Origin of the sequence: Nitratireductor sp. GZWM139, assembly GCF_030068685.1 — a bacterium.
Taxonomy (GTDB): domain Bacteria; phylum Pseudomonadota; class Alphaproteobacteria; order Rhizobiales; family Rhizobiaceae; genus Nitratireductor; species Nitratireductor aquimarinus.
This window is the reverse complement of record NZ_JAMQML010000001.1, coordinates 281894-394118: the sequence shown is the minus strand read 5'-3', so window position 1 is coordinate 394118 and position 112225 is coordinate 281894. Positions and strand designations below refer to the sequence as shown.

Below are 112225 nucleotides of genomic sequence, written 5' to 3'. Positions count from 1 at the left end.
AGATGCGCTTCGAGCCCGGCGGGGTCATCCGTGTATTTTGCGAGAAATGCCCGGTCCGCCAGCCCTTCACGGAAGAGAACATGCATCGTCGCGCAGGCCAGCGCGGCGTCCGTTCCCGGCTTAAGGACGAGGCCGATATCCGCCTGTTTCATGGTGGCGTTGTCGTAGACGTCGATCACCACGATCTTCGCGCCGCGCTCCTTGCGCGCGCGGATCGCGTGCGTCATCACATTGACCTGTGTGGCAACCGCGTTGGTGCCCCAGATCACCACGCAGTCGGATTTGGCCATCTCGCGCGGATCGGGACCACGCAGATCGCCCGCTCCCATAACGAAACCCGTCCATGCCGCATTGGTGCAGACCGTGCCGAAAAAGCCCGAATAGCGCTTGGCGTGGCGCAGCCTGGCGATGGAATCGCGCTGCACGAGCCCCATCGTGCCGGCATAGTAGTAAGGCCAGATGGCCTCGCTGCCATGCTTTTCCTCGGCCTTAAGGAAGGCTTCCGCCACCAGATCGAGCGCGGCGTCCCAGCTCGCTTCTTTCCAGTTGCCCTCACCCTTCGCGCCCGAACGAACCCGCGGCTTCAAAAGCCGGTCCGGGTGATGGATACGCTCCGAATAGCGCGCCACCTTGGCGCAGATCACGCCGGCGGTGTAGCTATTGTCCTTCGCGCCATAAACGCGACCGATGCGACCGTCCTTCACCTCAACGTCGAGCGCACAGGTCGAGGGGCAGTCATGCGGGCAGGCCGAATGTCCGATATGGATGTTTGCGTGTGTGTTCATGGCGGGGACACTAGCGATTTTCTCTGCACACGCGTAGAGCCAGTTTTCAGAAAATCAGGTGCAAACGCCACCGAAGCGGGAAACATGAACTATCGTCACGTCTATCACGCCGGAAACTTTGCGGATGTGGTCAAACACGCAGTGCTGGCGCGCATCGTCGAATATCTGAAGCGCAAGGACAAAGCCTTTCGCGTCATCGACACCCATGCCGGCATCGGCCTCTATGATCTTTCTTCCGAAGAGGCGCAGAAGACGGGTGAATGGCAGGGCGGCATCGGACGGCTGATGGAGGCTTCGCTCGACGCTGAAACCGCCAGCCTTTTGAATCCCTTGCTCGATGCCGTTCACGCAGTGAATCAGGAAGGCGGCATCCAGCGCTATCCGGGCTCGCCCCGCGTCACACGCCACCTCCTGCGCAAACAGGACCGCCTGACCGCCGTCGAGCTGCACCCGCAGGACGCCGCCCGTCTGAAAGAGGAATTCGCCGGCGATTTCCAGACACGCGTGATCGAGCTAGACGGCTGGCTGGCGCTCGGCGCGCATCTGCCGCCGAAGGAAAAGCGTGGACTGGTCCTCATCGACCCGCCCTTCGAGCAGGAAGGCGAGTTCACACGCATCGCGGCCAGGCTTCAGAAAGCACATGCGCGTTGGCCGGGCGGCATCTATGCCATCTGGTACCCGATCAAGGACCACAGGGCGGTCGACGCCTTCCGCAAGACGCTTGCCGACAGCGGCATCGCCGATGTGATCGACATCCGGCTGGAGCTGCGCGCGCCCTCATCCGAACCGCGCCTCGACGGCACGGGAATGATCATCGTCAACCCGCCCTTCGTGCTGCAGAAGGAAATGGAAACCATCCTGCCGCCGCTTGCCCGTATACTCGGCGACAATGGCAAGGGACGCTGGAGCATCGAAAGGCTGGCGGCAGAATGACCCGCCCGTGCTTGACCCCGAAGACGGGCTGGCGCAAAACTCTACGCATTACACGGTAACACTCATCCGGGAGACAGTCTCATGGCGCGCTTCAAGGCTCTGACAGCCAGCCTCGCCGCAATTTTCGCCACCGCATTCATTCCAATGCAGGCGCAAGCGGCCGATCCGGTTGGCGCCTATGGCGCGACCGGTGATGTCTGCGCGGATGCAGGCGTCCAGTCGACGATCCAGAAGCGTTTTCGCTATCAGGTCACCCACGTACCGAATCTGCCGAATGTCGACATCGTCGATTTCCACGGCGCCTATCAGACCCGCTACAACCCGTCTTCGGCAGACAGCCCCATCGAGCGGCGCTATTGCCGTGCGACGGCACGCCTCTCCGACGGACGCGACCGCGCCATCTGGTATCTGGTCGAATACGGTCAGGGCTTTGCCGGCCTCGGCAACAATGTGGAGTTTTGCGTTTCCGGCTTCGACCGCTGGAACGTCTATGACGGCGGCTGCCGCGTTCTGCGATAGGCAATTCAGTTCCGGGGCAATCCATGCGCATTGGCAAACGGCTGCGGGCCGCAGCTTTCGCCTGTCTGATTCTGTCAGGGGCTGCGCCGGCGCTTGCCGGCGAGCGCGGCGCGCCGACTGGGGTGTTCGACTTCTACGTATTGTCTCTGAGCTGGTCGCCCAGCTACTGCGCCGCTGAAGGCGCAGACGCGAACCGGCAGCAATGCGGGCGCGAACGTCCCTATGCCTTCGTTGTCCACGGTCTGTGGCCGCAATATGAGGATGGCTATCCGGAGTATTGCCGCTCCAAACGCCCGCAGCGCGTGCCCAACGCGCTGGTAGACCGCTATCGCGACATCATGCCATCCGCCGGCCTGATGGGGCACCAGTGGCGCAAGCACGGCATGTGCACGGGCGTTGCGCAGGAAGACTATTTCGCCCTCACCCGCAAGGCGCGTGAGCGCGTAGAGACGCCGCCCGCACTCAGAAACCTGGAAAAACCGGTGATGGTCTCGCCTGAGGCCGTGGAGGAGGCTTTCCTTGCCGCCAATCCGGGACTGGAGAAGGATGCGATCGCGGTCACCTGCGACAGGCGCTATCTGCGCGAGGTGCGCATCTGCATGACGAAGGACATGGAATTCCGCGCCTGCGAAGCGGTGGACCGCAAGGACTGCCGCAGCAAACGCGTTCTCCTGCCCCCGGCCCGCGGCAGATAAAGAAGCGGCGGATAAAGAAAAAGCCGGGCGCATGGCCCGGCTTTTCCCGATTGCTCTTCAGTTCGATTAGAACTGCATACCAAGGCCGAACATGACCTTGTTGGAGCTGTCGCTGACGTCCTGTGCACCGCTGCCGGTGTTGAACGTCTCGCTGCCGAACTTCGTGTAGCGATACTCGACGCGACCGAAGACGCGCTCGGTCAGCTTGGCGTCGACACCTGCGCCGGCCGTCCAGCCGAGCATGGTGTTGGTGTCGGAACCGGCTGCATCGGAAACCTTCAGGCGCTCTGCAGCACCACCTGCCGTACCGTAGATCAGGATGTTGTCGGTCGCGGCAACACCAAGACGTGCGCGCAGCGTACCGTCGACGCCACCCTTGGATTCGACACCGGCATTGGTGCCCTTCATGCCGTTGTAACCGACATCACCTTCGACACCGTAGACAAAGCTACCGGACTGGAAGTTCCAACCGGCAAAGCCGTTGCCGACGAAGCCATCGGTGCCGATGTCGTTGCCGACGACCGGCTGGTTGGCGGAGGTTTCGCCAGAGAAGCCGTAGCCGAGTGCGATACCGGCGTAGCCGCCTTCCCAATTGTTGATCGGGGTGGAGATCACCGGCGCTGCGGGCGGTGCCGGCGGCTGCTCGATGACCGCATCGGCTGCATTGGCAACGCCTGCGACTGCGACAAAACCAACGGCTGCGGCCGTCGACAGAATGACGTTCTTATGGGCTTTCATGGTCCATACTCCTTAAGCCACTAGCATTTTCAAAGCTGTGGTCGTCCCTCTTGAGCATCATGCCCGTAAAACGCACCACGCTGGCGAGGCCAGGAACCTTGGGAGGAAGCTATCCCGACGTCGCATGCCCTTATCTGGGCGTGAAATGAGGCTGAACGTGCCCCAAAAATAGGTCTTTCGGGGGCGCCAATGAGGCGGAAAATTGACGTTGCAATTTGGCAACAGAATTATTTCCGGGCCTTGGGGGCCGACAGGTGAGCACCTATATACCGCGAGAAATCGCGGATCACATGGGGACATTCATGCTTTTCAGTCTGCTTATACTGGCAGTCGGCGTCACGCTTCTATTCTTCGCAGGCGACATCTTTGTGAAGGGTGCAGTCGGCCTTGCCGAGAATCTCGGAATTTCCCCTCTCATCATCGGCTTGACCGTGGTGGCGTTCGGAACCTCCGCACCTGAACTTTTCACATCCGTGCAGGCTGCGCTTTCCGGCGCGCCTGGCCTTGCCGTCGGCAACGTGGTTGGCTCCAACATCGCCAATGTGCTTCTGGTGCTGGGCGTGCCAGCGCTCATCTACCCCGTCATCTCCAATGAGAAGGGGCTGCGCCGCAATCTGGTCGCCATGCTGGGTACGACGGCAGTTTTCATGTGGATGCTTGCGGGGGGCGTCATCACCCGGCTTGAAGGCGCTGCACTCTTCGCAGGTCTTTGCGCCTTCATCGCCTGGCAGATTTACGATGCGAGAAGCAGCGGGGCTCCGGAAAACCATGACTTCCATGACGATATCGGGGAAGCACCGCATGACCGCAAACGGGTCATCATCTATCTTGTTGCCGGCGTCGTCGGCCTCCCCATCGCCGCGCAGCTGACTGTTGCCGGCGCCGTGCGGATTGCTGAGAGCTTCGGCGTCAGCGACGCCGCCATCGGCCTGACCATTGTCGCCATTGGCACTTCGCTGCCCGAGCTCGCAACCAGCGTGGCCGCAGCAATCAAGCGTCAGTCGACGATGGCGCTGGGCAACATTGTCGGCTCGAACATCTTCAACATCGCATGCATCATGGGACTGACGGCGCTGATCACACCGGTCGCCGTCGATCCGCGCATCATTTCCGTCGACATGTGGGTAATGCTGGGCGCGAGCCTTGCGCTGGCGCTTCTGGGTTTCCTGCGCCTGCCCGCCGGAAAGGCGGTTGGCGGCGCAATGCTGGCGGCGTTCGCCGGATACATCGCCACCGTGTTCTAGATCGCGGTCTTCCGGATCGCGGCTTTCGGGATCGCGCATGTCCAGCGACGAAAAGAAAATGATGAAGCCGGCCTCGCGCCGGCTTCATCTCTATTTAAGGACCAGATCAATACATCTGGCCTGACTTTGATCGGGTGATCAGAAGCGCACGCCGAGGCCGATGCGAAACTCGTTCATGCCGCCAGAGAGCTTTGCGGGGCCGCCTGCCGTCTCGAAGGTGTTGCTCCCGATGCTGCCGATATTCGTGTAGCGATACTCGCCACGGGCAAACACCTTGTCCGTCAGCGCCACGTCAGCGCCGACACCTGCCGTCCAGCCGGTAAGCATCCTGGAATCCGACACACTGCCGTCCTTTACGCTGTAGCGCCCGGCAGCCAGACCGGCGGCCGTGTAGATCAGCAGGCGGTCATTGACCGCGTAACCAAGGCGTCCGCGAACCGCACCATTGACACCGCCCTTGATGTCAGCGCCCAGGCTGGAAGCCTTAAGGCCGTTATAGCCGAGCTCGCCCTCGACACCGTAAACAACTTTGCCTGTCTGGGCATTGTAGCCAGCGAACACGCCACCGATATAGTCAGTGCTCGTCTTTGCGTCCCCGTCCTCATCGCCACGTGTGCGAACCACGCCGGACGTGGCGCCCAGATAGGTGCCTTCCCAACCGGGAAGCTGAATGACGGGATCCGGTGCTGCATTCGAACCCGAAAGGTCAGCAGCAAGCGCCGGACCAATGCCCATGGCGACTGCCAACACGGCAACCATGGTGCTCAAGCGAAGGATAAAACTCGATTTCATGAAATTTTCCCGTTTATAAAACAAAACATACGTAAACAATCTTCTTAACCCGAAGACAGCCCTCCATCATTTCCAATCTTGTCCGAATTTTGGCACTCTTCGGAAATTTCAGTTACATGTACGAATACGTAAACAACAGAAAATCAGCCTTATAATTCTTAGTCATCAAAACCAAAATCCCTGGCCTTTGCCCTCTCTGTCAGGAGAATACGCATGTCGCGGCTACGGGGTTGGAGACGCGCCTCATTCGGCCTAAATGACATCATGGAAATTCAGCTTTCAGACGCACAGGATTCGCGGCTGACTGACATGGACGGGAGCGACATGGCACAGACCAATGGAACGGCACTGATTACCGGCGGCGCAAAACGCATCGGCGCGGCCATCGCGCGCGATCTGGGCCGTCACGGCTTTTCCGTCGCCATCCATTGCAGCCATTCGCGCGACGCTGCCGACCGGCTCGCTGCCGAAATCATCGAGGCAGGCGGACGGGCCGCCGTTCTGCAGGCCGACCTGCGCGACGGCAAGGCGACACGGGCGCTGATCGGCCAGACAGAAGAGGCGCTGGGCCTGCCGTCCATCGTGATCAACAATGCCTCGATCTTCGAGGATGATGCAGTCTCCGACTTTACCGACGAAGGCTGGGACGCCCATTTCGACCTTCACGTCAAAGCCCCTGCGCTGATCGCACAGGCGCTGACACAGGCTTCGCCCGACGATGCGCAGGCCCTGATCGTCAACATGATCGACCAGCGCGTATGGCGACTGAACCCGCGCTTCTTCAGCTACACGCTTTCCAAATCCGCGCTCTGGACCGCGACACGCACCATGGCGCAGGCGCTTGGCCCGAACATCCGCGTCAACGCCATCGGCCCCGGCCCCACCCTGCCCAACCAGCGCCAGCAGCAGGAAGATTTCGACCGTCAGACCGACGGCCTCATTCTGGGGCGCGCGCCGGATCTGGACGATTTCGGCCGCACGGTGCGCTATCTCTGGGAGACGCGCTCGATCACCGGCCAGATGATCGCGCTCGACGGCGGCCAGCACCTGGCCTGGGAAACGCCTGACGTGGCGGGAGTGCCCGAGTGAACGCCAAAACCGTCCTCAAGGAGACTGCCCTCAAGGAACCGGCAAACCTCGCCCTCGACTGGGACAGCGGCGAGACCACCGATGGCGTGGTCGGCATCGAGGTCATCCAGTCTGCGGTCAAGCGGCTACCGAACGCACCCGGCGTCTACCGGATGATGAACGCCGAGGGCGATGTTCTCTATGTGGGCAAAGCCCGCAGCCTGAAGAAGCGCGTCACAAACTACGCGCAGGGGCGCGGCCACACCAACCGCATTGGCCGGATGGTGCGCGAAACGGCGTCGATGGAGTTCGTGGTCACGCGAACGGAAACCGAAGCGCTGCTTCTGGAAGCCAATCTGATCAAGCGTCTGCGCCCGCGTTTCAACGTGCTGCTGCGCGACGACAAATCGTTTCCCTATATCCTTCTGACCGGCGACCATTCCGCGCCCGGCATCTTCAAGCATCGCGGCGCGCGCTCCAAGAAGGGCGATTATTTCGGCCCCTTCGCCTCCGCCGGCGCCGTCAGCCGCACCATCAACTCGCTGCAACGCGCGTTTTTGCTGCGCACCTGCACGGATTCCGTGTTCGAAAGCCGTACCCGCCCCTGCCTGCTCTATCAGATCAAGCGTTGCTCCGGCCCCTGCACCGGCGAAATCAGCGAAGCCGATTATGGCGAACTTGTTTCGGAAGCGAAGGCTTTCCTCTCCGGTCGCTCCAGCAGGGTGAAGGCGGAGATCGCCAAATCCATGCAGGAAGCCTCCGAGGCGCTCGATTTCGAGCGTGCCGCGATCTATCGCGACCGGCTTTCCGCCCTTAGCCACGTGCAGAGCCATCAGGGCATCAACCCGCAGGGTGTTGAGGAAGCCGATGTGTTCGCCATCCATCAGGAAGGCGGGCAGAACTGCATTCAGGTCTTCTTCTTCCGCACCGGGCAGAACTGGGGCAACCGCGCCTATTTCCCCAAGGCGGACCCGGCGCTTGAGGCCAATGAGGTGCTCGGCGCGTTCCTCGCCCAGTTCTATGACGACAAGCCCTGCCCGCGCATGGTGCTCCTGTCGCATGAAGTCGAAGAGCAGGAGCTTCTCACCGAGGCGCTTTCCACCCGCGCCGGCCGCAAGGTTCAGGTGCTGTGCCCGCAGCGCGGCGAGAAGAAGGATTTGACCGACCACGCGCTTCAAAACGCCCGCGAGGCGCTTGGACGGCGACTGGCGGAAACCTCTTCGCAGGCGCGCCTGATGGAGGGGTTTGCCGAAACCTTCGGACTGGAAGAAGCCCCGCGCCGCATCGAGGTCTACGACAACTCGCACATCATGGGCACCAACGCGGTGGGCGGCATGATCGTCGCCGGAGCGGAAGGCTTCGCCAAGAACCAGTATCGCAAGTTCAACATCCGTTCGACCGACATCACCCCCGGCGATGACTACGGCATGATGCGCGAGGTGATGCAGAGGCGCTTCTCCCGCCTCATCAAGGAGAACGGTCTCCCGATTGCCGGGGACGCAAAGAAGACCGATGATGACGAGGCCGACGCTCCCGAGATGGCGGACATGCCCGCCTGGCCCGATGTCATTCTGATCGATGGTGGTCAGGGACAGCTGGCGGCCGCCGCGCAGATCCTCGAGGAACTCGGCATCACGGAAATGGTGACAGCCATCGGCGTCGCCAAGGGCGTCGACCGCGATGCCGGACGCGAGCGCTTCTTCATGGCCGGCAAAAGCTCGTTCACCCTGCCGGTGCGTGATCCCGTGCTTTATTTCATCCAGCGGCTGCGCGACGAGGCGCACCGTTTCGCCATCGGCTCGCACCGGGCGCGCCGCAAGAAGGAGATGGTGAAGAACCCGCTTGATGAGATCAGCGGCATCGGCCCCGGCCGCAAGCGCGCATTGCTGCATCACTTCGGCACGGCCAAGGCTGTCAGCCGCGCCGGCATTGATGACCTGATCGCCGTGGACGGCATCTCCGAGGCAATTGCCCGCCAGATCTACAATCATTTCCACGAAAACGGCTGAAGCGGCGTTCTTTCGTCGCGGTTACCCCGGTTGGCGCTTGCCGTTCGCTCCCGGTTCTGATTTGACAGGTAACGATTGGTATTTGCCAGTCGAGCCCGACGGGCGTGTGTTCGTCGTGTCCTCGCGCTTGGGACGCGGTGATTTTAAAATCAATGGGTTGGAATGTGTCCGCACATTCCGGGGCAGACCTGAGCAGGATTGCGCTTCATGGCCAGACGCAGAACGCCGGCATTCAACATCCCGAACCTCCTGACCTATGGCCGCATTCTTGCGGTGCCGGCAATCGTGCTGTGCTTTTTCCTGGAGGGACGGCTGCAATCGAGCGACTTCGCCCGCTGGTCGGCGCTGGCGCTCTTCATCCTCGCCAGCATTACCGATTACTTCGATGGCTACCTGGCGCGCATCTGGAAGCAGACCTCGAATATCGGCAAGATGCTTGATCCCATCGCCGACAAGCTCCTCGTCTCCACCTGCCTTCTCCTCCTGGCAGCCGATACCGACCGCACCATCGCCGGATGGTCACTGTGGGCGGCGATCATCATCCTGTGCCGCGAAATTCTCGTTTCTGGCCTGCGCGAATATCTCGCAGCACTCAAGGTCAGCGTTCCCGTGACGCAGCTCGCCAAATGGAAGACGACGATCCAGATGGTCGCCATCGCCTTCCTGCTGGCCGGCCCCGCCGGTGACAAGATCCTGCCCTATACCACCGAGATGGGCATCGTGCTTCTTTGGATCTCGGCCGTCGTGACGCTTTACACCGGTTATGACTACTTCCGCGCCGGGCTGAAGCATATTGTGGAGGAATAACCGTGAAACTCGTCTATTTCGCCTGGGTTCGTGAGCGCATCGGCCTGCCGGAAGAGACCGTTGACCTGCCCGCCGACGTCAAGACAGTGACGGACCTGCTCGCCTGGCTGAAAACCCGTGGCGAAAACTACGAAACCGCCCTTGAGCGGTCCGACGTGATCCGCGTCGCAATCAATCAGGAGCATGCCGAACACACGGCCGCCCTGCCCCGGAACGGTGAAGTGGCGCTCTTTCCGCCCATGACCGGGGGCTGACCATGACTGCGCCTTGCGAGCCTCTGGTGCGTGTTCAGGCAGAGGATTTCGACCCTGCCGCCGAAAGCCGCCGCCTGACCGAAGGCCGCCGCGATGTGGGCGCAGTGGTGAGCTTCACCGGGCTTTGCCGCGATGAGAACGGGCGGCTTGATGCGCTCGAACTCGAACACTATCCGGGCATGGCCGAGGCCGAGATCGCGCGCATCGCTGCCGAGGCGGTCGAGCGCTGGCCCCTGACCGGCCTGACGGTTATCCACCGGTTTGGCCGCATTGCCCCTGGGGAAAACATCGTGCTCGTGGTCGCTGCCTCCTCGCACCGCCGGGCTGCCTTCGAATCTGCCGATTTCCTCATGGATTTCCTGAAATCCCGCGCTCCTTTCTGGAAAAAAGAGCATGTTTCCGAGAAAAACAGCGGAGACTGGGTCGAGGCCAGGGCGGGCGATCTGGAAGACATGAAACGCTGGCAGCGCTGAGCAAGCCTCTTCCCTTTACCCTTCACTAACGATAGCCGGCTTTTCTCCCGTTCCTAGACATTTGGGCAAGCCGTTACAGGTTATAGCTTTCCCCTGAGTTATCTTGGTGGGAGAGCAATGTCTGAGAATATCCAGACGATGCTGGCGACGCAGGTGGATTTCGCCTGGTGGATCGCAGCTGGCGGCCTTCTTGGCTGTCTTGCGCTGGCCTATTGCCTGTTTCGCATGCGCTCACTCTATCGCGCGGTTCGTGACGAGCAGGTGAACCATCAGGAGCTGATCGACAATCTTTCCGAGGGCATCTACCGCTCGCTGCCCAACGGCCGCCAGCTGAGCGCCAACCCGGCGCTCGTACGCCTCAATGGCTATGACAGCGAAGCCGAGCTCCTGGCCGGCGTCACGGATATTGGCAGCGAATGGTATGTGGACCCGGCCCGCCGCGAGGCGTTTCGCGCGGAGCTGGAGAAGAACGGCAAGGTCGAGAACTTCATCTCGGAGATCTATCGCCACAAGACGCGCGAGCGCATCTGGATCAGTGAATCGGCGCGTCTCGTGCGCGACCGCCGCACCGGCAAACCGCTCTATTATGAAGGATCGGTCCGCGAGATCACCGAAACCGTGAAGCGCCTGCGACTGCAGGACATGTTCGAGAAGCTGACATCGCAGCTTCCCGGCGGCCTGTTCCAGATGCTGCGGCGTAATGGCGGCCGGTTTTCCGTACTCTACACCTCGCGCGGTTTCCGTGATCTGCTTGGTTATGAGTATAACGCGGTGCCCGGCGACCCCAACTCGATCCTCCACATGGTGCATGTTGAAGACCGCGCACGGTATCTGGAGACGCTGCGCCAATCGGGCATGAACCTCTCCGCCTGGGAGTGCGAGTTCCGCCTGCATGCAGTCGATGGTTCGGAGAAATGGCTGCGCGTCGCCGCGATGCCCGAAAGCACCGAGGACGGCATCGTCTGGCACGGCTACCTCTCCGACACGTCTGCGCGCAGAAAAAACGAGCTCGAAATCGAGCGGCTTGCCTTCTTTGATCCGCTAACGGGACTGCCCAACCGCCGCTGCCTTTTCGATGCGGTCGGCGAACAGATGGAGGCATGCAGCAGGAACGGCAATCGCGGCGCGATCCTCTTCATCGACCTCGACAATTTCAAGACGCTCAATGACACGATGGGGCACGATGTCGGCGACATCTTCCTCAAGCAGGTCGCCACGCGGCTACAGGCAGCCGTCGCCCCGGGCGACACGGTCGGGCGTATCGGCGGCGACGAGTTCGTCATCGTCCTCTCTCTGAGCGACACCACCGCCGCCAGCGCCACGCGCAACGCGATTGTGGCGGCCAACCGTGTGCTTGCCGCCCTGCGCCAGGAGTTTACGCTTGGGCAGATGACCCATCGCACCTCCGCAAGCGTTGGCGTGCTCGTTTTCGATGGCAGCGAGCGCGGTCCCGAAGTTTTGATGAAGAATGCCGACATGGCCATGTATCAGGCCAAGAGTTCGGGCCGGAACAATGTCGCGCTGTTCGACCCGCGCGTTCTGCAAAAGGAGCGCAAGCGCTTCCGCCTCCTGAGCGACATGCGCGGCGCGCTGGTGGAGAACAATCTGGAGCTCCACTACCAGCCGCAGGTGAACATGGCGGGGCATGTGGTGGGGGCCGAGGCGCTGTTGCGCTGGAACCACGCCGATCACGGCGCCCTGTCGCCAAGCGATTTCGTGGGACTGGCCGAACAGCACGGTCTCTCGGAGCTTCTGGGCCGCGGTGTCATCGAAACCAGTGTTCGAACCCTGGCTGAATGGAAGAAGAACCCGCGGCTGGAAGGGCTGCGCATGGCGGTGAACATCAGCCTCAAATCGCTGCGCGATCCGGATTTCGTCGCCTTCCTGCATGACCGGCTGGAAGAGCATGGGCTCAATCCGCAGCTTCTCACACTGGAGATGACGGAGCGTGTGCTGACCAGCGACCAGATGCAGATCCAGCGCCGCATGAACGAGCTGAAGGCGCTTGGCGTGCGGCTGTCGCTGGACGATTTCGGAACCGGCTATTCCTCCATCGCCTATCTGAAGAAACTGCCTTTCGACGAATTGAAGGTGGATGGCAGCTTCATCGCCGATATCGAAGCGAGCGAAAACAACCGCGCACTGGTGCAGAGCATGCTCGACATGGCCTCCACGCTCGGCCTTTCGGCCGTGGCGGAGCATGTTCAGACGGCCCGGCAGGAAGCGCTTCTGAAAGCATCCGGCTGCGCCTTCTTCCAGGGCTGGCTCTACGGGCGCGCCATGACGGGCGAGGACTTTGCCAGGTTCGTTCTCGACCGCAACCCCACCTCCATTCTGCGCTTTCCCGGCTCCACCCGGCAGGGCGCATAAAAAAACCGGGGCCTGAGCCCCGGTTTTCAAACTGGTGGTTCGTGATGAACCCTTAGAATGAGAGCATTTCAGCTTTTCGTTGAATCGCGAAAACGCTCTCATTCATTGTTCTTGCGCAATTCCGGACGGGAAACCGGTTCCCACTTTTCCTGGAATTGCTTTAGCCGACGATCTCGAGATCGGAGAACCAGTAACGGATCTCTTCAGCAGCCGTTTCCGGAGCATCGGAACCGTGGACGGAGTTTTCGCCGATCGAAGTGGCGAATTCCTTGCGGATGGTGCCCTCGTCAGCGTCTGCCGGGTTGGTGGCGCCCATCACTTCGCGGTTCTTCAGGATTGCGTTCTCGCCTTCGAGAACCTGAACGACGGTCGGGCCGGAAGACATGAACTCGCACAGTTCGTCAAAGAACGGACGCTCTTTGTGAACGGCGTAGAAGCCTTCTGCCTGACGGCGGCTCATCCACACGCGCTTGGAAGCGACGACGCGCAGGCCGGCGTCCTCGAGCTTCTTGGTGATTGCGCCGGTCAGGTTGCGCTTCGTTGCGTCCGGCTTGATCATAGAGAAAGTGCGTTCGATCGCCATGGTCTGTCCTTCGATTGTCTGGATTTAGGGCCTTGGCCCATGTTTGAAGATGGCGCGGTCTATAACCGGCCAGAGCCCACATGGGAAGGGCCAACGCCGCCTTGCATGATTTCAGCCCGCTGAACGGCGGTTTTCACACCCGATCCGTCATCTCTCCTTCATCGAAACGCACCGAGGCCGCTCATGCAGCCGGCACGCGACGGCCCAGACCGTCATGCAGTTCCAGACACCGCTCGAACCAGTGTGCGACGGGATCGTCCTCCACGATGAAAGGGAACGGCGATATGACGCGCGCCCACTGGAAGACACCGGCCACGATATAGTCGGCGAAAAGCGGTCCCTCCCCGCCCAGGAATGGTTGCCGCTTGACCACGGCGCGCAGCGGCACGAGCGCATCGCGAAATGCTTCAAGTCGCTCCTCGCGCCCCCGGGCGACATCCTCGAGCGCACCACCGAAGCGCGCCTCGCGGGTCTGGCGGAAATAGGCCTGGTCATCTTCTTCCAGAGCCGCGTGTATCTCCGGCAGGAGAGACGCGCCGACGAACGGGACAAGCGTTGCATTGGCCCATTTCTCGATGAAACGGGACAGCACCACGCCACCCTCTCCGCCAAACAGGCTTGGCCGGTCCGGATAGGCTTCTTCCAGATGGAGCGCGATGGCGAAGGAATCGCCGACCAGCGTTTCGCCATCCCGGATCAGCGGAACCGTTTTCGTGGCCCCGCCCTCGATTGCGCCGATCTGCGTGAAGGGCACCGGTACGGTCGTGAAATCGAGTCCCTTATGCGCCAGAGCAAACGCCACTTTCCAGCAATGCGGGCTGAAAGGACGCGCTGCATCCACGCCCACCAGTTCATAAAGTGTAATGGTCACAACTCGTCCTCTCGATTGCGATTGGCGCTGTCAGGTGCGAGAGGATTTCATAATCCGTTCGCCATGCAATACGCTGGGGCGAGATTCTCTTGTTCCAGCCTCCCGGACAAAGCAATGAAACAGCAATTCCAAATGTTGGCCGCCTACAATCTCTGGGCCAACGCCCGGATCTACGATGCAGCCGAGACGCTGGACGCCGACGCGCTTGATCGCGATATCGGCCTCTACTTCAAATCGCTGCTCAGAACCCTCAATCACATTCTGGTGGGCGACCTGATCTGGATGAAGCGCTTCACCGGCGAAGGCGCATCCCCCGGTGCGCTCGACACCATCCTGCACAGCGCGCTGCCCGCCCTGCGGATTGCCCGTGACGACGAAGACAAACGCATTGTGGAATGGATCGATAGTCTGGACGAGGCTGCGTTTTCAGGACGTTTTACCTATGTGACCGTTACGGATGTTCGCACGGTTTCACAGCGTCTTGCGCCCGCACTTGTGCATTTCTTCAATCACCAGACGCATCATCGCGGTCAAGCGCATGCCGCATTGTCGATACTGGGCGTGGAAGCACCGTCACTGGATCTCATATATTTCCACCGCACAAAAGACGGAGCAAGGTTCGCCTGACAAGCGGCCATTCATTACAGACTTAAAACGATAAATTTGACTATATATTTCACTAACTTCGACTCTACAATTAAACCCTCGTTACAATAGCGCCCTTCACTTTTTCATACTGCCCCTACCATCCTTGAATGGACGAAAACAGCCATCAAGGAGGAGAACCATGAGCAAAGTGCAGAATGGAATTCTCGCAGGCGTGGCCAGCGGGGTCATTGCATTGGCCATGATCACCCCAAGTCAGGCACAGGCACTTGATGTCAGCGTCGGGGGCATTTCCGCCTCGGTTGACACCGACAACGGACTTGGCGCCAGTGTAGGCGTGGATCAGGGCGTTGCAAGCGCCGGCGTCGGCGCGTCAGTGGGTGGTGGCAGTGTCGCAGGCGTTGACGCCGATGCCTCCGTCGGCGGCGCGGCAAGCGTTTCCAGCAGCACGAGCGTGGGCGGAAGCGGCGGCGTGGTCGATTCCGGCACGACGGCTTCCCTCGGCGGCAGCGGCGGCGTGAATGCCGGTGTCGACGCCAATATCGGCGGCGGCGGCGGGATTGGTGTTGGCGTCGGTGTCGGTGTTGGCACGGGCGGCACAGGAACGCCCGGCACCGGGACACCCGGCGCGGGACGACCGGGCAGCACCAATACCGGCATTTTCAGCAGCGGCAACAATATCGGACAGCGCGCGCTGAGCGGCATGAGCAATCAGCAGATCGCCGTCTATCGCAAACGCTGCGTCAGCATTCTGCGTGATCCGAACGCCTGGGATTATGCGCTGGTGCAGATGTGCAAGGCGCTTCGCCAGGCGGCGGCCCGCTAGGATCAGACCCCGTCAACATGGCTGTAACAGGGGCTCCGGGTGTGGCCCAATTTCCGTGGGCCACACCTGTCTGCTTTTGGCAACACTAATGCGGTTCTGTTGCGTCAAGTCAGCCGCTTTGACAGTGACGTCTTGCCAGCCAGACGGCGAACCGTCAAAACGCCGTCATGTTGACGATTTCAAACCTTTCGCTGCGCATTGCCGGCCGCCTTCTGATCGACCAGGCATCGCTCTCCCTCCCCGCTGGCACCAAGGCGGGCATTGTCGGCCGCAATGGCACCGGCAAGACGACCCTTTTCCGCGCCATCACCGGAGACCTTGCCTCCGAGTCCGGCACGATCAGCCTGCCCAGGGGCATGCGCATCGGCCAGGTGGCGCAGGAAGCGCCGGGGACGGAAGAGCCGCTGATCGACATCGTTCTGCGCGCAGACACCGAACGCGAAGCGCTTCTGGCCGAGGCACAGACGGCAACCGACGCGCATCGCATCGCCGAGATCCAGACCCGGCTGACCGATATCGACGCCCACTCGGCGGAAGCGCGGGCAGCCGCGATCCTTTCCGGCCTGGGTTTCGACGCCGAAGCGCAGAAGCGTCCGGCCTCGTCGTTTTCCGGCGGCTGGCGCATGCGCGTGGCGCTGGCCGCGGTTCTCTTCACCCAGCCCGATCTTCTGCTGCTCGACGAACCGACCAACTATCTGGATCTGGAAGGCACGCTGTGGCTCGAGAACTATCTCTCGCGCTATCCGCATACCGTGCTCCTCATCAGCCACGATCGCGACCTGCTCAACCGGGCGGTCTCGTCCATCGTGCATCTGGAACACAAGAAGCTCACCTTCTGGCGCGGCGGCTACGACCAGTTCGCCAAGCAGTATGCCGAGAAGGCGGAGCTGCAGGAGAAGATGCGCGTCAAGCAGGACGCCCAGCGCAAGCACATGCAGGCCTTTGTCGACCGCTTCCGCTACAAGGCGTCGAAGGCGCGCCAGGCGCAGTCGCGCCTGAAGGCGCTGGAGCGCATGTCGCCCATGGCCGCCGTGCTGAACGAGACGGTGTTGCCCTTCCGTTTTCCCAATCCGGAGAAGGCCGTCGCCTCCCCGATCATCGCCCTTGATGGCGGAACGGTCGGCTACACGCCCGGCAAACCCGTTCTGCGCGGGCTCACGCTGCGCATCGACAATGATGACCGGATCGCGCTTCTCGGCTCCAACGGCAACGGCAAATCGACCTTCGCCAAACTGATCGCCGACCGGCTCACGCTCGAAAAGGGCACCAAGACCGTCGCGCCGGGGCTAAAGGTTTCGATCTTCGCGCAGCACCAGCTCGACGATCTGCGTCCCGATGAAGACGCCTATCAGCATCTGCGCCGGCTGATGCCGGATGCACCGGAGGCGAAGGTGCGGGCGCGGGTCGCGCAGTTCGGCCTGACGACGGAAAAGATGTCGACGCCGGCGCGCGATCTGTCGGGTGGCGAGAAGGCGCGGCTGCTGATGGGGCTTGCCACATTCGAGGCCCCGCACCTGCTCATCCTCGACGAACCGACCAACCATCTGGACATCGACAGCCGTGAAGCGCTGGTCGAGGCGCTCAACATGTTCGAGGGCGCGGTGATCCTCATCAGCCATGACCGGCACCTGATCGAGGCCACGGCCGACCGGCTGTGGATCGTCGGCGGCGGCACCGTATCGCCTTTCGACGGCGACATGGACGATTACCGCAGTCAGATGACCGGAGGCGCGAGCCGCAACCGGGAAAAGCGGGAAAGCGACAAGGCCTCCAAGGCCGACAAGCGCAAGGAGGCTGCGCGCAAGCGCGCCGCTCTCGAGCCCTTGTCCAAGGAGATCAAGGCGACCGAGGGACTGATCGACCGAACGCGCAAGCGGATCGAAGCCATTGAGGCGCGGCTTGCCGATACAAGCCTCTACGACAAGGAGCCGGAAAAGGTCTCTTCGCTCGCCAAGGAGCGTTCGGACCTTGCCGACATGCTTTCAAAGCATGAAGATCGCTGGCTGACGCTTTCCACCGAGTATGAGGAGGAAATGGCCTCGTGACGCGCGCGCTTACCATCGGCTTCGATGCGGATGACACGCTCTGGCAGAATGAGCGCTTCTTCCGCATGACCGAAGCGCGCTTCGCCGAACTGCTTGGCGACTTTGCCGATCCCGATCACCTGACGGAGCGGCTTCTCGATGCCGAGAAGCGCAATCTCGGAAAGTATGGTTTCGGCATCAAGGGCTTTACCCTGTCGATGATCGAAACCGCGATCGAGGTGACCGGGGGCCGTGTGCCGGCGGCGACCATTCAAAACATTCTCGACGCGGGGCGCGAGATGCTCGACCACCCGGTCGAGACCCTGCCCCATGCCCGCGAAGCGCTGGAGCGGCTTGTCGGTCGGCACCGGCTGGTGCTGATCACCAAGGGCGACCTCTTCGATCAGGAGCGCAAGCTGGCGGCTTCGGGTCTCGGCGACTGGTTCGACGCGGTCGAGATCGTCAGCGACAAATCACGCACGACCTATGAGCGGGTTTTCGCGGCCCATGGCGATGGCCCCGAACACGCGATGATGATCGGCAATTCGCTGAAGTCCGATGTGATTCCCGCCATTGAGGCCGGTTCGTGGGGTGTTTTCGTGCCGCATGACCTCACCTGGTCGCACGAGCATGCGGAAGCGCCGGAAGACGCGCCGCGCTTTCGCGAGATCGCGCATCTGGGCGAACTGGAAGAATTGCTCGCGGAGATCGGTTAGAGCGCCGTGCGTCCATTCGGGCGCACAAAGGGCACTCTAACCTCTTGAATCCACGCATCGTGCTTTCCGAAAATCGACCCCGATTTTCGGCCGATGCCTTAGCCCTGCTGAACATTCTGAAACGAAAAAAGGGCTGCGCAAGGCAGCCCTTTTCGTATTGGTTCGGCAAATGGACGGGAGGCCTCAGGCCTTCTTCTGCCAGCGCCGATCCGGCCCCTGCTGCCAGTAGGTGACGGCGTGGCCTGCCGATTTCAGCATCTTCCAGTGCTGGCGCGCGGCATTGAGCTGGTCGGCATCATGGCCATCGAACATGAGAACCGCACGTTCATACCCATCCACCGCGCCCGGATCCGCACCATCCACGAAAAATCGGATCTGCGCACCGTTTGGGTTGGCCGACACGTCGGTCAGAAGCACGGGCTGGTGTTCGGGATGCTCGTCCCGATCCGTGCCATGGGCGAGAAAGGCCTCCTCGCGCCATGTCCAAAGCCAGTTGTCGAGCGCCTCGCAGCGCTCCCGGCTTCCGGTCTGGATGGCCACCCTCCATCCCCTCTCGAGGCTTTTCTCCACCAGAGGAGGCAGCGCCTCCTCCAGCGTCGATTCGGTGAGGTGATAGAAGAGAACGTCCATCGACCTATTCGTAGCTGTCGGCCACGAGGCGGTCGAGCAGACGTACGCCGTAGCCCGAGCCCCAGGAGCGGTTGATCTCGCTGAGCGGCGCGCCCATGGCGGTTCCGGCGATATCCAGATGCGCCCATGCGCCGTCCTTGACGAAACGCTGGAGGAACTGGGCGGCCGTGATCGAGCCGGCCATGCGGCCGGACGAGTTCTTCATGTCGGCATTCTTCGAATCGATCAGCTTGTCGTATTCCTCGCCGAGCGGCATGCGCCACACCTTCTCGCCCGTCGTCTCGCCGGCGGCGGAGAGACGTTCGGCCAGCGTGTCGTCATTGCTGAAGAGACCCGCGCGGTGATGACCGAGCGCCACCATGATCGCGCCCGTCAGCGTGGCGAGATCGATCATGAACTGCGGCTTGTAGCGGTCATTGCAGTACCAGAGCACATCCGCGAGCACGAGACGGCCTTCCGCGTCCGTGTTGATGACCTCGATGGTCTGACCGGACATGGAAGTGACGATGTCGCCGGGGCGCTGGGCATTGCCGTCGGGCATGTTTTCCACGAGGCCGATCATGCCGATGGCGTTGACCTTCGCCTTGCGGGCGGCCAGCGCATGCATGACGCCGACAACGGCAGCCGCACCGCCCATGTCGCCCTTCATCTCTTCCATGCCGCCTGCCGGCTTGATGGAAATGCCGCCTGTGTCGAAGACGACGCCTTTGCCGATGAAGGCGACCGGCTTGTCCTTGGACTTGCCGCCGTTCCACTCGATGACCGCCAGACGCGGCGGACGCACCGAACCCTGCGCAACACCGAGCAGCGAGCCCATGCCGAGCTTTTTCATCTCTTTTTCGGTGAGGATTTCGACCTTTGCGCCGAGCTTCTCGAGTTCCTTGGCCTTCGCTGCGAACTCGACCGGTCCCAGCACATTGGCGGGCTCATTGACGAGATCGCGGGCGACAAGAACGCCGTTCGCCACGGCCTCTGCCCGCACGAACGCCTTCTTGGCGGCGGACGGGTCAGCGCACTGAATGGTGATCTTGAGCTTCTTCGACGGCTTGTCATTGCCGTTGTCACGGCTCTTCGTCTTGTATTTGTCAAAACTGTAGGTGCGCAGCAGCATGCCGAGCGCGATATTGGCGGCATCCTCGGCGCTGACCTCGGCACCATCGAGATCGGCGACAACGCTGACAGCATCGGCAGATTTCGCGGCGGCAAGGGCGGCGCCCCCGATCTTCACCCAGCTTTCCTCGCCGAGTTCGTCCGTCTTGCCTGCGCCGATCGCGGTCAACCGGTCAAGCTGCGAGCCGGCCGGCGCCAGAACCTCAACGCTCTTTGCCAGTTTCCCGGAAAAGCCGGACACCTCGAAGGCGCGCGCCAGAACGCCTTCCGGATCGCAGGCCTTCGCATTGTCTCCCAGTCCGCCACCCTGCGAAGCCAGGACAATGGCGGTGCCCTTTTCGGGCATTGCGAACTTGGCGAAAGAGACGCTCGGTCTGTCGGTCATGATAATTCCCAGATTTGCGTGATTTCTCGTTTTGAGAGATGCCGGCGATCTTGGAGGTTTTATGAAGATTGGCAAGGGCTGTGCCGAGGCGCATTCTGTTTTTTCGCGCGCGCAATCATTGATTGCGGTGCGGCTATTGGGCAGTAAGCAATCTGTTAACTGCGTTTGTTTCGCTTTTTCTAACCAATCCCGCCCACTGTCGCCCCTGGGACAAGAAATGGTGGGCCGCCCTTCAAAGCCGGCAGTTGAGCATTGTGCACGTGGAAGCGGGCCGTTAGGTTCGCGCGCGCCGGTTGAGGGCTGTTCCAACGAAACGGATTGCCGATTTCCATGCGGGTAATCGAACTTTACATCATGCGCCGTACCTTCGCGCTGTTCGCAGCCGCGTTGCTGTGGGTGCTCGCGCTGGTGTGGACCACCCAGGTCCTGAACCGCATCGACCTTGTGACCGATAGCGGCCAGTCGGCCGGCACGTTCTTCATGGTCGCCGCCCTTGTCCTGCCTGCCGTCATTCCCATCGTGATCCCCTTCGCGCTCGGCATTGCCGTGGCGCAGACGCTCGCCACCATGAATTCCGATTCGGAACTGGTGGTCATCAATGCGTCGGGCGCGCCGCGCGCCACCATCATCCGGCCGATCCTGATCATCGCCATCGGCGCCAGCGTTGCATCCTTCCTGATCAACAACACGGTTGAGCCCGCGTCCCGCCAGGCCTTTCGCACGCTGCTTGCCAATGCCCGCGCCGACCTGATCACCACGGTTCTTCAGGAAGGCAGCTTCCAGAAAGTGGATGACGGTCTCTTCGTTCAGGTATCGGAACGCCTTCCCAACGGTCTTCTGGGCGGAATTTTCGTCGCCGATTCGCGCGAAGAGAACACCAAGCTCATTTATCATGCGCGCACAGGTGCTGCCGTTGAACGCGATGGTGGCTCCATTCTGGTCATGCAGGACGGCATGGTGCAGCGGCAGTCGGCGAATGGCGACGTCTCGACGATCCGCTTTGATTCCTACGCCTTCGACCTCTCGCAGTTTTCCAGCAGCGGCGGCGGTGAACCCACCCTGCACCCCAAGGACCGTTCCCTCGCCTTCCTCCTAAATCCCGACCCGGACGACCAGTTCTACAAGAAGTCGCCACAGATCTTCCGGGCGGAACTTCACATGCGCTTCTCCGAATGGCTCTACCCGCTGGTCTTCGCCATGATCGGACTGGCCGTGGCCGGCGATGCGCGCTCCTTCCGCGAAGCCAGGCTGCACCCGATGGTGACCACGATGGTGATCGCGCTGCTTGTGCGGTGGGTCGGGTTCTATTCCGGCACCGAGGCCGAAAGCTCGCGCGTTTTCTCCTTCGTGCTTTACGCCGCGCCACTTTTGATGATTGGCGTATGCGCGTTCTTCATCTTCACAAATCGTGTGATGGAACTGCCCACACACTGGGTTGAGAAGCTCAACGCACGCACACAGAAACTGACCGAGGCAATGACCCGCCTTCGCATCAAGCTGGCCAGCAAGCGCTCGCCCGAAGGAGGTCGCGGATGATCGGCCTGACACTTGGCGGCTATTTCTTCCGCCGCTACGCCTCGATTGCAGCCTGGAACTTTTTCGGCATCGGTCTTCTGATCTTCATCGTGACCTTTGCCGAGGTGTCGAGCCGCTCGGCGGGATTGCCGGGCTACACGCCGCAATGGGCTTTTTCGCTGGCCGCGCTGCAGACACCGATCATCCTTTTGCAGGCGATCCCCTTCATCGGTCTGATTGCGGCCATGGCCACGCTCATCAGTCTCAACCGCAAGTATGAGCTTGTGGTGGCGCGTGCGGCTGGCGTTTCAGCCTGGCAGTTCCTCACGCCCATCGCATTCGGCTCCTTCGTTTTCGGCGTGATCGCCGTTGCTGCGCTGAACCCGCTGGCAGCCAACGGCTTTGCCCAGGCGCAGCTTGTCGAGGCCGAGGTGCGCGGGGCAAAGAGCACAACCAATTCCGAAGCCGAACAGTGGCTCAAACAGCGTACGGGCAATGAGGAAACCATCATCGGTTCCACCTCTGTCCTCAGCGGCGGGCAGACCCTGATTCGCCCGACTTTCTTCCGAATCGATGCCGATGGACGCATCTATGAGCGACTCGACGCCGAACGCGCATTTCTGCGCGATGGTTTCTGGGAATTGCAGGACGTGTCACGTCGCCGCGGTACCGCTGCGGCAGAACGTATCGCAACGCTGCAGATCGAAACGAATCTCCAGCCAGAATTCGTTGGCGAGCAGCTTGCGCGCCCTGAAGCGACATCCATCTATGCACTGCCTGGAAAGATCGAAGTCGCGCGCTCCTTCGGGCTCAAGGCAAACGCCTTTGCCACGCATTTTCATTCACTTGTAGTATTACCCCTCCTGCTCGTCGCCATGACGCTGATTGCCGCTACGGTATCCATGAGATTTACGCGAATGGGACAGTCAGCAACGGTGATTCTGGGTGGAATCCTCGCCGGCTTTCTGCTTTATGTGGTTTCGGTCCTGGTCAAGGCGTTCGGTAGCGCCGGAGTTGTACCTCCGGTTGTAGCTGCCTGGACGCCTGTGGTCGTGGCGATGTTCTATGGGGTGACTTTCCTATTGTACAAGGAGGACGGTTAGTGGGGGTTTCGGCAAACAGAGCCGGCATGTCCGCACGGTTAGCGCATTTGATGGGCGCGACCGCGTTGGCGACCTTGTGCACCTATGCATTGCTTCCGCAGGGCACTGCCCTGGCGCAGACCGGCGGGCTGGACGTATCGGACCTTCCGCAAGACGCACAGATGCTGCTGACGGCGGACAATCTCATTTACGACAACGATCAGAGCACGATCACTGCCGCCGGCGGTGTGCAGATCGAATATGCCGGAAACAATCTCGTTGCAGACCGGGTCGTCTATGACCGGGCAACGTCGCGCGTTGTCGCGCGCGGCCGTGTGCAGATCATCGAGAAAGACGGCAACAAGATCTACGCAGACGAGATCGACGTCACGGACGACTTCCGCGACGGCTTCGTCAATGCGCTGCGCGTCGAGACTGTCGACAAGACCTATTTCGCTGCCGAGAGCGCCGAACGCTCAGGCGGTCGGCTGACCACCTTCAACAATGGTGTCTACACCGCGTGCGAACCCTGCCGTGACAAACCCGGCAAACCGCCGATCTGGCAGATCAAGGCGCAGAAGATCATCTGGAACGGCGAATCCAAGACAGTTCGTTTTGAGCGTTCGCGATTCGAATTCTTCGGCATGCCGATTGCCTACCTCCCCTATCTCGAGGTGGCGGACCCGACGGTGAAGCGCAAAACGGGCTTCCTGATTCCGAGCGCTTCATACAATGACGAGCTCGGCTTCGGCGTCAGCGTTCCCTATTACCTCGCGCTCTCGCCTACGTATGACCTTACGGTAACAGGCACCTACTATACGAATCAGGGCTTCCTTGGCGAAGCCGAGTGGCGTCAGCGTTTCGACAACGGCCAGTACAGCGTCAAGATTGCCGGCATCAAGCAGCAGGACCCCCAGGCCTGGAGCCCGAACACGGTCAATGGCAGCGAAGACGGCCGCGGCATGATCGGCTCCAAGGGCCAGTTCCGCGTCAATCCGCGCTGGACCTTCGGCTGGGACGTGCTTGCGCAGACCGACAAGAACTTCTCGCGCACCTATGGCATCGACGGGTTCTCGGACACGGTTCAGACATCCCAGCTTTATCTGACCGGCCTTGATGACCGGAACTTCTTCGACCTGCGCGCCTACCATTTCGACGTTCAGGAAGACGTGTTGGACTCCTCCCCCAGTGCGCGTGACGATCAGCAGCCCTGGGTTCTGCCAACCTTCGATTATTCCTATACACCGGACATGTCGGTGGCTGGCGGCGAGCTAAATCTCGATATCAATGTTCAAAACATCTATCGGGATCAGCTGAGCCTCAACAAGGTCAACGGCATCAATCCGAACGACACGTCACGCATCGACGGTATGGATGGGCTTGCCAGCCGCATGACGGCCGAAGCCGAGTGGAAGCGCTCTTTCGTCACGTCGGGCGGTCTCGTCGTGACCCCGCTTCTGCAGGCCCGTGGCGACGCGATCTATACCGATTACGATGCCACCACGGTCAATGGCATCACCAGCTTCGAGCTGAATGGCACCCCGGTCGGTAGCGATATGCGCTCCTCCTACTATCGCTACATGGCGACGGCAGGTCTGGAAGCGCGCTGGCCGATCCTTTTCTCGACCACGAGCGCCAGCCACGTGCTGGAACCCGTGGCGCAGATCTTCGTCCGGCCCGACGCTCCCTATCAGGACAAGCTCGGCATTCCGAACGAAGATGCGCAGTCGCTCGTGTTCGACGCGACGACGCTGTTCGAGCGTGACAAGTTCTCCGGCTATGACCGCATTGAGGGTGGTACGCGCGCCAATGTCGGCATCCGCTACTCCGGCAGTTTCGCCAATGGCTGGACTGCTCAGGGCCTCTTCGGTCAGTCCTACCAGATTGCCGGCGCGAACCCCTATGCGGCTCCTGATCTGGTCAATGTCGGCGCCTATTCCGGCCTTGAGACGGACGTCTCCGACTTTGTCGGCATGATCGGTTTCGCCAGCCCGGGCGGCTTTGCATTCTCCGCCGGTGCACGGTTCGACGAGGAGACCTTCGACGTACGCCGTACCGACCTGAAGACCGCCGCCACCGTTGGCGCTGTCACCGGTTCGTTGCAGTACGCCTATATCGAGGCCCAGCCACTATACGGGTTTGAAACCGACCGACAGGAAGTGACGGGCGTCGCGAGGATCAAGTTCGACGAGAACTGGAGCGGTTTTGCTTCGGGCACTTACGACATCGAGAGCGAGACGGTCGTCAAGAACGACTACGGGTTCTCGTATGGCGATGAGTGCTTCATCTATTCGATGACCTATTCGCGCAGCGAAAACCGCGTGACCAAGGAAACCGACCATTCGTTCGGCTTCCGCGTGTCGCTGCGCACCATCGGCGACTTCGGCACCAGCAGCGGCGACTTCGGTTCGAGCTTCTGAGGCTGTGAGCCTTTGAACAGGCAGGCCGGGAGCTTCGCTTCCGGCCTCATTTGGACATGACCTCCCCTAAAGTCATGATTTTGCCCCAGGCTGGCGGATAAAACGGTCCAAGGGACTGTAGCTCCAGTGCATTTGCTGTTATCCCAGACGCAATTGCGGGGTGCAAAAGTGAGAAATGTGACGATGTTTAGCAATTGCAGGCGTATTGTGCGCGCGAGCGTGTTGACGTTGGCCGTGGCGACGGCAATGCCCATTCTCGGCGGTACCAGTGCCATGGCGACCGAAATTCGCTATGTGGTCAACAATCTTCCGGTGACCAGCTACGATATCGACCGGCGCGTCGCATTTCTGCGACTGCAGCGCGAGGGTGGCAATCTGCGCCAGAAAGCCACCGATCAGATGATCGAGCAGACGCTCAAGCTGCAGGAAATGCAGCGGCGCAACATCAACATCCCCAAAGAGATGGTGGATCAGGCCTATCAGCGCTTCGCCAGCGGAAACCGGATGACCACCAGCCAGTTGAACCAGGTGATGGCGCAGTCGGGCGTGACGGCAGCGCACTTCAAGGATTTCATCCGTTCGCAGATCGGCTGGAGCCGCGTCATGCAGGCGCGCAACAACTCTTCCGGCGGCATGAGCGAGCAGGATGTTGTCGCCAAGATGCTTCAGCAGGGTGGCAACAAACCGAGCGCGACCGAATACATGCTTCAGCAGGTCATCTTCGTCGTTCCGTCTGCCGAGCGCTCGAAGTTACTTGGCAAGCGCCAGCGCGAAGCACAGGCGCTGCGTGGCCGCTTCCGGGGCTGCGATTCGACCCGTGAGTTCGCCAAGGGGCTGATTGACGTGACCGTGCGTGACCTTGGCCGTATTCTTGAACCGGAGCTGCCGGGCGACTGGAAAGACCAGATCAAGAAGACGTCCCCCGGCAACGCGACCGGCGTGCGCACGACAGAGCGCGGTGTCGAGTTCATCGGCGTTTGCAGCACGCGCGAAGTTTCCGACGACCGTGTCGCTCAGATGATGTTCCAGAGTGAAGGCTCGGGCGGCGAGGACATGGAGAAGGCCTCGCAGGAATATCTCGCCGAGCTGCGCAAGAACGCGCGCATCACCAAGCGCTGATTGTTCTTCATGAGCCCGGCCTTGCCGGGCTCATCTTTCTTCGACCCTAGATCCAACGAGGTGGCTCTTGCGCCCGCTCGCGCTCAGCATTGGCGATCCGTCAGGAATCGGCCCGGAGGTCATTCTTCAGGCCTGGCTTCGGCGCGACCAGGATAAGCTGTCGCCCTTCTATGTTCTCGGCGACCCTGCCCTTCTGGCCGCACGCGCGCGCCATCTGGGGCTCGACGTACCGCTGTGCGAGGCTGAGCCCGAGGCGGCAGAGAGCGCTTTTGACAATCGGCTGCCGGTCGCACCGCTCGAAAACCGTCTGACCGACAGCGCAGGCCAGCCCGAGACGGTGAATGCGGCGGGTGTCATCGAGGCCATATCACGCGCCGTGACGGACACGGTGGAAAGCCGTGCGGCGGCTGTGGTCACCGCGCCCATCGCCAAGAAGCCGCTCTATGATGCAGGCTTTCGTTTTCCGGGCCACACGGAGTTTCTGGGCCATCTGGCAGAGGAGCTGACCGGAAGGCCGGCCACGCCTGTCATGATGCTTGCGGGCCCCGATCTGCGGACCGTTCCGGTGACCGTTCATCAGGCGCTGGCAGAGGTTCCTGAAACCCTGACGCAGGCGCTGGTGGAAGAGATCGCGCGGATCACAGATCGGGAGCTGCGTCAGCGCTTCGGCATCGCGGAACCGCGCCTTGCCATTGCCGGGCTCAACCCGCATGCCGGCGAAGGCGGGGCCATGGGCACGGAAGACCGTGACGTCATCGCGCCGGCGATCCACGCGCTTCAGGAAGACGGGATCAACGCATTCGGCCCCCTGCCCGCCGACACGATGTTTCACGCCCGCGCCCGCGCTGGCTATGACGCCGCACTTTGCATGTATCACGATCAGGCGCTGATCCCCGTAAAGACCATTGCCTTTGACGAGACGGTGAACGTCACGCTCGGCCTTCCCTTCATCCGCACATCGCCGGATCATGGCACGGCATTCGACATTGCCGGACGCGGCATTGCGCGGCCCGACAGCCTGATTGCGGCGATCAGGCTTGCGCGCCAGCTCTCAGACAATACGGACACCATAAAATGACGGCCGATGGCCTGCCACCACTCAGAGAGGTCATCGCCAGGCATGGCCTCGCCGCCAAGAAATCGCTCGGCCAGAACTTTCTTCTGGATCTGAACCTGACGGCCAAGGTCGCCCGGGCTGCGGGCGATCTTGAAGGCGCGACGGTGATTGAGGTCGGCCCCGGACCGGGCGGTCTGACGCGCGCCCTGCTGATGGCCGGCGCAGAACGCGTGATCGCCATCGAACGTGACGAGCGCTGTCTCGATGCGCTGGCGGAGATCGCCGCGAACTATCCGGGCCGGCTCGACGTGGTGAATGGCGACGCCATGGAAACGGACTTCGCAGCCCTCGCCCCGGAGGCGCACGGCAAGGTGCGGATTGTCGCCAACCTGCCCTACAATATCGGAACGGAGCTTCTCGTACGCTGGCTGACGCCCGACACATGGCCGCCCTTCTACGCCTCGATGACGCTGATGTTCCAGCGCGAGGTGGCGCAGCGCATCGTCGCCGAACCCGGCGACAAGGCCTATGGTCGGCTTGGCGTTCTGGCCGGCTGGCGCACCGTCTCCAAGATCGCCTTTGACCTGCCTCCGCAGGCCTTTACGCCCCCGCCGAAAGTGACGTCGTCCGTGGTGCATATCGTGCCGCGCGCCGAGCCGCTGGCGGTCGAGCCCAAAAGGCTGGCGAAGATCACGGAAGCAGCCTTTGGCCAGCGCCGCAAGATGCTGCGCCAGAGCGTCAAATCGCTGGGTGGTGAAGCGCTTCTGGCGCGCGCAGGGATCGATGCGACGCGACGTGCGGAAACGCTCTCAGTGGCCGAATTCGTGGCGCTGGCGAACGCTTCCCAGACCGGTTCATCCTGACGGATTTTGCAGATGGTCGGGTAAGGCAGCCCGACCATGAAATGCAAATGAAGCTCAGTTGCCGTCCTCGCTGAGCAGGCCCGAAACGAAATCAAACAGGCCGGGGCGGCGGTCGCGCCGCAGGCGCTCTGCCTCAACGATGGAGCGCACCGACGAAAAGGCGTGATCGAGCTCTTCATTGATCACGACATAATCGTAATCCAGCCATTTCTCGATTTCCGTCCGCGCATTCTTCAGACGCGTCTGGATGATCTCGGGCGTATCCTCGGCGCGCCGCGTCAGACGGCCAAGCAGCTCCTTCATGCTGGGCGGCAGAATGAAGATGGAGACCACATCCCCGCGCATTTTCTCGCGCAGCTGCTCCGCGCCCTGCCAGTCGATGTCGAACAGCATGTCGCGCCCCTCGGTCAGCGCCTTTTCGACAGGCGCGCGGGGGGTACCGTAGAAATTGCCGTGAACCTCGGCCCATTCCAGCAATTCGTCATTGTCACGCATGATCTCGAATTCGCGCTGCGTCTTGAAGTGGTAGTGCACCCCTTCAATTTCGCTGGCGCGGCGGGGGCGCGTGGTAACGCTTACCGAAAGTTCAAACCCCTTCACCTCGGCCAGAAGCGTGCGTGCAATGGTCGACTTGCCTGCACCCGAAGGTGAAGACAGGACGAGCATAAGGCCGCGGCGCGCGACTTCGGTCGAAACGGCAGGAGACGTCTGCGAGGACATGGTCTACTCCAGATTTTGGACCTGCTCGCGGAACTGATCGACGACGGCCTTTAATTCAAGGCCGATGGCCGTGACGGTTGTCGCGTTGGACTTTGAGCAAAGCGTGTTGGATTCGCGGTTGAACTCCTGACCGAGGAAGTCAAGCTTTCGACCTATGGGGCCGCCGGAGGCGATCAGAGCCCGGGCCGATGCGATATGTGCGCGCAAACGGTCGATCTCTTCACGGATATCCGCCTTGCCTGCAAGGATGGCGGCCTCGGCGTGGAGGCGGGCTTCATCGAAGCCGGTGGTCGCATCCATGAGGCGGGCGACCTGCTCGCTCAGACGCTGGCGTATGGCCTCGGGCGAGCGGGAGGAATCATTTTCGACCTGATCGGTCAGCGTCTCGATGCGCGCCACCTGGTCAAGCAGGATGCGTTCGAGCGCCGCCCCCTCATCCCGCCGCGCATTCTCAAGGCTGACAAGCGCCTCATCGAAGGTCGACAGAATGGCTTCGTCGAGCGAGGCGCGAACCTCTTCATCCGCCACGGGATCGGCATAGTCGAGCACACCGCGCAGGCCCAGCAGCCCGTCTGCCGTTGCAGGAGCAGCGCCGAACTGCTCGTGCAGGCGACCGGCCAGTTCTGCGACCTCTTTCAGGAACTCTTCATCGACAACCGGGCGGCGCAGAGCGCCATTCTGCGTAAAATTCAGCGAAGCCTGCACATTGCCGCGCGAAAAGCGCTTCTGCAGACGCTGGCGCGCGCCCTGCTCGATCCGTTCAAAACCGGGAGGGAGGCGAAAGCGGGTTTCAAGGCTGCGCCCGTTTACCGATTTCAGCTCCCAGGCGATGCCACCGGCATCATGGTCGCGCGAAGCACGGGCAAAGCCCGTCATGCTTTGAAGCCTGCTCATGCGTCCCCCTCTTCGCGCGACGGTCCGGCTCAGTTGGAGCCGGCCTCGTCTTCCGTCTGGCGCTCGCGCTCCAGCTTGCGCCAGCGTGCGACGTTCTCATTGTGCTCTTTGAGCGTCTTGGCAAAGGCGTGGCCGCCCGTACCGTCCGCGACGAAGTAAAGTTCGTCGGTCTGCGACGGGTTTGCCACGGCCTCAAGCGCCGCACGGCCCGGATTGGCGATCGGTGTGGGCGGAAGCCCGTCGATCTGATAGGTGTTGTAAGGCGTCTTCTTGTCGATGTCGGACCGGTAGATCGGGCGATCGGCCGGTTTGCCCTGGCCGCCAAACAGACCATAGATGATGGTCGGGTCCGACTGCAGGCGCATGCCCTTGTTCAGACGGTTGATGAAGACGGCTGCAACGCGCGGGCGCTCGTCGGCAATGCCGGTTTCCTTCTCCACGATGGAGGCCAGCGTTACGAACTCGTTCTTGTCCTTGACCGGAAGTCCCTCGTCGCGGCGCTCCCAGATGCTGTCGACCAGCTCGCGCTGATCCTCAAGGAGCTTCTCGACGACCGCCGTGCGGTCCATGCCGCGCGTAAAGCGCAGCGTGTCGGCTGCAAGACTGCCTTCCGGCGGCATCTCATCCGGCAGCTTGCCGGAGAGTTCCGGGGTATCCTGAATACGCTGGAACACCTCAACGACGGTCCGCCCTTCCGGGATGGTGAGCGAGTAAAGAACGCTCTTGCCGCTCTTCAGAAGCTCCATGACGTCATGCATCGAAGCGCGGGCGTCGATGGCGTACTCACCGGCCTTGAGCTCGGAATCGGCGCCATAGGCGCGCACACCGATGGAGAAGATGCGCGCATCGCTGATCACGCCCTCGCGCTCGAGCAGGCTGGCGATCTGGTTCACACCGGTGTTCGGTTTGATGAGAACGGTCTCGGCCGTGCTTGACGGGCCGGGCTGATGGAATTCGCGCTTGCCGAAATAGAAGGCGAAGCCGGCCAGAACCACCAGAAAGACGATGGAAGAGAAGACGAAGTTGAAGAACACCACGAACTGGCTGCGCGCGCGCCTGGAGCGCTTCGGTGGCGGGGTTCCCGCCTCCGGTCGTAATGTCTGGCTGGCCGGTTTGAAAGTACGGCCGCGCTCTTCGTCTGGCTGGCGGCCATAGCCGCTAGAATTATCGTCGGAAGTCCCTGTCATGCTTCTTGGACCGCTCCCTTTCAGAACGGCGCCAATTGCCGCCGGTCCTGTCCTATTCTGTGTTCGCGTTATGAACGTTTACGCAAGTTTCGAAAATTGCGTCACCGGAGCTTGCCGCGCGCCATTTCGATTCGTGTCAGAACAGAATGAATTGCGAAAATGGCAAAACTGCAAGCCCGCTATCGGAAACGTTCAGGCCTCATAACGCTTGAATACGAGAGACGCGTTGGTGCCGCCAAAGCCAAAGGAGTTGGAGAGCGCTACGTCAACCTGACGTTCGCGCGGCTTGTTGGGCACCAGATCGATGGCCGTTTCAACCTGTGGATTGTCCAGATTGATGGTCGGCGGCACGATGTTGTCGCGAATGGCCAGAACCGAGAAGATCGCTTCTGCTGCACCCGCGGCACCAAGCAGATGGCCGATGGCCGACTTGGTGGACGACATCGAAACATTGCCTGCGGCATCGCCCATGAGGCGCTCCACGGCTCCAAGCTCGATGGTGTCCGCCATGGTCGAAGTGCCATGTGCGTTGATGTAGTCTAGATCGGCAGGTGTCATGCCGGCGCGCTTCAACGCTGCCTTCATGCAGCGATAGGCACCGTCGCCATCTTCCGCCGGCGCCGTTATGTGATAGGCGTCGCCCGTCAGGCCATAGCCAACCACTTCGGCGTAAATCTTGGCGCCACGCGCCTTTGCATGCTCCAGCTCTTCCAGCACGAGCACGCCTGCGCCCTCGCCCATGACGAAACCGTCGCGGTCGCGGTCATAGGGCCTGGAAGCGATTTCCGGCGTATCGTTGAAGCTGGTGGAGAGAGCCTTGCATGCGGAGAAGCCGGCGATCGACAGACGGGTGATCGGTGCTTCAGCACCACCCGCAAGCATGACGTCGGCGTCACCAAGCATGATGAGGCGCGCGGCATCGCCAATGGCGTGCGCGCCGGTGGAGCAAGCGGTCACGACCGCATGGTTCGGCCCCTTCAATCCGTGTCGAATGGACACCTGGCCGGACACCATGTTGATGATGTTGCCGGGGATGAAGAAGGGGCTGATGCGGCGCGGACCGCGCTGCTCCAGCGTCAAGGCGTTTTCAGCAATGCCTTCGATGCCGCCGATACCCGAACCGATCAGAACGCCGGTGGCGTATCTGTCGTCTTCGGTTTCCGGCTTCCAGCCGGAATCTTCCAGCGCCTGGTCTGCCGCAGCAATGCCGTAGGTGATGAACTCACCGATCTTGCGCTGCTCGCGGGGTTCCAGAAAGGCGTCGGGGTTGAACGCCCCTTCGCCTTCACGCGGGATCGTATTGGCGATCTTGCACGGCAGATCATCGACCTCAAAACTGTCGATGCGGCTGGCCGCACTCTTGCCCGAAAGCAGGCTCTTCCACCCATGCTCAACACCGAGGCCGAACGGTGAAAGAAGCCCCATACCGGTGACGACAACACGTCTCATATGCTGAATATCCGCCTTGACTACGTTTTTGTAGCGATAACGCCGGAGGCGTTAGGCGGTCGCCTTGTCGATGTACTTCACTGCGTCGCCGACGGTGAGGATCGTCTCGGCAGCGTCGTCCGGGATTTCAACGCCGAACTCTTCTTCAAAGGCCATGACCAGCTCGACGGTGTCGAGGCTGTCTGCGCCAAGATCATCAATGAAGCTTGCGCCTTCGTTCACCTTGTCGCCTTCGACGCCCAGATGCTCGACAACGATTTTCTTAACGCGTTCTGCAGTATCGCTCATGAGAGAACCCTCGACTTTCTGAATTTCCGATCTTCGTTAGCCGCACGATTGCCGCTAATCAAGCTAAATGACGACTAACCCGCTGACATGGCCAGCGCGAAGCCTTCGTTATTCCGTCCTCGATACACGGGTTACGCGCGGCTCGTGGAACGGCTTTCGGCGGGCGCATATCACGATTTAACTGCGCGAGCCAAGCGTTAATCACCCGACATCCACTTTGGACGAGCCCCCGGACGCGATCCATCCCGTGCCCGCCATGCCTTGTGCGAGAACCGCCATCGGACAGGCGCTGAACCGCTTTCCTCACCTTGCTTTGCGGCTGCTTCGACGGTTTCCGGCTGTGCGCCCAGAAACGAGGCGAGCCGGGCCGCCTGATGATTTTCAGCAGTGGTGTCGCCGAAAATTTCCACCAGGCCGAGCTCTGAGAAGCCGAAATCGAGCAATGCGCCTGCGATCTCGGCAGCGCTGCCATAACGTCCCCAGAGGTCGGGAGAGAGTTCGATTCCGAGTTCGCCACTGTCCTGTGGACAATTCGCCGCGCGCAGCCCCGCACAGCCGACAAGGCGGCCGGTTTTACGACAGATCACTGCAAACTGGTGGTTTTTGCGCGGATTCTCCGCTGCCCACTGGCGAAAGAGCGCAACAAGCTCTGCCGGATCGCCTGCGGCCTGTCCGGCCTTGCGGCGTGCGGAAACGAAACGCGGATCCGCCTGATAGGCCGCAAGCGCGGCCACATCGGCGGGCTCGAAATCCCGCAGAACAAAGCGTTTTGTCTCGAGCCCGCTCATCGTGTCGACCGGTGTGAATCGATCAGATCATTGCCATGCCGCCATTCACGTGCACGGTCTGGCCGGTCACGTAGGAAGCCTCGTTGGATGCGAGATAGGCGACAGCCGATGCGACTTCCGCACCATTGCCCATGCGCTTCATCGGAATGGCGCCCATGATGGCGTCACGCTGCTTGTCGTTGAGCTTGTCGGTCATGGCCGATTCGATGAAGCCCGGAGCAACGCAGTTGACCGTGATCGAGCGGCTGGCGATTTCCTGCGCCAGCGACTTGGAAAAGCCGATCAGGCCCGCCTTGGAGGCGCAGTAATTCGCCTGGCCGGGATTGCCGGTGACGCCCACCACGGAGGTGATGTTGATGATGCGGCCGAATCGGCGGCGCATCATCGGGTGCGTCAGCTCGCGGGTCAGACGGAAAACCGAGCCGAGATTGATCTCGAGGACCGAATCCCAGTCTTCGTCGCTCATGCGCACGAACAGGCCATCGCGGGTGATGCCCGCATTGTTGACCAGAATGTCGACACCTTCGAGTTCAGATTCCGCCTTCTCGGCCAACTGCTTGACTTCACTGCGATCCGACAGGTTCGCCGGCAGAAGCTTTACGCGGTCGCCCAGATCGGCGGCGAGCGCCTCGAGCTTCTCGACGCGCGTGCCATGCAGGCCGACAATGGCGCCCTGCGCATGCAGAATGCGCGCAATCGCCTCGCCAATGCCGCCGGTGGCGCCCGTCACCAGTGCCTTGCGGCCGCTCAGATCAAACATGACGTTGTCCTTTTCAGTCACCTGATTCATTGTTTGGGCACGATTGCCCATCGTGGCGCTGCAGCTCAGACGAGCGCAGCCATTGCCGTTTCGATATCGGCCGGCGTGTTGACCGGAACCGCCTTGAGATCGCGGTTGATGCGGCGCGCCAGCCCCGACAGGACCTTGCCCGAACCGATCTCGTAAAGCGTGTCGACGCCATTCTCGCCGAACCAGCCAACCGTTTCGCGCCAGCGCACGCGGCCCGTCACCTGCTCGACCAGCCGCTCGGCAATCTCTTCGGGATCGCTCAGCGACGAAACCGTGACATTGGCCACGACAGGCACGACCGGCGCGTTTTTCTTCACATCGGCCAGTGCTTCGCGCATGGCGTCTGCGGCCGGCTTCATGAGCGCGGAGTGGAACGGTGCGGACACCGGCAGCATGATCGCGCGCTTCGCGCCCTTCTCCGTGGCAAACGCCGCTGCCTGCTCAACAGCCGCCTTTGCGCCGGAAATCACCAGCTGTCCGCCGCCATTGTCATTCGCGATCTGGCATACGCCGCTCCCGGCGGCCGCCTTGCAGATCTCTTCGACGTCTGCCGCCTCAAGGCCGATGATCGCCGCCATTGCACCCTCGCCAACCGGAACGGCTGCCTGCATGGCGTTGCCGCGAATGCGCAGGAGGCGCGCCGTATCGGCCAGCGAGAACATGCCGGCAGCGCAGAGCGCGGAATATTCGCCGAGCGAATGACCGGCCACGCAGGACACCTTGTCCTTCAGCGACAGACCACCCTTTTCCATGACACGCATTGCGGCAATGGAAACCGCCATCAGCGCCGGCTGTGCATTGGCCGTGAGCGTCAGCTCATCCTCGGGGCCTTCCCACATGATGCTGGAAAGCTTCTGCTCCAGCGCGTCGTCGACCTCGTGGAACACATCCCGTGCTTCCGGAAACGCATCCGCCAGATCGCGTCCCATGCCGACAGCCTGGCTGCCCTGTCCCGGAAAGGTGAAAGCGATGCCCATCGCCAAATCTCCAAAATAACATCGTTATCGGGCGCATCTGGTGACGCAACACAACTGGCGCGTCAAGCTTTTTGGGCATTTCGGGTCTTGCTCCTGCCCTGACATGAAAACTCCACAATTGAGGAGAGTAGTTGCCGGGCTCCGCCCCAATTCCGGTGGCGTGCAGGGGTATTTTCAGACATGTCTTTTGGAACTGAACAGCCGCAGGTGAAGACGCCGGCGCGCAAGGTCACACTTCTCCAGATGCTTGGCTTTGTTTCGGTGTCGCTTTTTGTGTCCACCGAAGTGGCCGTGGCATCAGCTGCGGGCGTGTGGGGACTTTCCGGTCTTCTGCACCTCAACTCGGTCGGAGAAATCGTGCTTGCAGTGATCGTCGGCCTGCCGGCGCTTTATGCAATGGTGCGCTGCGGACAGCTCGCCTTCGAGGCGGAGACGGACCCGGAAAACAACTAGGTCTGTCCCGAGGAGCGTTCGCCCCTCACCTTTCCATCCGGACGATGTCAGGGTTTGTCAGCGGGCATGGCGGTCCGCTGGCATGATGACGGCTTATTGCCTATATCTGCGCGGCTCCCCTTTTCCGATCTCACGGACGCGCTTCCATGACGACAGCCCTTTCCATAAAGAATCTATCCAAGACCTACAAAGGCGGCGTCACCGCGCTCAAATCGGTCGATCTCGACATCGAACGCGGTGAAATCCTCGCCCTGCTCGGCCCCAATGGCGCCGGCAAGACGACGATGATCTCCATCATCTGCGGGCTTGTGCGCCCTTCCACCGGCACGGTGACGGTGGAAGGCAATGACATTGTCAGCCAGTACCGCGAGGCGCGAAAGCTGATCGGCCTCGTGCCGCAGGAACTGCACACCGAAACCTTCGAGACGGTCTGGGCCACGGTGAGCTACAGCCGCGGCCTGTTCGGCAAGAAGCCGAACCCGCCTCTGGTCGAGCAGATTTTGCGCGACCTCTCGCTCTACGAAAAGAAAGACAGCCAGATCATCGCGCTTTCGGGCGGCATGAAGCGGCGCGTCATGATCGCCAAGGCTCTGGCCCATGAGCCGCGCATTCTCTTCCTGGACGAGCCGACCGCCGGCGTCGATGTGGAGCTGCGCAAGGATATGTGGCGGCTGGTCAAGCGCCTGCGCGACACGGGCGTCACCATCATTCTGACCACGCATTACATCGAGGAGGCGGAAGAAATCGCCGACCGGGTAGGCGTCATCCGGAAGGGCGAGCTTCTTCTGGTCGAGGACAAGGCCGAACTGATGCGCAAGCTCGGTCAGAAGCAACTGACGCTCGACCTGCAAAAGCCGCTCGAGAGCCTGCCCGAGACGCTCTCCCATTTTGATCTGAAGCTGACCGGCGATGGCCAGCAGATCATCTATTCCTATGACACGCAGGCAAACCGGACAGGCATCGCCACACTTCTCTCGGCGCTTGGCGAAGCCGACATCATCGTCAAGGATCTCGATACACAGCAGCGTTCGCTTGAAGACATCTTCGTGAGCCTGGTGGTGGAGGAAAAGCAGTGAATTTCGAAGCCGTCAAATCCATCTATCTCTTCGAGATGGCGCGGATGAAGCGCACGCTCCTGCAAAGCGTGATCTCGCCGGTGCTCTCCACCTCTCTCTATTTCATCGTCTTCGGCGCGGCCATCGGCTCGCGCATCGAGGAGATCGACGGCGTGCAGTATGGCGCGTTCATCGTGCCGGGCCTGATGATGCTCACCCTGTTGCAGAACTCGATCTCCAACGCGTCCTTCGGCATCTATTTCCCAAAATTCATCGGCACGATCTATGAGGTTCTGTCGGCGCCGATTTCGTTCTTCGAGATCGTCCTCGGCTATGTGGGGGCTGCGGCCACCAAATCGATCATTCTGGGCCTGATCATTCTGGCCACGGCGCATCTCTTCGTGCCCATCGAGATCAGGCACCCCTTCTGGATGCTCTTCTTTCTGGTGATGACGGCGGTGACCTTCAGCCTGTTCGGCTTCATCATCGGCATCTGGGCCGACAATTTCGAGAAACTGCAGCTCATTCCGCTGCTGGTGATCACGCCGCTCGTGTTTCTGGGCGGCTCGTTCTACTCGATCCAGATGCTGCCGGAATTCTGGCAGAAGGTGACGCTCGCCAACCCTGTTCTCTACCTCATCAGCGGCTTCCGCTGGAGCTTCTACGAGACCTCGGATGTGGGAATCGGCGTGAGCATCGGCATGATCTCGTTCTTCCTGGTTCTGTGCCTCGGCGCGATCTGGTGGATCTTCAAAACCGGCTACCGCCTGAAGACCTGACGGCTAACGCAGGGTCTTCAGGTAATCCCTGAATTCCCTGCCCGCCTGCGGTGCAAAGCGCTCTCCGGTTTCGGTCACGGTCGCCAGCCGGTCTACGCGAAAATTGCGGAAATCGTCACGCTCGTCGCACCATGCCGTCAATAGCCAGACCTGGTCGAAAGCGGTCAGCCCCAGCGGGCGGACCCGACGGGTGCTCTGCTGGTCCTTGAGGTCGAGATAGACGATTTCCAGACGCCTGCGCTCCCGCACAGCCCTGCGCAGCGCCGCCAGATGGCGCTGTGCCTCCGACGCCTTCGAATAGGCGATCATGTCGCCCTGACGCACACGCCCATTCGCACCGCCCGGCGCAATCGCGTCGACTTTCGCCGCCACCCGCGCAGCAGCCTTCTTGATATCACTGTCACCGCGCGCCGAAATCAGCTGCATGCCGAGCGTGATCGCATCCAGCTCATCGGCATCGAAATGCAGAGGCGGCAGAAAATAGCCACGCTCGATCTGATAACCGACACCACCCTCACCCCGGATCGGCGCGCCCATGGACTGAAGCGTCGCGATATCGCGGTAGATCGTGCGTACCGAAACACCCAGCGTTTCGGCAAGCACGGCCGCGCTCACCGGCTGGCGGTGCATCCGCAGCTGCTCCAGAAGCCCAAAAAGACGTGATGCGCGCATTCGCTCACCCCTGACAGAAATTGTCAATCCAGTACCGTAACTACGTCTCCGCAACAGGCCCGGCAAGCCCGACCGGAGCTGGCTGGCGCGTATGAAAGGAAGACGATCCATGTTGAGAAAACCCGATGGCCCTTTGAGCATGATGGGCTTTGCCCGTTACGAGAAACGCGAGGACGTGGAGACCGAACGCCTGATCGACAGGGCGCTCACCTGGCAGGAAACATTTCTGCGCCCCATGGAAGGCATTCTCTTTCATGCCTTTCTGGGCAATCTGAAAGGCGGCTTTGCCGACATCATCTTCGCCCGCGATGCCGAAAGCTTCGATGCAATGGGAGCTGCATATGCGGATGCACCGAGCAGCAGCGCGCTGATGGAGCTTCTGTCACCCGGAACCATCCGCCTTTCGCGCAACCGCGTTCTAAAACCTGTCACCGCGCCGCCGAGCGACTTTTCCTGCGTTGAGTTCGGGACGTTCGAGATTGCCCAGGGTACGGATGCGGGCGAAAGAGATCTGCTCGCCATCTCGGAACGGATCGAAACCGAATATCTCGACCGGTCCGACAACACACGGCTGCACTTCATCGGACACGGCGGAGAGAATCGCTTCTGCGAAGTGACCTTCGGCCGCTCACTTGGAAAGACAAAGCGTCTGTGCGATGGCTATGTCGGGCACCCGGTCTGCCAGCCGCTTCTGGACCTGTGCGATCCGGCCAGTCTGGACCTCGATTTCTGGTATGTGCTCGCCTGAGGCAATCGCCTTGCATCTTTGCCCAGAACCTGTATAAGCGCGCGGTCTGCCGGTTTCAGCTGGGGGCTGAACGGAGGGCCGTGCGCCTGTGCGTGCGTTGTGAAGGCAAGTCCTTCCGCCTCCCGTGTCTCCGCTCTCGACCGTCTCGTCCAAGCGCCTTTCTTCGTCGGGCTTGCCCGCAAAGAGGTGTCGCTGAGGCTTTAGCCGCTGGGATCCGGTGTGACACAAAAGGAAGAAAGGCAAGACAATGGCACTTTACGAACACGTGTTCCTTGCCCGGCAGGATCTCTCGCCGCAGCAGGTTGACGCTCTTGTAGAACAGTTCAAGGGCATCATCGAGGCTGGTGGCGGCTCCGTCGGTCGGGTCGAGAACTGGGGACAGAAGTCCCTCGCCTACCGGATCAAGAAGAACCGCAAGGCTTATTTCACGCTCATGGACATCGACTCCCCGGCCGCAGCCGTGAAGGAAGTCGAGCGCCAGATGGGTCTGTCGGAAGACATCCTCCGCTTCATGACCGTTCGCGTCGAAGCACACGAGGAAGGCCCGTCCGCAATGATGCAGCGCCGTGATGACCGTGGCCCGCGTCGTGACGACCGTGGCCCGCGCGGCCCGCGCCGTGACGACCGTGGTCCCCGTCGCGAGTTTGACCGCGACAACAAGAAGGAAGGCTCCGAATAATGGTCGATATCAACCAGATCCCGACGCGGCGCCCGTTCCATCGTCGTCGCAAGACCTGCCCGTTCTCCGGCGCCAACGCTCCGAAGATCGATTACAAGGACGTAAAGCTCCTGCAGCGCTACATTTCCGAGCGCGGCAAGATCGTCCCCTCCCGCATCACCGCGGTGAGCCAGAAGAAGCAGCGCGAGCTGGCCAAGGCCATCAAGCGCGCTCGTTTCCTGGGCCTTCTCCCCTACGTGGTGAAGTAAGTTTCGGCGCGGGCGGTTTATCCGCCCGCCCACTCTCCGCGGCGGGCGCGGAAGAGTTCTTTCAAATCCCGAGTTGGGGCCTTTGCCCCTAACTGCCACCGGCAGGACAGCGACCCTGATGCCGCACAGACCGGCATTTTCCGTTTCTGACCTGCCCTGATTTGTTTTCCGGCTCCAAAAGCCGATGAAGAAGGACAGAAACGATGGACGTCATTCTCCTTGAACGCATTGCCAAGCTCGGCCAGATGGGTGACGAGGTAAAGGTCAAAGACGGTTACGCACGCAACTTCCTGCTGCCGCGCGGCAAGGCCCTGCGCGCCAATGCTGCCAACCGCAAGAAGTTCGAAGGCCAGCGCGTTGAGCTCGAGGCCCGCAACCTTGAGCAGAAGAAGGAAGCCGAAAGCGTTGCAGAGCAGCTCGACGGCAAGTCCTTCGTGGTTGTGCGCTCCGCAGCCGAGACCGGTCAGCTTTACGGTTCTGTTGCAGCCCGCGACATCGTCGAGTTCCTGGCCGAAGAAGGCTTCAAGATCGGCCGCAGCCAGGTTGAGCTCAACCACCCGATCAAGACGATCGGCCTGGTCAATGTCGCAATCGCCCTGCATGCAGAGGTCGAGGCAACCGTGACGCTGAACATCGCTCGCTCGAGCGACGAGGCAGAGCGCCAGGCACGCGGCGAGACGCTCGATTCCGCTGAAGCCATTTACGGCGACGACATCAACGACACCGCGCGCCCGGACGAGTTCTTCGATCCGGAAGCCGAGTACGATGATGAAGCTTCGGAAGCCGGCGCAGAAGCAGCCGAAGGCGACGAAGAAGAGAACGCGTAAGTCAACGCGCCTCATCGGTTTGAAGCCGGGCGGAAACGCCCGGCTTTTTTATTGCCTGCAAGCGGCGATGGACTGCTTGCCGGTTTCAGAGCGCCTGTTTCGCAGCGAATGCTGCGGGATCAGTCGGCTTCGTCTCAATCGAATGCTTCATGTCAACAGACGGCAGGAATAATCAACTGGCTAAAGACAGGATGAGGTCTGGCCCTTTTCAATCCTCATAAAATTGTTTCATAATCACACCCTCCCGAGACTTTTGGGGGTGTTGCGATGAACTGGTTGCTTGAGAAATTCGTTTTTCGCCTGGTCCGCAAAGGCACGCTTTCAATAACCGACGCGGCCGGCAATACGCATGTCTTCGGTGACGGGACAGGTAATCCCGTCCATATCGTTATTCGCACAGCGGCGGCAGAGCGCGCCATGGCGCTCGACCCCATGCTTGCCGTGCCGGAGCGATACATGGAAGGCGACGTGGATATCGTCGAAGGCGATATCCTGACCTTTCTGCAAATAGTCTACACCAATATGGATGAGACGCAGACCCAGCCTTTCCTGCTCAGGCTGGGCGAGATGCTTCGCTACCCGTTGCGGCGTCTGCATCAATTCAACACACAGGCGCGCTCCAGGCGCAATGTGCGGCGGCATTACGATCTTTCCGAAGAGCTCTACCGCCTCTTCCTCGATGAGGACATGCAGTATTCCTGCGCCTATTTCGAGACGCCGGACGTTTCTCTGGAAGAGGCGCAACGCGCCAAGAAGCGCCACATCATGGCGAAGCTCGCGCTACAGCCCGGCCACCGGGTGCTGGACATAGGGTCCGGCTGGGGCGGTCTCGGTCTCGACATTGCCCGCCAGTTCGACGCGCAGCTCCTTGGCGTGACGCTCTCGGAAGAACAGCACCGGGTTTCGAGCGCGCGCGCACAAGAAGCGGGGCTTGCAGACAAGGCCCGGTTCGAGATCGTCGATTATCGCTCGCTGACGGGTCCGTTCGACCGGATTGTCTCGGTCGGCATGTTCGAACATGTGGGCATCAACCATTACCGCACCTATTTCGACCAGTGTGCGCGGCTTCTGGCCGATGATGGCGTGATGCTTCTGCACACGATCGGCCGGTCGACCGGCCCTTCGATCACCAATGCCTTCATCCGCAAATACATCTTCCCGGGCGGCTACATTCCCGCCCTTTCGGAAATGCTCCCCCCGATCGAGAAGTCGGGGCTGATCGTGACCGATGTGGAGATCCTGCGCATCCACTATGCGGATACGCTGAAGCACTGGCAGGAGCGTTTTCAGAAGAACCGCGCCAGGGCGGTGGAGATTTATGACGAGCGCTTCGCCAGAATGTGGGAATTCTATCTGGCAGGCTCGGAGGCCTCATTCCGGTGGCAGGAGATGGTGGTGTTCCAGATCCAGCTGACCAAGAAGCGGGAAACGCTGCCGGTGACCCGCGACTATATCGGAGAGACGGAGAAGCGGCTCGCGAACCCCAACGGCAAGCGGCCCGGAAAATTCAAGCAGGCAGCGGAGTAAAAAGCGCCTCTCCCGTCCCAAAGATAGATGCGTGGCTGTCAAGCGAATCATCTAATATGGATGGCATTTCTGGACGCTGTGGTTTTCATGTCGCGGCTGGCGGTGGATAGCGGGGTTTGCAGGCTGGAACAGCCTTCAAGGTCTTATCCTCACAGCCTGCAGCGTCTAGGACATATGACTGGGGTGGTCTGGACGTTTCGCATTGCGTGTGTCCGGGCCAAGTGACACTGAAACACCGGAAGAGCTCAGATGGCAGAGGCGGCAGTCCGCAAGCTCGAAACAGCGGAAACAAAGCTTTATCGCGAAGCACCGAACAACATTGAGGCAGAGCAGGCATTGCTGGGCGCAATCCTGGTCAACAATGATGCCCTTTACCGTGTCTCGGACTTTCTGAAAGCGGAGCATTTCTATGAGCCGCTTCACCGCAACATCTTCGAGGTCGCCGGCGATCTGATCCGCATGGGCAAGACGGCCAACCCCGTCACCATCAAGACGTTTCTCCCTGCCGAGGAGAAGGTCGGCGAGCTGACCGTGGCGCAGTATCTTGCGCGTCTGGCGGCCGAAGCCGTGACGATCATCAACGCTTCCGACTATGGTCGCGCCATCTACGATCTGGCGGTCCGGCGTTCGCTGATCACGGTCGGCGAAGACATGGTCAACATCGCCTATGACGCGCCGGTGGACATGGCGCCCAACAAGCAGATCGAGGACGCCGAGCGACGCCTCTTCGAACTGGCCGAGACCGGCCGCTACGATGGCGGCTTCGAGAGCTTCGGCGATGCGACCAAGACCGCCGTGGACATGGCCAACGCTGCCTTCATGCGTGACGGCCACCTTTCGGGCATTTCGACGGGCCTGCGCGACCTCGACGGGCGCATGGGCGGACTGCAGCCCTCTGACCTTATTATCCTCGCCGGACGTCCTGCCATGGGTAAGACGTCGCTTGTGACCAACATCGCCTTCAACATTGCTGCGGCCTATGAGCCAGAGCAGCAGGCCGACGGCTCCTTTGCGGCTGCCAATGGCGGCGTGGTCGGCTTCTTCTCGCTCGAAATGTCGTCCGAACAGCTCGCCACGCGTATCATTTCCGAGCAGACCGAAATCCCCTCCTCCAAGATCCGCCGCGGTGAGATCACCGAGACCGATTTCGAGAAGCTTGTGGCCTGCGCCCAGACGATGCAGAAGATCCCGCTCTTCATCGACCAGACGGGTGGTATTTCCATCGCCCAGCTTGCTGCCCGTGCGCGCCGTCTGAAGCGCCAGCGCGGCCTCGACATCATCATCATCGACTATGTGCAGCTGATGCAGGGTTCTTCCAAGAACTCGCAGAACCGCGTGCAGGAAATCACCGAAATCACCACCGGCCTGAAGGCGCTGGCCAAGGAGCTTTCGACGCCGATCATCGCGCTGTCACAGCTCTCCCGTCAGGTGGAAGCGCGTGACGACAAGCGCCCGCAGCTCGCCGACCTTCGTGAATCGGGCTCGATCGAGCAGGACGCCGACGTGGTTCTGTTCGTTTATCGTGACGAGTACTATCTGAAGAACAAGGAGCCGAAGCCCGGCACCGAAGAGTACATGCAGTGGGAAGCCGAGATGAACGAGGTGCGCGGCAAGGCCGAGGTCATCATCGCCAAGCAGCGTCACGGTCCGACAGGCACGGTTCAGCTCGCGTTCCACGGCGAATTCACCCGCTTCTCCGATCTTGCCGAAGAAGATCGGATGCCCGAACGTTTTGAGTAGTAAAGACATGACTTCAATCGATCCGCAGATGCGCGGCGCAGACCCCCGCGTTGCCGGTGGCCGCCTGACAGTCGACCTGGATGCTCTGGTCGCCAATTACCGGCAGATGGCCGAACGCTCGACCCCGGCGGAAGCAGCCGCCGTGGTGAAGGCCGACGCCTATGGGCTGGGCGCAGGTCCGGTGGTCGCGGCGCTGGTCGCCGAGGGCTGCCGAAAGTTCTTCGTCGCCCTGCCCGAAGAGGGGCTTGCCGTGCGGGGTGCCGCGCCCGATGCCGAGATCTATGTCTTCAACGGCCTGTTCAGCCCCGAGGCAGCTTCCTTCTACCGCGAAGGGCGTCTCATCCCGGTGCTCAACTCGCAGACGGATCTGGCGATCTGGGAAGCCCATGGCTGGGATGATGGCGACACGCCACGCCCCTGTGCGCTGCATGTGGAGACGGGCATGAACCGGCTCGGCCTGACGCCGGAGCGGACCCGCATTCTGGCGCAGGAGAACGCCCTGACCGGCGCGCTGACACCGCGGCTGATCCTCAGCCACCTCGCCTGCGCCGACACGCCGGACCATCCGATGAACCGGCAACAACTGGAATCATTTCAGGCACTTTGCGCACTTTTCCCAGATGCAGAATCAAGTCTGGCGAACTCCGCCGGCATCTTTCTGGGCGGGGAATTCCTGTGCGATGTAACGCGCCCGGGCGTGTCGCTTTACGGTAGCAATCCCGTAAACAATACGGAAAATCCGATGCAGCCCGTGGCCACGGTTCAGGCGCGCATCGCGCAACTGCGTCAGGTGCCCGCCGGCGGCACGGTCAGCTACGGTGCGACACCTGTAACCCGCGACACGCTTCTGGCGGTCACCGCAACCGGCTATGCCGATGGCTACCATCGCTCCGGCTCCGGTGCGGGCGTCCCGCTGCGCAACGCGGTGCCTCAGGGCGCATGCGGCTTTGTGGATGGCGAGCGCGTGCCGGTGATCGGCCGCATCACCATGGACCTCACCCTGTTCGACGTGACCGATCTCGGTCCCGATGCGCTGCAGGTGGGCGACTTCATCGAGCTCATCGGCCACAACATGCCCGTCGACGACGTGGCAATGGCCTGCGGCACGATTTCCTATGAGCTGCTGACCTCGCTCGGCCGCCGCTATGAGCGGCATTACGTGCACGGCGGGGACCGCATCTGATGGCCCGCGCACGCGTCCAGTTCATCTGCCAGAACTGCGGCACGGTGCATGCGCGCTGGGCCGGCAAATGCGACGGATGCGGCGCGTGGAACACGCTGGTCGAGGAAGGCACGTCGAGCGGCATCGGTTCCGGCCCGCAGGCCGCCTCGCGCAAGGCCCGCAAGGGACGCGCCGTGGCGCTCACCACGCTTTCCGGCGACATCGAGGATGCACCGCGCATCACCACGGGCATCGGTGAGCTTGACCGGGTGACCGGCGGCGGCTTCGTGCGCGGCTCGGCGCTGCTGGTCGGCGGTGATCCGGGCATCGGCAAATCCACCCTTCTGACACAGGCAGCAGCCGCCCTCGCCGAGCGCGGCCACCGCATCGTCTACGTATCGGGCGAAGAAGCGGTGGCGCAGATCCGCCTGCGCGCGCAGCGTCTCCATGTGGCGCAGCAGCCCGTGGAACTGGCCGCCGAGACCAATGTGGAAGACATTCTGGCGACCATCGAGGACGGGAAACGGCCCGATCTCGTCATTCTGGATTCGATCCAGACCCTGTGGACCGACATGGCCGATTCAGCCCCCGGCACCGTGACACAGGTGCGCGCCTCGGCGCAGGCCATGATCCGCTATGCAAAATCCACCGGCGCAGCCGTCGTGCTCGTCGGGCACGTGACCAAGGAAGGCCAGATCGCCGGCCCCCGCGTGGTGGAGCACATGGTGGATGGCGTTCTCTATTTCGAGGGCGAAGGCGGCCATCACTACCGCATCCTGCGCACGGTGAAGAACCGTTTCGGCCCGACCGACGAAATCGGCGTGTTCGAGATGGGCGACAAGGGGCTGCGCGAAGTCTCCAACCCGTCCGAACTCTTTCTGGGCGAGCGCAGCGCGGCCGCTCCGGGCGCTGCCGTCTTCGCCGGGATGGAGGGCACGCGACCGGTTCTTGTGGAAATCCAGGCGCTTGTCGCCCCCTCGCCGCTCGGCACGCCGCGCCGCGCAGTGGTGGGATGGGATTCCGCCAGACTTTCCATGGTCTTGGCCGTTCTCGAGGCGCATTGCGGGGTGCGCTTTGCAACCCATGATGTCTATCTGAATGTGGCCGGTGGCTACCGGATTTCGGAGCCGGCGGCCGATCTGGCGGTGGCTGCGGCACTTGTCTCCTCCCTCACCGGGCTTGCCCTGCCAGCCGATTGCGTCTATTTCGGCGAAATCAGCCTTTCGGGCGCTGTCAGACCCGTTGCGCATGCAGCGAGCCGTCTCAAGGAAGCCGAAAAGCTCGGTTTCGCCCAAGCGGTCATGCCGCCGGGCAACGAGGACGGATCGGGTGCCATCGCAGCACGGTCGGCGCGGCCCGAAGCGCTTGCCGAACTGGTTGCCCGCATCGCGGGCGCCAAGGCGGCCTAGCGGGACGGTATGAACGGATCGATTGGCGGACAGTGGCCCGGAAGACAACAATCATGACCTTGCGGGGGCATCCTAACTGCCAAAGGAGTAGGGGTGACAATGCCAATCACGTTGCTTGACGGAATTCTTGTCGGCTTCACGCTTGTTTCGGCCATGCTGGCCATGGTGCGCGGTTTCTCGCGCGAAGTGCTGTCCATCGCCTCCTGGGTTGCGGCAGCCATCGCGGCTTACTACCTGCATCCGCTGGTTTTGCCCTATGTGGCGCCCTATATCAGCAACGAGATGCTGGCGCTCGCGGTTGCGGCTGCGGCAGTGTTTTTCGTGGCGCTGATCGTGGTGACGATCATCACGATGAAGATCGCGGACTTCATCATCGATTCGCGCATCGGCGCGCTCGATCGCACGCTCGGCTTTCTCTATGGCGCCGCACGCGGTATCCTGGTGGTTGCCGTGGCGCTTCTGTTCCTCAACTGGCTGATGGGTGCAAACCCGCCGGAATGGGTTACGGAAGCAAAGTCCCGTCCCCTGCTGGACGGTGTGGGCCAGTGGATTCAGAGCCTGCTTCCGGACGATCCGGACAACTCGGTTTTCGATCGCCTGTCCAACGGTGTGTCCGGCGAAGGTGAAACCGCTAACTGACGGTCACGGGCCGTCTGTGTCACAATGAAAGGGCGGCCAGAAATGGCATTGGAAGACAATTTGCCTCTCGCAGGCGAAGCGGACGACCATTTTCACGACGAATGCGGCGTGTTCGGCATTTTCGGTCGCAGTGATGCGGCCGCGATCGTCACGCTTGGCCTGCATGCCTTGCAGCATCGCGGTCAGGAAGCGGCGGGTATCGTCTCCTTCGACGGCACCCAGTTCCACGTCGAACGCCATATCGGCCTGATCGGCGACACGTTCACGAAACAGTCCGTGCTCGACCGGCTGCATGGCAGCCGCGCCATCGGGCACACCCGTTACGCGACGACCGGCGGTTCGGGCCTGCGCAACGTGCAGCCCTTCTTCGCCGAGCTCTCCGATGGCGGCCTTGCCGTTGCCCACAACGGCAACATCACCAACGCCATGACCGTGCAGCGCAAGCTGCAGAAGGAAGGCTCGATCTTCTCGTCCACATCGGACACGGAGACCGTTCTTCACCTCGTCGCCACCAGCAAGGAGCAGGACATCAATGCCCGCTTCATCGATGCGGTGCAGCAGATCGAGGGCGCCTTCTCCATCGTCGCGCTGACCTCCAAGAAGATGATCGGCTGCCGCGATCCGCTGGGCATCCGCCCGCTGGTTCTGGGCGATCTCGACGGGGCCTACATTCTGGCCTCGGAGACCTGTGCGCTCGACATCATCGGCGCGCGCTTCGTGCGCGACGTGAAGCCCGGCGAAATGATCGTCGTGACCGAGAAGGGCGTGGAAAGCCACTTCCCCTTCGAGGTCAAGGAAAAACCCCGCTTCTGCATCTTCGAATATGTCTACTTTGCGCGGCCCGACTCGCTTGTCGAGGGACGCAATGTCTATGAGGTGCGCAAGGAAATCGGTGCGGAGCTTGCCCGCGAGATGCCGGTGGATGCCGACATCGTTGTTCCGGTTCCCGATTCGGGAACGCCGGCGGCCATTGGCTACGCACAGGCGGCCAATCTGCCGTTCGAGCTGGGCATCATCCGCAACCACTATGTGGGCCGCACCTTCATCCAGCCGACCGATTCCATCCGCCATATGGGTGTGAAGCTGAAGCACAACGCGAACCGCCTCTGCATCGAAGGCAAGCGCGTGGTGCTGGTGGATGACTCCATCGTGCGCGGCACCACCAGCCAGAAGATCGTGCAGATGGTGCGCGACGCCGGCGCAGCCGAAGTGCATATGCGCATCGCCTCCCCGCCCACGCGCTCGCCCTGCTTCTATGGCGTCGACACGCCGGAAGCCTCAAAACTCCTCGCCTCGCGCATGTCGGTCGAGGAAATGGCCGACTTCATCCGCGTCGACTCGCTCGCCTTCCTGACCATTGACGGGCTTTACCGCGCCGTCGGCGAGGCAGCGCGCAACGCCGAGCAGCCGCAATATTGCGACGCCTGCTTCACCAAGGACTATCCGACGCGGTTGACCGATCACGACAGCACGGACAATGTGCGCACGCTTTCTCTCCTCGCAGCAGGCGGTCAATGACATACAAGAAACCTGATTTAAGCGGCCGGCTTGCGCTGGTCACCGGCGCTTCGCGCGGCATCGGCTATTTTCTCGCCAAGGAAATGGCGGCCTGTGGCGCCCATGTGATTGCCGTGGCCCGCACCGTGGGTGGCCTCGAAGAACTCGATGACGAAATCAAGGCGCAGGGCGGCGAAGCCACGCTCGTGCCTCTGGACCTGACGGACATGGCCGGCATCGACCGCATTGGCGGCGCGATCCACGAACGCTGGGGCAAGCTCGACATCATGGTCGCCAATGCCGGCATTCTGGGCGTCATCGCCCCGCTCGGCCATGTGGAAGCCAAGGTCTTCGAAAAGGTGATGAACATCAACGTCACCGCGACCTGGCGGCTTATCCGCTCCGTAGACCCGCTTCTGCGCGCCTCTGACGCGGGCCGTGCGATCATCATGTCTTCGGGTGCGGCACACTCAGCACGCGCGTTCTGGGGCCCCTATGCGGCTTCCAAGGCCGCCGTGGAGGCCATGGCGCGCTCCTGGGCGGATGAGACCAAGAACATGCCGCTGCGCATCAATGCGGTGAATCCGGGCGCAACCCGCACCGCCATGCGCGCACAGGCAATGCCGGGCGAAGATCCCGAAACCCTGCCCCATCCTTCCGAGGTAGCGGCAAAGATCCTGCCGCTCGCCAGCCCCGAGCTGACCGAGACCGGCCTGATCTTCGACGTAAAGAAAAACGCCTTTACGCGCTACCAGATGCCGGAATGAGACATGGGCCGGTTGCCCTGCAGCCGGCCTTCGCGATTGACCTGCCAGCCCCTTTCGTTACCTTTCAACGCGGCAGCGGACGAAGACGCCGCGCCACGAGGGGCTACGGCAGGTTCCGCCGACGACCGGCGATGCAACCAGAACGTAGATCATAGTGCTGGCGCGCTCTCGCCAATCGGCCTGAGCCCCGGCGATTGGGAGACGCGGCATGATTCTGATCATAGAGCTTGTACTGCTCATTGTTGCCCTGTGGGCGGCGATGGCAGCCATCGTTCAGTATCGACGCGGCGTCAGCTTCCACCAGGCGGCCCTGCACGCGCCGCTGAAGCTCCTTCTGCGCATCAGCGACCGCGGGGTCGATACGGCGCGCAAGGCGGATACTCCGGTGATCTATGTGGTGTGGCACCAGTCGAGCCTCGACCCGGCGGCCATGCTCGCTCTCCTGCCCGACGACACACTGCACATTCTGGATGAGTTTTCCGCAAAGTCTCCGTTTCTGGAGCCGTGGCGCGCGCTTGCCCGCACCATCGCCTTCAACGCACATCATGTGTTTGTGAGCCGCCGGCTGGTGCGCCGTCTGCGCGGCAATGGCCGCCTCGCCGTCTACATGCCCAACGACGTCAATCCCGACACCAAGACCTTCCGCCTGTTCCGCGCCGTAGCCCGCATCGCGCTGAAGGCCGAGGCCCGGGTGGTTCCCGTCTATATGGAACGGCGCGGGTTTGTGCCTGCGCGCCACGTGCGCACGCTGGAACCGATGACAATCGAGGAACTGATTGCGCGTTCGTCGCGCGAGAACATGCGTGCTTCCGAAGCCCTGTTTGAACGGATGATCGAAGTGCGCGGTGCGCCGGCGGCGGCAGCCGACGAGTGAGGGCCGAAGCCCCGCGCAAAACGCTCCAAAGGGACGTGAAATGCTCTGGGGCGGTTCAGCGCTTCACGGAACGCCTTCCCAACCGATCCCCCACCTTTCCGCACTTGGAGCGTTTCCGCTTTTCCTGGAATTGCTCTGAGCGGATGTCTGGCGAGCGCAAGGCCCTCCGGCCTTACGTCTCCTTGTCTTCTGCCTTGGCAGCGGCTTCCGCAGCCTTCTGCTCTTCCCGTTCGGCACGACGCGAATAGGCGCGCATGCTGAAGATGAGGAAGATCAGGTAGCAGCCGGCGGAAACCGTCAGCGTGAGCCAGGTATAGCTCGTCAGAAGCAGCACATAGAGCGCAAGTCCCAGAATCAGCGGCAGCACATATTCACGCGGGACGCGGCTGCCGGAGCTTTTTCCGGAATAGACCGGCAGGCGGCTGACGAGCAGGAAGCCGATCAGCACCGTGTAGGCAGAGGCTGCAAGCGCCATGGTCATGTCCGGCGCGATGCCGAGAAAGCCCAGATAAACGGGTAACAGAACCAGTGCCGCCCCGGCCGGAGCCGGCACACCGACGAAATAGTCCGTGTGCCATGCAGGACGGTTCGGATCATCCAGCATCACGTTGAAGCGGGCAAGACGCAGGCAGCACGCGATGGCGAAGAGCAGCGCCGCAATCCAGCCCAGCGCGCCCGCCTGATCCAGCACATAGGCATAAAGCACCAGCGGCGGCGCAACACCGAAATTGACGATGTCGGCCAGCGAATCCATCTGCGCGCCGAAATTGGACGACGCCTTGAGCATGCGCGCAACACGCCCGTCCACGGCGTCCAGAAACGCGGCGATGAGGACCATCACAACGGCGATCTCGACCCGCCCCTCAAAGGCGAGCCGGATGCCCGAAAGCCCTGCGCAGATGGCCAGAACGGTAATCACGTTCGGCACCAGCATGCGCAGGGGAATTTCACTCAGCTTCGGCCCGCCCCCGCCGTGCGGCTCAAATGGTGGAAAGGGCCCGGCCATCAGGAAACCCGCACGATGGGCTGTTTCAATTCGCTGTCGAACGCTGCGAGAACGGTCTCGCCGCCAACGGAGGTCTGGCCGATGGCGACACGCGGAACGGCTCCTGCCGGCAGATAGACATCAACGCGCGACCCGAAGCGGATCAGGCCGAAGCGCTCACCAACGGCGATCTCGCCCGGCGCTTCCGCCCAGCACACGATGCGCCGCGCCACGAGACCGGCAATCTGCACCACCGGGATCGGGCCATGCGGGCTTTCGATCACGAGGCCATTGCGCTCGTTCTCGGCGCTGGCCTTGTCGAGCTCGGCATTGAGGAAGCGGCCCGGCCTGTGCTCGATCAGCGAGATGCGGCCGCGCACCGGCGCGCGGTTGATGTGGCAGGAAAAGACATTCATGAAGACGGAGATGCGGGTCATCTCTCCTTCGCCCATGCCGAGTTCGGCGGGCGGAACGGCGGGGCCGACAAAGGAAATGACGCCATCGGCGGGCGCGATGACCAGATCGTCATCAACCGGGGTGACGCGCTCGGGGTCACGATAGAAATACACGCACCAGGCGGTCAGGATCAGGCCGATCCAGAACAGCGGTTCCCAGATAAAGCCGAGAATGATGGTGGCGCCGGCAAAGGCCGCGATAAAGGGATACCCCTCCCGGTGTATCGGCACGAAGGTTTTGCGGATCGTGTCAACAAGGCTCATGAAAGGCCACTTTCAAATCGAATGAAGTAGCGGCCTTCGTAACGGAATCCGGGTTGTCCCGCAACGCGTTAGAGCATCGGACCGAAAAGTGGAAACCGGTTTTCGGTTAATCCGATGCTCCATCAATAATTTAGATCGTCCTTTGTGCGTCCGAACGGACGCACGGCGATCTGACCTAATCAGCGGTTGGTTTCCAACACCTGCATGTGCAATGCGAGGGCAATGAAGGCAAATGTCGGAACCAGTATATCCGCCGACAAGTTCTTGTTTCGGATGATTTTCCGGGTCCGACATCCAGTCGAACCCGAAACAATCCACCGGTCCGTCAGTAGGCAGGCTCGCGGCGCACGACCACGCCCATCTCGTCCGTTTCGCGCGCCTTGCGCAGAGCCTCTTCGGCTTCCGTGGCCTCGCGCTGACGGTTCCACATCTCCGCATAGAGACCGCCCGCATCAAGCAGTGCGAGATGGCGGCCGCGTTCGGCGATTTCGCCGCCCTTGAGCACGATGATCTCGTCGGCATTGATGACGGTGGACAGGCGGTGCGCGATGACCAGCGTGGTGCGCCCACGGCTGACCGTGTCGAGCGCGGCCTGGATTTCCTGCTCCGTATGCGTGTCGAGCGCAGAGGTCGCCTCATCGAGCAGCAGGATGGGCGGGGCCTTGAGGATGGTGCGCGCAATCGCGACGCGCTGCTTCTCGCCGCCCGAGAGCTTCAGCCCGCGCTCACCGACCATCGTGTCATAGCCTTCCGGCAGGCTTTCGATGAAAGCCCCGATCTGCGCCATCTCGGCGGCCTTGCGCACCTCTTCATCCGTGGCGTCTGGCCGGCCATAGCGGATGTTGTAGGCGATCGTGTCGTTGAACAGGACCGTGTCCTGCGGAACCATGCCGATGGCCGCTCGCAGGCTCTTCTGCGTCACATCCTTGACGTTCTGACCATCAATGGTGATCTCGCCGCTCTGCGCATCGTAGAAGCGGAAGAGAAGGCGCGAGATGGTGGATTTGCCGGCGCCCGAAGGCCCGACAACGGCAACGGTGTTGCCAGCCGGGATCTCGAAATCGACGCCCTTGAGGATCGGACGCTCGGGATCGTAGGAAAAGCGCACATCGTGGAAACGGACCGTGCCCTGATCGACCTCAAGCGGCTTTGCATCCGGCTTGTCGGTCACTTCCGCGCTGACATCCAGCAGGTCGAACATCTGCTCGATGTCGGTCAGGCCCTGACGGATTTCGCGATAGACGAAGCCGATGAAGTTGAGCGGGATGGAGAGCTGCATCAGCATGGCGTTGATGAAGACGAAATCGCCCACGGTCTGCGTACCCTGCATCACCTCATAGGCAGAAAGCCCCATGGCCGCCGTCATGCCGAGCCCCAGAATGACGCCCTGCCCGAAGTTCAGCCAGCCAAGCGAGGTCCAGGTGCGGGTCGCCGCATCCTCATAACGCTCCATGGAACGGTCGAAGCGGCGCGCCTCCATGGCCTCGTTGTTGAAATATTTGACGGTCTCGAAGTTGAGCAGCGAGTCGATTGCCTTGGTGTTGGCTTCCGTGTCGGAATCGTTCATCTGCCGGCGAATGCCGATCCGCCAGTCGCTCGCCTTCACCGTGAACCAGGTGTAAAGCCAGACGGTGACAGCGACGATGGCCACGTAGATCCAGCCATAGGCGAAGGCGAAGATGCCCGCCGCCAGCAGGAATTCCAAGAGCGTCGGGATCGTGTTCAGGATCGTGAAGCGGACAATCGTGTCGATGCCCTTGGTGCCGCGCTCGATGATGCGCGACAGGCCGCCCGTGCGGCGCTCCAGATGAAAGCGCAGCGAGAGATTGTGCATGTGCACGAAGGTGCGGTGGGCAAGCTGCCGGACAGCATGCTGCCCGACACGTGCAAACAGCGCATCGCGCAGCTGGTTGAAGCCAAGCTGGACAACCCGCACCACGTTATAGGCAACGACCAGCATGATCGGCCCGGCCAGCATGGCCGGCAGGAAAGCCGGCGCCGTGCCCTCGCCCGACAGCGTGTTGGTCGCCCATTTGTAGAAATAGGGCACGAAAACCAGGATGATCTTCGCCAGCACCAGGAAGAAGGCCGCGATCACCACGCGCCGTTTCAGATCCGCCCGGTCGCTCGGCCACATATAGGGCCAGAGATTGCGCAATGTCTCGAGGGTGGAGCCTTCCGCGGATACGGTCTTATTGCTCATTCGCTTCGGCCTCCAGCCGTAACTTCTTGTTTTCTTTCGCGTCGACGCAGGTTTGCGTCAACAGCGACAAAGCTTCGGAAAGGCTGGCAAGCGCTTCGGTATCGACCTCATAGCGGGAGCTCTGACGCTCCGGCCGCACCTGCACCAGCCCCGCCTCCACCAGCACCTTCAGATGCTGGGAAACCGTGGACTGGGCGAGATCCAGATGCTGCACCACTTCCTTGCAGCAGCAGGCGTCAAACCCCGACAGGTGTTTGAGGATCTTGATCCGCGCAGGGTGAGACAGGGCATTGAAGCCCTGCACCAGCTTCTGGTGCGGGCAACATTCATCCGACAGGGCGCGTGCCATGGCAAACCTTTCATCGTTAATCGGCGATATACGATGAAAGCCTGCCATTCTTCAAGGGCTACGCGGATTTTCCTTTTGGCTAACCCGGATTTTCCGGCGTGACCATGCGCTCTTCGATGGCCTTCATGTCGGCCGGCTCGCCTTCCTGCGTGGTCTCGGGCACGGCGAAAACCTGCCCCGGCCAGATGCGGTCGGGATCCTCGATCTGGTCCTGATTTGCCAGATAAAGCGTCGTGTAGCGGATGCCCTGCCCGTAAACGCGCCGCGAAATGTGCCAGAGCGTGTCGCCACGGCGAATGATCACGGAGCCATCCACAGGCGCGAGCTTGGGAGCGGTGGCTCCGTTTTCCGACGCGCTGTCGCCGGCTAATGCGACGGCCTGCTGGCCCTGGGGCGTGCTTTCGCCCGCCCCGTCTGCCGCCTGACCATTGCCCTCGGGCAGACGCGCATCCTTGCCATTGCTTGCATCATTCAGCGTCGGGGCCTGCCCCTCCGGCTTCGCCACCGCCGCGATCTGCTCGCCTTCGGAGCGTGTGAAAGGCACGGCTGCGCGCCCGATCACGGTGCGACCGTCATCCGACAGCATGTCGGCCCGGACGATATAGTCCCCGACCGGCAGTTCGCGCGTCGCCTCGATCAGGAAGCGCCCGTTGGGCGTGGCGACCGTCTCGCCGAGCAGGATCTGGTTTGCGTAGACGCGCAGCGTGCTTCCCGCCCGCGCCGCACCGGCGACGAACACCTCGCCACCGTCGATTTCAACCGCCTCGATGAAGAGGGACGTCGCGCTCTGCGCTTTCGGCGTCTGGGCCGGAGCCTCACCTGTTGCGGCCGGCTGCGCATTCTGGGCGCTGGCTGTCTCGACCGGCTCTTCGCCCGTCGCCTGAGTTTCAGCTGCGGGCTGCGTCGTATCCTGTCGTGCCGGTGCATTTGCTACCGGCGCACCGGCATCAGCAGCGGCAAGCTGCTTGCCCTCCCCCTGCCCGGACGCTGCTGCGGGAGCGGACGCCTGTGCAGTCTCCGCCTGCGGGGCCTTTGCTTCCGGCACGGTGATGAGGCGGCTTGGCGCGCCCGGCTTGTCCACCAGGGCAAGCACCTGGCCGGTCTCGTCGTCGGGAACGGTCACGATGGCCGTTTCCAGCGAGGTCGCGACCACATTGTCCCCGGTCGTCGCGCGCAGCACGATCTGATAGTCGCCCGGCTCCAGCGGCTCGTCGAGAACCGCAGCGAAATCCCCTGAAGCGCCTGTTGTGGCAATGGCGAGAACGGAAGACCCGTTGATGATCTCGACCTGCGCATCGGGCGCAGCCCGCCCGGCAATCACCATGGAGCCATTCGGCTCGACACGGACGATGTCGAAGGACGGCGGCAAGACCTCTTCCGCCGGGCTCAGCGCGTCCGAAGCCTTCGCATCGTCTGCGCTCGCAGCTTCCTCAAGACGCGCTTCCTTGGTGTCGGCTGCGGCCTTCGCGTCATCAGGTTTTGCAGACGGTGTGGCTGGCGCAGCAGCATCGGGAGCCCCTGAAACGGCAGCCGGCGACGGCTCCGGCTTATCAAATGCGCCCAGAACATATGCTGCTCCGAGACCCGCAATGACGGCGCCGGAGACGAAGAGAAGCCCCTTGGAAGGTGTAAAGCCCATAATGCACGTTTTTCCGTTTATGACAGGCTGTAACGCTTTTTCACTCCGCCTACAAGAAAAAGCCCTTGCCCTCTTGACCACAACAGTAACCCAGACAAGCAATGGTTTCCATGAACACAATCGAGTCGGTATGCGTTTATTGCGGATCGAGCAATGGGCGCGATGAAAGTCATTTCCAGGCCGGCCTTACGCTGGGACGGGGGCTGGCGGATGCCGGCCTGCGGCTGGTTTACGGCGCAGGCACCAAGGGCATCATGGGCGCTGTCGCCCGTGGAACCATGGATGCCGGCGGCAAGGTCACCGGGATCATCCCCAAATTCCTGATCCGCCGCGAAGCCAACGAAGTTGAGCTGACGGAACTGGACGAGCTGATCGTCACCGAGGACATGCACCAGCGCAAGCACGGCATGTTCGAGCGCGCAGACGCCTTCGTGGCCCTGCCCGGCGGCATCGGCACGCTGGAGGAGATCGTCGAAATCATGACCTGGGCGCAGCTCGCCCGGCATGAAAAGCCGATGGTCTTCGCCAATATCGGTGGTTTCTGGAACCCGCTTCTCACACTGATCGAACACATGAAACAGGAAGGTTTCGTGCATTCGGATCATCGCGTGCGCCCCATTGTGGTGGACAGGGCCGAGGACATCGTCCCCGCGATCCTGAAAGCTGCGGCAACGCGCACAGCGGGCGACGAAGGCGACACGGCAACCATCGACAGGCTCTGACTGTCCACAATCATCAACGCTGTTCGTCCGGACTGTCACTGGCCCGAACTGTCACTGGAAGTTCAACGGATTGCAGTGCGTCTGTCACACAAGCCTGCTTCCATGAGGCTGCGCGGTGCATCGCTGATGCAGGCATCCATCGCCGGAGCGTCGTCCCGCAAAGCGCTCTCCGGCTCGTCCTGTCCCGCGCAAACGTCCCCAGGTCGACCCAACGCCCAAACGGCGGCCTGGTTTCCTGATGGAGCATCGGGGCAACCGAAAACCGGTACCCACTTTTCGGTCCGATGCTCTGGCCGAAGATGCCCGCCGCACCCCTTCCGGCATCATCGGATTTTTTGCCGCCCTCAGGGGCGGCTATTTTTTTGCCTGCCGCGCCTCGCGCAGCATCGACCAGCTGTAGAGTGCGAGGGCTGCCCAGATGAGGGCGAAGGCAATCGCCTTCACACCGCCGAAGGGCTCCTTGAACACGAACACCGCGATCAGGAAAATCATGGTCGGCGCCGTGTACTGCATGATGCCGATGGTGGAATAGCGCAGAAGCTTCGCGCCGGAGGCAAACAGGATGAGCGGGATGGCCGTCACCGGGCCGCAGCCGATGAGAAGCAGCATGTCTGTGGGGCTTGCCGGGCCGAAATGCGCTTCGCCGGAAAAGGCGAGCCACCCGAGATAGCCGATTGCCGGCAGGGTGAGGATCAGAACTTCCAGAAAAAAGCCCTGACTGGGTCCGATCGGCAGCGTTTTGCGCAGGATCCCATAGGCAGCGAAGCTCAGGGCCAGGCTGAGCGAAACCCATGGCAGCCCGCCCGCATCGGTGGTGAGAACCACCACGGCCACCGCCGCCAGACACACCGCCGCGATCTGAAGGCGGTTCAGCCGCTCGCCGAGAAAGATGGCCGCCATGGCGATGCTGACCAGCGGATTGATGTAATAGCCAAGCGCCGTTTCGACCGCGCGGTCGGTGGCGATGGCCCAGACATAAATGCCCCAGTTGCACGAGATGATCGCCGCCGTGAGCGCTGCCATCATGAGGGTGCGCGGCGAGCGAAGCGCCTCTCGCACATCGCTGGTGCGTCCCAGAACAAGCAGGATCACCGCCGCCACCGGCAGCGACCACAGAACACGGTGCGCAACCACTTCCGTTGCCGGGATATGCGCGACCAGCTTCATGTAGAGCGGTAGAAAGCCCCACATGGCATAGGCCGACATCGCGAAAACAAATCCGCGCAGCGCATCATTGCGGCTCTCATCGAGCGGCTTACCGGCAATCTCAGACATCAGTGTTCCACGAAACAACGGCCGAAGCCCTGGACGGGCATCCTGTCACAGCAGGCACGCCCGTCGCTATTTCATTTTATTGGTCCAGCTTTGCGTCAGGAGAAATCAGGCAGCGTCGACAGCCGCCTCTCCATCGCTGTCCCGGTTCTTGACCAGCTTGTAGATGATGGAGTCCATCAGCGCCTGAAACGAAGCGTCGATGATGTTGTCGGACACGCCGACGGTCCACCAGCGGGCGCCGCTGCCATCGAAGGATTCGATCAGAACGCGCGTGATTGCTTCCGTGCCGCCGTTTAGAATACGCACCTTGTAATCGGCCAGCGCCAGGTCGGAAATCTCGCTCTGATATTTTCCGAGATCCTTGCGCAGCGCGATATCGAGCGCGTTGACCGGGCCATGCCCTTCGGCAACTGACATCAGCGTCTCGCCATCCACGGTCACCCGCACCACGGCTTCCGACACGGTTTTCAGGTCGCCATTGGCGTCAAACCGGCGCTCCACCATGCAGCGGAAACCATCGACCTTGAAGAACTCCGGCACCCGGCCGAGCGTGCGCCGCGCCAGAAGCTCGAAACTCGCATCTGCGCCCTCATAGGCATAGCCCTGCGCCTCACGGTCCTTGACCAGCGAGATCAGCGTATCGAGGCGCGGATCGGCCTTGTCGACCGCAATACCCCGACGCTTCAGCTCGGCGATGAAGTTTGATTTTCCGCCCTGATCGGAGACCATCACGCGGCGCGTGTTGCCGACGCTTTCCGGCGGCACATGCTCATAGGTTTCCGGCTCTTTCAGCACGGCGGAGGCATGAATGCCGGCCTTGGTGGTGAAGGCCGATGCGCCGACATAGGGCGCCTGTTGCTCAGGCGCGCGGTTCAAAAGCTCGTCGAAACCATGCGCCAGCCGCGAAAGATCGGCGAGCTTTTCGGCCGGAATGCCGGTGGTGAACCGGTCGGCATAGGCAGGCTTGAGCGCAAGCGTCGGCAGAATGGTCACCAGATTGGCGTTGCCGCAGCGCTCGCCAATGCCGTTCAGCGTGCCCTGCACCTGCCTGACGCCGGCCTCGACTGCGGCGAGCGAATTCGCCACCGCCTGGCCCGTATCGTCATGCGCATGGATGCCCAGATGGTCGCCGGGAATGCCGGCCGCGATCACCGCCTGCACGATCTTCCGGATCTCAGCCGGCTGCGTGCCGCCATTGGTGTCGCACAGCACCACCCAGCGACAGCCCGCATCGTAAGCGGCTTTGGCGCAGGCAAGCGCATAATCCGGATTGGCCTTGTAGCCATCGAAGAAGTGTTCGCAGTCGAGCAGCGTTTCCTTGCCTTTGGCGACGGAGGCCTCGACCGATGCGGTGATCGATTCGAGGTTCTCCTCATTGGTGCAGCCCAGCGCCACGCGCACATGGTAATCCCAGCTCTTGGCGACGAAGCAGATCGCATCGCTCTGCGACTGCAAAAGCGCTGCAAGGCCCGGATCGTTGGACGCCGAGACGCCGGCGCGCTTCGTCATGCCGAAGGCGACGAATGCGGCATCCGAGGTGCGTTTCTTGGAAAAGAAGGCCGTGTCGGTCGGGTTTGCGCCCGGATAGCCGCCCTCCACATAATCGAAGCCGAAATCGTCGAGCAGCTTGGCCACGGCGATCTTGTCTTCGACCGAGAAATCCACGCCCGGCGTCTGCTGACCATCGCGCAGCGTGGTGTCGAAAAGGTAGATGCGTTCTTTGTCTGCCATGGTCATTTGCCTGCGAATTGGTCGGTTGCCCGGATCAGACGGTCGAGAATGCCCGGTTCGGAGAAGGCGTGCCCCGCGCCCTCGATCAGGTGGAACTCGGCATCGGGCCACGCCTTGTGGAGCTGCCAGGCATAGTGCGCCGGGCACGGCATGTCGTAACGCCCGTGAACGATGACGCCCGGAATACCGGCAAGCTTGTGCGCGTCGCGCAGCAGCTGGCCTTCCTCGAACCAGCCGCCATGAACGAAGAAATGGTTTTCAATCCGCGCAAAGGCGATGGCGAAATCATCATCGCCATGCTGCTCCGTCAGCGAGGGATCGGGCAGAAGGGTGATGGTCTCCCCTTCCCACAGGCTCCAGGCCTTCGCCGCTTCAAGCTGGACAGCACGATCCTCCGAGACGAGGCGCTTGCGGTAGGCGGCCATCAGGTCGCCGCGCTCGGCCTGCGGGATCGGCGCAAGGAAGCGCTCCCACTTCTCGGGGAACATCTGCGACACGCCGAACTGGTAGTACCATTCGAGCTCGGCGCGGGTCAGCGTGTAAACGCCGCGCACGATGAGTTCCGACACCCGTTCGGGATGTGTCTCGGCATAGGCGAGCGCCAGCGTCGAGCCCCACGAACCGCCAAACACCTGCCATTTCTCCACGCCCATCATGGCGCGCAGCCGCTCGATGTCGGAGACGAGATGCCAGGTGGTGTTGGCCTCGAGTTCCGCATGCGGCAGGGAGCGGCCACACCCGCGCTGATCAAAAAGCATCACGTCGTATTTTTCGGGATCGAAGGCCCGGCGATGCGTCGGCCCGCAGCCGCCCCCCGGTCCGCCATGCAGGAAGACCGCCGGCTTCGCGCCCCGCGTCCCCACACGCTCCCAGTAAATCGTATGGCCATCGCCCACATCCAGCATACCGCTGTCGAAGGGCTCTATCTCGGGATAAAGCGTGCGCAATTCAGTCATTTTCTTTGTCTTTCCGCCCGTTTGCGGGCAACGGCCATTCTTCCGTGTCGTGGTCGGGATGCTGATGGGAAACGAGCCCCCGCAGAAGCTCTGCGGCCTCCTCGTCATCGTCCGATGTGTATGCCGGCAGCGCCGATATGCCGTCCGTGTATGGCAGCTTGTTCTCCACGCCCCACTGCACGACCGGAGCGATATCCCCGGGCTGGTCGAAGGCGGCGATGGTGATCGCGACACCGTGCGGCGCTTCATAGGTAAGCGGGGTGCCGCAATCAGCGCAGAAGCCGCGCCGGACATGGGAGGAAGACTGGAAGCGCTTCGGTTCACCGCGCGTCCAGCTCAGTTTTGCCCCGGTGACGGAGACCAGTGGGAGCATGATGTTTCCGCTGGCCTTCTGGCACATGCGGCAGTGGCACACCGATGCTTCGCCCAGCGCGCCCTCGACATGGAAACGAACCGCACCGCACTGGCAACCGCCGGAATAGACGGGCTTGTTGTCGAGGCTCATTTCCGCTCCCTCCCCTTTACCGGCCTATTCAGGCCTGTGACAGACGGCTTCCACATTGTTGCCGTCGGGATCGAACACGAAGGCCCCGTAATAATCGGGGTGGTAATGCGGTCTGGGGCCCGGAGCGCCATTGTCACGACCGCCGGCCTCCAGCGCCGCCCTGTAAAACGCATCCACCTCGTCGCGCGTATTGGCGGTGAAGGCGATGTGTTTTGGCTCGCTCGCCGGCGCGCCTTCGCTCAGCCAGTAGACCGGCCGGTCGCGGCCATATCCGCCCACTTTCACGCCATCAGTGTGTTCCGGCGGCACCATCATGAGCAGCGATGCGCCGAGCGGCGCCATTGCCTTGTCGTAAAACGCTTTCGCGCGGTCGAAATCCGCCGTGCGTATGCCGATATGATCGATCACCGTTTCACCTCCCACTTCGTGCGACGCTCGCCGCTCTCAGGATCCTTGTAGTCCATCAGCTGCACCCCCTGCGCCGTAAGTTCATCGCGGATGCGGTCGGCTTCGGCGAAGTTCTTTTCGCGCAACTGCTTGAGCCGCTCCTCGACGGCGGTCTCCACAGCGCCCGTATCGATGGACGCGTCTGACACCTTTGCGGCGAACCATTCGCTTTCCGTCTGCCCCAGCAGCCCGAGAAGGCCGGCGCTCGCCTTGAGCGCCTGCCGCGCCTCATCATTGCCTTTGGCCGCTTCGCTGCGCAATTCGTGCAGCGCCGCGATGGCGCCTGTCGTGCCAAGATCATCGCTGAGCGCGGCCACCATGTCGGCGCATCCAGCACCGCCCGCCGCAACATCGCCAACGGCGCGGTACCAGCCATCGAGCACCGCTTCGGCCTCTTCCAGCTTGCGTACAGAAAAGTCGATCGGCTCGCGATAATGGGTCATCAGCATGGCAAGCCGCAGCACCTCGCCCGGCCATGAGCGACCGCCGAACACTTCCGTCTCCAGAAGCTGGTTGATGGTGACGAAATTGCCTTCCGACTTGGACATCTTGCGCCCCTCCACCTGGAGGAAGCCATTGTGCATCCAGTAGCGCGCCATGACATCGCGGCCATGGGCGCAGCAAGATTGCGCAATCTCGTTTTCATGGTGCGGGAAAATCAGATCGAGGCCGCCGCCATGAATGTCGAACTCCTCGCCCAGATAGGCCGCTGACATGGCCGAGCACTCGATATGCCAGCCCGGTCGGCCACGGATCGTCACCGCCTCGCCATCGATGGTGAACTGCGCGTCCCATCCCGGCTCATCCGCAGAGGACTGCTTCCAGAGCACAAAGTCAGCCGGGTTCTTCTTGTGCGCCTCGACGGCGATGCGCGCGCCGGCCTGCTGGTCTTCCAGCTTGCGCTTGGAAAGCCCGCCATAGGCCGGCATGGAGGCCGTGTCGAAAAGGATTTCCCCATTCGCTTCATAGGCATGGCCGCGATCCATGAGAGTTTGAATCAGGCTCGCCATGTCGGTCAGCCCGTCGGCGCGGGGCAGAACGAACTCGGTTGCCCGAGGCTCGATTGTCGGCCTCAGGCAGCCAAGGGCCGCCACATCGGCGTGATACTGGTCGGCCGTTTTCTGCGTGACTTCGCGGATCGCCTCATTGAGCGGCAGATCGGGATAGTCGCGCCGGGCGCGTGCGTTGATCTTGTCATCCACGTCGGTGATGTTGCGCACATAGGTGACGTGATCCTCGCCATAGAGATGGCGCAGGAGCCGGAACAGGATGTCGAAGACAATGGCCGGACGCGCATTGCCGATATGCGCATAGTCATAGACCGTCGGCCCGCACACATACATGCGCACCCTGTCCGCATCGATGGGGACGAAGTCCTCTTTGGCCCGCGTCAGCGTGTTGTAGACCCTGAGGCCCTTGAAACCGTTCGTCATCCTCGCCTTCCGTTTTCAACCCATCGTCGCGCCGGTGCGGTTCTGCACTGCGGGCACGGCTCACTCCGGCCGTCTGGCCTGGGCGTTTTTCTCGTCGGGAAAGGAGGGCGAAAACGTCCGGACCAGCGGTTTGGCGCTAGCCGATAATGCAAATGCCGATAATGGCGCACAGCGTTTTCATAGGCGTTCTTATCGCCGCCGGCAGCAAATGCGTCAAGACTAAAAGCTGAAAGCCAAAAGGCTGGGGATGAGAAGCAAAGCCGACTTTGCGGCCCTAAAGAGGTATTGCAAGCACAGGGCCATTGTGAAGGAATTGTTAAGGCTGATGCGGCAATTTTAAAGATGCTTCTTCCGGCTGGGCGGTCTGTCAAGATTTTGTCGGATTCGGTCCCCATCTGCTCGGAAGGGACGACAACGCGGAATCAAGGAAGAGTTATGCCCCGCGATATGAACAAGCCAGCAGAGTATACCGCCGAACAGGACAAGCTTCTGCTTAGCCAGTATCATGCGGTTGGTCCGGCAGCGATCAATGCCGCTCTGCAGTGCAAGTCTGAAAAGCCTGCACCGGCACCCCGTCAGCACCCCTACGACACGCAGACCGACTGAGGTTTTGTTCCGGCGACAGCCGGAGCGTGTGGCAAGGGGCAGCGCAATCTCCGAACACCGTGAGAACGGTGGTGAGGATGGTGTGTAGCGCGTTTTGACCACTTCAATGCGACGTTCGCATGAAGTGATGCGGATTTTTCGCTTGGATCGCCAGCGATCGGCATGTGAAGTGTCGCGGCAATCCAAGCGTTGAATGAGCCCGCATCATGAGGAACGACCCGCTTTCCCACGGCCTGTGGGAGAAGACCGCGCCCCCCGCCCCGCAAACCGAGACGCTGTCTGGCGACGCCAGGGCGCAGGTCGCCATTGTCGGCGGCGGTTACACCGGGCTGTCCGCAGCGCTGTTTCTGGCGGAAGCCGGCACGGACGTGGTGCTTCTGGAAGCCGAGGAAATCGGCTTCGGCGGCTCGGGACGCAATGTCGGCCTCGTCAATGCAGGCATGTGGGTGATGCCCGACGATCTGCCCGGCATTCTCGGCGAAACCTATGGCGAGCGCCTGCTCGACCTTCTGGGCGATGCGCCGCGCGTGGTGTTCGACCTGGCGACGCAGCACGGCATGGACTGCGAGGCGATGCCTGTCGGCACGCTTCATTGCGCTGTCGGCGAAAGCGGCCTCGCGCAGCTGGGCGAACGCGCCCGGCAGTGGCAGGCCCGCGGTGCGCCGGTCAGACTGCTTGATCGCGAAGAAACGCGTGCGAAGGTTGGCAGCCAGACTTTTTCCGGCGCGCTTCTCGATGAACGCGCCGGCACCATCCAGCCGCTCGCCTATGCGCGCGGGCTTGCCCATGCGGCCCAAAATGCCGGCGCACGCCTTCACACCGGTTCCCGCGTCACGAAGGCGGAGCGCAGCGGCAGCGACTGGCGGCTGGAGACTTCGACTGGCGCACTGACGGCGCGCCATGTCATCGTCGCCACCAATGCCTATACGAACTCGCCCTGGCCGCAGATCCGGCAGGAGATCGTTCACCTCCCCTATTTCAACTTCGCCACCCCGCCGCTGCCGCAGGCCGTGCGCGACACGATCCTGCCCGGGCGTCAGGGCGCATGGGATACCAAGCAGATCCTGACCTCCTTCCGCTGGGACCGCGAGGGCCGGCTGGTCTTTGGCAGTGTCGGTGCCCTGAAAGGCGCCGGACAGGCCATTCACCGCGCCTGGGCCGAGCGCGCCATTGCGCGGCTTTTCCCCGAACTCAAAGGCACGCGGTTTGAAAACTGCTGGTATGGCCATATCGGGATGACCGCCGACCATTTGCCAAAATTCCACCGCCTCGGCGACAATGTGATCGGCTTTTCCGGTTACAACGGTCGCGGCATCGGCCCCGGAACCGTGTTTGGCAAGTCTCTGGCAGACCTCATTCTGGGCCGCATCTCCACCGACGAACTGCCCCTGCCCGTCAGCGATGTGACGACGCAATCCTTCCGTGGCGTGCGCGAGGGCGTTTATCGCTATGGCGCGGAGGCAGTGCACCTTCTGCGCACGGTGTTTTAGAGCGTCCTTTGTGCGTCCATTCGGATGCACAAAGGACGCTCTAACCTATTGAACCTGCGCATCGTGCTTTCCGAAAATCGATTCCGATTTCCGGGCCGATGCTCTAAAAAAGATCGAGCTGCCCGCCATCGTCACGGGGTTTGGGCGCGGAGCGCGCCTCTTCACGGCGCTCCACACGCTCCTGAAGGTCCGGACCGACATTGGCCACCTTGTTGACCCGGTCTGAAACGGGCACAGCCTCGAAGAAATCCGGCTGGGCCGGCTTCAGGAGATCGGCCACGTGGCGCGGTTCCTGATTGAGGCAGTCGAGCCAGCGCTCGAAATCCTCGGGCTGAATCACCACCGGCATGCGGTGATGGATGCCGCGCAGGTCCTCATTCGCCTCGGTGGTCAGGATCGCGCCGGTGTCCATTTCGGTTCCGCCCGGTTCCGACCAGCTTTCCATGAGCCCGCCAAACGCAATCAGCCCGCCGTGCTTCGGCCTGATCCAGTAAGGCTCGGCCTTCTTGCTGCCGACGCGCCGCCATTCATAGAAGCCGTTGGCCGGGACCAGCGTACGGCGATGGCGCATGGCCGTGCGAAACGACGCCTTTTCAGCCGCCGTCTCGGAGCGCGCGTTGAACAGCAGCGAAAGATCGGCGGGGTTCTTCGCCCAGGACGGGATAAGCCCCCAGCGCACGAGCATGGTCTGCCGCGCCGGGAGATTGGAGCCCGGCGCGCGCGTCGGACCCGACATTGCCATGAGGATCGGCTGTGTGGGCGCAATGTTGTAGCGCGGCGGAAACGGCTCGAAATCCGTTACCGCCAGAAGCGACTGCACCGCGTCGGGCGTCGATGTCAGGGCAAAGCGACCACACATACCGGGATCACCGGCGACCTAGTACCGGCCGCCTTCCTCATAGAGATAGCGATCATAAAGACGCTGGGCATCGCGCAGGCGGCCCTCGGCGAGGAACAGCTCCGACTCTTTCAGCGAAATCCGGTTGCGCACCTTGCGGCGTTCCTCGCCCTTGGCCGCATCTTCCAGATCGTCATAGAGACGCTCAAGGTCACTCTTCAGCCGGTCGTAGTCAGACTGGGCGTCGTGTACGCGCTTGCCAACCCGATAGGCGTTTTCAAAACCGGGAGCGATGCGCGCCGGGCACGAATTGGCATAGCTGCGGCCTTCGCGCCCAACGCTCAAACCGTTTTCAGGCGTGCAGTAGCGGCGAATGCCGTCTTCCCAGCCCGAACGCCACGCGTTCTCATCGACCGGCAGATTGTACTTCACGCAGGCCTCGCGGTGCCGCTGGATGTAGGAGGTGCTGCGGCCGGCAGCGCCATCGCTGCGCCCCAGATCGCTCCAGTTTACCGTTTCGCACTGGGTCTCGTTTAGCGTTGCGCACGCCGAAAGTGACAGCATGGCCACCAGCCCGGCGACAAGTTTTCCGCTCCTCAATGCCTGCATGATTGCGTTCCCCCAACTTATCAGAACATAAATATAGCGCCGGACTTTTGGCGATGAACGGAGAGGATGCAAGGCTTTTGCCGACTAAACCAAAGGAAATACGCGCCGTATCGGCCGCAGTACAAAAGAATGGTTGCTTTCTTCTGGTGCGCCGGGGACGCGCCCCGGCGAAGGATTACTTCGCTTTTCCGGGAGGGCGCGTGGAGGCGGGCGAAACCGCCGAACAGGCGCTGGCCCGCGAGCTTCTGGAGGAAACCGGACTGACCGTGACGACCGCCAGCCCCTATCGCGAGATCGTGCTGAACGGGGACGACGCAAAGACCTATCGGCTCACCGTCTTCTGCGCCACGGTCATGACCGGTGAGCCGGTTGCCGGTGACGATGCAAGCGAAGCCGGCTGGTTTTCCGCCGATGCGTTCGCCGCCATGCCGCTGACCGACAGCACGCGCGAAATCATTGAAGAACTGCAACACCTGGCCGCCTCTTGAACATGGCCTGGAGAATGCTCTCAATCTTGCCACTTTCTTCAAGGCCATGTGCCATACTCTGGAAAAGCACGGGGTTTGACAGTCTGGGGCTCGCTGGGTGACAACACGGCATGCGTAGAGGATCGGTAAGAACAGGGCTTCTGGCCGTGATCGTGATGGCGACACCTGCCGCGCAGGCCAATGACGCCAGCTATGAGAAGCCGCTTTTGCAGCTCGCGGAGGTGATCGGCTCCGTCCATTATCTGCGCAACCTGTGCGGCGAGAAATCCGGAGCATGGCGCGAGAAGATGGAAGCGCTTCTCGAAACGGAAACGCCGACGCCGGATCGCCGCGAAAAGCTGATCGCCAGCTTCAATCATGGCTACCGCTCCTTCGCCGGCACCTATGAGAAGTGCACGGCGCAGGCTCTGGCCGCCATTGACCGGTATATGGAAGAAGGTTCGCGCCTGTCCGAAGAAATCGTGCAGCGCTACGGAAACTGAGACCTGATAATGATGCGGCATCTCCTGAACGTTCAGAGCCTTGCAACCCCGCTGTCGCTGGCCGGGCCCGGATGGCGACTTCTGGCCGGACCGGTAGCGCTGCTGCTGACCATGGGGGCCGCCACCCCGGCGCTGGCGCTGAGCGAACTGCATGAGGCACCGGCAGCGGAAGAAGAAGCAGACACCGACAGCGTGGAGCGTGTTCCGCTTCCCCCGCCCATCCGCATGCCTGCCGGAAACAGTGAAACGCCCGGCGATGCAGAGGGGGCGACGCCCCTGAAGGACACCCCCCTGCGCGACACGGTGCGTCCTGACACCGAGATCGGCAAGGATATCCCTCAGGTTCAGTACGATCTGGAGCAGCTGCCCGAACCCGTGCGCCGCATGCATGGCCTGATCGTTGAAGCGACCAAGAGCGGCGACCTCGAACAGCTGCGCCCGTTGATCGGCAACAGCGAAACCGGAACGCGCCTCTCGCTGGGCGTTCTGGAGGGCGACCCGCTTGAGCATCTTCTGGAGTTATCGGGCGACGAGGAAGGTCAGGAAATCCTCGCAATCCTGCTGGAGGTTCTGCAGGCGGGTTATGTGCATCTCGATCAGGGCACGCCGCAGGAAATGTATGTCTGGCCCTATTTCTTCGCCCTGCCGCTGGAAACGCTCGACAAGAAGCAACGTGTGGAACTCTTCACGCTCGTCACGGCCGGCGACTACGAAGACATGAAGAGCTTCGGCGCTTACATCTTCTATCGTGTGGGCATCACGCCTGAGGGGCGCTGGTCCTTCTTCGTCGCCGGAGACTGACTGCAAGCGAAGACCGCATTTCTTGCAATCGGGCACTGCGCCCCCATATCCAATTGAGTTTCAGGGAGGAACGCATGAACGGGATGGCGCAGCCTCGAGCCGGTGCTTTTGCAACTTCCAAAAGCTCGGGCCAACGAACGCGGCTCGTGCGCCGCGTGGTTCTCTTTCAGGTCAAGCTGATGGCCGATGGTCTTCGCGACGTGGTCATGAGCCCGCTCTCGCTGGCTGCGGGCCTGTTTGGCCTTCTGTCGCGCGATGGCAGTGCGGAAATCTATCTGGATCGCCTGATGCGCTTTGGCCGCGACACGGACCAATGGATCAATCTGTTCGATCACCGAAGTGCTCAAGGAACCGACAGAGGCCCCTCCCTCGACAGCATCGCCGATGAAATCGAAGATGCGATCCGCCGTGATTATCAGGATGGCGGGCTGAGCGCGAAAAGCGCGAGAACGCTCGCCGAAGCGGCGGCGCGGTTGCGTGAAAAGACCGGGCGCTAGGGTCAGGGCCCTGGGCACGGCCCCAGACAAAGAAGCCGGGTTGTCGCCAGCGCAAAAGCATCCTAGCTAGAGGGCAGGCCCTATCTAGAATCTTCCCCGGATCAGCCATGCCGACCTGCCATCTCGACAATCGCGCGCTCTTCACGCTTGAGGGCCCCGAGGCCGAACATTTTCTGCAAAACGTGATCACCACGGACCTCGCAAAGCTTTGCTCCGGTGAGTGTCGCCCCGGGGCGCTTTTGACGCCGCAGGGCAAGATCCTGTTCGATTTCCTGATCTCAAGGGCGGGCGACGAAGCATTCCGCATCGAATGCCGGGCCGATATTGCAGCAGATCTGGTCAAGCGCCTCACGCTCTACAAGCTGCGCGCCAAGGCTCAGATTTCCTCGCCTGAACAGAGTGTTATCTCTGTTTCATGGGAAAGTGATTCTGGTTCTTCATACAGTGATTCAACCGTAATCGACCGACGTTTCCCCGAGACCATCACGGTCTACCGACACTATGGAGATGCGCCCGCACAGGATGCCGGCGTCGAGGATCTGGACCGCCTGCGGATCGCCCATGCCGTTGCAGAAAGCGGCAGCGACTACGAACTCGGCGACGCTTTTCCCCATGATGTGCTTTTCGACCAGAATGGCGGCGTCGGCCTCAGGAAGGGCTGCTATGTCGGTCAGGAAGTCGTCTCGCGCATGCATCATCGCGGCACCGCGCGCCGCAGGCTTCTGATCGCTCAGGCCGATAAAGACCTGCCCGCCGCCGGAACCGAGCTCAGGGCAGGCGGCAAGCCGCTGGGCGCGCTTGGAACCGTGTCCGGAAATCAGGCGCTCGCCATCGCCCGGATCGACCGGGTGAAGGACGCGATGGACGCCGGCAACCCGATCACCGCAGGCGAAACCGAAGTGATCCTCGCCATTCCGGCTTGGGCGACGTTCACCTTTCCGGCCGGTGACGGAGATGCGGGCTGATGGCGGCCCCGACGGCAAAGACCGGAATGCGCGCCTGGCAGCGGATGCTTTCCGGCCGCCGCCTCGATCTGCTCGATCCCTCGCCGCTTGACGTCGAGATCATCGACATCGCACACGGGCTTGCGCGTGTCGCGCGCTGGAACGGGCAGACAAGGGGTGACCACGCCTATTCCGTCGCGCAGCATTCCCTTCTCGTGGAAGAGATCTTCAGCCAGCTTTCGGGCGACGCAACGCCGGACCATGCGCTCGCCGCGCTTCTGCACGATGCCCCGGAATATGTGATCGGCGACATGATCTCGCCCTTCAAGGCAACGCTGGGCGATGATTACAAATCCGTCGAGAAGCGGCTTCAGACAGCCATCCATCTGCGCTTCTCGCTTCCGCCCGACCTCTCGCAAAAGCTGAAAAAGGCCATCAAACGCGCCGACCAGATCGCCGCCTTCTACGAAGCGACGCAACTGGCGGGTTTTGAGGTTCCCGAAGCGGCGAAGTTTTTCGGCCGCCCGCGCGGCATGCCACCGGAAGGCATCGCAATCGCCCCCCAGCCGCCCAGACTGGCGCAGGAAGCCTTCCTCGCGCGCTTTGCGGAAATCGAGCTTGGCCGGCAGGGCTAAGCAGCCGGCTTTGTATTCTCCTCCCTGTCACGCCGGATTTACAGCCGGATGCAAGGCTTGTTAGACACGGGTGTTCGCCGGCTTTCGCAGTCGAGCACCTGTCGGCCGCTCACGGCGCGCCGCACACAAAGGGAGGGCAAGTTTCTTCCAGCCCTCGCACGCCGCAAACGACCACAATGGCACGGAGACGTCCCCCACAATGGAATTTAAAACTGAGACCATCACGACCGCTGCCCAGGCGGCCTGGGCGGAGGTCAGCGCATTCGCTGTTTCCTACGCCTTCTCGATTCTCGGCGCCATCATTCTCATCATTGCCGGCTTCATCGTCGCGGGCATGGTCGAAAAATGGGTGCGCCGCACGCTCGAGCATTTCCGCTCCTTCGACGCCACGCTCACCAGCTTCCTGTCCCAGGTCGCCCGCTATGCGGTTCTGGTTCTCGTCGGCGTCACGGTACTCGCCCAGTTTGGCGTGCAAACCGCCAGCATCATTGCAGCGCTGGGCGCCGCCAGCATCGCAATTGGCCTTGCACTTCAGGGCACGCTCCAGAATGTGGCGGCCGGCATCATGCTGCTGGTCCTGAAACCCTTCCGGGTCGGCGAGTTCGTGGAAGCCAGCGGCATTTCCGGCACCATCCAGGCCATTGGCCTCTTCGCCACGGAAATGAAGACCGTCGACGGCCTCTACATTCTCGCGCCCAACAGCTCGCTGTGGAACACCTCGGTCACCAATTATTCGCGCAACTCGCGCCGCCGCAACGACCTGGTGATCGGCATCGGCTATGGCGACGACATCGATCTGGCGCAGCAGACCATGATGGATCTGGCCGCTGCCGACGAGCGCATTCTGAAAGATCAGGAACCGGTGACCTACGTGTCCGAACTTGGCGACAGCGCCGTGGCCGTCACGCTGCGCTACTGGACCTCGACCGCCGACTGGTGGCAGACGCGCCTCGACATGACGAAGGCGGCCAAGCAGGCCTTCGACGAGAAGGGCATTTCCATTCCCTTCCCGCAGCGCGATGTGCATTACCTGCCGCTCGACAGCAAGAAGCCCGCCTCCGGCGGCGCCACAAAGGCTCTTGCAAAAGGCTGAACCAAACCGTTCCACCCGTTCACAGGATGGGTGGAACGCCTTTTCTTCAGGGCAACCAACCCGGCATCACCTGCCGGCGATCAGCTGGCGATAGGTGGCATTCGCCAGCTCCAGCAGCTGCGCTTGCGGGATCGCACCGGCCACGGTGTAGGAAAACCCGTTTTCATGCCAGTAGAAGGCGCGGCTACCCTCCTCCTCGAACAGGCGGAAGCCTGTTTTCTCATCCTGAAGGCAGTGCGCGACATAAAGAGAAATCCGCTCGCCTTCCGGGTCTTCATACATGAACTGCGCGGCCGTCTTGTCGCCCGAAGGCAGAAGCCGTCCGCCCATGAGGTCGAAACCCTCCGGTCGCAGATCAGGTGCAACAAGCTGCGTGCCCACGCGATTTGAAAGCCAGCCGACCAGATGGTTGCGATCACTCGCCCCAACCTCGACCACATGCAGTTTTTCCGACGCATAAACCTGATGCGCCGCGACCGCCTGCCCCACGACTTCAAGCGTGGCAAGCGTTTCTGCACCATTGAAGCCTGTGCGCCCTGCCCAATATCCGGCACTCGCCCCCACTGCCAGAAGCAGCGCGGCAGCCGCTGCAACCATGCTGCGGCGGCGCGCCGGGCTTTTGCGTCGACCGGCTCCCAGCCCCACATCAGATAATCGCTGCGGCGGCTCCTCACCGGCGAGCCCCGAGAGCGTCTCGCGCAGAAGCGCACGGTCGGAAGCATAGCGCGCGCTGAGCGCCCGCATGTCGGGTCGCGCCATGAGCCAGGCTTCATAGGCAGCCATGTCCTCGGCCGGCAACTCGCCATCGAGCGCAAGGTGGATGTCTCTCTCATCAAAGCTGCGTTGCGTCATCATTCCACCGCCTTGAGAATGCGCCGCCGCCGCGCAAGATCGAGCACGTCACGCAGATCCTGCCGCCCGCGCGCCACGCGCGACATAAGCGTTCCGGTCGGAATGTCCAGAACCTGTGCAGCCTCGGCGTAGCTCATGCCCTCCACGCCGACCAGCAGAATGGCGGCGCGCCGCTCGGGCGCCACGTCCTGAAGGGCGTCGAGCACGTCGCGCAGATCAAGAACGCCATTCTGTTCCGGCGCGCTCGACAGATCCGGCGCATCGAATGCCACCTGATCGGACACCTCGCCACGCCGTTTGCGCGCGCGGACGCCATCCACGAATAGATTGTGCATCAGCGTGAAGAGCCATCGGCGCGGCGACGTGCCGGTCTGCCAGTTGTCGAGCCGCAGAAAAGCGCGCTCCAGACAGTCCTGCACGAGATCGTCGGCGGCATCGGCATCATGCATGAGCGCGCGCGCATAGCGCCGGAGCCCCGGTATCTCGCCGACAATCGCCTTTCGTCTGCCGTCCATGCCCCCTGCCCGTCTTTCGGACGGGTCCTGATGCTTCTTTTACATCAACGCTTCTGTCCGCCGGTTTATTCCCATGACGCCAGCTAAATTATGAGAAAAACTGATCTTTCGTGCACAATTTGTCGATTAAAACAGTTGCACTGCTGAGCTAGGTTGCACGCCGAAACGTCCTCCCACACTGGAAGCGCAAGGCGAAAACTCCCATGACACAGCAAAGCACCAGCCGGGATGCCGGCCAGCCCTCTTTTCCCTGGCTGGTGGTTGTCTGCGGGTGTCTGATCGCGGCGCTGAACTTCGGCCCGCGTTCGGCGATGGGCTTCTTTCAGCTCCCGCTTCTGGCCGAAACCGGCTGGGACCGCACCACATTCGGCCTTGCCATGGCGATCCAGAACCTGCTCTGGGGCGTCGGTCAGCCGATCTTCGGCGCGATAGCAGACCGGTTTGGAACCTGGCGGGTTCTGGCGCTTTCTGCGGTGATCTACGCTGCCGGTCTTCTGATGATGTCGATGCCCACCAGCGAAGCCATGCTGCATATCGGCGGTGGCGTGCTTGTGGGGCTCGGCGTCGCGGGCGGCTCCTTCGGCATCATTCTTGCGGCCTTCGCGCGCAGCACGCCTGCCAACAAGCGCAGCCTGATCTTCGGTCTGGCGACAGCCGCCGGCTCCGCCGGCATGTTCGTCTTCGCCCCGATCAGTCAGGGGCTGATTGATGCATTCGGCTGGTCGGACACGCTTGTCTATATGAGCATAGCCATGCTGGTGGTGCCGCTTCTGGCAATCCCGCTCGTCGGCAATGCCGCCACCGCCAGAAACAGCGCCGAGATCTTCAAGCAGACCATCGGCGAAGCGTTGCGCGAGGCTTTCGGCCATCGCAGTTTTCTTCTGCTGGTTGCGGGCTTCTTCGTCTGCGGTTTTCAGGTCGCCTTCATCACCGCGCACTTCCCCGCCTATATCGGCGACATCGGCATTGATGCGCGCTATGCGGTAATCGCGCTGGCGCTGATCGGCTTTTTCAACATTATCGGCTCTCTGGCGTCCGGCTATATCGGTCAACGCTATTCAAAGCCGGGCTTCCTGTCGCTGATCTATATCGCGCGCTCCATCGCGGTGACGGCCTTCCTGCTCCTGCCCCAGACACCCACAAGCGTCATCATCTTCGCCATCGTCATGGGGCTTTTATGGCTCTCCACCGTGCCCCCGACGAACGGTCTGGTGGCGATCATGTTCGGCACGGGCCATCTGGGGCTTCTGGGCGGGATCGTGTTCTTCTCCCACCAGGTCGGCTCCTTCCTGGGCGTCTGGCTCGGCGGCTATCTCTACGACATTTTCGGCAGCTACGATCCCGTGTGGTGGCTTGGCGTTCTGCTCGGCCTGTTCGCTGCCGTGGTGCACATGCCGATCCGGGAAGCCGCTGTTACGCGCCCGTCCCTCGCCCCGGCAGAATAAACGAAGTTCAGTCCGTGGCGCGCTCGGCGCTACGGGCCAGCGCCATCAGAAAACCGCCGCGCGCATCGGGCTCTTCCATGCCGCGCGGCTCGTATACATTGCGATGAAAGAAGAAGCCGGTCAGCCTATAGGCGTCATCGAGCGCTTCGCGCGTCGTCTCCGCCGTGTTCCGCGTGGTCAGAAAAGCCGGCAATGGCAAAAGCTTGTCGCGCCACGGCGTTCCGGCCTCCTGCGTCACCGCACGCCCGGATTTGGGCGAGACATAGGCCAGCCCTTCGCGGCTTCCCGTTAGCGCGCATTTTCCAAGATCCAGCCCGAAACCCAGCTCGTCCAGAAGCGCCAGCTCGAACCGCACCATCAGCGGCCCGGCAATCTCGGGCTCGTCCAGATGCGCCGTGATGACCTTGAGTGTTTCGTAGAGCCCCGCATGCGCGTCGCGCTCGGGCATGAGCCGCAGATGTGCGGCGAGAAGCTGGATGCCGTGAATGGCGACGGCCGAGGCGAGCAATCGCGCGGCGTTGAGCTCGAGAGGTTCAACCTGAAACGCGCCGAGATGCTCTTCAAGCCGGGCGCGCCAGACGAGATCAACACGATTGCCCGGCTGCAGGAGTGGCTGCATGCGGCGTGACCGGCCGCCCTTCACCAGCCCCAGATGACGGCCATGTGCCGCCGTCATCGTTTCAAGGACGACGCTCGTCTCGCCATACTTTCTGGCGCCCAGAATGATCCCTTCGTCGCGCCATTCCATGCGGCCACTGTCCTCCCGTCAGGACGGGAATTCAAGCCCCATCTCGCGGTAGCGCTCTGGGTCATTGCCCCAGCCTTCGCGCACCTTCACGAACAGGAAGAGATGAACCTTCTGCTCGAGAATATCAGCGATTTCCTCACGCGCGGCCTGTCCGACGGCACGGATGGCCGAGCCCTTGTGGCCGAGCACGATTTTCTTCTGGCTGTCGCGCTCCACATAGACGACCTGGTCGATGCGCACGGACCCGTCCTTGCGCTCCTCCCATTTCTCCGTCTCCACATGGATGGCGTAAGGCACTTCCTGATGCAGCCGCAGAAACAGCTTCTCGCGCGTGATCTCGGCAGCGAGCTGGCGCATCGGCAGATCCGAAATCTGGTCTTCCGGATAGTACCAGGGACCGACCGGCAGCGTTTCGGCGAAATAGGAAAGCAGGTCATCGCAGCCCGAGCCCTGCAGCGCCGAGACCATGAAGGTGCGCTCGAACGCCACCGCCTCATTGGCCTTTGCCGCCAGCTCAAGAAGGGTTTCGCGCTTCACGCGGTCGACCTTGTTGAGGATGAGGATCTTGGGCTGAGCGACGTCCTTGAGCTTTTCAAGAATGGCTGCCGCATCTCCCTTGATGCCGCGTTCGGCATCGATGAGGAACGCCACCACATCGGCGTCTTTGGCCCCACCCCAGGCGGTGGTGACCATGGCGCGGTCGAGCGTGCGACGCGGATTGAAGATGCCCGGCGTGTCGATGAACACGATCTGCGCACTCTCATGGGTGGCGATGCCGCGCACGATGGCGCGGGTCGTCTGCACCTTATGAGTGACGATGGACACTTTTGCGCCCACGAGCTGATTGAGCAGCGTCGATTTGCCGGCATTCGGCGCGCCGATCAGCGCCACGAATCCGGAGCGGGTTTCACCCTGCGGGCTGTCGATCGATATGTCTTCACTCATGATACGTTCTCGTTTCTATGCCAGACGCCTTCGCGCTCCAGCATGGTCGTGGCCGCCGCCTGCTCGGCTTCGCGCTTGGAGCGTCCCTTGCCGAATGCGGGGTCATAACCCTTGATCTTTACGGCGACCGAGAAGACCGGATCGTGATCCGGTCCCTGCCGATCGTCAACACTATAGGCTGGCGTGACGCCAGCAACCTGATGCGCCCATTCCTGCAGCGCTGTCTTGGGATCGCGTCGGTCAGCGCCCTTGGCCCGCGCGCGCGATCCCCAATGGGTGCGAACGAATGTGCGGGCCGCGTCGATCCCCGCTTCCAGGAAGACGACCGCAATCAGGGCTTCCATCACATCGGCGCGCAGATTGATCTGTTTGCGTGTCGCAGCCCCACGCAAATCGCTGCCCATATGGATCAGCGGGCTGATATCCAGTTCGTCGGCGACTTCGGCCAGCGTCTCGGCATTCACCAGCGCATTGAGGCGCACCGAGAGTTCACCTTCCGGCGCTTTGGGAAAGCTCTCGAAGAGCAGTTCGGCAACGGCCAGTCCGAGAACCCGGTCGCCGAGAAATTCAAGACGCTGATAATCCACGCCCGCGCGACCGCGCGCGCTGGAATGCGTCATCGCTTCCTCGACCAGCGCGGCGTCCTTGTAAGCAAACCCGGTGCGCCGGGACACCTCAGCGACGAGCTGGGGTCCGCGCAGTCGTTTGACAGCCATGGTTTTTGGCAAGGCTCAGTCGACCCAGTTGAGAATGCGCGACGGGCGCACTTCCGACGGCCAGCGCCACAGCTCAAGCGGACTTGCACCGCCGGCGATGGAGAAGAAGATCACATTGGCGCGGCCCACCAGGTTTTCAGCCGGCACGAAACCGACCGAGAAACGGCTGTCGGCGGAGTTGTCGCGGTTGTCGCCCATCATGAAGTAATGGCCTTCAGGAACCACGAACTCGCGCGTGTTGTCGCCCACGCCGTTCTCCGTCAGGTCCAGCGTCTCGTAGGAAACGCCATTGGGCAGGGTCTCGCGATAGACATCGACCGGGCGGTCCATCTCCGTGATGTCGGGATCGGTGATCTGGCCAAGCTTCTCGCGCTGCACCGGCTCATCATTGATGAAGAGAACACCATCGCGCATCTGGATCTTGTCGCCCGGCAGGCCAACCACACGCTTGATGTAATCGATGGACGGGTTCGGCGGGAATTTGAACACCACCACATCGCCGCGCTCGGGCTCGGACGCCCAGATACGGCCGGAGAACAGCGGCGGCGAGAACGGCAGCGAATGGCGTGAATAACCGTAAGCCCACTTGGTGACGAACAAATAGTCGCCTTCAAGCAGGGTCGGACGCATCGAGCCCGATGGAATGGAGAATGGCTGAAAAAAGAAGGTGCGGATAACCAGCGCCAGAATAAGCGCCTGGACGATCACGCTCACCGTCTCGCCTGCCCCGCCCGATTTCTTCTTCGTCTTGTCAGCCACGCTCATTACTTCCTCGGTTCGACTGTTTCGGCACGGTCTTATCGCGCCAGAAAGGCGGCGGCAATGCGACAACGCTCCCTTGCGCAGTTTTCAGCCTCAGTTTCCCGTGTCGGGAACCGCCTCGATAATCACGAAGGCCTGAGCCAGCGGAAAGTCGTCGGTAATGGTCAAATGGACAAGCACTTTCATTCCAGGCGGCGTCATGTTCATGGCGTGCTCGCGCGCGCGTCCGGAAAGCTCCATGGTCGGCTTGCCGCCCGGCAGGTTCACGACGCCCATTTCGCGCCAGAAGACACCGCGCGAAATGCCCGTGCCCAACGCCTTGGAGCAGGCTTCCTTGGCTGCGAAGCGCTTGGCGTAGGAGGCAGCACGCTCGCGGCGCTTGTCAGACTTCGCGCGCTCCACCTCTGTAAACACACGCTGCGTGAACCGTTCGCCGTAGCGATCGAGCGTTTTTGCGACGCGCCGAATGTCGATCAGGTCGCTTCCGATACCGATAATCATGAACTTGTTGCCGTCCCTGCACCAAAGGCCTGCTGGTTCGCCCTGCGGCGCGCGCGCTCGGCAAGGCGTTTGCGGCGCTGCTCACGAAACCCGAAAACCGCCCAGCGTGTCAGAAAATAGAAGACCAGAGCGAAGTTGATCCCGAGCGGCAGAGCGCCGATGGACATGGGCTTCAGGAGTGGCTCCCAGAGCTGCGAGAATTCGAGATGGCTCAGCATCTTGCCCAGATGGATGGGCGCTCCCTGAGGAATATCGCCGCCGTAGAGGATCATGCGCCCGGTCTCGAGCGTCGCGCCCCAGATGAAGGGGAATGTCAGCGGATTTCCAATGGCGGTGCCGATGGCCGAGGCGACAAGGTTTCCGCCCAGGCACCAGGCCAGACCGGCGGCGATGAAAAAGTGAAAGCCCATGAAGGGCGTGAAGGACGCAAAAACGCCTGCCGCAACGCCGGCTGCGATGGCATGCGGCGTTGCCGTGAGCCGAAGGGCCCGCTTTACGAAATATTGTGCGGATCGCCAGAAAGACCGACGCGGCCAAACGAGGGTTCGCGTCTTTTCCCATAAATCGGCAGGTTTTCTACGTCGAAACAACATCGCGACTACACCGCACCCCCGAATGCCAACATGCTTCTCCCCCAGCACTCCGATCCTATAAGACCGACCTCCTTAACGGCGCGTTCCCGCAAACCGGTTTGTGCATCGATATAGGCAAGCTGAGACAGATGGGGCAAGGGCAACCACTCGACCAATTGCGCTTCCGAAGAGATGGCCGGAAACGCAATTGTTCTAAGCGCCTGAAACGGCAGAATTTTGACGCCGCCGATCAATCAGTGACCGCATGACGCGCGGCTATGAAACGCGCGCCATGTTCCTGTCCTGAAGCATGTAGCCGCGGCTCTCGCTCCAGCCGAGTTCAGGGTGACTCGCAACCTGATGCGCCAGATACTGGATACGCCAGCTGTCGACGACCTGATAACCGAGCGCCTCCAGATCATCCAGAAAGCGGGCCTTGTTGCGGATATGGTAGGGCAGATAGGTCGGCCCGCCACGCTGCAGCGTGTAGACCGAAGGCCCTTCCCTTAAGGCGACCTTGTTGAGAAGAATCACCCTTGGCCGCGCAGGCAGGCTTTTGACGAAATCGGGAAACGGCATATCCAGATATTGCAGCAGTCCCGAGCAAAGCAGGATGTCCGCTTCTTCTATTTCCTCAAGGCAATCGCAAAACGAGAGTTGCGCCTCCAGACCTTCGGAAACCGCCATCTCCCTTCCCGCCTTCACCATCGCCGGCAGTTCATAGACCTGCCATTGCACCCGTGAGAGATCCAGAAGGTCACGAAAGGCACGGAACTTGGTGCCCACATGCCCACCGGCATCCAGCAGGCGCAACGGCGCGCCATTGCGTGCGCGCAGCTCCCGTTCGAGCCAGAAGAGGATCGGGTAATCCCAGTCAATGACCCGGCTCATCTTGTCGAGCGCAACGGGCACGACCACTTCGTGATCGTAATCGGTCAGCGCCCAGCCCGGCGCTGCGCGCACGGCGCTTTGCCGGTCTGGATATGCGCCCGTCAGCTCCGCACGGCGGGCGACGAGATGCAGCTTTGAAAGGGCGGAGCGTAACGGCCGGGCGGCGCGCTTGATCCCGCCACTGTCGAAATGCAGTAGAGCTTTCATATCAGCCTCTCTTGAACAGAAGGAGCGTTCCTCCCCGCGCCCGGACGAACGCACGGCGATGCGTGAGGCGTTCAGATCGCGCGGGGAGAATGTTCAGGAGAGGTTTTGACGGGGCGGCTTGAGCAATCGTTTAGCCTGAAAGGCGCAGATGTTTTCTGCCGGATCAGCGGCCAGACACGCGGCGAAGCGCACAGGCCGGATGGCATGGAAAGATGACTGCCCCATGGGCATGCAGTGAAGAGCGCAGCAATCCTGAGCGGAGGCATCCACGTCATCATGAGCATAGCCCTCCGGCCCATGATCAGCGGCGACTGCAATCACGCTTGCGGTTGCCATCTCGGGAGCCGGGTGTGCGCTGGCCCCAGGCATTGGGTAGAACAGCAAAACGATCAGGGTGAAAACCGCGATCACCCCGCCTACTCCCAGTCTCGCCAAAGGCGTATCTTGCCAGAAACAGCGCATTCGGCACGTTGTTCATGAGCGCTGGTCGGGTCAATTCACCCCGGCCGCGCCGCAAGTAACCAATTTGCAGACGGGCGGGCCATTTTGCTGACTGTCGGGGCGGCGCAACCGCCTATTGGCGCATGCCCCACCACCATCGGACAGCGGGCCGCAACATTGTGATGCCTTGCCCCGCCCGTGCGATCAGCCGTTCACGCGGTGCGCATCGCTCACGCTCGTGATTTCCTTGAGTTGCGAAATCAGCCGATTGAGATGCTTCAGGTCCCAGACCTCGAGATCGAACAGCATTTCGGTGAAATCGGGCGCGGTGCGCTCCATGGCAAGCGTGTGGATGTTGGCATCGTTTGAGGCCACCACCTGCGCGATCTCGGCCAGCGAGCCGGGCTCGTTGATGGCCGTGACGGACATGCGGACCGGGAAGCGCTCCTTCATGTGCTCGTCAATGTCCCAGCGCACATCGATCCACCGCTCCGGCTGATCGTCGAACGCGGTGAGCGCCGGCGACTGGATCGGATAGATGGTGATGCCGGAACCGGGTTGAAGAATGCCGACAATGCGGTCGCCCGGCACCGCCCCTTCAGGCGCGAAGCTGACCGGCAGATCGCCCGTCACGCCGCGAATCGGCACAGCGCTGCCCTGCGGGGTTTCGCCTGAAGCATCGCGCGTGGTGCGCTTGGCCTTGCGCGAAGAGCGGCCGGGGATCTGGAACAGCATGCCCGCCGCATTGCGCAGGTTGAACCAGCCCTCCTCGCGCTCCTTGGGGGCCTGCGTGACGCGCTCGTCCTTGTAGTCGGGGAACACGGCGCGAACCACGTCCTGCGAGGAAAGCTCCCCGCGCCCGACCGCAGCCAGAACATCCTCCACATCCTGCCGACCGAGCCGGTGCAGCACCGGCTTCAGCGCATCGCGCGAAAAGGTCTTTTCGGCCCGCTCGAAGGCGCGCTCGAGAATGCGCGCGCCGAGACCGGAATACTGTTTGCGGATCGCGTTTCGCGTGGCGCGGCGGATGGCGGCGCGCGCCTTGCCGGTGACAACGACCGATTCCCACGCCGCCGGCGGCACCTGCGCCTTGGAGCGGATGATCTCCACTTCGTCACCGTTCTTCAGCTCGGTCATGAGCGGCATGATCCGGCCATTGACCTTCGCGCCGACACAGGTGTCGCCCACCTCGGTGTGGACCGCATAGGCAAAGTCGATGGGCGTTGCCCCGCGCGGCAACGCAATCAGCCGCCCCTTGGGCGTGAAACAGAAAACCTGGTCCTGGAACAGTTCCAGCTTGGTGTTTTCGAGGAAGTCTTCCGGCGTATCGCCCTCAGACAGCGCCTCGATGGTGCGCCGCAGCCAGGCATAGGCATTGGTGTCGCGCGAGATGCGGTGATCCGCGCCGTTCACCTTGCCGCCGAAATCCTTGTAGATCGAATGCGCGGCAACACCGTATTCGGCAATGCCGTGCATGTCATAGGTGCGGATCTGCAGTTCCACGCGCTGGCGCGACGGCCCGACAATCGTCGTATGGATAGACCGGTAGTCATTCTGCTTGGGCGTGGAGATGTAGTCCTTGAAGCGCCCCGGCACCATCGACCAAGTGGAGTGGATGACGCCCAGCGCCCGGTAACAGTCTTCGACCGTATCGACGAGCACGCGGAAACCGAAAATGTCCGACAGCTGCTCAAAGGAAAGCGCCTTCGTCTCCATCTTGCGGAACACCGACCAGGGCTTCTTCTGGCGGCTCTTCACCGTCGCCTCGATCTGGTGTTCGGTAAAGAGGTGCGACAGCGCCTCTTCAATGGCCTTGATGACCCCGCGATTGCGCTCGAAGAACTCCGCCAGCCGCTCCGTCACCGCGCGAAACGCTTCGGGATTGATGTGGCGGAAGGCGAGCTCTTCAAGCTCCTCGCGCATGTCCTGCATGCCCATGCGGCCGGCCAGCGGCGCATAGATGTCCATGGTCTCTTCGGCGATCCGGAGCCGCTTGTGCTCGGGCACGTGATCGAGCGTGCGCATGTTGTGCAGACGGTCAGCGAGCTTCACCAGAAGCACGCGCACATCGTCGGAAATGGCGAGCAGAAGCTTGCGCAGGTTTTCTGCCTGATGCGCCTTCTTGGAAACGAGATCGAGACGCTTCAGCTTGGTCAAACCCTCGACGAGCTTGCCGATATCGGGGCCGAACAGTTCATCGATCTCGGCGCGGGTCGCGCTCGTATCCTCGATCGTGTCATGCAGGAGGGCGACAGCAATGGTCGCCTCGTCCAGATGCATGTCGGTCAGGATGGCGGCAACTTCCAGAGGATGTGAAAAATAGGGATCGCCAGAGGCGCGGCGCTGATGACCGTGCTTCTGCATTGCGTAGACATAGGCCTTGTTGAGTAGCGCCTCATTGACGTCCGGCTTGTAGCGTTGAACACGCTCGACAAGCTCGTATTGACGCATCATGGGCGGCTTCCTCTGTTCTTATTGTTGTCTACGCAAAGCAAAACATGCGCCGCGAGGTGCACGGCGCATGTTTAAGATAGGCAGGAATGTTCCGGCAAGGAAGAGATTGCCATGCCGAACATTCGTGTCGATCAGAAATCGTCGCTTTTTTCCGGCGGCACGAGGCCTTCGATGCCGGCGAGCAGATCTTCTTCGCTCATGCGGTCGAAGGAAATCTCCTCCTCCGGCTGCTCTGCGCTTGCTTCCACAGCCTCGGCGGACGGCTCGCTGATCTCCGGGAGATCGGCTTCCGGCTCGTCAACCTCGACATGCTTCTGCAGCGAGTGAATCAGATCTTCTTTGAGGTCGCCCGGAGACAGGGTCTCGTCAGCGATCTCGCGCAGGGCGACAACGGGGTTCTTGTCGTTGTCGCGGTCCACGGTAATTGCTTCGCCCTGCGAAATCTGGCGGGCGCGGTGGCTCGCCAGGAGCACGAGATCAAAGCGGTTATCGACCTTGTCGATACAGTCTTCAACGGTCACACGGGCCATTCAGTGCCCCTTTCATGCGTAAATCTGCAAGGAAATCCAGCGCGTCAATACCCTGCCAGCCCGAAAAATTCAAGGCCGAGACGCAACGCTTGCTTTCCGATCAACACGCAATTGCGGCGCGGTGATGGCAGCCGGCGCGCCAGCCCACAGCTTGTAATTATGACGAATTTATATATTGGTTGGAACTATCATAGTTCAGCGCTATTTCCTCATAAGAGATAGCTTTTTGGGCACCTTCCGGCGCGACGCTTTCGTTTTGTGCGCCAACCTTTTTTGAAACAGGAAATTTGACGATGTTCGATCCACGGGAAAAGATAGCGCTCTTCATTGATGGCGCAAATTTGTATGCCACATCGCGGGCATTAGGGTTCGACATCGATTACCGCAAGCTCCTGAGCAGCTTCAAGGAACGCGGCTACCTGCTGCGCGCCTACTACTACACCGCTCTGGTGGAGGATCAGGAGTATTCGTCCATTCGCCCGCTGATCGACTGGCTGGATTACAATGGCTACAAGGTCGTTACCAAGCCGGCCAAGGAGTTCACCGACTCCGCAGGTCGCCGCAAGATCAAGGGCAACATGGACATCGAGCTGGCAATCGATGCGCTCGAGCTGTGCGACGTGGTCGATCATTACGTGATCTTCTCCGGTGATGGTGACTTCCGCACGCTGGTCGAGGCTCTTCAGCGCAAGGGCCGCAAGGTCAGCGTCGTTTCCACCATCCAGTCTCAGCCGCCGATGATCGCTGACGATCTTCGCCGTCAGGCGGACAATTTCATCGATCTCTCCTCATTGCGCGACGAAGTTGGCCGTGCGACAAGCGAGCGGCCTTCCCGCAAGGCGGATCCTGAAGATGACGAGACGTTCGACGATCTATGAGCACTGTTCCGGCGCAGGCCACCGAGCCGCCGCGTGATTGCGCGCTTTGTCCGCGCCTGCACCAGTTCATCGCAGACTGGCGCGTCAAGGAGCCCGAGTGGCACAACGCGCCGGTCCCGGCTTTTCTTCCCAAAGGCGGTGACGACAATGTCTCGCTTCTGATTGTCGGCCTCGCACCGGGCCTGCGCGGCGCGAACAAATCCGGCCGCCCCTTCACCGGCGATTACGCCGGCGACCTCCTCTACAGCACGCTGAAACGCTTTGGTTTCGCCGAAGGAGAGTATGAGGCGCGCCCAGACGATAGCCTCACCCTCATCGATGCGGCAATCGTTAATGCCGTGCGCTGCGTGCCGCCGGAAAACAAGCCCGTGGGTTCGGAAATAAACACCTGCCGCGAACACTTTTTCGCCCCCACGATGAAGCGCTTCAAAAACATGAAGGCCATTCTGACGCTCGGCGTGATCGCGCATCAGTCAACCGTGCGCGCCCTTGGCGGCCGCGTCGCGGCACACAAGTTCGCGCATGGCGCGCGCCAGGAAGTCGCCGGCTTTTCCATATTCTCGAGCTATCACTGCTCGCGCTACAACACGAACACCGGCCGCCTGACCGAAGACATGTTCGTCAGCGTTTTCCGCGATATACGCGAATTTCTCGATAATTAGATTCTGATGGCGAAACGCTTCTGCGGCAGTATGCGGATCAACCGCTCTGCTTCAGGAGCCTTGCCTTTTCGCGGTTCCAGTCGCGCTTCTTGGCAGTCTCGCGCTTGTCGTGCAGCTTCTTGCCGCGCGCCACGGCGACCTGGAGCTTGGCCAGCCCGCGCTCGTTGAAATAGAGCTTGAGAGGCACGAGGGTCATGCCCTCCCGCTCGATTGACTGGGCGAACCTTGAGAGTTCCCGCTTGGAGATCAGCAGTTTGCGCTTGCGCCGCGGCTCATGGTTGAACCGGTTGCCGGCGGAATATTCCTGGATATACGAGTTGATCAGCCAGCATTCGCCGTCCTCTATCGAGGCATAGGCTTCCTGGATGTTCGCATGCCCTTCGCGCAGCGACTTCACTTCGGTGCCCGTCAGAACAATGCCGGCTTCCAGCGTGTCCAGCACTTCATAGGAGAAGCGCGCCTTGCGGTTTTCGGCAATCGTCTGAACGTTCGGATTCTTGTCTTTCGCCATGTGTCCCAAATGCGCCGGAAGCGCTCATCAGCGCTTCCGCCTTCCAGCGGGCAGAAGAATGCCCGTTTGTTTCACCGCATTTGTGCGACGCCGGGCGTATTTGCCCGGCTGCAAAATGCTCTACTTCAGCAGGCCTGCGTGCTGCATGGCTGCGTCGATGGCCGCCGCGGTGGAAGCCTCGATCGGCACGAGCGGCAGGCGGACCCGATTTTCAGCCTTCCCGAGACGCGACAGCGCATATTTCGCACCGCACAGGCCCGGCTCGATGAAGATAGCCTTGTGCAGCGGCATCAGCCGGTCTTGCAGCTCAAGGGCCTTTTCCTTGTCATTGGCAAGCGTTGCTGCCTGGAACTCCGCGCACAGGCGCGGCGCAACATTGGCCGTCACAGAAATGCAGCCGACGCCGCCATGTGCGTTGAAGCCCAGAGCCGACGCATCTTCGCCGGAGAGCTGGATGAAGTCCTTGCCGCAGGTGAGACGCTGCTCTGAAACGCGGTCGACCTTCGCCGTTGCGTCCTTCACACCGACAATATTGGCAAAGTCCTTCGCCAGCCGGCCCATGGTCTCGGGCGACATGTCGATCACCGAACGCGGCGGAATGTTGTAGATGATGATCGGCAGGCTCGTCGAACGCGCCACCGTCGCAAAATGCTCATAGAGACCGTTCTGCGTCGGCTTGTTGTAATACGGCGTGACCACCAGTGCTGCGTCGGCCTTCACCTCTTCGGCGAACTTGGCCAGCGCAACGGCCTCGCGGGTGGAATTGGACCCTGCGCCTGCGATCACCGGAACGCGACCGGCAGCCGTCTCGACGCAGATCTGGACCACTTCGCGATGCTCTTCATGCGTCAGCGTGGGCGTTTCGCCCGTGGTGCCGACCGGAACAAGACCCGTCGTGCCTTCGGCAATCTGCCATTCAACGAGTTCGCGAAACGCTTTTTTGTCCAGGCTGCCATCTTTGGCAAACGGTGTCACAAGCGCTGTGAGAGACCCCCTGAACATAATGTCGAACTCCTGAATGAGATTGGATGCAATTATGACGGCCAGAACCGCCGACGGATGCTTCTAGCCGAAGATGTCGCGGCGCACCATAGTCTTGCCATCTCTTGCCCGCAAGAATCCGACCTGAGTGGCATGTTTGCTTCAGCAGGACGGGGTCGGGCCCGTCTCGCCGGAAAAAACAGCGTCCACGCTGGTTCATTATCGTCGGACCTCTGGTCGACCTGTTCGGGTGCTTTTTGCATGAAGACATCAGCCGCGCTTGTCCCGCTGCTTCTCCTCTCCGTTTCGACAATCGTGCAGGCCCAGTCTTTGCCCGAAATGGCGCCCATCCCCTTTGCGCGTCCCGATGCAGCAACTGCGCCCAGCGCCGTGATTGACGCGCTGACCCGTGCAACCGTGCGCCCCAATGTCGTGGACGGCGAAACCGGTCAGTCGACCGACATGCGCGCCATGATCGCGGGACTGGACGCCATCTCGACCGGAGATCCCGAAACGGCGCGCACCCTGCGCAACAGCATGACGGAAAACGGGCTCGAGCGCCGCATTTTGAGCTGGTCTCTGGTTCTTTCCGCCAGCGACACGCTGTCCAGCGCCGAAATTGCCAAGACTGCCGGCGACCTCGCCGGCTGGCCCGGCATGCTCACCCTGCGCGATCACAGCGAGCGGGCGCTTTATCGCGAGAATCAGCGCCCCAATGTGGTCGTCGCCCTGCTTGGAGACATGCCGCCCCGAACCTTTGAGGGAACGGTGGCGCTTGCCCGCGCGCATCTGGCGCTATCGCAGGAAGACAAGGCGCGTGCGCTGGTATCCACATTCTGGCGCGAGGCAAAACTCGATGCGGCGCGCGAAACAGCGTTCATGAAAGAGTTCGACACCCTGCTTTCAACCGCCGACCACCGGGTGCGGATGGAGCAGATGCTTTATAATGCGCGCATACGCTCCGCCGAACGCGTCGCAGAACGCGCCGGCGGTGTGGAACTGACCAGGGCATGGGCGGCGGTCATTCGCGGCGAGAAAAATGCGGAAGAGCTGCTCGACGCCGTGCCCGAGGCGCAGCAGAGCGCCGGGTATCTTTTCGCCAAAACCCGTTATTTGCGCCGCAGCGGCCGGTTCGACGAGGCTGCAAAGGTCATGCTGACCGCGCCGCAGGATGCGCAAAGCCTGATCGACCCGGATGAATGGTGGGTGGAGCGACGCGTCCTCTCCCGCGAGCTTCTGGATATCGATGACGCGGAAACGGCCTATAAGGTCGCGGCGAACCATGCGGCCGAAAGCCCTTCGCGGGCAGCCGATGCGGAGTTCCATGCCGGCTGGTATGCACTGCGCATGCTCGACAGGCCTGAAAAGGCGGCAGAGCATTTCACGCGCATCGCCGAAATCGCCGAAGGGCCGATTTCCAACGCCAGAGCGCATTACTGGCTCGGCCGCGCGGCAGATGCCGGCGGCTCCGGGGATGCGGACGCCCATTATAAAGAGGCAGCGCGCTTCGGCGCGACCTTCTACGGGCAGCTGGCGACGGCCCGGCTTGGGCAATCAAAGCTTGCAGCCGATGCGCCTGCCCCCCGGGACGACGACCGGCGGCACTTTTTTGCCCGCGAGATGGTGCGCGCCATCAAGAGCCTGGAACAGACAAGCCATGCATGGCGCGCTGGCAGCCTTTACCGGAAACTCGCACAACAGCTCGACAATCCGGGCGAGCTGGCGCTTCTGGCCAATATGGCGGCAAACCGAGGCGACTACACAACGGCGCTGCGCGTCGGCAAGATCGCAGCCGGGCGCGGACTGGACATCGGCGCACTTGCCCATCCGGTCGGCGCAATCCCGGACGCCGCCTCCATCCCGTCTGCCCGGCAGGCCCTCGCCTACGCCATTGCCCGGCAGGAAACGGAGTTCAACGCCGCAGCCGTCTCGCCCGCCGGAGCGCGCGGCCTCCTGCAGCTCATGCCTGCAACGGCACAGGAAATGGCGCGCAAGAGCGGCCTGCCCTATTCCCGCGCCCGCCTGACGGCAGACCCCACCTACAATGTGACGCTTGGCGCAGCCTATCTGGAAGAGCAGCTCGCGCGCTTCAACGGCTCCTACATCCTCACTTTCGCCGGCTACAATGCCGGTCCGAGCCGCGCCACGGAATGGATGGGCCGCTATGGTGATCCACGCGGAAAACCGGTGGAGGAGATCGTCGACTGGATCGAACGCATTCCCTATTCGGAAACACGCAACTATGTTCAACGGGTGATGGAGAATCTGCAGATCTACAAGATGCAGTTGACCGGCCGGTTCGACATCGAAAAGGATCTGACGGTCGGCGGCTGATCGAGACTCTGATCAATGCGCCAACCGTCTGATACAAACAGCAAACAGGCGACATTCGAGGGAAGCTGTGTCGGAAGAAGATTTTCGCGATGTCTACTACACGGCGCAGGATGGCCTGAAACTTCACGCTCGCGTTTATGGTGAAAACAATCCCGGCCTGCCCGTGGTTTGCCTTCCCGGCCTGACACGCAATGCGCGGGACTTCCACCCGCTCGCCCTTTTCCTCGCGACCGATGCCCCGAAACCGCGCAAGGTTGTCACCTTCGACTATCGCGGACGCGGCCTGTCCGACCGCGACCCGGACTGGCGTCATTATGACGTGGCCATTGAGGCCGCCGATATCACCGCCGGCCTTGCCGTTCTGGGCGTCGAACACGCGGCCTTCATCGGCACCTCGCGTGGCGGATTGATTATCATGGCGCTCAGCGCTTCACGGCCTGCCCTTTTGAAGGCAGTTGTTCTCAACGATATCGGCCCGGTGGTGGAAGGAGACGGTCTTGCCCAGATCCGCTCCTATCTGCAACGCGCGCCCAAACCGGCCACACTCAAAGAAGCGATTGAGATCCAGAAAACCATCCATGGCGATGCCTTTTCCGCCCTTTCGGATGAAGACTGGGAACGCTTTACCGGTGCGCTCTATCGGCAGGAAAACGGGCGTCTTCTGGCGGATTTCGATCCAAAACTCGTCAAACCGCTCAAGGAAATCGATCTGGATCGCCCGCTTCCGGAGCTCTGGCCGCTCTTTTCCGGCCTGACCGGCATTCCGCTACTTGCGGTGCGCGGTGAGAATTCGCGTCTTCTCTCCATGAAAACACTGGGCGAGATGGAAACCCGGCATCCTGACATGCAGTCCATTGTCGTTCCCGGACAGGGACACGCACCACTGCTCGAAACCGATGATTTGCCGGAAAAAATCGCAGCCTTTGTCGATCAGGCCGAAAAAGCACCGCGACACTCTGGATAAAGCCCCCCACCGACCGCGATAGCACCCTCCCCAACACACCGGCACAGGACCAGAGCCTAGCTGGCCGTCGTGATCTTGCCGCAGGAGCATCGCTCCAGAACGTCGACGCAGGGGTCGAGATCGCCGGTCGCCAGATGCGCATAGCGCACGGTCATTGTCAGCGTCTGGTGGCCAAGCCACATCTGCACCCGGCGCAGATCAATACCGCCCTGCACAAGACGCGACGCACATGTGTGGCGCAACACATGCGGCACGACCTGCGTATCCTGTGAGAGTCCCACCTCTGCCTTGGCTTCATTCCAGATGGTGCGAAACTGGGCCTGTCGCAACATGGCGAACGGCCCTTCCCGCCCCTCTTTCCGGACACCGGCAGCGTTCTGCGCACGCGCCGTCAGCGGCACGGAGCGCGCACGCGCGGATTTTGTGATCCAGAAGCTCGCGCGTCCGCCCTGCACGTCGTTCCAGGTCAGCCCGATGGCTTCGCCCAGCCTGCACCCCGTATCCACCAGAAAGACAGAAAGCCGCCAGGCATCTTCGCTGCGGCGTCGGATCGCGGCGAAAAGCATCTCCTCTTCGCTCCACGAGAGAAAGCGGATGCGTCCGGAGCGCTCTTTCTGACGTCGAAATTCGGGCAGGCTGTGAATGTCACCCATTTTATGCGCTTTCCGCAGAAGCTTGCTCAGCGCGGCCATCTTTCGATTGATGGTCGCATTGCTGTTTCCGCGAGCGCGCAATTTCCCGATCAACGCATCAAGGGCATCCTGCCCGAATGTGCTGAAGCGCTTCCCCATCAGGAGCTCATCCAGCTCCCCGATAAAGAAGGTGACATTGTATTTGTGCGAGCCAGGCTCCCAAAGTATGTCGCCATACTTTGCAAAGAGCTCCTTCAGGCTGAATTCAGAGACAAGCCGGAGCCGCTCACTGTCGAACGTGACAGAGTAGCCCTCTCCTGGAACGCCCCATGCTCCTTCAAGACGGCTGACATCCCCCATGTCAGTATGCGTCCCGGGCGCGGTTCATTCCTGTCGATCCAACTTTGTCCCGACTTCCAAAGGAGTCTAACAGAGCAAGATTCTTCCAGTTCCCCAATATACACAATCTCCGATTGTCGGAGACACCACCGATACTACCCGGCAGTCCAGAGAATTTACATTTGCATTTGTTTATCCGTTCGCCCCGTATAGCCCCGGCGACGTTCGACCGTTCTCTTACCCGGTCTTTTTTGAACGGAACTGGCAAACCCACTCTTCAGAGAGCCTGCACGAAGATGTCGCAAAACCCAGTCACCACAAGCACTTTGCACTGATCGAAGCGCCCGCCACCCACGATATCTTCAAAGCCATTCCCCAGCGGAACGCGCCGCCGGGGAATGGCATTCACCTGATACGGTACCTTTAGAAGCTCCGCGTGATGCGGAAGAACCCGCTGAACGCGCCGTCCTTGTAGCTGTCGCCATCCTTGTAGTTCACGGCGATCTTGGTATCGAGATTTTCGACCAGCTCGTAGTCGATGACGCCGCCAACGGCCCAGTCGTCTGCACTGGAACCGTGCTTGTCGCCGAGATACTGGCCACCGAAGCCAACCGCCAGCTTGGGGGTTGCCGCGTATTTCAGATGACCGCCGAGCGAGTAGTCATAGCCATTGCTGTAGAGGCTCGGATCGGAGAAGTAGGTTGCCAGCAGTTCGAGCGTAAGCTGATCGGTCGCATTGATGCTTGCGAAGCCCTTGACGCCCCACTCCTTGGCCGTCGCGTCATAGGCTACGAAGGCGTCGAACGAACCCCAACCCTGCGCGACGCCCAGCTTGCCGACCACGTTGGGCGTGTAATCGTAGTTGTAGTCGTTCTCTTCCAGAGCCAGCGAAACCGACACACCATTGCCCGGCACGAAGGTGTAACCCAGCGTGTGAATTGAGCCATCGAAGCCGCCGGCATCATACTCGCCGCTAAGACCCTGATCGAAGATCGTGGCCTTGTAGCCCAGGAAGAAACCGCCAAGCGTGATGTAGGCCTGGTTCAGATAAGTGCCACGCGTGATCCCGTTAAGCGAGAACGGCGCCGTGCCGGAAGGCATGCCGAGGCGGGAAACACCCGAATAGGCATCGGCGCGCAACTCGAAAAAGCCGCCGAGCGTGCCGTATTCGGTCTCCGACCGGGCATCGATCGTCAGATTGGCGCGCGCCAGTTTACGCCAGCCACCGGAATCAGTGCTCAGCGAATTTGCGGAGAGCGTGCCGCCCATAACGGCAAAGTTCGAATCATCGCTATCCGACCAGTCAATCTGATAGCGGGCATANCCGGGCATCGATCGTCAGATTGGCGCGCGCCAGTTTACGCCAGCCACCGGAATCAGTGCTCAGCGAATTTGCGGAGAGCGTGCCGCCCATAACGGCAAAGTTCGAATCATCGCTATCCGACCAGTCAATCTGATAGCGGGCATAGCCGCCGATCTTCAGGCAGGTTTCGGTGCCCGGGATGTAGAAGAAGCCGGCACCATAGACGTCGCAAACGCGAACGTATTCCATCGGCTCCGGCTCGGGAACGAAAATCGGATCGGCTGCTTTTGCGCCGGTGGCAGCAGCTGCGAGAGCTGCGGAGCCGATGAGAAGGCTCTTGAGTTTCATGTTCTGACCTCCAGTCAGAATCATGAGACCGGAGGAAGCAAAAATGCCCGAGAACAAGGGAAACGAGGCGGGATCCGACCTGCGTCGGTGGCCATCACCGCGAAGTGCGGCTTGTCTGAATTGTTGGGTGGACTGTCAAAGCTAAGGGAAAATGGCGGAGAGGATGGGATTCGAACCCACGAGACCCTTTTGGGGTCTACTCCCTTAGCAGGGGAGCGCCTTCGACCACTCGGCCACCTCTCCGGCGAGACGCTGGATAAAGAAAACCGGACCGACAATCAATACGGCATTCGAATTTCCATGCTTTATTATAGAGAAATTCCACATCGTGGTCAGCGCAGAGCGCCGATGTCGCCAGTTGCCCGGAGAGTCGTCAGAGAATCAAACAAGGGTTCGGCCAGGCGTTCCATTCCGGATTCCCCACGATTCGTCTCCCAAACACAGTAAAATCCCCCACTACACCGCCCGCTTATGGGCTCATCCGGGCTCCAAGTGTTAAGAAAGCCTTACCCGGCGGCCCAGATCGTGTCATTTGTGCAACAGCCATTCCGGATAGAAGGTCACCAGGGGGCCTTGCCGCGTAATCGCGGTTGAACCCGGCGGCCCCATGAGTAATGTCAGGCTCGGAAAGGGGACGCGAGAGCGTGAACTTTTCAATTCTTGGGGATGGGGCAGGGAACGCTGTCCTTCAGCAAAAATACCCAGACCCGCATTTAGAACTTTGACTGGAGGTCAGAACATGAAACTCAAGAGCCTTCTCATCGGCTCCGCAGCTCTCGCAGCTGCTGCCACCGGCGCAAAAGCAGCCGACCCGATCATCGTTCCCGAGCCGGAGCCGATGGAATACGTTCGCGTTTGCGACGTCTACGGCGCAGGCTTCTTCTACATCCCGGGCACCGAAACCTGCCTGAAGATCGGCGGCATGGTCCGTTACCAGATCAACTGGGACGAGAACGATGACGGTTGGAAGAAGTTCGCTCGCGGTGAGCTGAACATCGACGCTCGCTCCGAGACCGAATACGGCACGCTCGGTGCATTCATCAAGCTTCGTGCGGACAGCAACCACGCTGGCTACACGAATCCTGCTTCGCCGTGGGGCACCATCGTCGGTCCGCTTCCGGCTCCGGGCGTAAACGACGGCGATGCGCTTTCGCTTGGCGTTGGTTCGAGCGTTGGCCTGCAGCAGGCAATCATCTCGCTCGGCGGCCTCTCCATGGGTCTCTCCGACACGCTGTACGACGCATCCATCTCGGGTGAGTTTGACAACGGTGGTGGTGATCGCGTTCACTTCATCAATTACACCTTCGCAGGTGGCAATGGCTTCACCGCCACGCTCGCTCTCGAAGAAGCTGACACCAACTACGATTACACGCCGAACTTCGTCGGTAAGGTTGGCGTTGCTCAGGGTTGGGGCACGGCAGACTTCTACGCTGCTTACGATGCGACCGCAGAAGAGTTCGCTCTTAAGGGCATCATCAAGGCTGACCTGACCGAGCGCGTGTTCGCCGAAGCCATGGCCATCTACGAAAGCGGCATGAACTTCTACTCGACCGATCCGTTCAACCTGAATGGCCTCGGCATTCCGTCCACGATCCGCTTCGGTTCGCAGTGGTCCATCGGTGGCCTCGTAGGCTACAAGTTCACCCCGAAGCTGAAAGCTTCGCTCGGTGCACAGTACTACGACAAGGTTGGTCATGACCTTCCGGCAGCAGTCTGGGGCGGCGACGTTGACGTCATCAACGCCGGTCTGACTGTTGATTACGAGATCGTTGAGAACTTCGACGCGAAGCTCGCAGTCAACTACACCAATATCGACGCTCCGGCTTCCGCAGGTCTGCCGGACGACAACTGGAGCGGTTTCGTTCGCTTCCAGCGCAACTTCTAATCAGAAGTTACGGTGTTTTGGGAAAGGCCCGGCATTTGCCGGGCCTTTTTCATTTCTGGTACAATTGAAGGACTGCGAAAGCGTTTTCTCTTGTGACGGGCATGCTGTAGGGTCTCTGCATTCGACAAGACCAAGAGAGCAGACACATACCGTCCCATGACAATACGCCCACCGCTTACGCCGCTTGCAGAATCCCTCCCCTCCACCGTTCCGTTTGTCGGCCCTGAAACCCAGGAGCGCGCAGCCGGACGGCCTTTTCGTGCACGTCTCGGCGCCAATGAGAATGGTTTTGGTCCGTCCCCGAAGGCGATCGAAGCCATGGAGAACGCAGCGCATCACGTGTGGAAGTATGGCGACCCCGAAAGCAGCGATCTGCGGGCGGCGCTGGCGCAGGAACACGGCGTAAAGCCGGAGAACATCGTCGTCGGTGAAGGCATTGACGGGCTTCTTGGCCTGATTGCCCGTCTCTATATTGAGCCGGGAACGCCTGTCGTCACCTCGCTCGGCGGCTATCCGACATTCAACTATCATGTGGTCGGCTTTGGCGGTCGTCTCGTGCCGGTTCCCTATTCGGGAGATCACGAGAACCTCGAAGGGCTGCGGGATGCAGCCTTTGCCGAAAAGGCCCCGCTGGTCTATTTCGCCAATCCCGACAATCCGATGGGCACATGGTGGGAGGCCGACGAGGTTCAGCGCTTCATCGAATCGCTGCCTGAAACCAGCATGCTCATTCTGGATGAGGCCTATGGCGAGACCGCGCCGGCGAGCGCCCTGCCCCGCTTTGAGCCCGACCGGCCCAATGTGCTGCGCATGCGCACCTTCTCAAAGGCCTATGCGCTGGCCGGCATGCGCTGCGGTTACGCCATTGGCGAAGCGCAGACCATCCGCGCCTTCGACAAGATCCGCAATCACTTTGGCATGCCGGGCATCACGCAGGCTGCCAGTCTGGCCGCACTTCAGGACAAGGCCTATTTTCAGGAAACGCTCAAGAAGATCAGCGCGAGCCGCGACCGGATTGCAGCGATTGCGGCAGCAAACGGGCTCACAAGCGTCCCCTCCGCCACCAATTTCGTGGCCGTCGACTGCGGTGGCAAGGCCATTGCCGTGGCGGTCATGCAGGGCCTGCTCGACCGTGATGTGTTCGTGCGCAAGCCGGCAACGCCGGGCCTTGATCGCTGCATTCGCGTCAGTGTCGGACCGGAGAACGAAATGGATGTCTTTGAACAGGCCTTTGCCGAGGCCCTGGCAGCGGCGCACAATCAGCGCTGAAGCTCTGAAACTGAATCAGATGAGAAGCATAATCGACTGATTTAGAAATGTTTTTCAAATACTGAGGGGCGATCTGATCGCCCCTCTTTTCATTCAGAATCAGGCTGCCAGTGCGGCCCGGGTCTTGCCGATCATGAGGGCGGCCTGCGCGGCTTCACGCCCTTTCTCGACGAAATGCTCGCGATAGATCGCGGTGTGATGCTCGGTCGGCTGATAGTGGTGCGGTGTCAGCGACACGGACAGAACCGGCACACCGGTGTCCATGCCGGCGCGCATCAAGCCGTCCACGACGGCCTGCGCGACGAAATCATGCCGGTAGATGCCGCCATCCACCACGAAGGCGGCAGCAGCCACCGCCGCATAACGGCCGGAGGACGCAAGGTCGCGCGCCACGAGCGGCATTTCGAATGCGCCCGGCACATCAAACACATCCACCTGTTCGGCGGGAATCAGTTCGCAAAAGCCTTCCAGCGCCCTGTCGACAATGTCGGCGTGCCAATTGGCCTTGATGAATGCATAGCGGGTGTGTGTCATCGTGATCTCCTTTGCAACAGACACGTCACCCAAGGCGATCACGTGCGACGCAGCGCAGCCGGAAAACGGCAAGCGAAACATCGCGCGTTCTCTTCCATCCGGACTCTAACCGTCGGCCCAGGAGTCTCACCTGGTCTGCTGACCCTTCCCGAGTGTCATGGGAAAGCGCTCGCGGGCTTGCGGCCAGTGCCGCTTACCGCCGGTGGGGAATTTCACCCCGCCCTGAGAACGAGGCGAAGATAAGCATCCCTCCAAAGAACGGCAAGTCGAAAACGAGGTCCGGTGGAATTGCATCCAGTGCTCAGATCCGGCGCAGGTGATTGTCCCAGGCTGGCGCGCTGGCCTGCGGCTCGCGAACGCTTTCAAGCACCGCGTCAGGGCCTGTCCGCACGATTGCGCCACGGCCGCTGGTGCCAAGCAGACGGTGCCCCGAGAGTGGCGCGAGACCGCAGCCATCCTTGAGCTGGCGCTCGCCCAGGCATCGGCCGGTCTCGGCATCCCAGAACACCGAAAGCCCGCCGCGCGGCGACGATGTGGCGACGATTTCGCCGGATGCATCGATGGCGACCGAACCGACATAATTGTCGAGTTTCTTCAGCGTTGCTTCGGGACCGGGAAAGAGCTCAAACGCGTGCCCCCGGCGATGCCGCCCGACAAGCGGCGGGCGCGCATCGTCCTCGCCCTGATACTGCGCCCCGAACCAGACCGCGCCGAACCGGTCGAGCGTCATGTGGCGGATCGAGAGTTTGTGGAGTTCCGGCGCAAGCTCCGCCTGCTCGAGAAGATCGCCCGTCTCCAGATCCACATAGGAAAGGCTCGGCTTCATCGTGGCAAGGTTCAGCTTCACCCGCTCATAGTCGGGATGGGTGAGAATGCCGCCATTCGCAACGCACAGCGTCTTGCCGTCTGCCAGCAGAATCACCTCATGCGGACCGATGCCGCCAGTCTCGAACTCGCCGATGCGGCGAAATCCGGCGCTCGCATCGTAAAGCCCGGTGACGCCCCGCTCGCCGTCATAATCGTTTTCCGTGGCGAGAAGCAGCCGGCCATCCGGAGTGAAGACGCCGTGACCGTAGAAATGGCGGTCCGGCGGCGGGGCGAATGCGATGGGCTCGCCCGTTCCATCGACCGAGAAGGCCACCGCGAAACGCCCCGGCGACCGCGCAAACGCAACGGCGCGGCGGCGCGGCGCATCGATGGCGAAGGAATGTCCGCGCGCCTCCAGCGGCAGCACCAGCCGGTCACGGCCGGAAGCGTCGATCACCGCCGCCTCGAACGCACCGCCATTGAGGCGCGCGCCAAGGAACAGCGCTTCATCCGCAGCGCTGGCAAGCGCCGGCCTGAAGGCCGCAGCAGCGCCGGCGAGCGCGAGAAATGTCCGGCGATCAATCTCCATCGAGCGCATTGAACCCCATCACCAGCCCCAGAGCCCCTGCGAGTTCGCCATTGAGCGTGTGCTTCGCGCCCTCCATGGCGATGGTCGCGTAGGTGATGCGCCCGCGATCCTCTTCCTCGCCGAATGCCGCTTCCGGCGCACCCGCCACAGCCTCGAGCGCGTCGCGCGCATGCGCCAGGTCGAAATTCATGCTCTCGCCATAGCCATTCACCAGACCGGAGGGGCCGTCGACAAAGCCCGCCGCCGTGATCAGTTGCTGCACGCCCTCGATCTGGGCAGCGGTGAAGGCGAAGGTCTCGCCGCTGCGCCAGAAGGGTGCGCGCTTGCCCCGCGCCTTCTCCACGCTCTTGCCGAGCGCGGGCAGAAGCTCCGCATTGCGCGCGAATTCGATTGCCGTGCCCGCCGCCTTCACCACTTCGCCCGCCACTTCGGCGCTGGAGCGATAGGGATCACGATCCGGCGCAGGCGCGGTGAACGAGGCCCGAAAGGCCGTACCCTCGGCCCAGCCATTCTCCAGCGCCCCTGCGATATCGGCCACATTGTCCGCCACCGCCTGCGCATAGGCGCAGCGCCTCACATCGTCTGCCAGCTTGTCGCCGCCCGTGCCGAAGAGCACATAGTCGAGCGCTGGCAGGCCCTGCAGCGCGACGCTCTGCGCTGCCAGATCCTGCGGCAGTGGTTCGTCGGAAGCAAGAAGCCCCTGCACCTGGCGCAGCGTCACGCCGCGCGGGTCAGGCCAGAAGAAGACACGCTCGAAACGGTTTTCCGCCACCAGAGGTCCAAAGCGCAGAACCGAAACATGCCCCCAGGCAGAGACCGTCTCGGAAAAACGCTGATGCACGGCGACAAGCCCGCTGTCCGACGGCGCGCCGCAAACATCGCCAAGCGCGGCTGAAAGCGCCCCGCTCGCCTCGCGAAAGCGCGCCAGCGTGGGCGTGACATATCCTTCCAGCACCCGGCTTCCCACATTGGGGGCGATGGAGCTGGTGTTTTCCTGCGCCAGCGCTGGCGCAGATGAAAGACAAAGGATCAGAACGCATCGCGAGAGGCGCGCTTGCATCGGGCAGACTCCATAACCGTGGCTGGCAATTGCTGGCTATCGCGCAGGGGGGAAGAGGCGCGAGGGCTGGCCGGAAGCCGGGAGCAGGCTCCCGTCCATCCGGCTTATCGCCCGGAACCGCTCACGACAAGGGAAAGTCCGGCTTCACGACAAAAGTTGATCGCGCAACACAGGAAGCCGGAGCCCGTCATAACCGCTCACGGGGCTGGCGTGCCAGAGCCCGTTCAGAACCGCCTCCTCCGCCGCCTCGACGGCTGCATGAAGGAACGGATCGATGCGCGCTTCGGCAAGCCGCTCGATGGCATCCGCCTCGCTGTCGATATCGAGGCGGTTGGCGGTGGAGAAGGCGATGGCCACATCGCCGCTCTGGTCACCCCAATAACTGCCGAGACGTCCAAGCGCTGCACCCGCCCGCCGCGCCACGCGGGTGAGCTGGCGCGAATCGAGCGGCGCATCCGTGGCATAGACGATGATGACGGAGCCCTTGTCCTGCGGGTCGGCGCGCCCGGCCTCCGGCGTCTTGATGCGTTCCCCCAGAAGCCGCAGATCGCCCGGCCTGCCGAAATTGGAGAGAACAAGCGCCGCCAGCGTATGGGTACGGCCGGACGGCAGCGCGACACGGCGCGATGCGCTGCCGATGGCGCCGGCAAAGCCAAAGGTGCGCATGCCGGTTCCTGCGCCCACCGTGCCCTGCGCAACCTCGGCGTCGGCGGCTGAAATCGCCTCTTCCGCCATGGCTTCGGTCACCGCCAGCGCCTGAATGTCGCTGACGCGCCCGTCATTGCATTCCAGCACCAGCGGATTGACGGTTGGGCGTCCGCGCCCGATCTCGGGGTTTTGTGCAATCGCCCGCCGGATCAGCGCCGTGGTGCAGGCCGCCACGCCAAATGTGTTGGTCAGAAGGATCGGCGTTTCGATGCGGCCGAGCTCTGCAAGCTGCATCAGGCCGGCGCTCTTGCCAAATCCATTGAGCACCGCCACGCCGGCCGGAACCGGATTGCGAAAGAGATCGCCATCATGCGGCAGGATCGCGGTGACGCCCGTGCGCGCGGTCTGAGCGCGGTGGGTCAGATGCCCGACGGTGACGCCCGGCACATCCGCAATGCTGTTGGCCGGTCCCGCCGGAAGATCCCACCACGCGCCCGCCCTGTCGAAAAGCCGTTCCGTCATGCCAGAGCCGATGCCATGAGAGAGAAGCTGGAGATGATGCCGATCGCCTCGGCATGGCTCTTTGCGACAAAGCGCACATCCAGCGCGCCGGTGCGCTCCGTGAAAGGCAGGAGTGCGGCGGCATCCGCGAAAATCTGCTTGGAAAAGCCGATATCCACCGTAAGCGGCGGCGTGCATGGCGCTTTCACCTCGGTGCTCGCAGCCGCCTCAACCGCCTCGCAGACATCCTGTTCGATCCTTTCGCGCGCTTCGTCCGGCGACATGCTTTCCGAGGCAAAGGCGTTGATGCAGCGCTTGACGGTAATGGAGCGGGCTGCCGGAAACTGCTCGGCGATTTCGGCTTCCAGCCGGTCATCGCCGCTCACCGCGAGAAGCGGCACGCCGATCTCCGCTGCATGGCCGGCAAAGAGCGTCGGCTCTCCGGCGCGCACGCCATTCACCTCGATGCGGCGGAACGCCAGACCGCTGACCGTGTGGGCAAGCACGCCGAAATTGTCGGCGGACGCGTGGTAACCGATCAGCACCACACCATCGTGATCGGCATGAATGCCTTCGATCATCGACAGCGGACGCGCGCGACCGGAAACAAGACGCGCGCGCGGGTCGAGCTGTTCAGCGATCATGTTGCGCATCGGCCCGTGCGAATCCGCCACCGTCACCGCGTCCGCTCCGCCCGCAAAAGCGCCACGGATCGCGGCATTCGCCTCTTCGGTCATGAGCCTGCGCGCCACCTCGTATTCCGGGTTGCCGCGCTGCCCCTGAAGGCTCTCGCAGACCCCGGCCACGCCCTCGATATCGACAGAGATAAAAATATGCATGCCGCTCCCCTGATAATGAATCGCCGGCATTCGACTTGAAACGCATGACGAATTCCAGTCCCAGCATGCGATAGAAACGATGCCAGCCGCTTGCACCACAGCCTGCATCATGCAAAATGAAGCCAGCGTTCGGGAAAACAGCCCTTGGCAGCCCCCTGGCAGCCCCCTCCCGGCAACATTGCCACAAGACGCTTCAGCACCTCTCCTTTCTTCCCTGAAACGCTGCGCAAACCTTCTGCGCCAGCACTCCGGTGCTCTCTCCCCCAAACGTCTTTCCCGGCGCTCAAAGCGCCATCCCGTTCATCCTGAACATGGAGTTTTCCATGCCTTCACGGCTTCTTTTGCCGGTGCTTGCGCTAGCTGTTTTCTTCGTCGGCGTGACAGAGTTCATGATCGCGCCCCTTCTGACGCCCATCGGCGCTGCCTTTGGCGTAACCCCGGCTGCCGCCTCCTGGCTGATTTCCGGCTATGCGCTTGCCTATGCCGTCGGCGCGCCGCTTATCGGTCTTGTCGCCCACCGGCTTGACCGGCGGCGTCTCCTGCTTACGGCGCTGACGCTTCTCGCCGCCGATGGGCTTGCGGTGGCCTTCGCCCCCACGCTTGGCATTGCCATCATTCTTCGTGTTCTGGGTGGAGTGGCGGCGGCAGCCCTCATTCCTGCCGTGTTCGCCCTCATTGCCGACCGGTTTCCCGAGGCGCGACATTCACAGGCCATGGGCCTTGTCATGCTTGGCATGACGGCAGGCATCGCCGCCGGGCCAGCGCTGGCCGGCGTCCTGACACAGCTGTTTGACTGGCGCGCGCCCTTCCTTGCCAGCGCCATCGGCTGTCTTCTGCTGCTCATCCCGGCAAGTCGTGTGCTTCGGGGCGATGAGACGACACAGGTGCCTGCCACACGGCAGCGTTTAAGCGGGCTCGGCAGTTCTGGAAGAAGCGCGCTCCTGCTTCTCATCGCCAAGGCTCTCTGGAATGGCGCTGCCGTTGCCGCCTTCGGTCTGAGTGGCGAGATGCTGCGGGACCGCTTTGCAACCGACACGCTGCAAACGGGGCTGGCGATCACGGCGTTCGGCCTCGGTCTGGCCGTGGGCAATCTATCGACCGGCCTCGTCAGACGGCTGTCGCACGGCGATGAGCGGCTGCTGGTCGCCGCCGTTCTGTTTCTCGCGCTCAGTTTTGCAGCCTTCCTGCTTCTGCCATTGCCGCTTGTCGGCGCGCTTTTCTGCCTTGCCTGCTGGGGCATTGCGCTCGGTTTTGCAGCCCCTGCCAGCACGGCGCTGATCGCCCGCCGGGCGGGTGCAGACAAAGGGTTTGTGCTGGCCCTGTCGGAGAGCGCCAACAATGTCGCGCTGCTCTCACTGCTCACAGGTGCGGCCTTCGCATTGCAGAGCTTTGGATTGCCTGCGGCAGGCATGGTGCTTGGAAGCGGGCTCGCGCTGGGGGCGAGCCTTCTCCTGATCGATGGGTTGGTCCAGAAGCAGGCAAAACCCCGGCGCGATGGCTCTTGCAGGTCCGGCAGCCGGCGGTAGCATTGACCTGCTCCCCCTGCCTGATGCAGGCACCCAGTACAGGCAATTGCACAACAACCGGATACGCAAGGGCTCACCGATGGATCTAGACGACGCCGTTCTTCTGCTTGTCGATTATCAGCAGGCATTTGACGATCCGTCCTGGCCCCGACGCTGGAACAGCGATGTCGACAGGAACGGTCTCGCACTTCTCGCCGCCTGGCGCAGGGCAAAACGCCCGCTGATCCATGTGCGGCACGATTCCGTCGAGCAGGCTTCCACGCTGCGCCCCGGCGCGCCCGGCAACGCTCTGCGGCCGGGTTTCGAGCCGCTGCCCGGCGAACAGCTTGTCACCAAGAGCGTCAATTCCGCCTTTATCGGCACCGATCTCGACCTGCGCCTGCGCCGTCTCAGCGCGAAGACGGTGGTTACCTGCGGCATCTCCACGGATATGTGCGTGTCGACCACCATACGCACCGGCGCGAATATGGGCTGGAACATGATGCTGGTGGAGGACGCCTGCGACTGTTTCGATCTGCCGGATGGCAAGGGCGGGAGCGTTCCTGCCGAAGAGGTTCACCGCGCGCATGTGGCCACGCTCGGCTTCGAGTTCTGCAGGGTTGCGACCACAAGAGACGTTGTGAGCGCGCTCTGAGCCGCCCGTATGAACCGGGCGCGACGGCACAGAGAACAGGGACGGCTTTCCCGGTTTCCCACCTTGGTAACAACGCATTGGCATACCTGCTTCTGTCGCGTCCGGGCGGCTTCGCTTCTCTAGCGTAGGCCTCGTTTGCTTGCTCAGATTGACGCAAATCCATCGAATGCCATGGTAGGCACGTCCATGGCATTGACCCAGTGCGTGGTTCGCCCTTCGACAAGCTCAGGAAGCTCACCATGAGGGAAGTGGTATCCGACAGGAGCCTAGATCCCGGTCGTTGCAGCGGATTTGACAAACACCGCCCTCCCTCATGGTGAGCTTCCTGAGCTTGTCGAAGGGCGAACCACGCACCGCGCTGGGACTGCCAAACCATCTTGCGGCATGAACTGTGATCAAACGCCCTTTTGTCCGTAACCAACCAATTCACACCCATCTTGAATTAATTGAACGTTCGTTTTATTAATACCACAGGGAGGCACCATGGCGCGCACGACCGGCTCAGACGGTGAAAAGACGGAAGCAGCGATCCGCGAGGCGGCGCTGGACCTGATTGCGCGTCTCGGCTTTGAAGCCATGTCCATGCGCCAGCTTGCCGCCAGCGTCGGCGTGCAGCCGGCTGCTCTCTACCGATACTTTACGACTAAAGAAGCATTGCTCCATGCACTCATGCTCGAGCATATGGAGCGCCTTATCGCTTCCTGGGGGGAAGCGCGTCCTGCACATGGCTCCGACAAAGAGAAGCCGGCAGGACGCCTCGCTAAATTCGTTGAAAACCACATCCGCTTTCACCTGGCGCGGCGCAACGCGACCCATGTGAGCAATCTGGAGCTGCGCAGCCTTTCCAGAGAGCGGCTCGAGCAGATTCTTGCTCTGCGCAGCCAGTATGAGGGCGAGTTGCGCTCCATCCTGACCGATGGCCAGCGCGAAGGCGTTTTCCAGATCGACGATGTGGCGCTGACGGCGATGGCGATCATCCAGATGATCACAGGTGTGATCGTCTGGTTTCGCCCGGAGCTGCGGCTTTCCGAAGACGAAGTTGCCGCTAACTATCACACCATGACCATGCGCCTTGTGGGCGCGGAGGCTTGACCGGAGGAGACCGATGTATACCGGATCGATGAATTTCGGGCTTGGCGAGGACATCGACGCGCTGCGCGACATGACGCATCGCTTCGCTCAGGAAAAGATAGCGCCACTGGCGGCGGAAACCGACGAAAGCAATGAGTTTCCAGCCCATCTCTGGCAGGAAATGGGTGCGCTCGGCCTGCTCGGCATGACCGTTGATCCGGATTATGGCGGCTCGGGCCTCGGCTATCTGGCGCATGTGGTGGCGATGGAGGAAATCTCGCGCGCCTCGGCCTCGGTCGGCCTTTCCTACGGCGCGCATTCCAATCTCTGCGTCAACCAGCTGCGCCGCTGGGGCAATGATGCGCAGAAGGAAAAATACCTTCCGGCACTCTGCTCTGGCGAAACCGTGGGCGCGCTCGCCATGTCCGAGACCGGCGCGGGCTCCGATGTCGTGTCCATGAAGCTCAAGGCAGAAAAGCGCAATGACCGCTTCTTGCTCAACGGCTCGAAAATGTGGATCACCAACGGCCCCGATGCGGGCACGCTGGTTGTCTACGCCAAGACCGATCCCGATGCGGGCCCGCGCGGCATCACCGCCTTCATCATCGAGCGCGACATGAAAGGCTTCTCGGTCGCGCAGAAACTCGACAAGCTTGGCATGCGCGGCTCCAACACCGGCGAACTGGTGTTCGAGGATGTGGAAGTGCCCTTCGAGAACATGCTTGGCGAGGAAGGCAAGGGCGTCAACATTCTGATGTCGGGGCTCGACTATGAGCGTGTGGTGCTGGCCGGCGGCCCGGTGGGCATCATGGCGGCCTGCCTCGACGTGGCAGCACCCTATGTGCGCGAGCGCCAACAGTTCGGCCAGCCGGTCGGCTCATTCCAGCTTGTGCAGGGCAAGCTTGCCGACATGTACACGACGATGAACGCCTGCCGGTCCTATGTCTATGCGGTGGCCAGCGCCTGCGACCGTGGCGAGACGACCCGCAAGGACGCCGCCGGCTGCATTCTCTACGCAGCCGAGAAAGCGACGCAGACGGCGCTCGATGCGATCCAGCTTCTGGGCGGCAATGGCTATGTGAACGAGTTCCCCGCCGGTCGCCTCCTGCGCGACGCCAAGCTCTACGAGATCGGGGCCGGCACGAGCGAAATCAGGCGCTGGCTGATCGGTCGCGAAATGATGACGGAAGCCTGATGCGGGCCTTGCAGACCGCCCTGCCCGCTTCTCTGCAAGATTTTCTGCAGGATTTTCTGGCCGGTGCTCTTCTATCCGTTGCGCCGGGCAGACATGATGCGCTTACCTGACGCTCAATTCGTTTGCGCAGATTGACCACCAAAGGGCCTTGCGCCCGACAATGCCGCCGGAGATCGCATGACCGTCCTTCAATCGCAGCTTTCCACCGCCTCCGACGCATACAGGGCCAATTTCGAACGCATGCAGGCGCTGGTGGCCGAAACGGCAGAGAAAGCCGCGCTCGTGGAGCGTGGCGGGTCTGACGAGGCGCGCGAACGCCATGTGAAGCGCGGCAAGCTTCTGCCGCGCGAACGGCTCGCGCAATTGCTCGATGTCGGTGCGCCCTTTCTCGAAATCGGCCAGTTCGCCGCCCACGACATGTATGGCGGCGACATCGCTTCAGCTGGCCTGATCGCCGGCGTCGGGCGCATTGAGGGTCGCGAATGCGTCATCGTCGTCAATGACGCCACCGTGAAGGGCGGCACCTATTATCCGCTGACGGTGAAGAAGCATCTGCGCGCGCAGGAGATCGCGCTCGAAAACAATCTGCCCTGCGTCTATCTGGTGGATTCGGGCGGGGCGAATTTGCCGAACCAGGACGAAGTGTTTCCCGACCGTGAGCATTTCGGCCGCATCTTCTTCAACCAGGCCAACATGTCGGCGAAGGGCATTCCCCAGATTGCCTGCGTGATGGGCTCCTGCACCGCCGGCGGCGCCTATGTTCCCGCGATGAGCGACGAGACCATCATGGTCAAGGGACAGGCAACGATCTTCCTCGGCGGCCCGCCGCTGGTGAAGGCGGCCACCGGCGAAGTGGTGACCGCCGAAGAACTGGGCGGCGCGGAGGTGCACACGCGCGAATCCGGCGTTGCCGATCACTATGCGCTGGACGATGAACACGCACTGGCCATCGTGCGGCGCATCGTCAAAAACCTGAATCGAAAGAAGACGGTATCGCTCGATCTTCGCAAATCGATTCCGCCGCTTTACGACCCGCGCGAGATTTACGGCATCATTCCCGCCGACACCCGCCAGCCCTATGATGTGCGCGAGGTGATCGCGCGGGTGGTGGACGGGTCGGAGTTCGATGAGTTCAAGGCCAATTACGGAACCACGCTCGTCACCGGGTTTGCGCATATTTACGGAATTCCGGTGGGCATTCTGGCAAATAACGGGGTACTTTTCTCCGAAAGTGCGCTGAAAGGCGCGCATTTCATCGAGCTGTGCTGCCAGCGAAAGATCCCGCTCGTCTTCCTCCAGAACATTACCGGCTTCATGGTCGGTCGCAAATATGAGGCTGGCGGCATCGCCCGTGATGGCGCGAAACTGGTGACGGCTGTCGCCACCGCGCAGGTCCCCAAGGTGACGGCCATCATCGGCGGTTCCTTTGGGGCCGGCAATTACGGCATGTGCGGCCGCGCCTACTCGCCCCGCTTCCTGTGGATGTGGCCCAATGCGCGCATTTCCGTGATGGGTGGCGAACAGGCGGCGACGGTTCTCTCAATCGTCAAGCGCGAGGGCATCGAACGCAAGGGCGGGAGCTGGAGCGCGGAAGAAGAGGTAGCGTTTCGCCAGCCGATCCTTGAAAAATACGAGCGTGAAGGCCATCCGCTCTATTCGAGCGCACGGCTTTGGGATGACGGCATCGTGGATCCGGCCAAAACCCGCGAGGTTCTGGCGCTTTCGCTCGGATCGGCGCTGAACGCCCCGATTGGCGACACGAAATTCGGCGTTTTCAGAATGTAGGCAAACGGCGCGGCAGATCAGTTGCTGCGCTGCCGGTCACCATTGATGAACTCCATCACCAGACGGTGGACATTGCCGCCATCGCCCATTTCGACGCGGTCGAAATCGCGGCTGCGCTGACGTTGCGCCTGCGACAGGCGGCCCAGATGCTCCTGCAATTTCGCACGCACCTTGCGGCAGCCGGGATCATTCTCCGCGCGCAGACCAACAGACACGGCCTGGATCTCCTTCACCATGTCGGTGATGATCTCGCCATGCATTTCTTCATGCGTGCGCACGCCCGCACTGAAGCGATCCCAGGCGGCCTGCGTCTGCGGTGAGAGGGAAGAAGGCGCCTGCGGCAGGCGATAGGTGATGATGAGCTTGGGCTTTGCGGAAGCCAGCACGCAGGCTCCGTTCTTGCGCTGCTGATAATCGCGCTGCCAGGTCAGCTTGAAATCCGTATAGGCAATCACGCGTCGCACGCCCAGCTTGGGACCGCGCTCGCCGATGGAACGGTAGAGATCCAGCGCGGTGGAACCGGTGATCTTGTAGGGTTCCACCTGTTCGACGGGCTTCCACCCGGCCAACGCAACGGACGGCAGCACCACCGCCACCGCCAGGACAACACCCCGAACAAGCTTGCTCAAACCGGACACCCCCGACACGCATTTCTGACCGCTCACCACGTTGCGGCTGGAATAGAGCGCTTCCGCTTTTCGTTGAATCACGGAAGCGCTCTAATTCATTGTTTCTGCGCAATTCCGGACGGAAAACCGGATCCCACTTTTCCTGGAATTGCTCTAGCAGACCGCCAGAGCGCCGGCCATGGCGTTCTGGCGGAAATGCAAGACGGGTCTGTTTCACGGGCAAGTTTGTCGAAATGACGACCCGCGCCATACGCTTGCGAAAACAGGTGGTGGGCGCCGCCCCCTCAAGCGGCGCCCGCCTCGGGCCTCAGAACTTGCCAACCATGTTCAGGAAGGCGCCGCGATCATCAAGCGTGAGATCGCGCAGATCGTCCGAGAAGCGCCCGAAATTGTAGCCCGCTCCGACCTTGAAATTGTTGCCAACGTGGCGGTAGAGGGCTGCAAGTGCGCCGTAATCCATCGACTCGATCTCCGGCAGATAGAAGGCCCTGCCCTCCACCATGGCGTCCCAGTTCTTGACCACGTGCAGGTCGGCCCTGACGATGCCAAGATGTGCGGAAGACTGTTCCCAGCTTCCCATCGCATTGCTGCCATCGGTGCGCCTCTGGCGAATTTCGCCCATACGCATACCGTATTTACCACCCACCGAAAGCCATGGAAGAAGATCATAGGTGACGTCGGCAGAGACGATATGGCTTCTCTGAAGCGGGCCATTTGTCGAGCGTGACGCGGTGCTGATCTGCTCATTGCCCGGCAGATTGTAGAGATAGGTGTAACGCACCAGAGCATTGAGCGCGTCATGATCGACCGGTCGGTAGGCGTAGCCCAGCGAGCCTTCGACATAATCGCCATTGTAATAGGTTCCACCCGGCGTCTGCGAGATGACGGCATCCACATTGCCAAGCACGCGTCCATAACCGTCATGGTCCATGGAAGCACCCGCGCTGACCAGATAGGTGTTGCGGTTGCGGCTTTCATCGTCTGAACGCTCGAAGCGCGCTTCACCACGCGCACGGGCATTGACGCCCAGTTCTTCATCCTTGAAGCCGACGCTGACGGAACCGGCATAGCGCTCGAAATCGGAATACTGTTTTCCGGTGTTCGGATTGATGCGATCATCTTCGATATTGCCTGCTTCAACACCGGCATCGACGGTCCAGGCTGCATCGGGCGTATAGATCACGCCATAGCGCTGAGCCAGAGCATTACGCCGGCCGAACAGATCGTAATCCGCTTCGGAATAGGCCGAGACAACATCGGTCATGCGCTTCTTCACGCCGGCAACCACTGCGCCATAGTCCCTGCCCTGCAGATCGTAGCCGTAGTTGCCATTCGAGGCGCGATCCGGATCGAGGCGATAACCGAGGTAATAGTGATCCTCGGGCGTCGGATCGTAGGTAACGGCAGCGAGACCGCCGATACCGGACTCACCCCAGGACACCTCGCCCTCTGCACCCACTTTCTCGGTCAGACGAACTTCCGCGCCAACACCATAGCGGTCATTCTTGCTCATATTGCCGCCGCGATCGAAGGTCGCCTGGGCAAAGCCGTAATAGAGATAATCGTCGTTCTGGCGATAATCGACGCGCATACCGGCATCCAGCCGCCGACCGCTATATCCGGATTTGCCTGCGGCGACCGCTGCCGGCGAATGAAGTTCTGAGTATGCGACACCAAACGCAGCCTTCCAGTATGCGTCGAATGTGTAGCTGACTTCGAACTCGGCTTCCTTGCTCTCGCGCCCCTCGACGTTCCTGTAATCGTCGTAGGAGAGTTTTAACTCCATGTTCGCGGTCAGCGGAATTTCGGCATGCGCGCCCCAGATCCGCTCTTCCACATCCACCTGATCGGTGACGCTGGTGAAGCCGGCCTCCTTCTTCTCATAGTAGCCGCCGATCTTGCCGGGCGTGCCAAACACACGGAAATCCTTTAAGTCCGCCTGTCCGCGAATGCTCCATGCCTTGGCTGCCTGTCCCGCCTGACCGGCGGTTTCGCGATCCGCAAGAGTGAGACCGCCATCGGTAGAGCGGGTAAGACCGAAGCCCGGCCCTTTCGAATAGGCGATTTCGGCATCGATATAGGTATTCTCGGAACGCTGCACGCGAATGTCGCCGCCATAAGCGGTCTGGTCCGACAGGCCCGTCTCGTCCCGCAGGCCGGTCGCACCGAGGCGCACATGGTTCTTGAGCCATGTCTCGGCGCGGCCGCCATAGACATAGTTTTCCATCTCGCTCGCCCTGGAGCGATATTCATACTGGGCCACCATATAGGCCGAATGGCCGCCAAGCGCCCCATCGCGGACCGCGCCGCCATCGACCGTGCCGGAGTTGAGTGGCGCATCAAGGATCACCACGCCCTGCAGATAATCGATCGTGTAGTCCTCGCCATAGACCAGCGCACGACGCTCGACGACGCGCCCCGTGGTCTTGTCGCGATACTCGATGTGCAGCGTTTCGGAACCATCGACGATCCGCTGCCGCTTCAGGAAATAGGCGGAGCCGCCGGTGCCGAGAAATTCGTCGCGCTGCGGCAGTGTCTCGGGCTTTGCGGCGAAGGCGGTGGCCTTGAATTTGGGCTCGCCCCTTGCATTGTTGCCCGGCGAACGCAGCACCATTTCCGCGCCGTAAAGACCTCGGTCGACCTGGAGAAAGCGCGTTCCGGATATCTTGGTCTTGTAATTGCCCCACATGACGTGGCTCTCGCCGCGCTCAAGACGGACATAGAATTTTCCGTTGGTCGGCGCGTCTTCCACCGAGGTGGAGTCATCGCCATAGACCGGATAGTACTTGTCCGGGTCGATGCGCCGGAGAAGCTCTCTCGGGTCGCGGGCATCGAGATCCTTGAAAAGGTTCTTGATCTCGTTTTCGCCGGTGTCTGCCGCCGCGGTGAGCAGGAACTTGCCCTTGATCTTTCCGCGCAGGTAGAAGGCCAGTCTGCCGGAGTTCCACACCTTGTCGTATTCGCCCGTGCGCACCTCTTCAATGCGTGGATCGCCGCTGCGTTTGCCGACGGTGAAATCGGCCAGAGCGACGTAGAACCAGTCATTTGTGGGAATGTTGACGTCGCGGCTGAAATAGAGACCACCTGCCTTGGAGCCGCCATCGACGGCCACGTCGACCATGTGCTGCCCCGGCGGGAGAATACGCTGGGTCACGAAAGTGCCCTTGGGATCGAGCGGGACCAGCTCATCGAAAACCACAATCCCGTATCCTTCGGGAACGCGCGATCCGTGGACCGTGACGGCCCCGCCATAGACGGGAATGTTGCGGAATGCGGTTCGATCTTCTGAATTGCCCGGCGCGACGCCATTGCCGGAGTCGGACATGAACTCGCCGCGCGTGCTTGCGAAGGTCATCGGAACCGTTTCATCGAAGCGGCCTTTGGCGTCGTAGACGCGCAGCACATAGCGGAATTCACGCCCGCTCTGGGCCGGCATCACCCAGCCAGCCTCCCCGTTCACATTGATGGGCACCACCGCAACCGGCTTGTTCTGCCAGGCGACATTGTTCTCATAGATGCGCACTTCGGACCGGGTGATGAAGGCGGGATAGTTGGACGTCGCGTAGAAACGCACCGGCTCGCCAGCACGGAATATGCGCTGGACCGGCACTGTCGAGACGTTGAGCAGCGGCTCGACATCGAGCCCGTCGAACTTGATCTGGATATCGACGGAGCTCAGATCCAGATCGGTCTTGCGCTGTTTGTCGACCGGGCGTGCGCCCGGCGATACGCCGAACATGCCCTCGTCAACGATCTGGCCGCTCTCATCAACAACCTGGCCATCCACGGAGATGACAAAGGGGATGGAGGGCTGATCGCCGGGCTGGGCCAGTTCGGTGTTCTCGCCGATCCTGAGCGTGCCCGACCCGCTATTGTCGAGCATCTTGCCACGGACGGTAGCCGGACATGGAAGCCCGCCACAGGCATCGTTCATTTCCATAAGAGGCGGCAGCCCGTCATCGCCCTTGTAAACCACGCCGCCATCACCGGGGGCACCGACGGGCGGTCCTCCGACAGTCCCCGCCATGGGCTCACCACCGACAATGCGCCCACTCCCGCCAAGCGGCGAGCGGGCCAAAATGGGCGGCTCCGGGATCGGCTCGATGCCCTGCATGTCTGCAGCCAGAAGCGGCTCTGCCTGAAGGGCGGCAGAAATTGATATGATACTGCTCGCGAGCAGAAAGCGGGGTCGTGAACGTTCCATCATGAAATTTCCATTTGTTGTCTGCTGACGAATTCAACGGATCGCGCCGTTTTCACGCCTCCGAGCAAATCGGGGTTTCTCCCCGGCGGGTGCTGGCGCGGCTGACCAACCGGCTCTCGCGACACCGCCTTGCTTCTCATTTTTGTTCGGGCACTGATGGTGGGCATTCGACGCCCCGCCTCAGTCATTCTTGATTTCCGTCTTGATGACTGCGCAGGGCAGACCAGGCGACGGCGATGCGCTGCCTTTGGGCGCGACGCTCAAACCACTGATGTTCAGCGCAAAAATATCGTTGCCGTCAGCGTTACCGCACGAGGGATGACCACATTCGAGTTCTTGCATGACCATTCGGGAACCAGCCTATGTGTATCGCGCCCGCAACCAGTGCTCCTGGCTGGGACTTTGTTG

Annotated in this window: 110 protein-coding genes, 1 tRNA gene, 1 pseudogene and 1 riboswitch (1 of these 113 only partly in view); of the genes and pseudogenes, 57 read left to right on the top strand and 55 right to left on the bottom strand. The window is 61.7% G+C overall.

What is annotated here, in order from left to right:
• Positions 1 to 785, bottom strand: the beginning of a protein-coding gene (locus NDI72_RS01870) for a molybdopterin-containing oxidoreductase family protein (protein WP_283799378.1). Its footprint begins 1318 nt before the window's first position; 785 of the gene's 2103 nt are visible here — the first part of the coding sequence; its start codon is at positions 783 to 785; the stop codon falls past the left edge of the window.
• An 84-nt stretch (positions 786 to 869) separates the two neighbouring features.
• Here NDI72_RS01870 and NDI72_RS01865 point away from each other — a divergent pair, with 84 nt between their 5' ends.
• From NDI72_RS01865 to NDI72_RS01855, 3 genes are all read left to right on the top strand, one after another.
• A complete protein-coding gene (locus tag NDI72_RS01865) occupies positions 870 to 1718 on the top strand; it encodes a 23S rRNA (adenine(2030)-N(6))-methyltransferase RlmJ (protein ID WP_206993563.1) in 849 nt (282 codons plus the stop codon).
• An 81-nt stretch (positions 1719 to 1799) separates the two neighbouring features.
• Entirely contained in the window at positions 1800 to 2237 is a 438-nt protein-coding gene (locus NDI72_RS01860; protein ID WP_283799377.1) for a hypothetical protein, read from the top strand.
• Positions 2238 to 2260: 23 nt separating this feature from the next.
• On the top strand, positions 2261 to 2932 hold the full coding sequence (locus tag NDI72_RS01855; RefSeq protein WP_283799376.1) for a ribonuclease T2 family protein: 672 nt from the start codon (positions 2261 to 2263) through the stop codon (positions 2930 to 2932).
• Between the two features lie 66 nt (positions 2933 to 2998).
• On the opposite strand, the gene NDI72_RS01850 is transcribed toward NDI72_RS01855, so the two are convergent.
• Positions 2999 to 3670, bottom strand: coding sequence for an outer membrane protein (locus NDI72_RS01850; RefSeq protein WP_113154737.1), 672 nt, complete (start codon positions 3668 to 3670; stop codon positions 2999 to 3001).
• Between the two features lie 302 nt (positions 3671 to 3972).
• Here NDI72_RS01850 and NDI72_RS01845 point away from each other — a divergent pair, with 302 nt between their 5' ends.
• Positions 3973 to 4914: a calcium/sodium antiporter gene (locus NDI72_RS01845; protein ID WP_206546660.1), complete on the top strand. Its 942-nt coding sequence runs from the start codon at positions 3973 to 3975 to the stop codon at positions 4912 to 4914.
• A gap of 138 nt (positions 4915 to 5052) precedes the next feature.
• Here the strand turns inward: NDI72_RS01845 and NDI72_RS01840 are convergent, their stop codons facing one another.
• Positions 5053 to 5706: an outer membrane protein gene (locus tag NDI72_RS01840; RefSeq protein ID WP_113154736.1), complete on the bottom strand. Its 654-nt coding sequence runs from the start codon at positions 5704 to 5706 to the stop codon at positions 5053 to 5055.
• 324 nt (positions 5707 to 6030) lie between these two features.
• Between NDI72_RS01840 and NDI72_RS01835 the strand changes: the two genes are divergently transcribed.
• From NDI72_RS01835 to NDI72_RS01810, 6 genes are all read left to right on the top strand, one after another.
• Positions 6031 to 6795: an SDR family oxidoreductase gene (locus tag NDI72_RS01835; protein ID WP_283799375.1), complete on the top strand. Its 765-nt coding sequence runs from the start codon at positions 6031 to 6033 to the stop codon at positions 6793 to 6795.
• Positions 6792 to 8783: an excinuclease ABC subunit UvrC gene (gene uvrC / locus NDI72_RS01830; RefSeq protein ID WP_283799374.1), complete on the top strand. Its 1992-nt coding sequence runs from the start codon at positions 6792 to 6794 to the stop codon at positions 8781 to 8783. Before NDI72_RS01835 ends, uvrC begins: the two co-directional genes overlap by 4 nt.
• Positions 8784 to 8990: 207 nt before the next feature.
• Entirely contained in the window at positions 8991 to 9590 is a 600-nt protein-coding gene (pgsA, locus tag NDI72_RS01825) for a CDP-diacylglycerol--glycerol-3-phosphate 3-phosphatidyltransferase (RefSeq protein ID WP_113154734.1), read from the top strand.
• Positions 9587 to 9844 carry a molybdopterin converting factor subunit 1 gene (gene moaD / locus NDI72_RS01820; RefSeq protein WP_206546656.1) on the top strand — a complete coding sequence of 86 codons (258 nt, stop codon included), beginning with the start codon at positions 9587 to 9589 and terminating at the stop codon, positions 9842 to 9844. The genes pgsA and moaD overlap by 4 nt, the downstream gene beginning before the upstream one ends.
• Positions 9845 to 9846: 2 nt before the next feature.
• Positions 9847 to 10317, top strand: coding sequence for a molybdenum cofactor biosynthesis protein MoaE (locus NDI72_RS01815; RefSeq protein ID WP_283799373.1), 471 nt, complete (start codon positions 9847 to 9849; stop codon positions 10315 to 10317).
• Between the two features lie 117 nt (positions 10318 to 10434).
• Positions 10435 to 12687, top strand: a complete 2253-nt coding sequence (locus NDI72_RS01810) for a putative bifunctional diguanylate cyclase/phosphodiesterase (RefSeq protein ID WP_283799372.1) — start codon at positions 10435 to 10437, stop codon at positions 12685 to 12687.
• Between the two features lie 160 nt (positions 12688 to 12847).
• Here NDI72_RS01810 and ndk read toward each other — a convergent pair whose 3' ends face one another.
• Together ndk and NDI72_RS01800 are read right to left on the bottom strand one after the other, a co-directional pair.
• Complete coding sequence (gene ndk, locus NDI72_RS01805) at positions 12848 to 13270, bottom strand: nucleoside-diphosphate kinase (protein WP_113154730.1); 423 nt, start codon at positions 13268 to 13270, stop codon at positions 12848 to 12850.
• A 181-nt stretch (positions 13271 to 13451) separates the two neighbouring features.
• On the bottom strand, positions 13452 to 14141 hold the full coding sequence (locus NDI72_RS01800) for a glutathione S-transferase family protein (RefSeq protein WP_206546653.1): 690 nt from the start codon (positions 14139 to 14141) through the stop codon (positions 13452 to 13454).
• Between the two features lie 114 nt (positions 14142 to 14255).
• On the opposite strand from NDI72_RS01800, the gene NDI72_RS01795 reads away from it, so the two are divergent.
• From NDI72_RS01795 to NDI72_RS01780, 4 genes are all read left to right on the top strand, one after another.
• On the top strand, positions 14256 to 14768 hold the full coding sequence (locus NDI72_RS01795) for a DinB family protein (protein WP_283799371.1): 513 nt from the start codon (positions 14256 to 14258) through the stop codon (positions 14766 to 14768).
• Positions 14769 to 14928: 160 nt separating this feature from the next.
• Positions 14929 to 15573, top strand: coding sequence for a hypothetical protein (locus NDI72_RS01790; protein ID WP_283799370.1), 645 nt, complete (start codon positions 14929 to 14931; stop codon positions 15571 to 15573).
• Between the two features lie 167 nt (positions 15574 to 15740).
• On the top strand, positions 15741 to 17618 hold the full coding sequence (locus NDI72_RS01785) for an ABC-F family ATP-binding cassette domain-containing protein (protein WP_113154726.1): 1878 nt from the start codon (positions 15741 to 15743) through the stop codon (positions 17616 to 17618).
• Entirely contained in the window at positions 17615 to 18313 is a 699-nt protein-coding gene (locus tag NDI72_RS01780) for an HAD family hydrolase (RefSeq protein ID WP_206554720.1), read from the top strand. Before NDI72_RS01785 ends, NDI72_RS01780 begins: the two co-directional genes overlap by 4 nt.
• Before the next feature lie 183 nt (positions 18314 to 18496).
• Here NDI72_RS01780 and NDI72_RS01775 read toward each other — a convergent pair whose 3' ends face one another.
• Both NDI72_RS01775 and NDI72_RS01770 read right to left on the bottom strand, forming a co-directional pair.
• The gene (locus NDI72_RS01775; RefSeq protein WP_206547384.1) at positions 18497 to 18943 is read right to left on the bottom strand and encodes a DNA polymerase III subunit chi; all 447 of its coding nucleotides are present in this window, start codon (positions 18941 to 18943) and stop codon (positions 18497 to 18499) included.
• A gap of 4 nt (positions 18944 to 18947) precedes the next feature.
• Positions 18948 to 20438, bottom strand: coding sequence for a leucyl aminopeptidase (locus NDI72_RS01770; protein ID WP_206546649.1), 1491 nt, complete (start codon positions 20436 to 20438; stop codon positions 18948 to 18950).
• A 330-nt stretch (positions 20439 to 20768) separates the two neighbouring features.
• Between NDI72_RS01770 and lptF the strand changes: the two genes are divergently transcribed.
• The 6 genes from lptF (at position 20769) to rsmA (ending at position 28494) form a co-directional block, all read left to right on the top strand.
• On the top strand, positions 20769 to 21974 hold the full coding sequence (lptF, locus tag NDI72_RS01765) for an LPS export ABC transporter permease LptF (RefSeq protein ID WP_113154723.1): 1206 nt from the start codon (positions 20769 to 20771) through the stop codon (positions 21972 to 21974).
• Positions 21971 to 23056 carry an LPS export ABC transporter permease LptG gene (lptG, locus tag NDI72_RS01760; RefSeq protein WP_113154722.1) on the top strand — a complete coding sequence of 362 codons (1086 nt, stop codon included), beginning with the start codon at positions 21971 to 21973 and terminating at the stop codon, positions 23054 to 23056. The genes lptF and lptG overlap by 4 nt, the downstream gene beginning before the upstream one ends.
• 26 nt (positions 23057 to 23082) lie before the next feature.
• A complete protein-coding gene (locus NDI72_RS01755; RefSeq protein WP_283799369.1) occupies positions 23083 to 25455 on the top strand; it encodes an LPS-assembly protein LptD in 2373 nt (790 codons plus the stop codon).
• Positions 25456 to 25638: 183 nt separating this feature from the next.
• The gene (locus NDI72_RS01750) at positions 25639 to 26574 is read left to right on the top strand and encodes a peptidylprolyl isomerase (protein ID WP_502888364.1); all 936 of its coding nucleotides are present in this window, start codon (positions 25639 to 25641) and stop codon (positions 26572 to 26574) included.
• Between the two features lie 67 nt (positions 26575 to 26641).
• Positions 26642 to 27652, top strand: coding sequence for a 4-hydroxythreonine-4-phosphate dehydrogenase PdxA (gene pdxA / locus NDI72_RS01745; RefSeq protein ID WP_283799367.1), 1011 nt, complete (start codon positions 26642 to 26644; stop codon positions 27650 to 27652).
• Positions 27649 to 28494, top strand: coding sequence for a 16S rRNA (adenine(1518)-N(6)/adenine(1519)-N(6))-dimethyltransferase RsmA (gene rsmA, locus NDI72_RS01740; protein ID WP_206546645.1), 846 nt, complete (start codon positions 27649 to 27651; stop codon positions 28492 to 28494). The genes pdxA and rsmA overlap by 4 nt, the downstream gene beginning before the upstream one ends.
• Before the next feature lie 54 nt (positions 28495 to 28548).
• Here rsmA and gmk read toward each other — a convergent pair whose 3' ends face one another.
• From gmk to fabD, 8 genes are all read right to left on the bottom strand, one after another.
• Positions 28549 to 29214 (bottom strand): guanylate kinase, encoded by a 666-nt coding sequence (gmk, locus tag NDI72_RS01735; RefSeq protein WP_113154717.1) that lies wholly within the window; start codon positions 29212 to 29214, stop codon positions 28549 to 28551.
• Between the two features lie 3 nt (positions 29215 to 29217).
• Positions 29218 to 30108 carry a YicC/YloC family endoribonuclease gene (locus tag NDI72_RS01730; protein ID WP_206546644.1) on the bottom strand — a complete coding sequence of 297 codons (891 nt, stop codon included), beginning with the start codon at positions 30106 to 30108 and terminating at the stop codon, positions 29218 to 29220.
• Positions 30109 to 30137: 29 nt separating this feature from the next.
• Entirely contained in the window at positions 30138 to 31295 is a 1158-nt protein-coding gene (gene mltG / locus NDI72_RS01725) for an endolytic transglycosylase MltG (protein WP_283799366.1), read from the bottom strand.
• 192 nt (positions 31296 to 31487) lie between these two features.
• Complete coding sequence (gene fabF, locus NDI72_RS01720) at positions 31488 to 32744, bottom strand: beta-ketoacyl-ACP synthase II (protein ID WP_206546643.1); 1257 nt, start codon at positions 32742 to 32744, stop codon at positions 31488 to 31490.
• 51 nt (positions 32745 to 32795) lie between these two features.
• Positions 32796 to 33032, bottom strand: a complete 237-nt coding sequence (locus NDI72_RS01715; protein ID WP_113154713.1) for an acyl carrier protein — start codon at positions 33030 to 33032, stop codon at positions 32796 to 32798.
• A gap of 197 nt (positions 33033 to 33229) precedes the next feature.
• Complete coding sequence (locus tag NDI72_RS01710; RefSeq protein WP_206546642.1) at positions 33230 to 33820, bottom strand: GNAT family N-acetyltransferase; 591 nt, start codon at positions 33818 to 33820, stop codon at positions 33230 to 33232.
• A gap of 22 nt (positions 33821 to 33842) precedes the next feature.
• Positions 33843 to 34580 carry a 3-oxoacyl-[acyl-carrier-protein] reductase gene (gene fabG, locus NDI72_RS01705; protein WP_206546641.1) on the bottom strand — a complete coding sequence of 246 codons (738 nt, stop codon included), beginning with the start codon at positions 34578 to 34580 and terminating at the stop codon, positions 33843 to 33845.
• A 65-nt stretch (positions 34581 to 34645) separates the two neighbouring features.
• Positions 34646 to 35587, bottom strand: a complete 942-nt coding sequence (gene fabD / locus NDI72_RS01700) for an ACP S-malonyltransferase (protein WP_206547379.1) — start codon at positions 35585 to 35587, stop codon at positions 34646 to 34648.
• 180 nt (positions 35588 to 35767) lie between these two features.
• Between fabD and NDI72_RS01695 the strand changes: the two genes are divergently transcribed.
• The 3 genes from NDI72_RS01695 to NDI72_RS01685 all read left to right on the top strand — a co-directional run bounded on the left by NDI72_RS01695 (position 35768) and on the right by NDI72_RS01685 (position 37874).
• A complete protein-coding gene (locus NDI72_RS01695) occupies positions 35768 to 36040 on the top strand; it encodes a hypothetical protein (RefSeq protein ID WP_206554725.1) in 273 nt (90 codons plus the stop codon).
• A gap of 146 nt (positions 36041 to 36186) precedes the next feature.
• Positions 36187 to 37116: an ABC transporter ATP-binding protein gene (locus NDI72_RS01690; protein WP_283799365.1), complete on the top strand. Its 930-nt coding sequence runs from the start codon at positions 36187 to 36189 to the stop codon at positions 37114 to 37116.
• Complete coding sequence (locus NDI72_RS01685; RefSeq protein ID WP_206546637.1) at positions 37113 to 37874, top strand: ABC transporter permease; 762 nt, start codon at positions 37113 to 37115, stop codon at positions 37872 to 37874. The genes NDI72_RS01690 and NDI72_RS01685 overlap by 4 nt, the downstream gene beginning before the upstream one ends.
• Before the next feature lie 3 nt (positions 37875 to 37877).
• Here NDI72_RS01685 and NDI72_RS01680 read toward each other — a convergent pair whose 3' ends face one another.
• Positions 37878 to 38546: a helix-turn-helix transcriptional regulator gene (locus NDI72_RS01680; protein ID WP_206546636.1), complete on the bottom strand. Its 669-nt coding sequence runs from the start codon at positions 38544 to 38546 to the stop codon at positions 37878 to 37880.
• Positions 38547 to 38655: 109 nt separating this feature from the next.
• On the opposite strand from NDI72_RS01680, the gene NDI72_RS01675 reads away from it, so the two are divergent.
• From NDI72_RS01675 to NDI72_RS01620, 12 genes are all read left to right on the top strand, one after another.
• Positions 38656 to 39294: a hypothetical protein gene (locus tag NDI72_RS01675; RefSeq protein WP_283799364.1), complete on the top strand. Its 639-nt coding sequence runs from the start codon at positions 38656 to 38658 to the stop codon at positions 39292 to 39294.
• Positions 39295 to 39541: 247 nt separating this feature from the next.
• On the top strand, positions 39542 to 39973 hold the full coding sequence (rpsF, locus tag NDI72_RS01670; RefSeq protein ID WP_113154705.1) for a 30S ribosomal protein S6: 432 nt from the start codon (positions 39542 to 39544) through the stop codon (positions 39971 to 39973).
• Positions 39973 to 40221, top strand: a complete 249-nt coding sequence (gene rpsR / locus NDI72_RS01665; protein ID WP_002963610.1) for a 30S ribosomal protein S18 — start codon at positions 39973 to 39975, stop codon at positions 40219 to 40221. The genes rpsF and rpsR overlap by 1 nt, the downstream gene beginning before the upstream one ends.
• A gap of 203 nt (positions 40222 to 40424) precedes the next feature.
• On the top strand, positions 40425 to 41048 hold the full coding sequence (gene rplI, locus NDI72_RS01660) for a 50S ribosomal protein L9 (RefSeq protein WP_113154704.1): 624 nt from the start codon (positions 40425 to 40427) through the stop codon (positions 41046 to 41048).
• Positions 41049 to 41315: 267 nt separating this feature from the next.
• The gene (locus NDI72_RS01655) at positions 41316 to 42575 is read left to right on the top strand and encodes a cyclopropane fatty acid synthase (protein ID WP_283799363.1); all 1260 of its coding nucleotides are present in this window, start codon (positions 41316 to 41318) and stop codon (positions 42573 to 42575) included.
• Positions 42576 to 42824: 249 nt separating this feature from the next.
• Positions 42825 to 44315, top strand: coding sequence for a replicative DNA helicase (locus NDI72_RS01650; protein WP_113154702.1), 1491 nt, complete (start codon positions 42825 to 42827; stop codon positions 44313 to 44315).
• Between the two features lie 7 nt (positions 44316 to 44322).
• Positions 44323 to 45498, top strand: coding sequence for an alanine racemase (gene alr / locus NDI72_RS01645; RefSeq protein ID WP_283799362.1), 1176 nt, complete (start codon positions 44323 to 44325; stop codon positions 45496 to 45498).
• Positions 45498 to 46886 (top strand): DNA repair protein RadA, encoded by a 1389-nt coding sequence (gene radA, locus NDI72_RS01640; RefSeq protein ID WP_113154700.1) that lies wholly within the window; start codon positions 45498 to 45500, stop codon positions 46884 to 46886. Before alr ends, radA begins: the two co-directional genes overlap by 1 nt.
• A 99-nt stretch (positions 46887 to 46985) precedes the next feature.
• Positions 46986 to 47525, top strand: coding sequence for a CvpA family protein (locus NDI72_RS01635; protein WP_113154699.1), 540 nt, complete (start codon positions 46986 to 46988; stop codon positions 47523 to 47525).
• Between the two features lie 42 nt (positions 47526 to 47567).
• Positions 47568 to 49043: an amidophosphoribosyltransferase gene (purF, locus tag NDI72_RS01630; protein WP_206546631.1), complete on the top strand. Its 1476-nt coding sequence runs from the start codon at positions 47568 to 47570 to the stop codon at positions 49041 to 49043.
• Positions 49040 to 49789 (top strand): SDR family NAD(P)-dependent oxidoreductase, encoded by a 750-nt coding sequence (locus tag NDI72_RS01625; protein WP_283799361.1) that lies wholly within the window; start codon positions 49040 to 49042, stop codon positions 49787 to 49789. The genes purF and NDI72_RS01625 overlap by 4 nt, the downstream gene beginning before the upstream one ends.
• Positions 49790 to 49997: 208 nt before the next feature.
• On the top strand, positions 49998 to 50663 hold the full coding sequence (locus NDI72_RS01620) for a 1-acyl-sn-glycerol-3-phosphate acyltransferase (protein WP_206547372.1): 666 nt from the start codon (positions 49998 to 50000) through the stop codon (positions 50661 to 50663).
• A 172-nt stretch (positions 50664 to 50835) separates the two neighbouring features.
• Here NDI72_RS01620 and NDI72_RS01615 read toward each other — a convergent pair whose 3' ends face one another.
• The 5 genes from NDI72_RS01615 to NDI72_RS01595 all read right to left on the bottom strand — a co-directional run bounded on the left by NDI72_RS01615 (position 50836) and on the right by NDI72_RS01595 (position 56558).
• Positions 50836 to 51669, bottom strand: a complete 834-nt coding sequence (locus tag NDI72_RS01615; protein ID WP_206546629.1) for a CDP-alcohol phosphatidyltransferase family protein — start codon at positions 51667 to 51669, stop codon at positions 50836 to 50838.
• Positions 51669 to 52367, bottom strand: coding sequence for a phosphatidylserine decarboxylase (locus NDI72_RS01610; protein ID WP_206547371.1), 699 nt, complete (start codon positions 52365 to 52367; stop codon positions 51669 to 51671). The genes NDI72_RS01615 and NDI72_RS01610 overlap by 1 nt, the downstream gene beginning before the upstream one ends.
• Before the next feature lie 325 nt (positions 52368 to 52692).
• Complete coding sequence (locus tag NDI72_RS01605; protein WP_113154693.1) at positions 52693 to 54570, bottom strand: ABCB family ABC transporter ATP-binding protein/permease; 1878 nt, start codon at positions 54568 to 54570, stop codon at positions 52693 to 52695.
• Positions 54560 to 54919 (bottom strand): ArsR/SmtB family transcription factor, encoded by a 360-nt coding sequence (locus NDI72_RS01600; RefSeq protein WP_113154692.1) that lies wholly within the window; start codon positions 54917 to 54919, stop codon positions 54560 to 54562. The genes NDI72_RS01605 and NDI72_RS01600 overlap by 11 nt, the downstream gene beginning before the upstream one ends.
• Positions 54920 to 54998: 79 nt before the next feature.
• Positions 54999 to 56558, bottom strand: a complete 1560-nt coding sequence (locus tag NDI72_RS01595) for a LysM peptidoglycan-binding domain-containing protein (protein ID WP_283799360.1) — start codon at positions 56556 to 56558, stop codon at positions 54999 to 55001.
• A 110-nt stretch (positions 56559 to 56668) separates the two neighbouring features.
• Between NDI72_RS01595 and NDI72_RS01590 the strand changes: the two genes are divergently transcribed.
• On the top strand, positions 56669 to 57280 hold the full coding sequence (locus NDI72_RS01590) for an LOG family protein (RefSeq protein ID WP_206554731.1): 612 nt from the start codon (positions 56669 to 56671) through the stop codon (positions 57278 to 57280).
• A 354-nt stretch (positions 57281 to 57634) separates the two neighbouring features.
• Here the strand turns inward: NDI72_RS01590 and rarD are convergent, their stop codons facing one another.
• The 6 genes from rarD to cysS all read right to left on the bottom strand — a co-directional run bounded on the left by rarD (position 57635) and on the right by cysS (position 63627).
• Positions 57635 to 58555 carry an EamA family transporter RarD gene (rarD, locus tag NDI72_RS01585; RefSeq protein ID WP_113154690.1) on the bottom strand — a complete coding sequence of 307 codons (921 nt, stop codon included), beginning with the start codon at positions 58553 to 58555 and terminating at the stop codon, positions 57635 to 57637.
• 105 nt (positions 58556 to 58660) lie between these two features.
• The gene (gene cimA / locus NDI72_RS01580; protein ID WP_283799359.1) at positions 58661 to 60292 is read right to left on the bottom strand and encodes a citramalate synthase; all 1632 of its coding nucleotides are present in this window, start codon (positions 60290 to 60292) and stop codon (positions 58661 to 58663) included.
• On the bottom strand, positions 60289 to 61242 hold the full coding sequence (gene pip / locus NDI72_RS01575; protein WP_113154688.1) for a prolyl aminopeptidase: 954 nt from the start codon (positions 61240 to 61242) through the stop codon (positions 60289 to 60291). Before pip ends, cimA begins: the two co-directional genes overlap by 4 nt.
• A complete protein-coding gene (locus NDI72_RS01570) occupies positions 61235 to 61747 on the bottom strand; it encodes a GFA family protein (RefSeq protein WP_113154687.1) in 513 nt (170 codons plus the stop codon). The genes pip and NDI72_RS01570 overlap by 8 nt, the downstream gene beginning before the upstream one ends.
• 24 nt (positions 61748 to 61771) lie before the next feature.
• Complete coding sequence (locus tag NDI72_RS01565; RefSeq protein WP_206546624.1) at positions 61772 to 62155, bottom strand: VOC family protein; 384 nt, start codon at positions 62153 to 62155, stop codon at positions 61772 to 61774.
• A complete protein-coding gene (cysS, locus tag NDI72_RS01560) occupies positions 62152 to 63627 on the bottom strand; it encodes a cysteine--tRNA ligase (RefSeq protein ID WP_283799358.1) in 1476 nt (491 codons plus the stop codon). Before cysS ends, NDI72_RS01565 begins: the two co-directional genes overlap by 4 nt.
• A 447-nt stretch (positions 63628 to 64074) precedes the next feature.
• On the opposite strand from cysS, the gene NDI72_RS01555 reads away from it, so the two are divergent.
• Together NDI72_RS01555 and NDI72_RS01550 are read left to right on the top strand one after the other, a co-directional pair.
• Positions 64075 to 64233, top strand: coding sequence for a transcriptional regulator (locus NDI72_RS01555; protein ID WP_162742263.1), 159 nt, complete (start codon positions 64075 to 64077; stop codon positions 64231 to 64233).
• 206 nt (positions 64234 to 64439) lie between these two features.
• Entirely contained in the window at positions 64440 to 65723 is a 1284-nt protein-coding gene (locus tag NDI72_RS01550; RefSeq protein ID WP_283799357.1) for an NAD(P)/FAD-dependent oxidoreductase, read from the top strand.
• Positions 65724 to 65826: 103 nt separating this feature from the next.
• Here NDI72_RS01550 and NDI72_RS01545 read toward each other — a convergent pair whose 3' ends face one another.
• Positions 65827 to 66582 carry an SOS response-associated peptidase gene (locus tag NDI72_RS01545; protein WP_206547363.1) on the bottom strand — a complete coding sequence of 252 codons (756 nt, stop codon included), beginning with the start codon at positions 66580 to 66582 and terminating at the stop codon, positions 65827 to 65829.
• An 18-nt stretch (positions 66583 to 66600) separates the two neighbouring features.
• Positions 66601 to 67170 carry a DUF2799 domain-containing protein gene (locus tag NDI72_RS01540; protein ID WP_224873357.1) on the bottom strand — a complete coding sequence of 190 codons (570 nt, stop codon included), beginning with the start codon at positions 67168 to 67170 and terminating at the stop codon, positions 66601 to 66603.
• A 77-nt stretch (positions 67171 to 67247) separates the two neighbouring features.
• Between NDI72_RS01540 and NDI72_RS01535 the strand changes: the two genes are divergently transcribed.
• The 7 genes from NDI72_RS01535 (at position 67248) to NDI72_RS01505 (ending at position 72110) form a co-directional block, all read left to right on the top strand.
• Positions 67248 to 67658: an NUDIX hydrolase gene (locus NDI72_RS01535; protein ID WP_222473865.1), complete on the top strand. Its 411-nt coding sequence runs from the start codon at positions 67248 to 67250 to the stop codon at positions 67656 to 67658.
• Between the two features lie 110 nt (positions 67659 to 67768).
• On the top strand, positions 67769 to 68140 hold the full coding sequence (locus NDI72_RS01530; RefSeq protein WP_113154680.1) for a TIGR02301 family protein: 372 nt from the start codon (positions 67769 to 67771) through the stop codon (positions 68138 to 68140).
• A gap of 9 nt (positions 68141 to 68149) precedes the next feature.
• Positions 68150 to 68941, top strand: a complete 792-nt coding sequence (locus tag NDI72_RS01525) for a hypothetical protein (protein ID WP_283799356.1) — start codon at positions 68150 to 68152, stop codon at positions 68939 to 68941.
• Between the two features lie 83 nt (positions 68942 to 69024).
• Complete coding sequence (locus tag NDI72_RS01520; protein WP_283799355.1) at positions 69025 to 69438, top strand: hypothetical protein; 414 nt, start codon at positions 69025 to 69027, stop codon at positions 69436 to 69438.
• Positions 69439 to 69545: 107 nt separating this feature from the next.
• Complete coding sequence (ygfZ, locus tag NDI72_RS01515) at positions 69546 to 70403, top strand: CAF17-like 4Fe-4S cluster assembly/insertion protein YgfZ (RefSeq protein WP_283799354.1); 858 nt, start codon at positions 69546 to 69548, stop codon at positions 70401 to 70403.
• Positions 70403 to 71017, top strand: coding sequence for a YfbR-like 5'-deoxynucleotidase (locus NDI72_RS01510; RefSeq protein WP_113154676.1), 615 nt, complete (start codon positions 70403 to 70405; stop codon positions 71015 to 71017). The genes ygfZ and NDI72_RS01510 overlap by 1 nt, the downstream gene beginning before the upstream one ends.
• Positions 71018 to 71216: 199 nt before the next feature.
• Positions 71217 to 72110: a mechanosensitive ion channel family protein gene (locus NDI72_RS01505; RefSeq protein ID WP_283799353.1), complete on the top strand. Its 894-nt coding sequence runs from the start codon at positions 71217 to 71219 to the stop codon at positions 72108 to 72110.
• A 66-nt stretch (positions 72111 to 72176) separates the two neighbouring features.
• On the opposite strand, the gene NDI72_RS01500 is transcribed toward NDI72_RS01505, so the two are convergent.
• A complete protein-coding gene (locus NDI72_RS01500) occupies positions 72177 to 72965 on the bottom strand; it encodes an anti-sigma factor family protein (protein ID WP_283799352.1) in 789 nt (262 codons plus the stop codon).
• Entirely contained in the window at positions 72962 to 73477 is a 516-nt protein-coding gene (locus NDI72_RS01495; protein ID WP_206546615.1) for a sigma-70 family RNA polymerase sigma factor, read from the bottom strand. Before NDI72_RS01495 ends, NDI72_RS01500 begins: the two co-directional genes overlap by 4 nt.
• Before the next feature lie 203 nt (positions 73478 to 73680).
• Here NDI72_RS01495 and NDI72_RS01490 point away from each other — a divergent pair, with 203 nt between their 5' ends.
• The gene (locus NDI72_RS01490; protein ID WP_206546614.1) at positions 73681 to 74922 is read left to right on the top strand and encodes an MFS transporter; all 1242 of its coding nucleotides are present in this window, start codon (positions 73681 to 73683) and stop codon (positions 74920 to 74922) included.
• Positions 74923 to 74929: 7 nt separating this feature from the next.
• Here the strand turns inward: NDI72_RS01490 and recO are convergent, their stop codons facing one another.
• The 10 genes from recO to rpoZ form a co-directional block, all read right to left on the bottom strand.
• The gene (recO, locus tag NDI72_RS01485; protein ID WP_206546613.1) at positions 74930 to 75670 is read right to left on the bottom strand and encodes a DNA repair protein RecO; all 741 of its coding nucleotides are present in this window, start codon (positions 75668 to 75670) and stop codon (positions 74930 to 74932) included.
• Positions 75671 to 75688: 18 nt separating this feature from the next.
• Positions 75689 to 76615: a GTPase Era gene (gene era, locus NDI72_RS01480; protein WP_206547356.1), complete on the bottom strand. Its 927-nt coding sequence runs from the start codon at positions 76613 to 76615 to the stop codon at positions 75689 to 75691.
• Positions 76612 to 77331, bottom strand: coding sequence for a ribonuclease III (gene rnc, locus NDI72_RS01475; protein WP_206546611.1), 720 nt, complete (start codon positions 77329 to 77331; stop codon positions 76612 to 76614). Before rnc ends, era begins: the two co-directional genes overlap by 4 nt.
• A gap of 15 nt (positions 77332 to 77346) precedes the next feature.
• Positions 77347 to 78096, bottom strand: a complete 750-nt coding sequence (gene lepB, locus NDI72_RS01470; RefSeq protein WP_206554744.1) for a signal peptidase I — start codon at positions 78094 to 78096, stop codon at positions 77347 to 77349.
• A gap of 90 nt (positions 78097 to 78186) precedes the next feature.
• Entirely contained in the window at positions 78187 to 78594 is a 408-nt protein-coding gene (gene acpS, locus NDI72_RS01465) for a holo-ACP synthase (RefSeq protein WP_113154668.1), read from the bottom strand.
• Entirely contained in the window at positions 78591 to 79187 is a 597-nt protein-coding gene (locus NDI72_RS01460; RefSeq protein ID WP_283799351.1) for a DUF2062 domain-containing protein, read from the bottom strand. The genes acpS and NDI72_RS01460 overlap by 4 nt, the downstream gene beginning before the upstream one ends.
• 255 nt (positions 79188 to 79442) lie before the next feature.
• On the bottom strand, positions 79443 to 80264 hold the full coding sequence (locus NDI72_RS01455; RefSeq protein WP_206546609.1) for a methyltransferase, TIGR04325 family: 822 nt from the start codon (positions 80262 to 80264) through the stop codon (positions 79443 to 79445).
• Between the two features lie 93 nt (positions 80265 to 80357).
• Positions 80358 to 80675, bottom strand: coding sequence for a hypothetical protein (locus tag NDI72_RS01450; RefSeq protein ID WP_206546608.1), 318 nt, complete (start codon positions 80673 to 80675; stop codon positions 80358 to 80360).
• 234 nt (positions 80676 to 80909) lie between these two features.
• The gene (locus tag NDI72_RS01445) at positions 80910 to 83159 is read right to left on the bottom strand and encodes a RelA/SpoT family protein (protein ID WP_113154663.1); all 2250 of its coding nucleotides are present in this window, start codon (positions 83157 to 83159) and stop codon (positions 80910 to 80912) included.
• Between the two features lie 131 nt (positions 83160 to 83290).
• A complete protein-coding gene (gene rpoZ / locus NDI72_RS01440) occupies positions 83291 to 83689 on the bottom strand; it encodes a DNA-directed RNA polymerase subunit omega (protein WP_113154662.1) in 399 nt (132 codons plus the stop codon).
• A 293-nt stretch (positions 83690 to 83982) separates the two neighbouring features.
• Here rpoZ and NDI72_RS01435 point away from each other — a divergent pair, with 293 nt between their 5' ends.
• Together NDI72_RS01435 and NDI72_RS01430 are read left to right on the top strand one after the other, a co-directional pair.
• The gene (locus tag NDI72_RS01435; protein ID WP_113154661.1) at positions 83983 to 84567 is read left to right on the top strand and encodes a LabA-like NYN domain-containing protein; all 585 of its coding nucleotides are present in this window, start codon (positions 83983 to 83985) and stop codon (positions 84565 to 84567) included.
• Positions 84564 to 85229 (top strand): uracil-DNA glycosylase, encoded by a 666-nt coding sequence (locus NDI72_RS01430; protein WP_206546607.1) that lies wholly within the window; start codon positions 84564 to 84566, stop codon positions 85227 to 85229. The genes NDI72_RS01435 and NDI72_RS01430 overlap by 4 nt, the downstream gene beginning before the upstream one ends.
• A gap of 37 nt (positions 85230 to 85266) precedes the next feature.
• Here the strand turns inward: NDI72_RS01430 and smpB are convergent, their stop codons facing one another.
• The gene (smpB, locus tag NDI72_RS01425; RefSeq protein WP_113154659.1) at positions 85267 to 85740 is read right to left on the bottom strand and encodes an SsrA-binding protein SmpB; all 474 of its coding nucleotides are present in this window, start codon (positions 85738 to 85740) and stop codon (positions 85267 to 85269) included.
• Between the two features lie 120 nt (positions 85741 to 85860).
• Complete coding sequence (gene dapA / locus NDI72_RS01420; protein ID WP_206546606.1) at positions 85861 to 86742, bottom strand: 4-hydroxy-tetrahydrodipicolinate synthase; 882 nt, start codon at positions 86740 to 86742, stop codon at positions 85861 to 85863.
• Positions 86743 to 86982: 240 nt separating this feature from the next.
• Here dapA and NDI72_RS01415 point away from each other — a divergent pair, with 240 nt between their 5' ends.
• Together NDI72_RS01415 and NDI72_RS01410 are read left to right on the top strand one after the other, a co-directional pair.
• Positions 86983 to 89055: a lytic transglycosylase domain-containing protein gene (locus NDI72_RS01415; protein ID WP_283799350.1), complete on the top strand. Its 2073-nt coding sequence runs from the start codon at positions 86983 to 86985 to the stop codon at positions 89053 to 89055.
• 67 nt (positions 89056 to 89122) lie between these two features.
• Positions 89123 to 90019 (top strand): alpha/beta fold hydrolase, encoded by an 897-nt coding sequence (locus tag NDI72_RS01410; RefSeq protein WP_283799349.1) that lies wholly within the window; start codon positions 89123 to 89125, stop codon positions 90017 to 90019.
• A 56-nt stretch (positions 90020 to 90075) separates the two neighbouring features.
• On the opposite strand, the gene NDI72_RS01405 is transcribed toward NDI72_RS01410, so the two are convergent.
• The 4 genes and pseudogenes from NDI72_RS01405 to NDI72_RS01390 form a co-directional block, all read right to left on the bottom strand.
• On the bottom strand, positions 90076 to 91011 hold the full coding sequence (locus NDI72_RS01405; protein ID WP_349632264.1) for a tyrosine-type recombinase/integrase: 936 nt from the start codon (positions 91009 to 91011) through the stop codon (positions 90076 to 90078).
• A 402-nt stretch (positions 91012 to 91413) separates the two neighbouring features.
• Positions 91414 to 92259 carry a porin gene (locus tag NDI72_RS01400; protein WP_502888366.1) on the bottom strand — a complete coding sequence of 282 codons (846 nt, stop codon included), beginning with the start codon at positions 92257 to 92259 and terminating at the stop codon, positions 91414 to 91416.
• 55 nt (positions 92260 to 92314) lie between these two features.
• A pseudogene (locus NDI72_RS22030) lies at positions 92315 to 92641 on the bottom strand (porin); the annotation flags it as partial.
• A gap of 152 nt (positions 92642 to 92793) precedes the next feature.
• A tRNA-Ser gene (locus tag NDI72_RS01390) sits at positions 92794 to 92884 on the bottom strand.
• A 496-nt stretch (positions 92885 to 93380) separates the two neighbouring features.
• On the opposite strand from NDI72_RS01390, the gene NDI72_RS01385 reads away from it, so the two are divergent.
• Positions 93381 to 94526, top strand: coding sequence for a porin (locus NDI72_RS01385; protein ID WP_283799347.1), 1146 nt, complete (start codon positions 93381 to 93383; stop codon positions 94524 to 94526).
• 156 nt (positions 94527 to 94682) lie between these two features.
• Positions 94683 to 95795 (top strand): pyridoxal phosphate-dependent aminotransferase, encoded by a 1113-nt coding sequence (locus NDI72_RS01380; protein ID WP_283799346.1) that lies wholly within the window; start codon positions 94683 to 94685, stop codon positions 95793 to 95795.
• Between the two features lie 99 nt (positions 95796 to 95894).
• Here NDI72_RS01380 and NDI72_RS01375 read toward each other — a convergent pair whose 3' ends face one another.
• From NDI72_RS01375 to NDI72_RS01355, 5 genes are all read right to left on the bottom strand, one after another.
• Positions 95895 to 96329, bottom strand: a complete 435-nt coding sequence (locus NDI72_RS01375) for a 6,7-dimethyl-8-ribityllumazine synthase (RefSeq protein WP_283799345.1) — start codon at positions 96327 to 96329, stop codon at positions 95895 to 95897.
• Between the two features lie 82 nt (positions 96330 to 96411).
• A riboswitch (FMN riboswitch) is annotated at positions 96412 to 96563 on the bottom strand.
• Positions 96564 to 96630: 67 nt separating this feature from the next.
• Positions 96631 to 97734 carry a DUF1513 domain-containing protein gene (locus NDI72_RS01370; RefSeq protein WP_502888363.1) on the bottom strand — a complete coding sequence of 368 codons (1104 nt, stop codon included), beginning with the start codon at positions 97732 to 97734 and terminating at the stop codon, positions 96631 to 96633.
• Positions 97715 to 98785, bottom strand: coding sequence for an imelysin family protein (locus NDI72_RS01365; protein WP_283799343.1), 1071 nt, complete (start codon positions 98783 to 98785; stop codon positions 97715 to 97717). The genes NDI72_RS01370 and NDI72_RS01365 overlap by 20 nt, the downstream gene beginning before the upstream one ends.
• A gap of 144 nt (positions 98786 to 98929) precedes the next feature.
• Positions 98930 to 99955 (bottom strand): P1 family peptidase, encoded by a 1026-nt coding sequence (locus NDI72_RS01360; protein ID WP_283799342.1) that lies wholly within the window; start codon positions 99953 to 99955, stop codon positions 98930 to 98932.
• Positions 99952 to 100773, bottom strand: a complete 822-nt coding sequence (locus NDI72_RS01355) for a M55 family metallopeptidase (RefSeq protein ID WP_283799341.1) — start codon at positions 100771 to 100773, stop codon at positions 99952 to 99954. The genes NDI72_RS01360 and NDI72_RS01355 overlap by 4 nt, the downstream gene beginning before the upstream one ends.
• A 323-nt stretch (positions 100774 to 101096) precedes the next feature.
• On the opposite strand from NDI72_RS01355, the gene NDI72_RS01350 reads away from it, so the two are divergent.
• From NDI72_RS01350 to NDI72_RS01330, 5 genes are all read left to right on the top strand, one after another.
• Positions 101097 to 102299 (top strand): MFS transporter, encoded by a 1203-nt coding sequence (locus NDI72_RS01350; RefSeq protein ID WP_283799340.1) that lies wholly within the window; start codon positions 101097 to 101099, stop codon positions 102297 to 102299.
• A gap of 79 nt (positions 102300 to 102378) precedes the next feature.
• Positions 102379 to 102933 (top strand): cysteine hydrolase family protein, encoded by a 555-nt coding sequence (locus NDI72_RS01345; protein ID WP_283799339.1) that lies wholly within the window; start codon positions 102379 to 102381, stop codon positions 102931 to 102933.
• 483 nt (positions 102934 to 103416) lie between these two features.
• Positions 103417 to 104025: a TetR/AcrR family transcriptional regulator gene (locus NDI72_RS01340; RefSeq protein WP_113154648.1), complete on the top strand. Its 609-nt coding sequence runs from the start codon at positions 103417 to 103419 to the stop codon at positions 104023 to 104025.
• A gap of 13 nt (positions 104026 to 104038) precedes the next feature.
• Positions 104039 to 105199 (top strand): isovaleryl-CoA dehydrogenase, encoded by a 1161-nt coding sequence (locus NDI72_RS01335; protein ID WP_283799338.1) that lies wholly within the window; start codon positions 104039 to 104041, stop codon positions 105197 to 105199.
• Positions 105200 to 105376: 177 nt separating this feature from the next.
• Entirely contained in the window at positions 105377 to 106984 is a 1608-nt protein-coding gene (locus NDI72_RS01330) for a carboxyl transferase domain-containing protein (protein ID WP_283799337.1), read from the top strand.
• 17 nt (positions 106985 to 107001) lie between these two features.
• Here NDI72_RS01330 and NDI72_RS01325 read toward each other — a convergent pair whose 3' ends face one another.
• The 3 genes from NDI72_RS01325 to NDI72_RS01315 form a co-directional block, all read right to left on the bottom strand.
• Complete coding sequence (locus tag NDI72_RS01325; RefSeq protein ID WP_283799455.1) at positions 107002 to 107613, bottom strand: DUF922 domain-containing Zn-dependent protease; 612 nt, start codon at positions 107611 to 107613, stop codon at positions 107002 to 107004.
• Positions 107614 to 107920: 307 nt separating this feature from the next.
• Positions 107921 to 111817: a TonB-dependent receptor gene (locus NDI72_RS01320; protein ID WP_224924771.1), complete on the bottom strand. Its 3897-nt coding sequence runs from the start codon at positions 111815 to 111817 to the stop codon at positions 107921 to 107923.
• A gap of 180 nt (positions 111818 to 111997) precedes the next feature.
• On the bottom strand, positions 111998 to 112159 hold the full coding sequence (locus NDI72_RS01315; protein ID WP_206545944.1) for a hypothetical protein: 162 nt from the start codon (positions 112157 to 112159) through the stop codon (positions 111998 to 112000).
• Positions 112160 to 112225 lie beyond the last annotated feature (66 nt).

What these genes read in the sequence shown, in the direction of transcription:
- NDI72_RS01505 (WP_283799353.1), top strand. Translation starts at nt 71,217, where the DNA reads ATGGAATTTAAAACTGAGACCATCACGACCGCTGCCCAGGCGGCCTGG.
- NDI72_RS01635 (WP_113154699.1), top strand. Translation starts at nt 46,986, where the DNA reads ATGCCAATCACGTTGCTTGACGGAATTCTTGTCGGCTTCACGCTTGTT.
- NDI72_RS01785 (WP_113154726.1), top strand. Translation starts at nt 15,741, where the DNA reads ATGTTGACGATTTCAAACCTTTCGCTGCGCATTGCCGGCCGCCTTCTG.
- rsmA (WP_206546645.1), top strand. Translation starts at nt 27,649, where the DNA reads ATGACGGCCGATGGCCTGCCACCACTCAGAGAGGTCATCGCCAGGCAT.
- rpsR (WP_002963610.1), top strand. Translation starts at nt 39,973, where the DNA reads ATGGTCGATATCAACCAGATCCCGACGCGGCGCCCGTTCCATCGTCGT.
- NDI72_RS01570 (WP_113154687.1), bottom strand. Translation starts at nt 61,747, where the DNA reads ATGAGCCTCGACAACAAGCCCGTCTATTCCGGCGGTTGCCAGTGCGGT.
- rplI (WP_113154704.1), top strand. Translation starts at nt 40,425, where the DNA reads ATGGACGTCATTCTCCTTGAACGCATTGCCAAGCTCGGCCAGATGGGT.
- rarD (WP_113154690.1), bottom strand. Translation starts at nt 58,555, where the DNA reads ATGTCTGAGATTGCCGGTAAGCCGCTCGATGAGAGCCGCAATGATGCG.
- NDI72_RS01695 (WP_206554725.1), top strand. Translation starts at nt 35,768, where the DNA reads ATGTCTTTTGGAACTGAACAGCCGCAGGTGAAGACGCCGGCGCGCAAG.
- NDI72_RS01605 (WP_113154693.1), bottom strand. Translation starts at nt 54,570, where the DNA reads ATGAGCAATAAGACCGTATCCGCGGAAGGCTCCACCCTCGAGACATTG.
- NDI72_RS01340 (WP_113154648.1), top strand. Translation starts at nt 103,417, where the DNA reads ATGGCGCGCACGACCGGCTCAGACGGTGAAAAGACGGAAGCAGCGATC.
- NDI72_RS01430 (WP_206546607.1), top strand. Translation starts at nt 84,564, where the DNA reads ATGAGCACTGTTCCGGCGCAGGCCACCGAGCCGCCGCGTGATTGCGCG.
- NDI72_RS01455 (WP_206546609.1), bottom strand. Translation starts at nt 80,264, where the DNA reads ATGAAAGCTCTACTGCATTTCGACAGTGGCGGGATCAAGCGCGCCGCC.
- NDI72_RS01445 (WP_113154663.1), bottom strand. Translation starts at nt 83,159, where the DNA reads ATGATGCGTCAATACGAGCTTGTCGAGCGTGTTCAACGCTACAAGCCG.
- NDI72_RS01710 (WP_206546642.1), bottom strand. Translation starts at nt 33,820, where the DNA reads ATGAGCGGGCTCGAGACAAAACGCTTTGTTCTGCGGGATTTCGAGCCC.
- NDI72_RS01370 (WP_502888363.1), bottom strand. Translation starts at nt 97,734, where the DNA reads ATGCGCTCGATGGAGATTGATCGCCGGACATTTCTCGCGCTCGCCGGC.
- pip (WP_113154688.1), bottom strand. Translation starts at nt 61,242, where the DNA reads ATGACTGAATTGCGCACGCTTTATCCCGAGATAGAGCCCTTCGACAGC.
- NDI72_RS01625 (WP_283799361.1), top strand. Translation starts at nt 49,040, where the DNA reads ATGACATACAAGAAACCTGATTTAAGCGGCCGGCTTGCGCTGGTCACC.
- NDI72_RS01855 (WP_283799376.1), top strand. Translation starts at nt 2,261, where the DNA reads ATGCGCATTGGCAAACGGCTGCGGGCCGCAGCTTTCGCCTGTCTGATT.
- NDI72_RS01600 (WP_113154692.1), bottom strand. Translation starts at nt 54,919, where the DNA reads ATGGCACGCGCCCTGTCGGATGAATGTTGCCCGCACCAGAAGCTGGTG.
- NDI72_RS01690 (WP_283799365.1), top strand. Translation starts at nt 36,187, where the DNA reads ATGACGACAGCCCTTTCCATAAAGAATCTATCCAAGACCTACAAAGGC.
- gmk (WP_113154717.1), bottom strand. Translation starts at nt 29,214, where the DNA reads ATGTCCTCGCAGACGTCTCCTGCCGTTTCGACCGAAGTCGCGCGCCGC.
- NDI72_RS01835 (WP_283799375.1), top strand. Translation starts at nt 6,031, where the DNA reads ATGGCACAGACCAATGGAACGGCACTGATTACCGGCGGCGCAAAACGC.
- NDI72_RS01365 (WP_283799343.1), bottom strand. Translation starts at nt 98,785, where the DNA reads ATGCAAGCGCGCCTCTCGCGATGCGTTCTGATCCTTTGTCTTTCATCT.
- NDI72_RS01530 (WP_113154680.1), top strand. Translation starts at nt 67,769, where the DNA reads ATGCGTAGAGGATCGGTAAGAACAGGGCTTCTGGCCGTGATCGTGATG.
- NDI72_RS01550 (WP_283799357.1), top strand. Translation starts at nt 64,440, where the DNA reads ATGAGGAACGACCCGCTTTCCCACGGCCTGTGGGAGAAGACCGCGCCC.
- NDI72_RS01415 (WP_283799350.1), top strand. Translation starts at nt 86,983, where the DNA reads ATGAAGACATCAGCCGCGCTTGTCCCGCTGCTTCTCCTCTCCGTTTCG.
- fabD (WP_206547379.1), bottom strand. Translation starts at nt 35,587, where the DNA reads ATGGGCATCGCTTTCACCTTTCCGGGACAGGGCAGCCAGGCTGTCGGC.
- cimA (WP_283799359.1), bottom strand. Translation starts at nt 60,292, where the DNA reads ATGACCATGGCAGACAAAGAACGCATCTACCTTTTCGACACCACGCTG.
- NDI72_RS01385 (WP_283799347.1), top strand. Translation starts at nt 93,381, where the DNA reads ATGAAACTCAAGAGCCTTCTCATCGGCTCCGCAGCTCTCGCAGCTGCT.
- rpoZ (WP_113154662.1), bottom strand. Translation starts at nt 83,689, where the DNA reads ATGGCCCGTGTGACCGTTGAAGACTGTATCGACAAGGTCGATAACCGC.
- NDI72_RS01500 (WP_283799352.1), bottom strand. Translation starts at nt 72,965, where the DNA reads ATGATGACGCAACGCAGCTTTGATGAGAGAGACATCCACCTTGCGCTC.
- era (WP_206547356.1), bottom strand. Translation starts at nt 76,615, where the DNA reads ATGAGTGAAGACATATCGATCGACAGCCCGCAGGGTGAAACCCGCTCC.
- alr (WP_283799362.1), top strand. Translation starts at nt 44,323, where the DNA reads ATGACTTCAATCGATCCGCAGATGCGCGGCGCAGACCCCCGCGTTGCC.
- NDI72_RS01320 (WP_224924771.1), bottom strand. Translation starts at nt 111,817, where the DNA reads ATGGAACGTTCACGACCCCGCTTTCTGCTCGCGAGCAGTATCATATCA.
- NDI72_RS01520 (WP_283799355.1), top strand. Translation starts at nt 69,025, where the DNA reads ATGGCGCAGCCTCGAGCCGGTGCTTTTGCAACTTCCAAAAGCTCGGGC.
- NDI72_RS01545 (WP_206547363.1), bottom strand. Translation starts at nt 66,582, where the DNA reads ATGTGTGGTCGCTTTGCCCTGACATCGACGCCCGACGCGGTGCAGTCG.
- NDI72_RS01335 (WP_283799338.1), top strand. Translation starts at nt 104,039, where the DNA reads ATGTATACCGGATCGATGAATTTCGGGCTTGGCGAGGACATCGACGCG.
- radA (WP_113154700.1), top strand. Translation starts at nt 45,498, where the DNA reads ATGGCCCGCGCACGCGTCCAGTTCATCTGCCAGAACTGCGGCACGGTG.
- NDI72_RS01770 (WP_206546649.1), bottom strand. Translation starts at nt 20,438, where the DNA reads ATGACCGACAGACCGAGCGTCTCTTTCGCCAAGTTCGCAATGCCCGAA.
- fabF (WP_206546643.1), bottom strand. Translation starts at nt 32,744, where the DNA reads ATGAGACGTGTTGTCGTCACCGGTATGGGGCTTCTTTCACCGTTCGGC.
- smpB (WP_113154659.1), bottom strand. Translation starts at nt 85,740, where the DNA reads ATGGCGAAAGACAAGAATCCGAACGTTCAGACGATTGCCGAAAACCGC.
- NDI72_RS01400 (WP_502888366.1), bottom strand. Translation starts at nt 92,259, where the DNA reads ATGGGCGGCACGCTCTCCGCAAATTCGCTGAGCACTGATTCCGGTGGC.
- pgsA (WP_113154734.1), top strand. Translation starts at nt 8,991, where the DNA reads ATGGCCAGACGCAGAACGCCGGCATTCAACATCCCGAACCTCCTGACC.
- NDI72_RS01375 (WP_283799345.1), bottom strand. Translation starts at nt 96,329, where the DNA reads ATGACACACACCCGCTATGCATTCATCAAGGCCAATTGGCACGCCGAC.
- NDI72_RS01380 (WP_283799346.1), top strand. Translation starts at nt 94,683, where the DNA reads ATGACAATACGCCCACCGCTTACGCCGCTTGCAGAATCCCTCCCCTCC.
- NDI72_RS01790 (WP_283799370.1), top strand. Translation starts at nt 14,929, where the DNA reads ATGAGCAAAGTGCAGAATGGAATTCTCGCAGGCGTGGCCAGCGGGGTC.
- acpS (WP_113154668.1), bottom strand. Translation starts at nt 78,594, where the DNA reads ATGATTATCGGTATCGGAAGCGACCTGATCGACATTCGGCGCGTCGCA.
- ygfZ (WP_283799354.1), top strand. Translation starts at nt 69,546, where the DNA reads ATGCCGACCTGCCATCTCGACAATCGCGCGCTCTTCACGCTTGAGGGC.
- NDI72_RS01595 (WP_283799360.1), bottom strand. Translation starts at nt 56,558, where the DNA reads ATGGGCTTTACACCTTCCAAGGGGCTTCTCTTCGTCTCCGGCGCCGTC.
- NDI72_RS01525 (WP_283799356.1), top strand. Translation starts at nt 68,150, where the DNA reads ATGATGCGGCATCTCCTGAACGTTCAGAGCCTTGCAACCCCGCTGTCG.
- recO (WP_206546613.1), bottom strand. Translation starts at nt 75,670, where the DNA reads ATGGAATGGCGCGACGAAGGGATCATTCTGGGCGCCAGAAAGTATGGC.
- NDI72_RS01355 (WP_283799341.1), bottom strand. Translation starts at nt 100,773, where the DNA reads ATGCATATTTTTATCTCTGTCGATATCGAGGGCGTGGCCGGGGTCTGC.
- rnc (WP_206546611.1), bottom strand. Translation starts at nt 77,331, where the DNA reads ATGGCTGTCAAACGACTGCGCGGACCCCAGCTCGTCGCTGAGGTGTCC.
- NDI72_RS01655 (WP_283799363.1), top strand. Translation starts at nt 41,316, where the DNA reads ATGAACTGGTTGCTTGAGAAATTCGTTTTTCGCCTGGTCCGCAAAGGC.
- NDI72_RS01810 (WP_283799372.1), top strand. Translation starts at nt 10,435, where the DNA reads ATGTCTGAGAATATCCAGACGATGCTGGCGACGCAGGTGGATTTCGCC.
- rpsF (WP_113154705.1), top strand. Translation starts at nt 39,542, where the DNA reads ATGGCACTTTACGAACACGTGTTCCTTGCCCGGCAGGATCTCTCGCCG.
- NDI72_RS01795 (WP_283799371.1), top strand. Translation starts at nt 14,256, where the DNA reads ATGAAACAGCAATTCCAAATGTTGGCCGCCTACAATCTCTGGGCCAAC.
- NDI72_RS01620 (WP_206547372.1), top strand. Translation starts at nt 49,998, where the DNA reads ATGATTCTGATCATAGAGCTTGTACTGCTCATTGTTGCCCTGTGGGCG.
- lepB (WP_206554744.1), bottom strand. Translation starts at nt 78,096, where the DNA reads ATGAGCGTGGCTGACAAGACGAAGAAGAAATCGGGCGGGGCAGGCGAG.
- ndk (WP_113154730.1), bottom strand. Translation starts at nt 13,270, where the DNA reads ATGGCGATCGAACGCACTTTCTCTATGATCAAGCCGGACGCAACGAAG.
- purF (WP_206546631.1), top strand. Translation starts at nt 47,568, where the DNA reads ATGGCATTGGAAGACAATTTGCCTCTCGCAGGCGAAGCGGACGACCAT.
- NDI72_RS01345 (WP_283799339.1), top strand. Translation starts at nt 102,379, where the DNA reads ATGGATCTAGACGACGCCGTTCTTCTGCTTGTCGATTATCAGCAGGCA.
- NDI72_RS01650 (WP_113154702.1), top strand. Translation starts at nt 42,825, where the DNA reads ATGGCAGAGGCGGCAGTCCGCAAGCTCGAAACAGCGGAAACAAAGCTT.
- NDI72_RS01860 (WP_283799377.1), top strand. Translation starts at nt 1,800, where the DNA reads ATGGCGCGCTTCAAGGCTCTGACAGCCAGCCTCGCCGCAATTTTCGCC.
- lptF (WP_113154723.1), top strand. Translation starts at nt 20,769, where the DNA reads ATGCGGGTAATCGAACTTTACATCATGCGCCGTACCTTCGCGCTGTTC.
- NDI72_RS01460 (WP_283799351.1), bottom strand. Translation starts at nt 79,187, where the DNA reads ATGTTGTTTCGACGTAGAAAACCTGCCGATTTATGGGAAAAGACGCGA.
- NDI72_RS01865 (WP_206993563.1), top strand. Translation starts at nt 870, where the DNA reads ATGAACTATCGTCACGTCTATCACGCCGGAAACTTTGCGGATGTGGTC.
- NDI72_RS01755 (WP_283799369.1), top strand. Translation starts at nt 23,083, where the DNA reads ATGTCCGCACGGTTAGCGCATTTGATGGGCGCGACCGCGTTGGCGACC.
- lptG (WP_113154722.1), top strand. Translation starts at nt 21,971, where the DNA reads ATGATCGGCCTGACACTTGGCGGCTATTTCTTCCGCCGCTACGCCTCG.
- NDI72_RS01845 (WP_206546660.1), top strand. Translation starts at nt 3,973, where the DNA reads ATGCTTTTCAGTCTGCTTATACTGGCAGTCGGCGTCACGCTTCTATTC.
- NDI72_RS01315 (WP_206545944.1), bottom strand. Translation starts at nt 112,159, where the DNA reads ATGCAAGAACTCGAATGTGGTCATCCCTCGTGCGGTAACGCTGACGGC.
- NDI72_RS01750 (WP_502888364.1), top strand. Translation starts at nt 25,639, where the DNA reads ATGTTTAGCAATTGCAGGCGTATTGTGCGCGCGAGCGTGTTGACGTTG.
- NDI72_RS01360 (WP_283799342.1), bottom strand. Translation starts at nt 99,955, where the DNA reads ATGACGGAACGGCTTTTCGACAGGGCGGGCGCGTGGTGGGATCTTCCG.
- NDI72_RS01675 (WP_283799364.1), top strand. Translation starts at nt 38,656, where the DNA reads ATGTTGAGAAAACCCGATGGCCCTTTGAGCATGATGGGCTTTGCCCGT.
- NDI72_RS01435 (WP_113154661.1), top strand. Translation starts at nt 83,983, where the DNA reads ATGTTCGATCCACGGGAAAAGATAGCGCTCTTCATTGATGGCGCAAAT.
- NDI72_RS01610 (WP_206547371.1), bottom strand. Translation starts at nt 52,367, where the DNA reads ATGAGCCTTGTTGACACGATCCGCAAAACCTTCGTGCCGATACACCGG.
- dapA (WP_206546606.1), bottom strand. Translation starts at nt 86,742, where the DNA reads ATGTTCAGGGGGTCTCTCACAGCGCTTGTGACACCGTTTGCCAAAGAT.
- NDI72_RS01850 (WP_113154737.1), bottom strand. Translation starts at nt 3,670, where the DNA reads ATGAAAGCCCATAAGAACGTCATTCTGTCGACGGCCGCAGCCGTTGGT.
- fabG (WP_206546641.1), bottom strand. Translation starts at nt 34,580, where the DNA reads ATGTTTGATCTGAGCGGCCGCAAGGCACTGGTGACGGGCGCCACCGGC.
- NDI72_RS01510 (WP_113154676.1), top strand. Translation starts at nt 70,403, where the DNA reads ATGGCGGCCCCGACGGCAAAGACCGGAATGCGCGCCTGGCAGCGGATG.
- NDI72_RS01490 (WP_206546614.1), top strand. Translation starts at nt 73,681, where the DNA reads ATGACACAGCAAAGCACCAGCCGGGATGCCGGCCAGCCCTCTTTTCCC.
- NDI72_RS01540 (WP_224873357.1), bottom strand. Translation starts at nt 67,170, where the DNA reads ATGCAGGCATTGAGGAGCGGAAAACTTGTCGCCGGGCTGGTGGCCATG.
- NDI72_RS01330 (WP_283799337.1), top strand. Translation starts at nt 105,377, where the DNA reads ATGACCGTCCTTCAATCGCAGCTTTCCACCGCCTCCGACGCATACAGG.
- NDI72_RS01680 (WP_206546636.1), bottom strand. Translation starts at nt 38,546, where the DNA reads ATGCGCGCATCACGTCTTTTTGGGCTTCTGGAGCAGCTGCGGATGCAC.
- NDI72_RS01715 (WP_113154713.1), bottom strand. Translation starts at nt 33,032, where the DNA reads ATGAGCGATACTGCAGAACGCGTTAAGAAAATCGTTGTCGAGCATCTG.
- cysS (WP_283799358.1), bottom strand. Translation starts at nt 63,627, where the DNA reads ATGACGAACGGTTTCAAGGGCCTCAGGGTCTACAACACGCTGACGCGG.
- mltG (WP_283799366.1), bottom strand. Translation starts at nt 31,295, where the DNA reads ATGACAGGGACTTCCGACGATAATTCTAGCGGCTATGGCCGCCAGCCA.
- NDI72_RS01615 (WP_206546629.1), bottom strand. Translation starts at nt 51,669, where the DNA reads ATGGCCGGGCCCTTTCCACCATTTGAGCCGCACGGCGGGGGCGGGCCG.
- NDI72_RS01775 (WP_206547384.1), bottom strand. Translation starts at nt 18,943, where the DNA reads ATGGACGTTCTCTTCTATCACCTCACCGAATCGACGCTGGAGGAGGCG.
- NDI72_RS01730 (WP_206546644.1), bottom strand. Translation starts at nt 30,108, where the DNA reads ATGAGCAGGCTTCAAAGCATGACGGGCTTTGCCCGTGCTTCGCGCGAC.
- NDI72_RS01815 (WP_283799373.1), top strand. Translation starts at nt 9,847, where the DNA reads ATGACTGCGCCTTGCGAGCCTCTGGTGCGTGTTCAGGCAGAGGATTTC.
- NDI72_RS01555 (WP_162742263.1), top strand. Translation starts at nt 64,075, where the DNA reads ATGAACAAGCCAGCAGAGTATACCGCCGAACAGGACAAGCTTCTGCTT.
- NDI72_RS01495 (WP_206546615.1), bottom strand. Translation starts at nt 73,477, where the DNA reads ATGGACGGCAGACGAAAGGCGATTGTCGGCGAGATACCGGGGCTCCGG.
- NDI72_RS01350 (WP_283799340.1), top strand. Translation starts at nt 101,097, where the DNA reads ATGCCTTCACGGCTTCTTTTGCCGGTGCTTGCGCTAGCTGTTTTCTTC.
- NDI72_RS01590 (WP_206554731.1), top strand. Translation starts at nt 56,669, where the DNA reads ATGAACACAATCGAGTCGGTATGCGTTTATTGCGGATCGAGCAATGGG.
- NDI72_RS01405 (WP_349632264.1), bottom strand. Translation starts at nt 91,011, where the DNA reads ATGGGGGATGTCAGCCGTCTTGAAGGAGCATGGGGCGTTCCAGGAGAG.
- NDI72_RS01840 (WP_113154736.1), bottom strand. Translation starts at nt 5,706, where the DNA reads ATGAAATCGAGTTTTATCCTTCGCTTGAGCACCATGGTTGCCGTGTTG.